Annotated in this window: 117 protein-coding genes, 1 tRNA gene and 1 pseudogene (2 of these 119 cut by a window edge); 55 read left to right on the forward strand and 64 right to left on the reverse strand. The window is 65.7% G+C overall.

Annotated elements, in window-relative coordinates:
* Together purF and ACGFK1_RS12255 are read right to left on the reverse strand one after the other, a co-directional pair.
* Positions 1 to 1130: the 5' portion of an amidophosphoribosyltransferase gene (gene purF / locus ACGFK1_RS12250; protein ID WP_393428674.1), read on the reverse strand. 394 nt of this gene lie to the left of the window's left edge; the window shows 1130 of its 1524 coding nt (coding positions 1–1130); the start codon lies at positions 1128 to 1130; its stop codon lies beyond the left edge, outside the window.
* 121 nt (positions 1131 to 1251) lie between these two features.
* On the reverse strand, positions 1252 to 1641 hold the full coding sequence (locus tag ACGFK1_RS12255) for a sterol carrier family protein (protein WP_393428677.1): 390 nt from the start codon (positions 1639 to 1641) through the stop codon (positions 1252 to 1254).
* A 16-nt stretch (positions 1642 to 1657) separates the two neighbouring features.
* Here ACGFK1_RS12255 and ACGFK1_RS12260 point away from each other — a divergent pair, with 16 nt between their 5' ends.
* Together ACGFK1_RS12260 and ACGFK1_RS12265 are read left to right on the forward strand one after the other, a co-directional pair.
* A complete protein-coding gene (locus ACGFK1_RS12260; protein WP_393428680.1) occupies positions 1658 to 2848 on the forward strand; it encodes an MCE family protein in 1191 nt (396 codons plus the stop codon).
* The gene (locus ACGFK1_RS12265) at positions 2845 to 3459 is read left to right on the forward strand and encodes a hypothetical protein (RefSeq protein ID WP_393428683.1); all 615 of its coding nucleotides are present in this window, start codon (positions 2845 to 2847) and stop codon (positions 3457 to 3459) included. Before ACGFK1_RS12260 ends, ACGFK1_RS12265 begins: the two co-directional genes overlap by 4 nt.
* On the opposite strand, the gene ACGFK1_RS12270 is transcribed toward ACGFK1_RS12265, so the two are convergent.
* Genes ACGFK1_RS12270 through purL form a run of 4 tightly spaced genes read right to left on the reverse strand, consistent with a single transcriptional unit; the run spans position 3452 to position 8946 of the window.
* Positions 3452 to 4246, reverse strand: coding sequence for an SDR family NAD(P)-dependent oxidoreductase (locus ACGFK1_RS12270; RefSeq protein WP_393430058.1), 795 nt, complete (start codon positions 4244 to 4246; stop codon positions 3452 to 3454). The two genes, ACGFK1_RS12265 and ACGFK1_RS12270, sit on opposite strands and share 8 nt — an antisense overlap.
* Positions 4243 to 4896, reverse strand: coding sequence for a CPBP family intramembrane glutamic endopeptidase (locus tag ACGFK1_RS12275; RefSeq protein WP_393428686.1), 654 nt, complete (start codon positions 4894 to 4896; stop codon positions 4243 to 4245). Before ACGFK1_RS12275 ends, ACGFK1_RS12270 begins: the two co-directional genes overlap by 4 nt.
* Positions 4896 to 6620, reverse strand: a complete 1725-nt coding sequence (locus tag ACGFK1_RS12280; RefSeq protein ID WP_393428689.1) for an alpha/beta hydrolase — start codon at positions 6618 to 6620, stop codon at positions 4896 to 4898. Before ACGFK1_RS12280 ends, ACGFK1_RS12275 begins: the two co-directional genes overlap by 1 nt.
* Positions 6621 to 6627: 7 nt before the next feature.
* On the reverse strand, positions 6628 to 8946 hold the full coding sequence (gene purL, locus ACGFK1_RS12285; RefSeq protein WP_393428691.1) for a phosphoribosylformylglycinamidine synthase subunit PurL: 2319 nt from the start codon (positions 8944 to 8946) through the stop codon (positions 6628 to 6630).
* 47 nt (positions 8947 to 8993) lie between these two features.
* Here purL and ACGFK1_RS12290 point away from each other — a divergent pair, with 47 nt between their 5' ends.
* Genes ACGFK1_RS12290 through ACGFK1_RS12300 form a run of 3 tightly spaced genes read left to right on the forward strand, consistent with a single transcriptional unit; the run spans position 8994 to position 11260 of the window.
* Entirely contained in the window at positions 8994 to 10805 is a 1812-nt protein-coding gene (locus ACGFK1_RS12290) for a thiamine pyrophosphate-requiring protein (protein WP_393428693.1), read from the forward strand.
* A gap of 39 nt (positions 10806 to 10844) precedes the next feature.
* Positions 10845 to 11075 (forward strand): hypothetical protein, encoded by a 231-nt coding sequence (locus tag ACGFK1_RS12295; protein WP_393428696.1) that lies wholly within the window; start codon positions 10845 to 10847, stop codon positions 11073 to 11075.
* A gap of 41 nt (positions 11076 to 11116) precedes the next feature.
* On the forward strand, positions 11117 to 11260 hold the full coding sequence (locus ACGFK1_RS12300; protein WP_393428699.1) for a hypothetical protein: 144 nt from the start codon (positions 11117 to 11119) through the stop codon (positions 11258 to 11260).
* Here the strand turns inward: ACGFK1_RS12300 and ACGFK1_RS12305 are convergent.
* Together ACGFK1_RS12305 and ACGFK1_RS12310 are read right to left on the reverse strand one after the other, a co-directional pair.
* On the reverse strand, positions 11257 to 11607 hold the full coding sequence (locus tag ACGFK1_RS12305; RefSeq protein WP_393428702.1) for a VOC family protein: 351 nt from the start codon (positions 11605 to 11607) through the stop codon (positions 11257 to 11259). The two genes, ACGFK1_RS12300 and ACGFK1_RS12305, sit on opposite strands and share 4 nt — an antisense overlap.
* Before the next feature lie 17 nt (positions 11608 to 11624).
* Positions 11625 to 12881, reverse strand: coding sequence for a M18 family aminopeptidase (locus ACGFK1_RS12310; protein ID WP_393428705.1), 1257 nt, complete (start codon positions 12879 to 12881; stop codon positions 11625 to 11627).
* A gap of 43 nt (positions 12882 to 12924) precedes the next feature.
* Between ACGFK1_RS12310 and ACGFK1_RS12315 the strand changes: the two genes are divergently transcribed.
* Entirely contained in the window at positions 12925 to 13950 is a 1026-nt protein-coding gene (locus ACGFK1_RS12315; protein ID WP_393428708.1) for a Dyp-type peroxidase, read from the forward strand.
* The gene (locus tag ACGFK1_RS12320; protein WP_393428711.1) at positions 13947 to 14744 is read left to right on the forward strand and encodes a family 1 encapsulin nanocompartment shell protein; all 798 of its coding nucleotides are present in this window, start codon (positions 13947 to 13949) and stop codon (positions 14742 to 14744) included. The genes ACGFK1_RS12315 and ACGFK1_RS12320 overlap by 4 nt, the downstream gene beginning before the upstream one ends.
* A gap of 82 nt (positions 14745 to 14826) precedes the next feature.
* Here ACGFK1_RS12320 and ACGFK1_RS12325 read toward each other — a convergent pair whose 3' ends face one another.
* From ACGFK1_RS12325 to ACGFK1_RS12365, 9 genes are all read right to left on the reverse strand, one after another.
* Complete coding sequence (locus tag ACGFK1_RS12325; protein ID WP_393428714.1) at positions 14827 to 15417, reverse strand: hypothetical protein; 591 nt, start codon at positions 15415 to 15417, stop codon at positions 14827 to 14829.
* Entirely contained in the window at positions 15414 to 16979 is a 1566-nt protein-coding gene (locus ACGFK1_RS12330) for a phage tail sheath family protein (protein ID WP_393428717.1), read from the reverse strand. The genes ACGFK1_RS12325 and ACGFK1_RS12330 overlap by 4 nt, the downstream gene beginning before the upstream one ends.
* A 60-nt stretch (positions 16980 to 17039) precedes the next feature.
* Positions 17040 to 18263: a hypothetical protein gene (locus ACGFK1_RS12335; protein ID WP_393428720.1), complete on the reverse strand. Its 1224-nt coding sequence runs from the start codon at positions 18261 to 18263 to the stop codon at positions 17040 to 17042.
* 107 nt (positions 18264 to 18370) lie between these two features.
* Positions 18371 to 18835 (reverse strand): hypothetical protein, encoded by a 465-nt coding sequence (locus tag ACGFK1_RS12340; protein ID WP_393428723.1) that lies wholly within the window; start codon positions 18833 to 18835, stop codon positions 18371 to 18373.
* 251 nt (positions 18836 to 19086) lie between these two features.
* On the reverse strand, positions 19087 to 20301 hold the full coding sequence (locus ACGFK1_RS12345) for a hypothetical protein (protein WP_393428726.1): 1215 nt from the start codon (positions 20299 to 20301) through the stop codon (positions 19087 to 19089).
* A gap of 131 nt (positions 20302 to 20432) precedes the next feature.
* Positions 20433 to 20717 carry a type VII secretion target gene (locus tag ACGFK1_RS12350; protein WP_393428730.1) on the reverse strand — a complete coding sequence of 95 codons (285 nt, stop codon included), beginning with the start codon at positions 20715 to 20717 and terminating at the stop codon, positions 20433 to 20435.
* 164 nt (positions 20718 to 20881) lie between these two features.
* Positions 20882 to 21556, reverse strand: a complete 675-nt coding sequence (gene purQ / locus ACGFK1_RS12355) for a phosphoribosylformylglycinamidine synthase subunit PurQ (protein ID WP_393428733.1) — start codon at positions 21554 to 21556, stop codon at positions 20882 to 20884.
* Entirely contained in the window at positions 21553 to 21792 is a 240-nt protein-coding gene (purS, locus tag ACGFK1_RS12360; protein WP_393428736.1) for a phosphoribosylformylglycinamidine synthase subunit PurS, read from the reverse strand. The genes purQ and purS overlap by 4 nt, the downstream gene beginning before the upstream one ends.
* 36 nt (positions 21793 to 21828) lie before the next feature.
* Positions 21829 to 22500 carry an ATPase gene (locus tag ACGFK1_RS12365; protein ID WP_393428739.1) on the reverse strand — a complete coding sequence of 224 codons (672 nt, stop codon included), beginning with the start codon at positions 22498 to 22500 and terminating at the stop codon, positions 21829 to 21831.
* A gap of 56 nt (positions 22501 to 22556) precedes the next feature.
* On the opposite strand from ACGFK1_RS12365, the gene ACGFK1_RS12370 reads away from it, so the two are divergent.
* Complete coding sequence (locus ACGFK1_RS12370; protein WP_393428742.1) at positions 22557 to 23207, forward strand: MBL fold metallo-hydrolase; 651 nt, start codon at positions 22557 to 22559, stop codon at positions 23205 to 23207.
* A 22-nt stretch (positions 23208 to 23229) separates the two neighbouring features.
* On the opposite strand, the gene ACGFK1_RS12375 is transcribed toward ACGFK1_RS12370, so the two are convergent.
* The 4 genes from ACGFK1_RS12375 to ACGFK1_RS12390 all read right to left on the reverse strand — a co-directional run bounded on the left by ACGFK1_RS12375 (position 23230) and on the right by ACGFK1_RS12390 (position 26721).
* Entirely contained in the window at positions 23230 to 24873 is a 1644-nt protein-coding gene (locus ACGFK1_RS12375) for an FAD-binding dehydrogenase (protein WP_393428745.1), read from the reverse strand.
* Between the two features lie 22 nt (positions 24874 to 24895).
* Positions 24896 to 25600, reverse strand: coding sequence for a DUF2334 domain-containing protein (locus ACGFK1_RS12380; RefSeq protein WP_393428748.1), 705 nt, complete (start codon positions 25598 to 25600; stop codon positions 24896 to 24898).
* 62 nt (positions 25601 to 25662) lie between these two features.
* Positions 25663 to 26154 (reverse strand): glutathione peroxidase, encoded by a 492-nt coding sequence (locus ACGFK1_RS12385; RefSeq protein ID WP_393428751.1) that lies wholly within the window; start codon positions 26152 to 26154, stop codon positions 25663 to 25665.
* A gap of 9 nt (positions 26155 to 26163) precedes the next feature.
* The gene (locus ACGFK1_RS12390; RefSeq protein ID WP_393428754.1) at positions 26164 to 26721 is read right to left on the reverse strand and encodes a TetR/AcrR family transcriptional regulator; all 558 of its coding nucleotides are present in this window, start codon (positions 26719 to 26721) and stop codon (positions 26164 to 26166) included.
* A gap of 85 nt (positions 26722 to 26806) precedes the next feature.
* Between ACGFK1_RS12390 and ACGFK1_RS12395 the strand changes: the two genes are divergently transcribed.
* On the forward strand, positions 26807 to 27256 hold the full coding sequence (locus ACGFK1_RS12395) for a DoxX family protein (protein ID WP_393428757.1): 450 nt from the start codon (positions 26807 to 26809) through the stop codon (positions 27254 to 27256).
* On the opposite strand, the gene ACGFK1_RS12400 is transcribed toward ACGFK1_RS12395, so the two are convergent.
* A complete protein-coding gene (locus ACGFK1_RS12400) occupies positions 27215 to 29329 on the reverse strand; it encodes a S9 family peptidase (RefSeq protein WP_393428760.1) in 2115 nt (704 codons plus the stop codon). The two genes, ACGFK1_RS12395 and ACGFK1_RS12400, sit on opposite strands and share 42 nt — an antisense overlap.
* Positions 29326 to 30213, reverse strand: coding sequence for a phosphoribosylaminoimidazolesuccinocarboxamide synthase (locus ACGFK1_RS12405; RefSeq protein WP_393428762.1), 888 nt, complete (start codon positions 30211 to 30213; stop codon positions 29326 to 29328). Before ACGFK1_RS12405 ends, ACGFK1_RS12400 begins: the two co-directional genes overlap by 4 nt.
* Before the next feature lie 30 nt (positions 30214 to 30243).
* On the opposite strand from ACGFK1_RS12405, the gene ACGFK1_RS12410 reads away from it, so the two are divergent.
* Positions 30244 to 30870, forward strand: a complete 627-nt coding sequence (locus ACGFK1_RS12410) for a hypothetical protein (protein WP_393428765.1) — start codon at positions 30244 to 30246, stop codon at positions 30868 to 30870.
* Positions 30871 to 30968: 98 nt separating this feature from the next.
* Positions 30969 to 31832 (forward strand): type IV toxin-antitoxin system AbiEi family antitoxin domain-containing protein, encoded by an 864-nt coding sequence (locus ACGFK1_RS12415; RefSeq protein ID WP_393430061.1) that lies wholly within the window; start codon positions 30969 to 30971, stop codon positions 31830 to 31832.
* On the opposite strand, the gene ACGFK1_RS12420 is transcribed toward ACGFK1_RS12415, so the two are convergent.
* From ACGFK1_RS12420 to purB, 3 genes are read right to left on the reverse strand one after another with little or no spacing between them, the layout of a single operon-like run.
* The gene (locus ACGFK1_RS12420; RefSeq protein ID WP_393428768.1) at positions 31756 to 32643 is read right to left on the reverse strand and encodes a tellurite resistance/C4-dicarboxylate transporter family protein; all 888 of its coding nucleotides are present in this window, start codon (positions 32641 to 32643) and stop codon (positions 31756 to 31758) included. The two genes, ACGFK1_RS12415 and ACGFK1_RS12420, sit on opposite strands and share 77 nt — an antisense overlap.
* Before the next feature lie 23 nt (positions 32644 to 32666).
* Positions 32667 to 33881: a cytochrome P450 gene (locus ACGFK1_RS12425; protein WP_393428771.1), complete on the reverse strand. Its 1215-nt coding sequence runs from the start codon at positions 33879 to 33881 to the stop codon at positions 32667 to 32669.
* Positions 33878 to 35296: an adenylosuccinate lyase gene (purB, locus tag ACGFK1_RS12430; RefSeq protein WP_393428774.1), complete on the reverse strand. Its 1419-nt coding sequence runs from the start codon at positions 35294 to 35296 to the stop codon at positions 33878 to 33880. Before purB ends, ACGFK1_RS12425 begins: the two co-directional genes overlap by 4 nt.
* A 40-nt stretch (positions 35297 to 35336) precedes the next feature.
* Here purB and ACGFK1_RS12435 point away from each other — a divergent pair, with 40 nt between their 5' ends.
* Complete coding sequence (locus ACGFK1_RS12435; protein WP_393428777.1) at positions 35337 to 36179, forward strand: DUF429 domain-containing protein; 843 nt, start codon at positions 35337 to 35339, stop codon at positions 36177 to 36179.
* Here ACGFK1_RS12435 and ACGFK1_RS12440 read toward each other — a convergent pair.
* The 3 genes from ACGFK1_RS12440 to ACGFK1_RS12450 are packed head-to-tail and all read right to left on the reverse strand — an operon-like array spanning position 36176 to position 39138.
* Positions 36176 to 37600: an APC family permease gene (locus ACGFK1_RS12440; RefSeq protein ID WP_393428780.1), complete on the reverse strand. Its 1425-nt coding sequence runs from the start codon at positions 37598 to 37600 to the stop codon at positions 36176 to 36178. The two genes, ACGFK1_RS12435 and ACGFK1_RS12440, sit on opposite strands and share 4 nt — an antisense overlap.
* Positions 37601 to 37615: 15 nt before the next feature.
* Entirely contained in the window at positions 37616 to 38245 is a 630-nt protein-coding gene (locus ACGFK1_RS12445) for a TetR/AcrR family transcriptional regulator (RefSeq protein WP_393428783.1), read from the reverse strand.
* Between the two features lie 50 nt (positions 38246 to 38295).
* Positions 38296 to 39138: an oxidoreductase gene (locus tag ACGFK1_RS12450; RefSeq protein WP_393428786.1), complete on the reverse strand. Its 843-nt coding sequence runs from the start codon at positions 39136 to 39138 to the stop codon at positions 38296 to 38298.
* Between the two features lie 49 nt (positions 39139 to 39187).
* On the opposite strand from ACGFK1_RS12450, the gene ACGFK1_RS12455 reads away from it, so the two are divergent.
* On the forward strand, positions 39188 to 39760 hold the full coding sequence (locus tag ACGFK1_RS12455; RefSeq protein WP_393428789.1) for a TetR/AcrR family transcriptional regulator: 573 nt from the start codon (positions 39188 to 39190) through the stop codon (positions 39758 to 39760).
* The gene (locus ACGFK1_RS12460) at positions 39757 to 40665 is read left to right on the forward strand and encodes an alpha/beta hydrolase (protein ID WP_393428792.1); all 909 of its coding nucleotides are present in this window, start codon (positions 39757 to 39759) and stop codon (positions 40663 to 40665) included. The genes ACGFK1_RS12455 and ACGFK1_RS12460 overlap by 4 nt, the downstream gene beginning before the upstream one ends.
* Here the strand turns inward: ACGFK1_RS12460 and purD are convergent.
* Positions 40662 to 41930, reverse strand: a complete 1269-nt coding sequence (purD, locus tag ACGFK1_RS12465; RefSeq protein ID WP_393428795.1) for a phosphoribosylamine--glycine ligase — start codon at positions 41928 to 41930, stop codon at positions 40662 to 40664. The two genes, ACGFK1_RS12460 and purD, sit on opposite strands and share 4 nt — an antisense overlap.
* A 9-nt stretch (positions 41931 to 41939) precedes the next feature.
* Positions 41940 to 42743, reverse strand: a complete 804-nt coding sequence (ddaH, locus tag ACGFK1_RS12470) for a dimethylargininase (RefSeq protein ID WP_393428797.1) — start codon at positions 42741 to 42743, stop codon at positions 41940 to 41942.
* Positions 42744 to 42774: 31 nt separating this feature from the next.
* Between ddaH and ACGFK1_RS12475 the strand changes: the two genes are divergently transcribed.
* Together ACGFK1_RS12475 and ACGFK1_RS12480 are read left to right on the forward strand one after the other, a co-directional pair.
* A complete protein-coding gene (locus tag ACGFK1_RS12475) occupies positions 42775 to 44004 on the forward strand; it encodes a cytochrome P450 (protein WP_393428800.1) in 1230 nt (409 codons plus the stop codon).
* Positions 44005 to 44014: 10 nt separating this feature from the next.
* Positions 44015 to 44656, forward strand: coding sequence for a TetR/AcrR family transcriptional regulator (locus ACGFK1_RS12480; protein WP_393428803.1), 642 nt, complete (start codon positions 44015 to 44017; stop codon positions 44654 to 44656).
* Here ACGFK1_RS12480 and ACGFK1_RS12485 read toward each other — a convergent pair.
* From ACGFK1_RS12485 to ACGFK1_RS12505, 5 genes are all read right to left on the reverse strand, one after another.
* Complete coding sequence (locus ACGFK1_RS12485) at positions 44595 to 45821, reverse strand: hypothetical protein (protein ID WP_393428806.1); 1227 nt, start codon at positions 45819 to 45821, stop codon at positions 44595 to 44597. The two genes, ACGFK1_RS12480 and ACGFK1_RS12485, sit on opposite strands and share 62 nt — an antisense overlap.
* On the reverse strand, positions 45811 to 46251 hold the full coding sequence (locus ACGFK1_RS12490; RefSeq protein ID WP_067795149.1) for a carboxymuconolactone decarboxylase family protein: 441 nt from the start codon (positions 46249 to 46251) through the stop codon (positions 45811 to 45813). Before ACGFK1_RS12490 ends, ACGFK1_RS12485 begins: the two co-directional genes overlap by 11 nt.
* A gap of 5 nt (positions 46252 to 46256) precedes the next feature.
* Positions 46257 to 47105: an NAD(P)-dependent oxidoreductase gene (locus ACGFK1_RS12495; RefSeq protein WP_393428809.1), complete on the reverse strand. Its 849-nt coding sequence runs from the start codon at positions 47103 to 47105 to the stop codon at positions 46257 to 46259.
* Positions 47102 to 47848, reverse strand: a complete 747-nt coding sequence (locus tag ACGFK1_RS12500; protein ID WP_393428812.1) for an SDR family oxidoreductase — start codon at positions 47846 to 47848, stop codon at positions 47102 to 47104. The genes ACGFK1_RS12495 and ACGFK1_RS12500 overlap by 4 nt, the downstream gene beginning before the upstream one ends.
* A 74-nt stretch (positions 47849 to 47922) precedes the next feature.
* The gene (locus ACGFK1_RS12505) at positions 47923 to 49389 is read right to left on the reverse strand and encodes an aldehyde dehydrogenase (RefSeq protein ID WP_393430064.1); all 1467 of its coding nucleotides are present in this window, start codon (positions 49387 to 49389) and stop codon (positions 47923 to 47925) included.
* A gap of 140 nt (positions 49390 to 49529) precedes the next feature.
* Between ACGFK1_RS12505 and ACGFK1_RS12510 the strand changes: the two genes are divergently transcribed.
* The 9 genes from ACGFK1_RS12510 to ACGFK1_RS12550 all read left to right on the forward strand — a co-directional run bounded on the left by ACGFK1_RS12510 (position 49530) and on the right by ACGFK1_RS12550 (position 56757).
* Positions 49530 to 50114: a TetR family transcriptional regulator gene (locus tag ACGFK1_RS12510; protein WP_393428815.1), complete on the forward strand. Its 585-nt coding sequence runs from the start codon at positions 49530 to 49532 to the stop codon at positions 50112 to 50114.
* Entirely contained in the window at positions 50111 to 51313 is a 1203-nt protein-coding gene (locus tag ACGFK1_RS12515; protein WP_393428818.1) for a cytochrome P450, read from the forward strand. The genes ACGFK1_RS12510 and ACGFK1_RS12515 overlap by 4 nt, the downstream gene beginning before the upstream one ends.
* The gene (locus ACGFK1_RS12520; RefSeq protein WP_393428821.1) at positions 51314 to 52144 is read left to right on the forward strand and encodes an SDR family oxidoreductase; all 831 of its coding nucleotides are present in this window, start codon (positions 51314 to 51316) and stop codon (positions 52142 to 52144) included. It abuts the gene before it with no gap.
* Positions 52137 to 53507, forward strand: coding sequence for a cytochrome P450 (locus ACGFK1_RS12525; protein WP_393428824.1), 1371 nt, complete (start codon positions 52137 to 52139; stop codon positions 53505 to 53507). Before ACGFK1_RS12520 ends, ACGFK1_RS12525 begins: the two co-directional genes overlap by 8 nt.
* A 13-nt stretch (positions 53508 to 53520) precedes the next feature.
* A complete protein-coding gene (locus tag ACGFK1_RS12530) occupies positions 53521 to 53724 on the forward strand; it encodes a ferredoxin (RefSeq protein ID WP_393428827.1) in 204 nt (67 codons plus the stop codon).
* Positions 53724 to 54269: a nuclear transport factor 2 family protein gene (locus tag ACGFK1_RS12535; protein ID WP_393428830.1), complete on the forward strand. Its 546-nt coding sequence runs from the start codon at positions 53724 to 53726 to the stop codon at positions 54267 to 54269. The genes ACGFK1_RS12530 and ACGFK1_RS12535 overlap by 1 nt, the downstream gene beginning before the upstream one ends.
* A gap of 68 nt (positions 54270 to 54337) precedes the next feature.
* Positions 54338 to 55465: an NDMA-dependent alcohol dehydrogenase gene (locus ACGFK1_RS12540; RefSeq protein WP_393428833.1), complete on the forward strand. Its 1128-nt coding sequence runs from the start codon at positions 54338 to 54340 to the stop codon at positions 55463 to 55465.
* A 4-nt stretch (positions 55466 to 55469) separates the two neighbouring features.
* The gene (locus ACGFK1_RS12545) at positions 55470 to 55904 is read left to right on the forward strand and encodes a nuclear transport factor 2 family protein (RefSeq protein WP_393428835.1); all 435 of its coding nucleotides are present in this window, start codon (positions 55470 to 55472) and stop codon (positions 55902 to 55904) included.
* Positions 55905 to 55929: 25 nt separating this feature from the next.
* Complete coding sequence (locus ACGFK1_RS12550; protein WP_393428838.1) at positions 55930 to 56757, forward strand: SDR family NAD(P)-dependent oxidoreductase; 828 nt, start codon at positions 55930 to 55932, stop codon at positions 56755 to 56757.
* Here ACGFK1_RS12550 and ACGFK1_RS12555 read toward each other — a convergent pair.
* Entirely contained in the window at positions 56747 to 57958 is a 1212-nt protein-coding gene (locus ACGFK1_RS12555) for a glycosyltransferase (RefSeq protein WP_393428841.1), read from the reverse strand. The genes ACGFK1_RS12550 and ACGFK1_RS12555 overlap by 11 nt on opposite strands.
* A gap of 72 nt (positions 57959 to 58030) precedes the next feature.
* Here ACGFK1_RS12555 and ACGFK1_RS12560 point away from each other — a divergent pair, with 72 nt between their 5' ends.
* A complete protein-coding gene (locus ACGFK1_RS12560) occupies positions 58031 to 58435 on the forward strand; it encodes an HIT family protein (RefSeq protein ID WP_393428844.1) in 405 nt (134 codons plus the stop codon).
* Positions 58436 to 58438: 3 nt separating this feature from the next.
* Here the strand turns inward: ACGFK1_RS12560 and ACGFK1_RS12565 are convergent, their stop codons facing one another.
* Together ACGFK1_RS12565 and ACGFK1_RS12570 are read right to left on the reverse strand one after the other, a co-directional pair.
* The gene (locus ACGFK1_RS12565) at positions 58439 to 59875 is read right to left on the reverse strand and encodes a sensor histidine kinase (RefSeq protein WP_393428847.1); all 1437 of its coding nucleotides are present in this window, start codon (positions 59873 to 59875) and stop codon (positions 58439 to 58441) included.
* Positions 59876 to 59960: 85 nt separating this feature from the next.
* Positions 59961 to 60680: a response regulator transcription factor gene (locus tag ACGFK1_RS12570; RefSeq protein ID WP_393428850.1), complete on the reverse strand. Its 720-nt coding sequence runs from the start codon at positions 60678 to 60680 to the stop codon at positions 59961 to 59963.
* A 127-nt stretch (positions 60681 to 60807) separates the two neighbouring features.
* Between ACGFK1_RS12570 and ACGFK1_RS12575 the strand changes: the two genes are divergently transcribed.
* From ACGFK1_RS12575 to ACGFK1_RS12605, 7 genes are all read left to right on the forward strand, one after another.
* Positions 60808 to 61599, forward strand: coding sequence for a hypothetical protein (locus ACGFK1_RS12575; RefSeq protein ID WP_393428853.1), 792 nt, complete (start codon positions 60808 to 60810; stop codon positions 61597 to 61599).
* A 23-nt stretch (positions 61600 to 61622) separates the two neighbouring features.
* Positions 61623 to 61697, forward strand: a tRNA-Thr gene (locus ACGFK1_RS12580).
* Positions 61698 to 61731: 34 nt separating this feature from the next.
* Positions 61732 to 62136, forward strand: a complete 405-nt coding sequence (locus ACGFK1_RS12585) for an HNH endonuclease (RefSeq protein WP_393428856.1) — start codon at positions 61732 to 61734, stop codon at positions 62134 to 62136.
* Positions 62137 to 62196: 60 nt separating this feature from the next.
* Positions 62197 to 62442 carry a BatC protein gene (locus ACGFK1_RS12590; protein ID WP_393428858.1) on the forward strand — a complete coding sequence of 82 codons (246 nt, stop codon included), beginning with the start codon at positions 62197 to 62199 and terminating at the stop codon, positions 62440 to 62442.
* Positions 62423 to 63691 carry a cupin domain-containing protein gene (locus ACGFK1_RS12595; protein WP_393428861.1) on the forward strand — a complete coding sequence of 423 codons (1269 nt, stop codon included), beginning with the start codon at positions 62423 to 62425 and terminating at the stop codon, positions 63689 to 63691. The genes ACGFK1_RS12590 and ACGFK1_RS12595 overlap by 20 nt, the downstream gene beginning before the upstream one ends.
* The gene (locus ACGFK1_RS12600) at positions 63688 to 64578 is read left to right on the forward strand and encodes a sucrase ferredoxin (protein ID WP_393428869.1); all 891 of its coding nucleotides are present in this window, start codon (positions 63688 to 63690) and stop codon (positions 64576 to 64578) included. The genes ACGFK1_RS12595 and ACGFK1_RS12600 overlap by 4 nt, the downstream gene beginning before the upstream one ends.
* A 61-nt stretch (positions 64579 to 64639) precedes the next feature.
* Positions 64640 to 65554, forward strand: a complete 915-nt coding sequence (locus ACGFK1_RS12605) for an MBL fold metallo-hydrolase (RefSeq protein ID WP_393428871.1) — start codon at positions 64640 to 64642, stop codon at positions 65552 to 65554.
* A gap of 2 nt (positions 65555 to 65556) precedes the next feature.
* Here ACGFK1_RS12605 and ponA2 read toward each other — a convergent pair whose 3' ends face one another.
* The 3 genes from ponA2 to ACGFK1_RS12620 all read right to left on the reverse strand — a co-directional run bounded on the left by ponA2 (position 65557) and on the right by ACGFK1_RS12620 (position 70258).
* On the reverse strand, positions 65557 to 68025 hold the full coding sequence (gene ponA2 / locus ACGFK1_RS12610; RefSeq protein WP_393428874.1) for a transglycosylase/D,D-transpeptidase PonA2: 2469 nt from the start codon (positions 68023 to 68025) through the stop codon (positions 65557 to 65559).
* Positions 68026 to 68144: 119 nt separating this feature from the next.
* Positions 68145 to 69227 carry a dihydrodipicolinate reductase gene (locus ACGFK1_RS12615; RefSeq protein ID WP_393428876.1) on the reverse strand — a complete coding sequence of 361 codons (1083 nt, stop codon included), beginning with the start codon at positions 69225 to 69227 and terminating at the stop codon, positions 68145 to 68147.
* A 5-nt stretch (positions 69228 to 69232) separates the two neighbouring features.
* Entirely contained in the window at positions 69233 to 70258 is a 1026-nt protein-coding gene (locus tag ACGFK1_RS12620; protein WP_393430067.1) for a Rieske 2Fe-2S domain-containing protein, read from the reverse strand.
* A 94-nt stretch (positions 70259 to 70352) separates the two neighbouring features.
* On the opposite strand from ACGFK1_RS12620, the gene ACGFK1_RS12625 reads away from it, so the two are divergent.
* Positions 70353 to 70913 (forward strand): TetR/AcrR family transcriptional regulator, encoded by a 561-nt coding sequence (locus tag ACGFK1_RS12625; protein WP_393430071.1) that lies wholly within the window; start codon positions 70353 to 70355, stop codon positions 70911 to 70913.
* Positions 70914 to 70920: 7 nt separating this feature from the next.
* On the opposite strand, the gene ACGFK1_RS12630 is transcribed toward ACGFK1_RS12625, so the two are convergent.
* Positions 70921 to 71082, reverse strand: a complete 162-nt coding sequence (locus ACGFK1_RS12630) for a hypothetical protein (protein WP_393428879.1) — start codon at positions 71080 to 71082, stop codon at positions 70921 to 70923.
* Between the two features lie 112 nt (positions 71083 to 71194).
* The gene (locus ACGFK1_RS12635) at positions 71195 to 72808 is read right to left on the reverse strand and encodes a hypothetical protein (protein ID WP_393428882.1); all 1614 of its coding nucleotides are present in this window, start codon (positions 72806 to 72808) and stop codon (positions 71195 to 71197) included.
* A gap of 469 nt (positions 72809 to 73277) precedes the next feature.
* Between ACGFK1_RS12635 and ACGFK1_RS12640 the strand changes: the two genes are divergently transcribed.
* From ACGFK1_RS12640 to ACGFK1_RS12660, 5 genes are all read left to right on the forward strand, one after another.
* Positions 73278 to 76031 (forward strand): AAA family ATPase, encoded by a 2754-nt coding sequence (locus tag ACGFK1_RS12640; protein ID WP_393428885.1) that lies wholly within the window; start codon positions 73278 to 73280, stop codon positions 76029 to 76031.
* A gap of 85 nt (positions 76032 to 76116) precedes the next feature.
* The gene (locus ACGFK1_RS12645; RefSeq protein ID WP_393428888.1) at positions 76117 to 78306 is read left to right on the forward strand and encodes a GAF domain-containing protein; all 2190 of its coding nucleotides are present in this window, start codon (positions 76117 to 76119) and stop codon (positions 78304 to 78306) included.
* Complete coding sequence (locus tag ACGFK1_RS12650; protein WP_393428891.1) at positions 78303 to 78683, forward strand: response regulator; 381 nt, start codon at positions 78303 to 78305, stop codon at positions 78681 to 78683. The genes ACGFK1_RS12645 and ACGFK1_RS12650 overlap by 4 nt, the downstream gene beginning before the upstream one ends.
* Positions 78683 to 79801 (forward strand): response regulator, encoded by a 1119-nt coding sequence (locus ACGFK1_RS12655; RefSeq protein ID WP_393428894.1) that lies wholly within the window; start codon positions 78683 to 78685, stop codon positions 79799 to 79801. Before ACGFK1_RS12650 ends, ACGFK1_RS12655 begins: the two co-directional genes overlap by 1 nt.
* Entirely contained in the window at positions 79798 to 81381 is a 1584-nt protein-coding gene (locus ACGFK1_RS12660) for a peptide ligase PGM1-related protein (RefSeq protein ID WP_393428897.1), read from the forward strand. Before ACGFK1_RS12655 ends, ACGFK1_RS12660 begins: the two co-directional genes overlap by 4 nt.
* Positions 81382 to 81391: 10 nt before the next feature.
* Here the strand turns inward: ACGFK1_RS12660 and ACGFK1_RS12665 are convergent, their stop codons facing one another.
* Positions 81392 to 82108 (reverse strand): cutinase family protein, encoded by a 717-nt coding sequence (locus ACGFK1_RS12665; protein WP_393428900.1) that lies wholly within the window; start codon positions 82106 to 82108, stop codon positions 81392 to 81394.
* Positions 82109 to 82255: 147 nt separating this feature from the next.
* Between ACGFK1_RS12665 and ACGFK1_RS12670 the strand changes: the two genes are divergently transcribed.
* Positions 82256 to 82741 (forward strand): hypothetical protein, encoded by a 486-nt coding sequence (locus tag ACGFK1_RS12670; protein ID WP_393428902.1) that lies wholly within the window; start codon positions 82256 to 82258, stop codon positions 82739 to 82741.
* Between the two features lie 15 nt (positions 82742 to 82756).
* Here ACGFK1_RS12670 and ACGFK1_RS12675 read toward each other — a convergent pair whose 3' ends face one another.
* Positions 82757 to 83410, reverse strand: coding sequence for a M15 family metallopeptidase (locus ACGFK1_RS12675; RefSeq protein ID WP_393428905.1), 654 nt, complete (start codon positions 83408 to 83410; stop codon positions 82757 to 82759).
* 91 nt (positions 83411 to 83501) lie between these two features.
* Here ACGFK1_RS12675 and ACGFK1_RS12680 point away from each other — a divergent pair, with 91 nt between their 5' ends.
* The 8 genes from ACGFK1_RS12680 to ACGFK1_RS12715 all read left to right on the forward strand — a co-directional run bounded on the left by ACGFK1_RS12680 (position 83502) and on the right by ACGFK1_RS12715 (position 91573).
* Positions 83502 to 84731 (forward strand): cytochrome P450, encoded by a 1230-nt coding sequence (locus tag ACGFK1_RS12680; RefSeq protein ID WP_393428908.1) that lies wholly within the window; start codon positions 83502 to 83504, stop codon positions 84729 to 84731.
* 55 nt (positions 84732 to 84786) lie between these two features.
* Positions 84787 to 85905, forward strand: coding sequence for an XdhC family protein (locus ACGFK1_RS12685; protein ID WP_393428911.1), 1119 nt, complete (start codon positions 84787 to 84789; stop codon positions 85903 to 85905).
* 55 nt (positions 85906 to 85960) lie between these two features.
* Positions 85961 to 88285, forward strand: a complete 2325-nt coding sequence (locus tag ACGFK1_RS12690) for a xanthine dehydrogenase family protein molybdopterin-binding subunit (RefSeq protein ID WP_393428914.1) — start codon at positions 85961 to 85963, stop codon at positions 88283 to 88285.
* Positions 88276 to 88905, forward strand: coding sequence for an SRPBCC family protein (locus ACGFK1_RS12695; protein ID WP_393428918.1), 630 nt, complete (start codon positions 88276 to 88278; stop codon positions 88903 to 88905). Before ACGFK1_RS12690 ends, ACGFK1_RS12695 begins: the two co-directional genes overlap by 10 nt.
* Positions 88902 to 89777, forward strand: coding sequence for an FAD binding domain-containing protein (locus tag ACGFK1_RS12700; RefSeq protein ID WP_393428921.1), 876 nt, complete (start codon positions 88902 to 88904; stop codon positions 89775 to 89777). Before ACGFK1_RS12695 ends, ACGFK1_RS12700 begins: the two co-directional genes overlap by 4 nt.
* Positions 89770 to 90243 carry a (2Fe-2S)-binding protein gene (locus ACGFK1_RS12705; protein WP_393428924.1) on the forward strand — a complete coding sequence of 158 codons (474 nt, stop codon included), beginning with the start codon at positions 89770 to 89772 and terminating at the stop codon, positions 90241 to 90243. Before ACGFK1_RS12700 ends, ACGFK1_RS12705 begins: the two co-directional genes overlap by 8 nt.
* Positions 90244 to 90318: 75 nt before the next feature.
* Positions 90319 to 90645 (forward strand): DUF732 domain-containing protein, encoded by a 327-nt coding sequence (locus ACGFK1_RS12710; RefSeq protein WP_393428927.1) that lies wholly within the window; start codon positions 90319 to 90321, stop codon positions 90643 to 90645.
* A 46-nt stretch (positions 90646 to 90691) separates the two neighbouring features.
* Positions 90692 to 91573: an NAD(P)-dependent oxidoreductase gene (locus tag ACGFK1_RS12715; RefSeq protein ID WP_393428930.1), complete on the forward strand. Its 882-nt coding sequence runs from the start codon at positions 90692 to 90694 to the stop codon at positions 91571 to 91573.
* On the opposite strand, the gene ACGFK1_RS12720 is transcribed toward ACGFK1_RS12715, so the two are convergent.
* The 5 genes and pseudogenes from ACGFK1_RS12720 to ACGFK1_RS12740 form a co-directional block, all read right to left on the reverse strand.
* A complete protein-coding gene (locus ACGFK1_RS12720; protein ID WP_393428933.1) occupies positions 91574 to 91999 on the reverse strand; it encodes a hypothetical protein in 426 nt (141 codons plus the stop codon).
* A 292-nt stretch (positions 92000 to 92291) separates the two neighbouring features.
* Positions 92292 to 92658: pseudogene (locus tag ACGFK1_RS12725) on the reverse strand (HNH endonuclease signature motif containing protein); the annotation flags it as partial.
* A 43-nt stretch (positions 92659 to 92701) separates the two neighbouring features.
* Complete coding sequence (locus ACGFK1_RS12730) at positions 92702 to 92887, reverse strand: hypothetical protein (protein ID WP_393428936.1); 186 nt, start codon at positions 92885 to 92887, stop codon at positions 92702 to 92704.
* Positions 92888 to 92981: 94 nt separating this feature from the next.
* Positions 92982 to 93818, reverse strand: coding sequence for an SDR family oxidoreductase (locus ACGFK1_RS12735; RefSeq protein WP_393428939.1), 837 nt, complete (start codon positions 93816 to 93818; stop codon positions 92982 to 92984).
* Positions 93819 to 93863: 45 nt separating this feature from the next.
* Entirely contained in the window at positions 93864 to 94799 is a 936-nt protein-coding gene (locus ACGFK1_RS12740) for an enoyl-CoA hydratase (RefSeq protein ID WP_393428942.1), read from the reverse strand.
* Positions 94800 to 95046: 247 nt separating this feature from the next.
* On the opposite strand from ACGFK1_RS12740, the gene ACGFK1_RS12745 reads away from it, so the two are divergent.
* The 6 genes from ACGFK1_RS12745 to ACGFK1_RS12770 all read left to right on the forward strand — a co-directional run bounded on the left by ACGFK1_RS12745 (position 95047) and on the right by ACGFK1_RS12770 (position 99077).
* Positions 95047 to 95394 carry an intersectin-EH binding protein Ibp1 gene (locus ACGFK1_RS12745; RefSeq protein ID WP_393430074.1) on the forward strand — a complete coding sequence of 116 codons (348 nt, stop codon included), beginning with the start codon at positions 95047 to 95049 and terminating at the stop codon, positions 95392 to 95394.
* A 158-nt stretch (positions 95395 to 95552) separates the two neighbouring features.
* On the forward strand, positions 95553 to 95915 hold the full coding sequence (locus ACGFK1_RS12750; RefSeq protein ID WP_393428945.1) for an intersectin-EH binding protein Ibp1: 363 nt from the start codon (positions 95553 to 95555) through the stop codon (positions 95913 to 95915).
* 119 nt (positions 95916 to 96034) lie between these two features.
* Positions 96035 to 96388: an intersectin-EH binding protein Ibp1 gene (locus ACGFK1_RS12755; RefSeq protein WP_393428947.1), complete on the forward strand. Its 354-nt coding sequence runs from the start codon at positions 96035 to 96037 to the stop codon at positions 96386 to 96388.
* 46 nt (positions 96389 to 96434) lie between these two features.
* Positions 96435 to 96599 (forward strand): hypothetical protein, encoded by a 165-nt coding sequence (locus ACGFK1_RS12760; RefSeq protein ID WP_101951790.1) that lies wholly within the window; start codon positions 96435 to 96437, stop codon positions 96597 to 96599.
* A complete protein-coding gene (locus ACGFK1_RS12765) occupies positions 96600 to 98063 on the forward strand; it encodes a trehalose-6-phosphate synthase (protein WP_393428951.1) in 1464 nt (487 codons plus the stop codon).
* Positions 98064 to 98105: 42 nt separating this feature from the next.
* Positions 98106 to 99077 (forward strand): NAD-dependent epimerase/dehydratase family protein, encoded by a 972-nt coding sequence (locus tag ACGFK1_RS12770; protein ID WP_393428953.1) that lies wholly within the window; start codon positions 98106 to 98108, stop codon positions 99075 to 99077.
* Here ACGFK1_RS12770 and ACGFK1_RS12775 read toward each other — a convergent pair.
* From ACGFK1_RS12775 to ACGFK1_RS12835, 13 genes are all read right to left on the reverse strand, one after another.
* The gene (locus tag ACGFK1_RS12775) at positions 99068 to 99661 is read right to left on the reverse strand and encodes a helix-turn-helix domain-containing protein (protein ID WP_393428956.1); all 594 of its coding nucleotides are present in this window, start codon (positions 99659 to 99661) and stop codon (positions 99068 to 99070) included. The two genes, ACGFK1_RS12770 and ACGFK1_RS12775, sit on opposite strands and share 10 nt — an antisense overlap.
* Positions 99662 to 99665: 4 nt before the next feature.
* Complete coding sequence (locus ACGFK1_RS12780; protein WP_393428959.1) at positions 99666 to 100160, reverse strand: mammalian cell entry protein; 495 nt, start codon at positions 100158 to 100160, stop codon at positions 99666 to 99668.
* Positions 100160 to 100849 (reverse strand): mammalian cell entry protein, encoded by a 690-nt coding sequence (locus ACGFK1_RS12785; protein WP_393428962.1) that lies wholly within the window; start codon positions 100847 to 100849, stop codon positions 100160 to 100162. The genes ACGFK1_RS12780 and ACGFK1_RS12785 overlap by 1 nt, the downstream gene beginning before the upstream one ends.
* Entirely contained in the window at positions 100849 to 102528 is a 1680-nt protein-coding gene (locus ACGFK1_RS12790; protein ID WP_393428965.1) for an MCE family protein, read from the reverse strand. Before ACGFK1_RS12790 ends, ACGFK1_RS12785 begins: the two co-directional genes overlap by 1 nt.
* On the reverse strand, positions 102528 to 103697 hold the full coding sequence (locus tag ACGFK1_RS12795; protein WP_393428967.1) for an MCE family protein: 1170 nt from the start codon (positions 103695 to 103697) through the stop codon (positions 102528 to 102530). The genes ACGFK1_RS12790 and ACGFK1_RS12795 overlap by 1 nt, the downstream gene beginning before the upstream one ends.
* Entirely contained in the window at positions 103694 to 105103 is a 1410-nt protein-coding gene (locus tag ACGFK1_RS12800) for an MCE family protein (RefSeq protein WP_393428969.1), read from the reverse strand. Before ACGFK1_RS12800 ends, ACGFK1_RS12795 begins: the two co-directional genes overlap by 4 nt.
* Positions 105100 to 106158 (reverse strand): virulence factor Mce family protein, encoded by a 1059-nt coding sequence (locus ACGFK1_RS12805; protein ID WP_393428972.1) that lies wholly within the window; start codon positions 106156 to 106158, stop codon positions 105100 to 105102. Before ACGFK1_RS12805 ends, ACGFK1_RS12800 begins: the two co-directional genes overlap by 4 nt.
* Entirely contained in the window at positions 106151 to 107185 is a 1035-nt protein-coding gene (locus ACGFK1_RS12810) for an MCE family protein (RefSeq protein ID WP_393428975.1), read from the reverse strand. The genes ACGFK1_RS12805 and ACGFK1_RS12810 overlap by 8 nt, the downstream gene beginning before the upstream one ends.
* Complete coding sequence (locus ACGFK1_RS12815) at positions 107185 to 108384, reverse strand: MCE family protein (RefSeq protein WP_393428978.1); 1200 nt, start codon at positions 108382 to 108384, stop codon at positions 107185 to 107187. The genes ACGFK1_RS12810 and ACGFK1_RS12815 overlap by 1 nt, the downstream gene beginning before the upstream one ends.
* 9 nt (positions 108385 to 108393) lie before the next feature.
* On the reverse strand, positions 108394 to 109236 hold the full coding sequence (locus tag ACGFK1_RS12820) for an MlaE family ABC transporter permease (protein WP_393428981.1): 843 nt from the start codon (positions 109234 to 109236) through the stop codon (positions 108394 to 108396).
* Positions 109237 to 109261: 25 nt separating this feature from the next.
* The gene (locus tag ACGFK1_RS12825; RefSeq protein WP_393428984.1) at positions 109262 to 110026 is read right to left on the reverse strand and encodes an MlaE family ABC transporter permease; all 765 of its coding nucleotides are present in this window, start codon (positions 110024 to 110026) and stop codon (positions 109262 to 109264) included.
* Between the two features lie 261 nt (positions 110027 to 110287).
* Positions 110288 to 111220, reverse strand: a complete 933-nt coding sequence (locus ACGFK1_RS12830) for a 3-oxoacyl-ACP reductase (RefSeq protein WP_393428987.1) — start codon at positions 111218 to 111220, stop codon at positions 110288 to 110290.
* A gap of 13 nt (positions 111221 to 111233) precedes the next feature.
* Positions 111234 to 111425 (reverse strand): ferredoxin, encoded by a 192-nt coding sequence (locus ACGFK1_RS12835; RefSeq protein WP_393428990.1) that lies wholly within the window; start codon positions 111423 to 111425, stop codon positions 111234 to 111236.
* A gap of 162 nt (positions 111426 to 111587) precedes the next feature.
* Between ACGFK1_RS12835 and ACGFK1_RS12840 the strand changes: the two genes are divergently transcribed.
* On the forward strand, positions 111588 to 112226 hold the 5' portion of the coding sequence (locus ACGFK1_RS12840) for an acyl-CoA dehydrogenase family protein (protein WP_393430077.1). It continues 546 nt past the right edge of the window; the window shows 639 of its 1185 coding nt (coding positions 1–639); the start codon lies at positions 111588 to 111590; its stop codon lies beyond the right edge, outside the window.

The raw sequence follows: 112226 nt of genomic DNA on the forward strand, positions 1-112226 counted from the left end.
ACCAGTGCTCGCTGCGTATTGCCGCGCACGATCGAATCGTCCACGACGATCAGCCGCTTGCCGCGGATCACTTCCTTCAGCGGGTTGAGCTTGAGACGAATGCCCAACTGCCGGATGGTCTGCGACGGCTGAATGAAAGTCCGCCCCACATAAGCGTTTTTCATCAGGCCCTGCCCGTACGGGATGCCCGACTCCTGCGCATAACCCACCGCCGCTGGTGTGCCCGACTCGGGCACACCGATCACCAGGTCGGCGTCGATTGGATGCTCACGAGCCAGCGCCCTGCCGATGTCGACGCGGGTCTTGTGCACCGACCGGCCCGCCAGCGTGCTGTCCGGCCGGGCCAGATACACGTATTCGAAGACGCAGCCCTTGGGTTCGGGGTTCGCGAAGCGGGTGGAGCGCACACCGTCCGCGTCGATGGCCAACAGTTCGCCCGGCTCGATGTCGCGGACGAACGACGCACCGACGATGTCGAGCGCTGCGGTCTCCGAGGCGACCACCCAGCCGCGGTCCAGCCGGCCCAGCGACAGCGGCCGCACGCCGTAGGGGTCGCGGGCCGCGTACAGGGTGTTCTCGTCCATGAACGTCAGGCAGAACGCGCCGCGCACGGTGGGCAGCAGTTCGAGAGCCGCCTGTTCGAGTGTGGAGTCGGCGGCGCCGTGGGCCAGCAGCGCGCCGAGGATGTCGGAGTCCGTGGTGGCGGCGGGGGCACCGCGAGTGCCGAGCAGACCGGCTTCACGGGCGCGCGCGGCCAATTCCGTGGCGTTGACCAAGTTGCCGTTGTGACCCAGCGCGACCCCGGTGCCCGCGGCTGTGTTGCGGAACACCGGTTGGGCGTTCTCCCAGGTGGTGGACCCGGTAGTGGAATATCGGCAATGGCCGATCGCGACGTGGCCCTCCATCGCGGCCAGCGTCTGCTCATCGAAGACCTGGCTGACCAGGCCGAGATCCTTGAACACGAGCACCTGCGAACCGTCGGCGACCGCGATGCCCGCCGCTTCCTGCCCGCGGTGCTGAAGCGCGTAAAGGCCGTAGTAGGTGAGTTTGGCGACTTCTTCGCCCGGCGCCCAGACGCCGAATACGCCACACTCTTCGCGGGGTTCTGGATCGGTCTGCTGGCCGGTCACGATATGGCTGCTCCCAGGGCGGGGGGGTAGGCGCACTCAAGTCTACGGCTACCACCGAGTAATCACGGAATTGCGGCAAAGTGTCGCTGAACACATCAACGAACTGTCGGGCTCGGACATTTCAGTCGACAGCGATCAACGGCAGCCAGTGACCTATCTCACTGGCACGTGACCCGGACAGCTGCAAGCCGCCGGTCCTTCCGGCGCCCGCCATGTCGAGCAGACCGGTGGCCAGCAGTAGCCAGGTGCGTGAATCCGCCTCGACGACGTTCGGCGGATTTCCCCGGCGGTGCTGCGGACCGGAGATGCACTGCACCGCAACAAAGGGAGGCACACGCACCTCGACGCTCGCACCGGGCGCCACGTCCGCCAGGGTGCGCGCGGTCAACCGCACCGCTTCTGCCAGTTCCGCACGGTCCGGTTCGGGCAGCCCACCGTCACGCAACCAACCGAGAACTGCCGTAACGGCGGCGCGGGTCTTCGCCGGATCGGCACTGCGTCGCGCGGCCATACCTTAGATTCTCAAAGTGCTTGTCGATCGCCACCGACCGCCCTACAAAACGGCCGGTGCGATCTTTGTGGTGCTCGTGACAGCCCTTGCGGTGTTCATCTATTTGGAGTTTCGCGGCGCCCTCACTCCCAAGATGCAGCTGACTGTGCTGTCGCCGCGCGCCGGCCTCGTCGTCGAACCCGGCGCGAAGGTGACCTACAACGGCGTACAGATCGGCCGGGTGTCGCGCATCGCGATGGTCGACCACATGGTCAAGCTCACGCTCGATGTCAAACCCCGCTATCTCGAGTTCATCCCAGCCAACGTCGCGGCCAAAATCAGGGCCACCACGGTATTCGGTAACAAGTACATCTCCTTGAGCTCGGCTAAAGACCCTATGCCGCAACGCATTACGTCCAGTGACGTGATCGACGCCTCAGGGGTCACGACGGAGTACAACACCTTGTTCGAAACGGTCATCGCGATCGCCGAACAGGTGGACCCCATCAAGCTGAACCAGACGCTGGCCGCAACCGCCGATGCGCTCACCGGATTGGGTGACCGGTTCGGCGAATCGCTGTCGAACGGCAATCAGATCCTCGAGCAACTGAATCCGCAGATGCCGAGGATCACCGCGGACAACCGCGCACTGGCCCAGTTGGCGGACGTGTACGCCGACGCATCGCCGGACCTGTGGGACGGGCTCGAGCACGCATCTCGCACCGTGCAGACCCTCAACGAGTACCGCTCCGACATCGATCAGGCCTTGATGGCCGCCCTCGGCTTCACCAACGCCGCCGCCAGCTTCGAGCGCAGCGGTCCCTACTTGGTCCGCGGCGCAGCCGACCTGGTCCCGACGACGCGACTTCTCGACGACTACCACGGCATGATCTTCTGCACCATCCGCAAGTTCTCTGTCGTCCAGAAGCAGGTCGCCAAGGCGCTGGGCGGCAACGGCTATTCGCTGGCCTCCTCGTCGGGCACCGTCGGCGGCGCGGGCAACCCGTACGTCTATCCCGACAACCTGCCGCGGACCAACGCCCGCGGCGGCCCTGAAGGCAGGCCCGGCTGCTGGCAGGACATCACTCGAGATCTGTGGCCTGCACCGTATCTGGTGATGGACACCGGGGCGTCGATCGCGCCGTACAACCACTTCGAACTCGGCCAGCCGATCCTGATCGACTATGTCTGGGGCCGACAGGTCGGCGAATACACGATCAACCCGTGACCAGGAAATCGCCCGATCACAAGAATCCGCCAAGACCGCCCGTGCACGATCACCCCATGGCGATGCGCGAGGTGTTGATCGTTTTCGGAACCGCGGCCTTTGTCACTGCGGGATGCACCACGCCGAACGGCGGCGGGCAGGCCGCGCCGAGCACGTTGACGGTGACGACCTCGGCCACACCGTCGCCCAGCGTGACCCCCGCAGGCACTCAACCGTGTGACCTGTTGACGCCGGTGATCGCCGCGAAGTTCGCCGGCGACGACGCCCAGCGTCGATTGGCATATGACGACACCGACCCGCCGGTGGCCGTGCGCGACAAGGGCTGTTATTACACGGGAAGCATGGGTTCGGTGGAGTTCAGGCTCGACCCGATTCCCACCGATCCCACCGCACCCGTCAACCTCTTCCACGTGATCAATCCCGAAAACCGCGATGCCAGTTTGCCGTACGACGCTTATTGGTTCGGCCCCGGCGTGAGTCTGGTGGTCGTGAAGAACGGGCAGATGCTCACCTTCAAGGTCGCGCCCAATCCCGACACCGGCAATTTGGACGACGCGACCCGTGCCGCCGACGTCGAGCTCGCCAACCAGATCGTGCCCTCGGTCAGCTGACAGGAAAACCGAAGAGCTTGACGACACCGTGATCGCGGCCCGCGGTGTAACCGCCGTCGACGGCGATCGCCTGCCCGGTGACGAACGACGCATCAAGGGAGACAAGAAAAGCCGCCATCGCGGCGATCTCGTCGGGCCGGCCGCGGCGCCCCAGCGCGTGCTCTTCGGTGATCGAGCGCAGCGGGCCCTGCATGCCGTCGAGGCCCATCACGGATTCGAGCATCGGGGTGTCGATGAAGCCGGGGCAGATGGCATTTGCCCGGATCCCGCTCGGTCCGTAGTCGAGCGCGATGTTCTTGGTCAGCAACACGACGCCGCCCTTCGACGCGTTGTATGCGCTGCCGCCCGCCGTGCCCTCGAGGCCTTCGACGCTGGCGAGCGTCACGATTGATCCGCGTTCCCCGCCCATCCGCGGCTGTTCGATCATCCGCGCCACCGCGGTCCTGGCCACCAAGAACGTTCCCGTCAGGTTGACCCGAATCACGCGGTCCCACTCGGTCTGCGGGAGCAAGTGGATCGGTCCGCCGCCCGCCACGCCCGCACAGTGGACCACTCCGTCGAGCCGACCGGCAACCGTGGCGAACACCGCGGCGACGGCGTCTTCGTCGGTGATGTCGGCCGCGACGAAGTCGAACCGATCTCCCAGATCGACTGGCGGGCCGGTCAAGTCGGTTCCCACGACGGTGCCGCCCTCGGCCAACAGCCGCCGGGCGGTAGCGAGCCCGATGCCCGATGCGGCTCCGGTGACGACGAATGTGCGCGAATACGCGCGATCAGCGTCGGTCAGTCGGTGCTCCTTCCGCCCGCGGGCAATGACCCTAGCCGCCGCGCGCGTCGTTGTACGCCGAGTGCGGTCAACCCGGCGGCCTCGTTGATCGCCAGATGCAACAGCATCGGCGCGATGAGGCTGCCCGATCGTTCGTATAGCCAGCCGAAGACCCAGCCCGCCGCACCGATCGCCAACACAGTGCCCGCGACGGGTTGCCCGGCCGCCCGGGCGTCGACGACGTGCCACAGCCCGAACGCCGCGGCCTGCAGCAGCCTGCCGCGTGTCGGGCCGAACGCCGCCTCGGCGACGGCGCCCAGTGTGGCTCGGTAGGCGGCCTCTTCCGGCCACACCGTGCCCACAGGGATGCTGAGCAACAGCCAGCGACCGGCGCGTTCGGGCAGTTCGCGTTCGACCATCGCCCTGCGCACCGGTGGCAGCGCCGACACCGCGACGATGCCCAGCGTCGCGACCGCGCCCGTCGCGAGGCCGTGCCGGACACCCGACCACAGCGCGGGCGGCCGAAAGCCCAACGGTGACCGGGTAATTGCGACCAGACCGCTCCCCAGCCCTGCGTTGGGCAACGGATGCCATCGCACCCTTGGCGCGGCGAAGCTCCAGCCGACCAGCGCGCCGGCCAGTGCGACCGCACGAATTTTGCTGGCGCGCATCAGTATTCGGGCCCATCCTCGGCTTCGGTCTTATCCAGTGCGGTCCGGATGCGTTCGGTGTCGTCCTGGGTCCAGCCGTCGGGCGGGGCGACGGCGGCCCAGCCGTCGAGCACGAAGTCACCGTAGTTGTGGCCGTGCCCACCCGGGACCGACGACGCGTTCGTCATATCGGCCGCGACCTGCCAGAACGTGATGATCGGATACCAGCGCATCGACGCCGTGCGGTCGCGGCCAGGCGGCTCCCTCAGCCAGTCCGGCCGGGTGAACAGCAGGTCCTGCGACCACCACACGATCGGGTCCGACGGGTGCTGCAGGAACAGCACCCGAGTGCCCTCCCACCGCGCCATGGTGTCGCTGTGGATCTCCGCGGCGTCGACGCCCTGCGAGAACCGCACGGTGCGGCCGTTGTCGTAGCGCGGCGCAACCTCGGTGGTGCCCGGGTCGCGTCGCGCGATGATGCCGCTCCAGATCGGGCTTGCGTTGGGCGGACCGACCCACAGCACCGACGAGAAGCCCATCCCGGAGATGTCGGGTAGCCAGCCGAACGCGCCCTGCCCCGCCATCGAGCCGAGGCTTTCGCCGTAGAGCACGAGCTTCGGCCTGTGGTCGGCGGGCAGCTTCATCCACCGGTCGTGGATGGCGTCGATCATCAGCCGGCCGGAGCGCATCGATTTGTCTTTGTCGCCGAGGAACGAGATCCAGCTCGGCAGAAAGGAATACTGCGACCCCACCAGCGCGGTGTCGCCGTTGTACATCATCTCGAGCGCCCGGGCGGCCACCGGGTTGATCCATCCGGTTCCGGTAGTCGGGACGATGACAAGCAGCTTTCGGTCGAAGGCGCCGGTGCGCTCGAGTTCGCTGAGCAGCACCGCCATCCGGCTCTCGTCGTCGTCGGCGGTGTTCAGCCCCACATACACCCGGATGGGTTCCTTGGCCGGCCTGCCGTTCAACCGTGTCAGCTCGTCGGCGTGCGGGCCCGTCGCGACGAAGTTGCGGCCCTGGTAGCCGAGTGTGTCCCACGGCGCGTAAGAGTTCGGGCTGCCCGATCGTTGCGGCTGTTGCGGCTGCACGATTCCCTCGCGGGTGGTGGTGTTCTGCGGCTGGAACACCCGGTTCGCGCCCGCCAGGAAGCCGCGCACCAGTACGCCGTTGATCAGCGTGACGGCCACCACCACCACGATCGCCGTGCCGATGAACAACGCCATCTCGTCGTGCAGGTGCCAGCGTCGGATCAACAACCGCGCCATGGTCTTGATCACGTCGAGCAGCACCCGCGCCACCGCGACGCACACCGCGCCGGCAATCAGCGCGATGATCAGGGTGCGCATGTATCCCAGCGTGTTCGGGCCCTCCATGCCCATCACCGCCGAGACCTGACGTTGCCACGCCGCCGCGGGGATCATCATCAACACACACGCCGCCAGGGATCCGGCGACGACCACCGTTTTCAACGCGTACAGCACCCGCTTCGACGGTGGCCACCAGACCCTGCGACGTAACACGAAGCGCCGCACCATTCTTTCCAGGAACGCGCCGATGCCGTAACCGATTGCGGCGTTGAGCCCACCGATCAGTCCCTGGAACAGCCAGTCACGCGGCAGCAGCGACGGGGTCAGCGAAAGGCAGAAGAACAGCGCACCGACAGCCACCCCGGTGAAATCGAGGTGGACCAGCCTCCACGCCCAGACCAGTAGCGGATGTCGTTCGCGAGGCGCCCCGGTCACCCGAAGGTCACCCGAACAACCCGGGGAGCACGCCCTCCGACGTGCTGCGCAGGTCCTCCAGAGAAACCGTGAACAAGCCTTGAACTTCGATCGAATCGCTGCCCTCGTCCACGACGCCGATACGCGTCGCGGGCAGTCCGCGGGCTTCGCACATCGCGCGCAACCGGCTCTCCTCGGTGCGCGGCACCGCGACCAGTACCCGGCCTGCCGACTCGGAGAATAAGAACGTGAACGCGCCTGTGCCCGATTCAAAGCCTTCGGGAACCACAATGCGGCAACCGGTTTCGCCGGCAAGCGCGGCTTCGACGACGGCCTGCATCAGCCCGCCCTCGGACAAATCGTGTGCGGCGGATACCAGCCCGTCGCGAGACGCGGCGGCAAGCACTTCGGCGAGAAGCTTCTCGCGGGCAAGGTCCACCTTCGGTGGCAGTCCGCCGAGATGGTCGGCGGTGACCTGCGCCCAGATCGAGCCGTCGAATTCGTCGCGGGTGTCGCCGAGCAGGATCAGGGTTTCACCCGGTTCGGTGCCAAGCCCCGTCGGGATGCGCCGCTTGACGTCATCGATCACGCCGAGCACCCCCACCACCGGCGTCGGCAGGATCGGCGTGTTGCCGGTTTGGTTGTAGAAGCTGACGTTGCCACCGGTAACCGGAATGCCAAGGGTGGCACAACCGTCCGCCAATCCCCTGACGGCCTGGCTGAACTGCCACATCACCGCGGGGTCTTCCGGCGAGCCGAAGTTGAGGCAGTTGGTGACGGCCACCGGCTTGGCGCCGGTGACGGCGACGTTGCGGTACGCCTCGGCCAGCGCCAGTTGCGCGCCGGTGTACGGGTCGAGTTGCGTGTAGCGACCGGACGCGTCGGTGGACACCGCGATGCCGCGGCCGGTGGCCTCGTCGACGCGCAGCACGCCGCCGTCGGCGTGTTCGGCGAGCACGGTGTTGCCGCGCACGTAGCGGTCATACTGTTCGGTGATGAACGCCCGGCTGCACAGGTGCGGACTACCAAGCAGCGCAAGCAAAGTCGCTTTCAGCTCCTCGCCGGTCTTCGGCCTCGGCAGATCGGCGGAGGTGTTCGCGTTCAGCGCGTCCTGCGTGCCAGGACGCTGCACCGGCCGCTCGTAGACGGGGCCTTCGTGGGCGACCGTGCGTGGCGGCACGTCGACGACGGTCTCGCCGTGCCAGGTGATCTCCAGTCGGTCGCCGTCGGTCACCTCGCCGATCACGGTGGCCAGCACGTCCCACTTTCGGCACACCGCCATGAACGCCTCGACGTTCTCGGGGGTGACGACCGCACACATTCGCTCCTGCGACTCGCTGGACAGGATCTCGGCGGGCGTCATGTTGGCGGCCCGCAGCGGAACACTGTCCAGCTCGATCCGCATGCCACCGTCACCGGCCGACGCGAGTTCGGATGTGGCACAAGACAACCCGGCGCCACCGAGGTCCTGGATACCCACGACCAGGTCGTTGGCGTACAACTCGAGGCAGCACTCGATGAGCACCTTCTCCATGAACGGGTCGCCGACCTGAACGCTCGGCAGCTTCTTGCGGCCCGGCGCCCCACTCTCGTCGCCACCGAAGGTCTCGGATGCCAACACCGAAACGCCGCCGATGCCATCGAGGCCGGTGCGCGCACCGAACAGGATGATCTTGTTGCCGGTGCCCGATGCGAACGCCAGGTGAAGGTCTTCCCTACGCAGCACGCCGACGCACAGCGCGTTGACCAACGGGTTGCCCGCGTAGCAGGCGTCGAACACCGTCTCGCCGCCGATGTTCGGCAGCCCAAGAGAGTTGCCGTAGCCGCCGATGCCCCGCACCACCCCGTCGACCACCCGGCGGGTGTCGGGCGCGTCCGCGGCGCCGAACCGCAACTGGTCCATCACCGCCACCGGTCGCGCTCCCATGGCCATGATGTCGCGGACGATGCCGCCGACGCCGGTGGCCGCGCCCTGGTACGGCTCGATGTACGAGGGGTGGTTGTGCGACTCCACCTTGAAGGTGGCCGCCCACCCGTCGCCGATGTCGACCACCCCGGCGTTCTCGCCGATGCCGGCCAGCATCGCCTCACGCATCTTCTCCGTGGTGGTTTCGCCGAAGTAGCGCAGATGCACCTTCGACGACTTGTACGAACAGTGCTCGCTCCACATCACCGAGTACATGGCCAGCTCGGCGTCGGTGGGCCTGCGGCCGAGAATATCGCGTATCCGCTGGTACTCGTCGTCCTTGAGGCCGAGTTCGCGGAACGGCTGCGGGTGCTCGGGAGTGGCGGCGGCGCGGTCGACAGTGTCTACAGTTTCCGAGGCCTGGGTGAGCTCCGACGTCACAGGGCCAGTCTAGTTTGGCGCCGATCATGGCGGGTATCGCGACGCTCATGGGTCAAACCGTTGCTGATTTCCTCCTTGCCCGCCTGCGCGAATGGGGTGTCGAGCAGGTCTTCGGTTACCCCGGCGACGGGATCAACGGAATCGTCGCGGCATTCGGCAAGGCGGACAACAAGCCGCGGTTCGTGCAGGCGCGCCACGAGGAGATGGCGGCCTTCGCGGCCACGGGCTACGCCAAGTTCTCTGGCGACGTCGGTGTCTGCCTCGCCACGTCCGGGCCCGGGGCGATTCACCTGCTCAACGGGCTTTACGACGCCAAGCTCGACCACACGCCGGTGGTGGCGATCGTCGGGCAGACGGCGCGCAGCGCGATGGGCGGCAGTTACCAACAGGAGGTCGACCTGCAGACCCTGTTCAAGGATGTGGCCAGCGACTACCTGGTCGAGGTCAACGTCGCCAGCCAACTACCCAACGCGATCGACAGGGCGATCCGGACCGCGCGCGCCCGCCGCGCACCCACCGCGGTGGTGATCCCGTCGGACCTGCAGGAGGAGCCCTACGAGCCGCCGGGTCACGCCTTCAAACAGGTGCCGTCGAGCGGGCCGCACGACGTCGAGCCGCTGGCCGCCGCCGATCCTGTCGCGATCTCACTGGCCGCCGACATCCTCAATGCCGGGTCCAGGGTCGCGATCCTGGTCGGGCAGGGCGCTCGCGGGGCGGCCACTGAGATCCACGAGATCGCCGAGCGCACCGGCGCGGGTGTGGCCAAGGCGTTACTGGGCAAGGACGTGCTGTCCGATGACCTGCCCTACGTCACTGGGGCCATCGGCCTGCTTGGCACCAGAGCCAGCTACGAACTGATGCGCGACTGCGACACTCTGCTGATCGTCGGCTCCAACTTTCCCTACAGCCAGTTCCTGCCCGACTATGGTAAGGCCCGCGCGGTGCAGATCGATATTGACGGCGCGAACATCGGCATGCGTTATCCCACCGAGGTCAACATCGTCGCGGACGCGAAAATCGCTCTGGCGGAACTAGTTCCGCTGCTGAACCGCAAGACCGAGCGGTCGTGGCGGGATACTGTCGAGAGCAACGTCGCGCGGTGGTGGCAGACCGTTGAGCGGCAAGTGATGTTGTCCGCCGAACCGGTGAACCCGATGCGGGTGGTGTGGGAGCTGTCCAACCGGCTACCCGCCGACGCGATCGTCACGGGCGATTCCGGCTCGTCGACCAACTGGTACGCCCGCTGTCTGCGGTTCGGCCCCGCAACGCGGGGGTCGCTGTCGGGAACGCTGGCCACCATGGGCCCGGCGGTGCCGTACGCCATCGGCGCCAAGTACGCCCACCCGCACCGCCCGGTCGTCGCATTGGTGGGCGACGGGGCAATGCAAATGAACGGGCTGGCCGAACTGCTCACCGTGCGCCGATACTGGCGGCAATGGGCGGATCCGCGGCTGGTGGTCTGCGTGTTCCACAACAACGACTTGTCGCACGTGACGTGGGAGCTGCGGGCGATGGGCGGCGCACCGAAATTCGAGGAGTCACAGACACTGCCAGAGGTGTCGTATGCCGACGTGGCCCGCGCGATGGGGTTGTCGGCGATCGCCGTCGACGACCCTGAGGCGCTGGGCGCCGCGTGGGACCAGGCACTGTCCGCCAGCGAGCCCGTGGTGCTCGATGTGCGAACGGACCCGGAGGTGCCCCCCATCCCGCCGCATGCCACCTACGACGAGATGAAGTCGATGGCCGAAGCCATCCTCAAGGGCGATCCAAACGGCTGGCATGCGGTCGGCGAGCTCGCGAAGAACAAAGCCGCCGAACTGGTCACGCGTGTCGGTTTGTCGTCGAAAAGGGGCGGGTAGGCGTGCAATACGCCAATTTGACGCGAAGGAAGGTGACGTATGAGCACCACAAGCGAAACCGGCCAAGTGACCGGCACCAAGGACAAGAACTACAACCTGCTTTGGTACACCGAGCAGTGCCTGGAGAACGCGCTGAGGCTCGAGACCTACATCGGCGACGCCGAGCGCGAGGGTGACAACGAGGTGGTCGAGTTGTTCCGCAAGGCTCAGGCCGACAGCAAGAAGGGCGCCGAGGAGGGCAAACGCCTCCTGGCGCAGCGCATCAAGTAATAGGGCGTTTGCGCTCGGCGAACGGCGGGTAGTTCTCGCGCGTGAGCGACACCGGCGAACCCTGCGACGTCACTGAATTCAGGGACGCGAACTACAACGCGCTGTGGTACGCCGAACAGTGCCTGCTGCGACTGCAGAACCACCTCGCCGCCGCCGAGCGCGACTGCCAGCGGCCGGTCGCCTAATCGGCTCCGGAGATCACGCAGAACGCATTACCCTCCGGGTCCGCCAGCACCACCCATGCGACGGGGCCAAGGCTGTGCCGTCCGGTCTCCCGTGCCCCGAGATCCACCAACCGCTTCACCTCCGCCTCCACATCGGCCGCGGTGAAGTCGAGATGGATCTTGTTCTTTCCGGGGGTCGGATCCGCGACCTTCTGAAACAGCAATTTGGGTCCCGGTTGACGTTCGACGGCGACGTATTCGCCAGGGACATAAGGCGTCAACTGCCCGCCGGCGGCCTCTGCCCACCATTGGGCCGCCGTATCGGGGTCGGTGGTGTCGAACGTGATGGATTCCACGGAGAGTGCCATGGCGCGCCGACCTTAGATCAGCCCGGTGACAAAAACGCCCCGAGCGCGGCGGCGTAGGCCACGACGTCGTCGGCTCCCATCAACTCCCGCGCCGAATGCATGGCCAACTGCGGCGCGCCGACGTCGACGGTGGGAATGCCGGTGCGCGCCGCGGTCATGGGCCCGATCGTGGACCCGCACGGCAGATCGGCGCGATGCTCGTAGCGCTGCAGCGGAACGCCCGCCTGTGCACACGCCAACGCGAACGCCGCCGCGGTGCGGCCGTCGGTGGCGTAGCGCAGGTTTGGTTGCACCTTGAGCACCGGTCCGCGGTTCACCTCGATCGGGTGACCGGGTTCGTGGCGTTCGGGGTAGTTCGGATGCGTGGCGTGCGCCATATCGCCGGAGGCCACCACCGACGTCGAGAGCCTGCGCAGGTAGTCCTCCCGGCCACCGCCGGCGGCCAGGGTGATGCGCTCCAACACCGTCGGGAGCAGTTCGGACTGTGCGCCGTGGTCGGACTGCGAGCCCACCTCTTCGTGGTCGAAGAGGGCGAGCACCGGAAGATGCTCGTTCGGCGCCGCGGCCAGGAATGCTTCCAGCCCCGCGTAGCAGGTGGCCTGGTTGTCCAGCCGCGGCGCGCTCACCAGTTCCTGATTGGCGCCCGCCAGCCGCGACGGGTTGAGGTCGTGGGTCATCAGGTCGTAGCCCAGCACGTCGGCCTCCGAGACGCCCGCATGCTCGGCGACGTAACGCAGAAATGAGCGGGTGCCGCTGCCGACGCCCCATACCGCGTTGACGTGGCGCTGCGGGTCCAAAGACAGCGATTTGCGGTCCTCGGCCAGATGAATGGCCAGCTGAGGGACGCGTAGGACCGGTTCGTCGATGCGGACCAGCCAGTTGTCGATGGTGTCGCCGACCCGGATGGACAGCTTGCCGCTGACGCCGAGGTCGCGGTCCAGCCACGAGTTCAGCCAGGCCCCGCCGTAGGGCTGCAACGCGACCACCTGCCAGCCCGAGACGAACCGGTCGGGATGCTGTTTGACCCGGAGGTTGGGGCTGTCGGTGTGGGCCCCGACGATCCGGAACGGGGTGCTCGCGCCGTGGCCGGCTTTCCAGGCGACCAGCGAGCCTGCCCGCACGGTGAAGAAGCGCCCCGAGGCGGGCCATGCGTCGGCTTCGGACAACTCGGTGAACCCGGCGTCCGCCAGTCGCCGCGAAGCCGTCGCACAGACATGGAATGGCGAGGGTGACGCGTCGATGAACTCACACAGCCCCGGTGCACTTGCCGACATGGTTAACCATCATGGCCGACGATCTTGACGATAAGGTCAGACGGTGCCCGACCCACTACCGCAACCGGTAACGGCGCCGTTGACACCGGCCGCCATCTTTCTGGTGGTCACCATTGACGAAGGCGGCGAGGCCGCCGTGCACGACGCGCTGCCCGACATCGCCGGGCTGGTGCGCGCCGTCGGCTTCCGCGACCCGGACAAGAAGTTGTCGGTGGTGACCTCCATCGGATCTGACGCGTGGGACCGGTTGTTCTCTGGACCGCGGCCCGCCGAGCTGACCCGGTTCATCGAACTCGATGGTGGACGCCACAAGGCTCCTGCCACGCCCGGTGATCTGTTGTTCCACATCAGGGCGAACTCGATGGACATGTGCTTCGAGTTGGCGGGCCGGATTGTCAAGGCACTGGGCGCGGTTACGGTCGTCGACGAGACGCACGGTTTCCGCTTCTTCGACAACCGCGATCTGCTCGGCTTCGTCGACGGGACCGAAAACCCGGACGGCCCACTTGCAGTGTCGGCCACCGAGATTGGCGACGAGGATGCCGACTTCGCGGGCGGCTGCTACGTCCACGTGCAGAAGTACCTGCACGACATGTCGGCGTGGGATGCGCTGTCGGTCACCGAGCAGGAATTGGTGATCGGCCGCAGCAAGCTCGAGGACATCGAGATGGACGACGATGTGAAGCCCGTCAACTCGCACATCGCGCTGAACGTGATCGAGGACGAGGACGGCAACGAACTCAAGATCGTCAGGCACAACATGCCGTTCGGCGAGATCGGCAAGGTTGAGTACGGCACCTACTTCATCGGCTATTCGCGTACCGCCGCGGTGACCGAACGGATGTTGCGCAACATGTTCATCGGCGATCCGCCGGGAAACACCGACCACATCCTCGAGTTCTCGACCGCCGTCACGGGCGGCAAGTTCTTCACGCCGATCGTTGATTTTCTCAATGACCCACCACCGCTTCCGGATTCGGAGCCAGAAAAGCAACCAGAAATCACTGTTGTGCCCGTCGCCACCAACGGGTCGCTGGCGATCGGCAGCCTGAAAGGAACCCGTCAATGAACAACCTGTATCGCGAGCTGGCTCCGATCACCGATGGTGCGTGGGAGCAGATCGAAGAGGAGGCCACGCGAACGTTCAAGCGGCACATCGCCGGTCGACGGGTGGTCGACGTCAGCGAGCCGGGCGGCCCGGTGACCGCGGGCATCAGCACCGGTCACCTGCTGGACGTTGCGTCGCCGGGCGACGGCGTGGTGGCGCATCTGCGGGAGGCCAAGCCGCTGGTGCGACTGCGGGTGCCGTTCACGGTGTCGCGCACCGCGATCGACGATGTCGAGCGGGGCTCGCAGGACTCGGATTGGGATCCGGTCAAGGACGCCGCCAAGAAGCTGGCCTTCGTCGAGGATCGGGCGATTTTCGAAGGGTATGCGGCGGCGTCCATCGACGGCATCCGGGCCTGCAGCTCGAACACCGCGCTGGCGCTTCCGCAGGACGCCAACGAGATTCCTGACGCGATCGCACAGGCGCTGTCGGAGTTGCGGTTGGCGGGCGTCGACGGTCCGTATTCGGTGCTGCTGTCGGCCGATGTGTACACGAAGGTCAGCGAGACGACCGAACACGGCTATCCGATCCGCGAGCATCTCAACCGGCTGGTCGACGGCGAAATCATCTGGGCGCCCGCGATCGACGGCGCGTTCGTGCTGTCGACACGCGGCGGCGATTTCGATCTGCAGCTGGGCACCGACGTGTCGATCGGCTACTCCTCGCACGACGCCGACAACGTCGAGCTGTACCTGGAAGAGACGATGACGTTTGTCTGCTACACGGCCGAAGCCTCGGTCGCGCTGACGCCCTAACTACCGCGACAACTACCGCGAGCGTGCGTGTCTGTCCGCCGACACGCCGCGTTCCGTGCGCATTTCGCGCACGGTCGCGGGGCTACGAGCGTGCGTCGGCTTCGTCGACCAGTTCGTTCGTCTGCAGATCGAGCCGCTGCGGGCGAGTCGCTCGGTCGGTGTCCGTTGTGACCTTCATGACCAGATTCGCCGGATCCAAGCCGAGCGCCCGCAAACCGGCGATCGCCGTGTCGACCGCTTCTTGCTCGGGGATGTCGCGGCCACCGGCATAGACCTTCGTGGTGTGGGCGTACGCGGTGGTTCCGTTCGAAGGACGGTGAAAGGAGACCGTTCGCACACTGTCGGGCCGTTGGGGCGGGCCGTTCCAGGCGCCGGTGGTGTCGAACTGGTTGACCACCGCGACCGCTGCTCCGTTGTCGGAGATGAGCTCGGCATGCATTTCGGTCATGCCCGTTGCCACGAGGGACGGCCCGTTCACGGTCACGGTCGCCCCGCCGACAACCGCACGCCGCAGCAGCGCGTAGCTCCGGAATATCGGGTTCGGTCCGATGTTGGCGTTGAACTCCGTATGCAGTGCCAGCGTCGACTGAGCGACAACCGTGTGCGCGGCGTGTGAGTAGTGGACAGTGGCCGAGTAGCCCCACGTGTTCACGGTGTCGGTCAGGATGATCATGGCGGCCCCTTCTGCCCAGCGGTCAGGTGCAACTGCAGGATGACAAATTCGGCGGGTTTGAGAGGGGCAAAGCCGACGACGAGGTTCACCACGCCGTTGGCGATATCCCCGGTTGTCGTGGTTTCGCTGTCGCATTTGACGAAATTGGCGTCCCTGGGCGTCTGCCCTTGGAAGGCGCCCTTCCGGAATAGGCCGTTCAGGAATGCGCCGGCTGTGAGCCGGATTTGCGCCCACAGTGTTTCATCGTTCGGTTCGAGCACCACCCATTGCAATCCGCGTTGCAGACTTTCTTCTATGAACAGAGCGGTGCGCCGCACGGGGATGTACTTGTATTCATCGGCGTAGGCGTCGCCCCCACGCATCGTGCGTGCTCCCCACAGCACCGGCCCGATGCCAGTGAAGTTCCGAATCACGTTGATGCCGTTCTGATTCAAGGGCCCCGACTGCGCGTCGGAAAGGTCTTCCGCCATCCCCGCCACACCTGCGAGCGACGCGTGGGTACCCGCCGGAGCTTTCCAGACCCCCCATGTGGCGTCAGTGCGCGCGATGACGCCTGCGACGGCGCCGCAGACCGCGAAAGGCTCTATCTGATTGCCACGCAATGGATTAGCCTGCATTGGCCTGGGATAGAAGATCGCCGCATTACGCGCGGCCGTGCCCGGGAATGGGAATTCGGCGAGCCGGTTCGCGAAGCTGTCGCGGGTCCAGTCCGAAGGCGGGTCGACGAGGAGGAACGCGCGACGTTCGACGCAATAGCCGAGGATGTCTGCATACACCGACGGCGGCACTGAATCGTTGAGAGCATTCGCCGACACGCACATGACGTTGACGAGGTCGGCGTGCTCGAGCAAGTACTTGCCGGTGCGCGCCGCTCGATCGCCTGCGTAGTCCGCAATGTCGAGCGGGGCGCCGGCGTGGCCGATGTCGCTCGGCTGCACCCGATCCCATATCGCGTTGCCTGCGCTGTCGACCGATTCGCCAGGGCGCACGAGCAGTGCACCGGCGTCCGCGATCCGCGCCAACGCCGACTCCCGGGCCAACACTCGATCGATGCGTCGCGGACTGTCCTTGACCGTCAGGTTGAGGAACTTCTCCAGCGGTCCGCCCGGCTGGGCCCTGACTCGCAAGCTGAACAGGTCGTCCGGTGCCAGGCCGAGGCCAGTCGCCACGGCTTGGTCGCCGTCGTGTTTGACCTGCGCTTCAAGGTTGTTGGCCCAATCCCCCGGCGATGAAGCGACCAACGCGACGGCGTCGACACTCCCCGCGTTGAGCGCAGCGGCCGCATTCCCGGCCGGCGGGTCCTTGTAGAGTCGACCGATCACGGCATGCGACCCGCCGTTGGCGAAGAAATCTCGGACCGCGAATCCCATCGGATAGTTCAGGTCCAGCGCACCGTAGTGATCGATGAAGTCGGCGAGATCGAAGACGCTGACCGGCTGATCCGTGGGGCCCTTCGCCGCCCGGCCGAGGAACGCCGTAATCGACGTCGCAACACCTGCGATCGAGTGTCCAGCCGAGGACTCGTCGATGTAGACACCCGGGTAGGAGGCTTCGTCCGCCACCTAGCTGATACTCGTCGCCTGTGCCGAGATCCGCAGGCGTTCTGTTATGCCAGGTGGCCCTCAGCGCGGCGCGACCAAATTGAACAATTTGTCGTCGGTGCGTTGGACGAGCGTGGTGTTCACCTTCCACAACTCTGTCGCTTCGTGCGGGGCCGGGCCTGGTATCGACCAGAGGGTGTCGCAGGTCGTCAGGTCGACGCCCTGCGCCGTCCCTTCGCCGAGGGCCACAGCCACCTCACCGTCGGAACCGATGTAGTAGGCGCCCAGGGTTTCGCCCACGCAGGTCTTTCCAGACTTACCGGTCGTCAGATCGAACTGCTGCCACATTCTGTGGTCAGCATCGGCGGCAACGTAGAACCGCGAGCCGATCAGGCGCGCATAGGGCGACGGACCCGACGGCGGTAGCTCTAGGAGCTTGCGACCTTCCAGTGTGAAGATGCGGTTGTTGAATTTGGAGGTGATCGCGGGGAAGTCCAGCGAGCGAGCCAGGAGTCGGCCACCTCGTTCCGGCTCACCGAGCTTCCGACCGGTGTCATCGAAGAAGACCACGCGTTCAGTCGCGTAGTCACTTGCCTTGCTGTACTCGTAACCGAAGCCACCCGGATACACCATGGCGTGCCCGAGCAAGACATCCTGTGGCACTTCGGGTTTCACAACTCTGCCGTCGACGACAGAGAACACTACTTCGGTGACCCTGCCGCTGCCTTGGACTGCGAAAATCGAAGGGGTGGTGTCGCGAGCCATCCTGGTGAACTGAGATGTCAGCTCGCCGTCACCGGGCACGAACCAGGTTGTCTCGCCGCGAGATCCAACGCCATACACACCCTTGTTGGAGACGGTGGCAATCGCGTAGTTCCCGATCTGTTCCAGGCTCGGCTTATCTTGTGTTCTCGCTACCCGGAGATCAGTGGGACCGTCGAAGCTCAGCTTGCCCGACGACGTATCGACCACCCACCCAGTAGACGGCGTTGTCAAGTCGGGTCCTTGGCGCACGCACAGAACATTGGGAGGACTGTTGACGTAACAGTTGAAATCGGTTGCCTCCCCGGCTGCTCCGAGCCGCAGCGGCCCGAAGAGCCGCTGACCGTTGGTGACGTCTATGCCGAGCAGCCACCAACCTTCTCCCGTGATGCCAAGAAAAATGCCGCGATCGCCGACGTTGCCCACCGGTCGCACGACTGTGCCGGCCGGAAGTCCGAGATCCTTGACCGTCGTAGTCCATCCAGGTACCGGCTGCTGACGCATCGACGACGACAACAGGGTCTGTTGGGGCAGATTCGGCAAGGCCGCGGGAGCTTGTGGCCGGCCTGCTGTCGTGTTCCCGCCACAGCTGGCCAATATGAGCGCGACGACCACGAACAGCCATGATCTTCTCGATATCATCCCGCTTCTCAACTCTCGAGTCGTTGCGCCGCCCGGCCGTCCGCGAGCTCCTCACGGCTTTCGGGATGCTGCCAATAGAAGCGCACCAATTCCCGCAGAGCGTGGCCACCCGGCGTGTACCAATCAGAAGGAAGCAGTCGCGTTCGTCCGTCTGCTGTCGTGACGTAGGTGGCTCCGCTGGCCTGATGCGCGTTGCGGGCTCGGTCCGCGACATCTGTCACTTCATCCCACGACCGCTCGACTGTTGTGACTGTGTTACCCAACTCGAGCCCATCGACAGTCAGGCGGACATAACTGGTTCCGCGTCGCCTGACTATCTGTTGCACGCTGAAGATGCCGACCAATGCCCCGGCAGCACAGGCGAATACGAAGTACCTCTCGTCATCGCGCGGCATTCGTATGACGACCATGTCCAGAGGCGCGAACATGGCATAGCAGGCCATCGCACCGAATGCCCCGAAAGTTGAAGCCATAAGAAGGTTGTCAACTCGTCGGTCCGGCCGCGCCGTGATTCCACCATCCTCTAGCTGGACGCGTGGCTTTACTTTGCGTGACGCGACGACCGCCAGCATCGAGACGAACCCAAGGCTGAATACGGCGAACCCCAGTGCCACGACGGCAGACGGAAACTCTCCACGCGCCGCGTAGATGCAGGCCCGAACCAGGCAGAACACCCCGAAGGGGCCGAGCAGGATTCACAGGAACACCGTGGCGAACGCCGACCTCACGGCGGGCACATTACGTTGCCGACCAATTCCCCGACGTATCCGAAGACGAATCCACCCGCGGTGTTGGCTCCCATTGCCGCGATCGGACCGACTCCCGGTATGGCTCCTACCGCGACTGACGTCGCGAGACCGCCAACCAACCCCACACCTCCCGACCACGCGGCGACGCAGCGATCATGCAGCGTGTCCGCCTTGACCATGTTGTAAGCCATAGTCGCGATGCCCAACGCCGGCCCGCCCCACTTTGCGCCGGCTTTGACTTTCTCGAGTTCCGACATCGACAGACCCGGAATGCCCTTGTTGGCTTTAGTTTCCAGGCCTGAAAGCGCACCGCCGGCCAAAGTGGGAATTGGGTCGTTGAAGAACGAGTCAGGCAGCACGCTACGGCGACCGTCTGGCGTCGTGCAGCTACCCGTGCGGACTCCATCCGCGGTCTCCGACATCACGACATGTGTTCCATCGCCGTACCAAACCTCGGTCGACTTGCCGCCGTCCTCGCGAGGAATGGTCGACGTCAGCGAGACCGTCCTACCGGCCTTATCGGTGTGAAGGACTGTTACCGTGCCTGCCGGGTAGACCTGCTCGCTGGGCAAGCTCTGGTGAATGTATTCGGTGGTGACCTGCGTGCTGCCGTCGAGCATCGTGAACGTGGTGATCTGGTTGCCGTCCTTATCGACAGAGTGGCTGACATCTCGGACGGTTGACGCCATGTCCTGCGCGCGGGCGATCTCTTGAAACCGCTTCCCCTCCTCTGTATTTGGGTCGGCAACGTCGTTACCCGGTGACGCGGCCACCGGGCCAGGCGGTCCAAATTCGAGATTCTGGAAGACCAGGCCGTCGCGGGCCCTGGCCGCGAGTAGCCGGAGCGAGGTGGAATCGTCGGCTTCGCCGACCGCATTCAACAGCCTGTTGACTTCAACCTGGGCGCGCTCAGCCTCCTTCTGGAGTTGGGCCGCTTTCTCCGCCGACATCCCCGCCGGATCTATCAACACGACCCACTGATCGGTGACATTCAGCGGACCGCTGTCGATTTCGTCTGCCTTCGATAACAAATCGCTAAGCGCGTTACCAATCCACGCGCTGCCACACTCCAGTGCGCCTGCGAACGCCTCGGCGTATGTCTTGAACGCTGAAGACCGGTCCGTCGCGCGGCCGAACATCTTCGCTGCCTGAACTTGGGCCTCGCCGGACCACGCCCGTGATTCCGGCATTCGATCGATCCGATCGTCCAGGACCCGAACAGCTTGATAGAAATTGGCGCCGCCAGCCCTGATTGTCGATGCGGCCGACAACAGCGAGTCCGGATTCCAGCTCTGCAACCGTGAACGTGAGGGCAGCACAATCAGAACAGCTGTTTGAAGGTGCCCGCGAGAGCGGCGTCGTCGACCTCATACCGGTCGCCTGCTCCGCGAACCGCTTGGCCCATGGCGGTGATGTCTTTGACGATGTCCTTGGCCGCCAGTCCCAGGTGATGTCCGACTTGCTGTGCGGCCCACTGCGTCGTTGAGCCAGGCAGTCCGTCAGCCGCGTTGGTTGCGGCGCCGCTGATATCGAGGCCGCTGATCGAGGCCGCGGCGGAATCAACCTGTGCGGCAAAGGCGCGCAACACCTCTGGATCGACTAGCAACGAGCCTCCCGAAATTTCAGTACGCAATGAGTCGTCTCGACCTTAACGGCTCTCAGACACCCCTCAGCGCACCAATTTCCGCACGCTCGACGCTCGCGAGCGGCCGCCAAATGCCACACTTCCGCGGCGTGTCGCGTACAGACACGCACCCTCGGCGGAAGGCGTCAGGCCGCCAGCACCTGATCCAGCGCCGAGTAGAACAAGCCAAGCCCGTCGTCGGAGGGGCCGGTCAGCGCCTCGGTGGCGTGCTCAGGATGCGGCATCAGACCGACGACGCGGCCGTTGGCCGAACTGATGCCCGCGATGTCGCGCATCGAGCCGTTGGGGTTGTCGCGGTAGCGGAACACCACCCGGCCCTCGCCCTCGAGTTCGTCGAGCACCTTCTCGCTGGCCACATAGCGGCCCTCGCCGGATTTCAGTGGCACCAGGATGTCTGCGCCGACGTCGTAGCGCGATGTCCACGCCGTCGAATTCGACACGACTTCCAGCCACAGATCGCGGCACACGAAGTGCAGACCGGCGTTGCGGGTCAACGCACCGGGCAGCAGGCCCGCCTCGCAAAGAACTTGGAACCCGTTGCAGATGCCCAACACTGGCAAGCCCTGCTCGGCGGCACGGACCACCTCACCCATCACCGGCGCGAACTTCGCGATCGCCCCGCACCGCAGGTAGTCGCCGTAGGAGAACCCGCCGGGCACCACCACTGCGTCAACGCCTTTGAGGTCGGTGTCGGCATGCCACAGGCTGATCGCCTCGGCACCGGCCAACTTGACCGCCCTGGCCGCGTCGACGTCGTCCAGCGTGCCCGGAAATGTGATCACGCCCACACGTGCGGTCATGATTGCTCCCTGCTGACACTGAAGTCCTCGATCACCGTGTTCGCCAACAGCGATTCGGCAATCTCGGCGAGGGTGTCGTCATTGATGCTGTCGTCCACCTCGAGCTCAAACCGCTTGCCCTGCCGCACATCTGAGACACCGTCGAAGCCCAGACGTCCCAACGCGCCAACGATCGCCTGCCCCTGCGGGTCGAGGATCTCCGCCTTGGGCATCACGTGCACAACCACCCTTGCCACGGCGAACACTCTACCGGCGGCAACGCCGCCGCCGCCTCACCGGCACGAACCGAGGTACGCGCTGCACAACGGGGCCGCCATCGCATCCAGCACCTGCGCGTCCGCTACCGGCGGCCAGTCGACCTTCGCCGGCAGCGACGACCACATGGCCAGTTCCACGACGGTGCTGCTGCTCGGGTCAACCAGCAGGTACTCGTGCATGACCCGGTGACCCGCGTCACTGATCACCGCGACGACACGCGTGCCGTCGTCGGTGGTGACCGACGGCGACGCGGCGGCCACCGTCGACTGGCACTCCTGCAGCCGTGACCGGGCGGTTTCCAGCGTCGACGTCGCTGTCGGGCCGCCGGTCGCGGTGGGGCCACGCCAGTGGATCACCTGGACCAGCAGATTCCACTGCCCCTCGGGGTGTAGCACCACCGACCGCGAAGCGACGGCGTACGCGCGCGGATCGTCGGCAACGGGCGCGCTGCTGCACATCGCCTCGAAACCGAACCGTGGCGACGGCGCCGTCACCGCCAAGCCGGCCAGGCCGGGCCAGCGGTACACGGAATACAGCGGCACGGACGCCGGTGCGATCCACGCCGCGTCGGGTATCGCGTCGCAAAACGGCGGGCAGACGCCTGGAACCCCGCGCGCAACCCAGTCAGCACTCGGCGCGATGGCCAACCCGAAGGTTGCCACGGCCACCGCCAGCAGCAATCGCACTCCGCAGCTTCCCTTTGAAGTCCCCCTGGTACTGCCTTCCGCGCCACAATATAGGCATGCAACTGACGCATTTCGGCCATTCATGCCTACTCGCGAATTTCAAGGGCGACGGACAGGACACCACCGTGCTGTTCGACCCAGGCAACTTCTCGCACGGATTCGAGGGCATCACCGGCCTGACGGCCATCCTGATCACGCATCAGCATCCCGACCATGCCGACACGGCGCGGTTGCCTGCGCTCGTCGATGCCAACCCGCAGGCAGCGCTGTACGCCGATCCCCAAACCGCCGCGCAACTGGGCGGGCCGTGGAAGGCCGTTCACGTCGGCGACGAGTTCAGTGTCGGTCACTTGACCGTGCGCGGCGTCGGCGGGCGACATGCCGTGATTCACCCGGAAATTCCTGTCATCGACAACATCTCGTACCTGATCGGCGATGGCTCGCACGCCGCGCGGTTCATGCACCCCGGTGACGCGCTGTTCGCCCCAGGCGAGCCGGTCGATGTACTGGCGGCTCCCGCGGCAGCCCCGTGGATGAAGGTGTCGGAGGCCATCGACTACCTACGGGCCGTCGCACCGGCCCGCGCGGTACCCATCCATCAGGCGATCATCGAGCCCGATGCCCGCGGCATCTACTACGGGCGGCTGACCGAGATGACAGACACCGACTTCCAGGTGCTGGAACCGGAAAACAGCACAGCGTTCTGATTCGCGGCTCCGCCGCGGAGTTCTAAGCCGTCGCCCGCGCGGCCGCCCGGCCCGCCGCTCTGCCGGAGAACACACATCCGCCGAGGAACGTGCCCTCCAGCGAGCGGTAGCCGTGCACACCGCCGCCACCGAAACCGGCAGCTTCACCCGCCGCGTACAGCCCATCGAACGCGGTACCGTCCGACTTCAGGACTCGTGAATCGAGGTCGGTTTCCAAGCCGCCCAACGACTTACGCGTCAGGATGTGCAGCTTGACGGCGATCAGAGGGCCCGCCTTGGGGTCGGTGAGCCGGTGCGGTGCGACGACGCGGGCGACCCTGTCGCCAAGATAGTTGCGAGCCAACCGGATCCAGGCGATCTGAGTGTCTTTCGTGAACCGATTGGCCACCTCGCGGTCGCGCGCGGAAACCTCCGCCTCGACGGCAGAGTAGTCGAGCGGAACCACGTTCGGGACGGCGTTCATCGCGGACACCAAATCCCGCAATGAGTTCGCGCTGACGAAATCGACCCCCTTGTCGATGAACGCCTGCACCGGCGCCGGCGCGCCTCCCCGTCCCCTTGAGAGCACCTCACGCACGCTGCGGCCGGTGAGATCGGGGTTCTGCTCCTGTCCCGACAGTCCGAACTCCTTGCTGATGATCCGCGCGTTGAGGAGATACCAGGTGTAGTCCTGTCCGGTCTGCGAGATGTATTCCAGCGTGCCGAGCGTGTCGAAGCCGGGATACAGCGGAGCCGGCAGCCGTTTGCCGTTGGCATCCAGCCACAACGACGACGGCCCCGGGATGATCCGGATGCCGTGCAGCGGCCAGATCGGGTCGTAGTTGGTGATGCCCTCGGTGTAATGCCACATCCGGTCGCCGTTGATCACGCGCGCGCCCGCGGATTCGGCGATGCCGATCATTCTGCCGTCGACGTGCGCGGGCACCCCGCTGAGCAGTTGCTCGGGCACCCGCCCCATTCGCTTGGGCCAGTTCTGCCGCACCAGGTCGTGGTTTCCGCCGATACCACCGCTTGCCACGATCACCGCCTGCGCGCGAAACTCGAAGTCGCCGACGGTATTTCGTGATGTCTCGACGCCGCGTGCCGCGGTGGTCGGCTCCAGCACCGCACCCCGTACCCCCGTGACGGCGCCCTCCTCCACGACGAGCTCGTCGACCCGGTGCCGGTACGCGAACCGTACCTTCGCGTTGCCCAGCAGCCGACGCGCGAAGACCTCGACGATCGCCGGGCCTGTCCCCCAGGTGATGTGAAAACGGGGCACCGAGTTCCCGTGGCCACGCGCGTCGTAACCGCCTCGCTCCGCCCAGCCCACCAGGGGGAAGGTCTGCAGTCCGCGCTCGCGCAACCAACTGCGCTTCTCGCCCGCGGCGAAGTCGACGTAGGCGTGCGCCCACTGCCGTGGCCAGTGATCCTCCGGTCGGTCGAACCCCGCGGTGCCGAGCCAGTCCTGCAGCGCCAACTCGTAGCTGTCCCGGATGCCAAGCCGGCGCTGTTCGGGACTGTCCACGAAGAACAGGCCGCCGAAGGACCAGAACGCCTGACCGCCGAGGTTGTTGGCGTTCTCCTGGTCGACGATCAGCACGCTGCGCCCGCGCTCGACCAGCTCACATGCGGCCACCAGGCCGGCCAGGCCGGCACCCACCACGATCACATCAGCTTCTGCCACGCCGCCACGTTAGCGGCGTCGGCTATGCGGCGTCTGTCAGAGCGGGATATGGATCCCAGCGGTAGACGGAGGGCACGCACCCGTGCATCAGCGCGAGGTCCACCGCATCCAGCATCGCCTGTCGAGGGCCCGGCTTGCGCAGGTGCCGCGCGGCGACCGCAACGCGCACGACCCCCTCACGTCGCGCCGATCGTTCGGCGGACAGCACAACCGTGCGACACCACCAGGGCTCGCTCAAGAACCCCTCGCCGATGCCGAGCACCCGGCCACGCACCGTCGTCCGACGAACCAGGTCGGTGATACCGCTCAGTCCGGCGAGTAACCGAAACCCGTTGCGCGGCAATGCTTTTACCGCCTCTTGTGACACCGTCCACCCCGGTGCGGCGAACAGCCGGGTGCGCAGGCCCAGATGCTCGAGCACTCGGTCCGCGCCCATCAGGCGCAGATTGGCTTCGTGTGCTTGCAAGGTGGCGAACTCGCCACGCCGCTTGCTGGTAGCCGCCTCGTCGAAGCCGTGCAGCACGATGGCGTCGCCGTGGCCCCGCCGATCGGCAAGCCAATCGACCGTCGGCGCGTCCGCGTCGAGGCGATAGCCACCCTTGATCCTGGGCGCCACCAGGAACGAGGTAGGCACGCCGCGGGCGTCGAGCAGGCCGCAGAACGCATCGACGTCGGCCAGAGTGCGGTCGCTGATCCCGGAAACCGAGACGATCAGTTGTCCCACCACGCGTTCAGTGTGGCAACGTCAGATGTCCCAACGGTTTACAACACGTGGTCGGCAGTTGACATCTATCGCGGCAACACAGCCTCGATCGCCGCGAGCACCTCGGGCGCGTCCGGCGCCGTACGCGGCCGGAACCGGTTGACCACCGTGCCGCCGGGCGCGAGGAGGAACTTCTCGAAGTTCCATTGGACGTCGCCGGCATCGCCGGTGTCATCCGGCGTCTTGGTCAGTGCGGCGTACAGCGGATGGCGGTCCGCGCCGTTGACGTCGGTCTTGGCCAGCAGCGGAAAGGTCACACCGTAATTCGTGGCGCAGAACGTCTGGATCTCCTCGGCGGTGCCCGGCTCCTGGCCCATGAACTGATTGCACGGCACCCCGATCACGGTCAGGCCGCGATCGCCGTAGACCTCCGCCAGCCGCTGCAGCGCGGTGTATTGCGGGGTGAGCCCGCACTTCGACGCCACGTTCACCACCAGGGCCGCACCGTCGGCCAACTGGGCCAGCGTGGTCGGGCGTCCATCCAGCGTCGTCAGCGCGATATCAGAAAGGGAAGTCATACCGGCACATTAACCGCTCTTGAAGAGCATCGACGCGACCCGGTGCACCAGCGCGATCGGATCGGTGTTGTTGTCGATCGCCTTGTTGAGCCACAACAGCGAAAAGCCGTGTACCAGAGACCAAGCCGCCAGCGCGGCGGCCTGCGGATCGCCCTTGGCCTCCGAATCGCCGAGGGTCGCGACACCCTGTGCAAGCTCGGTTCCTGCCGCGCCGACCGCCGCGATCAACTCCTGGTCCTCGGTGTTGATGAGCGAGCGGTCGAACATCACCGCGTAGTGGCCGGGATGGTCCAGCGCAAACCGAACATAGGCAAGCGCCGCATCGATGAAGTCGGGGCGGGCCCCCTTCAGCGCCTCGGCCAACAGGTACCACCCCTCGGCGGCCAGCGCGGTGAACAGGCCGCGGCGGTCGGTGAAGTGGTGCGCGGGTGCAGCGTGGGACACCCCGGCCTCGCGAGCGAGTTCGCGCAGCGAGATGCCATCCGCGCCCCGCTCGGCCACCAGGGCGGCGGCCTTGGCCAGAATGACGGCCTTCAAATCGCCATGGTGGTAGGTGTCCCTGCTCATGACAGCATCCTAGCCCCGAGATCTTGACATTGCCTAGATCACTCGGATATCGTCTATCTTGACACTGTCTAGATAGGAGGCTGCGATGGCCGTCGCCGTCACGCTCGTCTTGGGCACGCTCGGCGCCCGCCTTGTCGGCTGGCTCGGTGTCGAGTACGTGGACAGTTGGCCACAGGCCGCGGCCGTCGGGCTGGCGGCCATGTTCGTGATGACCGGCGTCGCACATTTCGTCAACCCGCTCCGCCGCGACTTGATCGCAATCGTGCCGCTGCGATTGCCCGCTCCTGGGTTGCTCGTCACCGTCACCGGCGTGCTGGAACTGGCGGGCGCGGCGGGGCTGCTGTACCCACCGACCAGGCCGGCGGCCGCGGTGTGCCTGTTCGCATTGATGCTGGTGATGTTCCCGGCCAACATCTACGCCGCGCGGATGCCCAACCCACCGAAGTCGATGACGTCACGGCTGGACATCCGAACCGGCGAAGAGATCGTGTACTTAGCCGCCGCCGTCGTGGTTGGCCTTGGCAGCATCCAGTAGCCATGCGTACTGGAACGCGGCCTCCTTCCATCGTTCATAGCGTCCGCTGATCCCGCCATGGCCCGCGTTCATCTCGGTCTTCAGCAGCACCGGGTGATCGTCGGTCTTGGTGTGCCTAAGCGCCGCAACCCATTTCGCTGGCTCCACATAGAAAACCCGGGTGTCGTTCAGCGACGTCATCGCGAGGATGGGCGGATAGTCCTTCGCCTCGATGTTCTCGTACGGCGAGTAGGACTTCATGTAGTGGTAGACGTCCTTGTTCTCCAACGGATTCCCCCACTCGTCCCACTCGGTCACGGTGAGTGGCAGCGACGGGTCGAGGATGGTGGTCAATGCGTCGACGAACGGCACGGCGGCCAGGATGCCTGCGAACAGTTCTGGTGCCATGTTCGCGACGGCGCCAACGAGCAACCCGCCCGCGCTACCGCCAAGGGCCACCAGGTTCTCCGGCCGGGTCACGTCCATCTGGATGAGATGCCTTGCGACAACGATGAAATCGGTGAAGGTGTTCTTCTTCTCCAGCAGCTTGCCATGTTCGTACCACGGCCTGCCGAGCTCACCGCCGCCGCGCACATGGGCGACCGCGAAAACCATGCCGCGGTCCAGCAGCGACAGCCGTGCGATGGAGAACCGCGGATCTTCGCAGGATTCGTACGCGCCATAGCCGTACAGCAGTGTCGGCGCCGGGTAGGGCACGCCGATGCGGTGGATGATGGAAATCGGTACTCGCGCACCGTCTGGAGCGACGGCCCAATCGCGTCGCTCGACGTACTCGTCGGCGTGGTAATCGCCGAGCACCGGTTGTTCGCGCAGCAGCGTGCGCTCGCCGGTGGCCAGGTCGATGTCGTAGATGCGCACCGGAATCACGAACGATGTCGCGCCGATCCGCAGCTTGGGCGAACTCCAATTCGGGTTCGCCGAGATACCCGCCGACATCAACTCGGAGTCGAATGTGATGTCCTCCGGCTGGCCGTAATCACTGTCGGCTCCCCTATCGACGATCGGCCACAGCTGAATGCGTGGCAGCGCCTCGCTGCGGTAGCTGACCACCAGATGTCCCGCGAACGCATCGACCGAATCCAGTCGGACATCGTCGCGGTGCTCGATCAGTGTGCGAAAAGAGGTCGGGTTGCTGACCGGAGCCTCGACGAGGGTGAAGTTCTCGGCGCCGTCATTGTGCAGGATCAGGAACCGGTCCTCGCCGCCGACGATCGCATGTTCGACGGAGTACTCGACCAGTTCGCGGCGCGGCCAGATGGTGGTGAACTCGGCTGCACCGTCGGTGGCGTCGCCGTAGCGCATCTCGGTGGTGACGGCACTGCCCGCGGCGATGATGATGTATCTGTCGCTACGGGTCCTGCCGACGGCGAGCCAGAACTTCTCATCGGGTTCGTGGTAGACCTTCTCGGCGGGCAGGCCTGAGCCGAGTCGGTGCCGCCACACGGTGTCCGGGCGCCACGCCTCGTCGACCGTGACGTAGTAGACGGTGTGGTTGTCCGCCGCCCATGTGGCTCCGGCGCCGATGCCGACGATCTCGTCGTCGTACAACGCACCGGTGCGCAAGTCTTTGAACCGCAGCGTGTATCGCTCGTCACCCTTGACGTCCACCGAATAGGCCAGGATGTTGCCGTCAAGGCTCACCGACGCGGCACCGAGCGCGAAGTAGTCGTGTCCTTCGGCTTCGACATTCTCGTCGAGCAGTATCTGTTCGCCGGGAACCTCGGTGTTCTCGTCGAACTCAGGCGGCACCCAGTCGTCGGGATCCGCGACGGGACAGCGGCATTGCACGCTGTATTGCTTGCCTTCAAAGCTGCGGCCGTAGTACCACCACTCGCCGCGGCGGGTCGGCACGGAAAGATCGGTCTCCTTGGTCCGCGCCTTGATCTCGTCGAAGATCTTCTGCCGCAGCGGCGCCAGTGCGTCCGTAACCTGTTCGGTGTACTCGTTCTCGGCCCGGAGATACTCCAGAACTTCCGGGTTGTCCTTGTCGCGCAACCACTCGTAAGGGTCGACGAACACGTCGCCGTGATACTCGCGGTGGTGGTCGATGCGCTTGGCTACGGGTGGCTTCACGGTTTGATCCAGTCGCTGAATTTGCGGCCCGAAATACGTTCGTAGGCCTCGATGTAACGGGCGCGGGTGGCATCGACGATGTCGGGCGGCAGCGGGGGTGGCGACTTGTCGCCACTACGGTCCCAGCCGGAGTCCGGACCGGTGAGCCAATTGCGCACGAACTGTTTGTCGAAACTCTCCTGGACGACGCCCTCCTGGTATTCGTCTGCGCGCCAGTATCTGCTCGAGTCCGGAGTGAAGACCTCGTCGGCCAGCCGGAGATTGCCGTGCTTGTCGACGCCGAACTCGAATTTGGTGTCGGCGACGATGATGCCCTTCTTCAGTGCATGATCCGCGCCCTGGACGTAGGTCTGCAACGTTCTCTCCCGCAACTGATTGGCCCGCACCGTGCCGATCAACTCGATCACGTCCGCGAACGAGATGTTCTCATCATGTTGTCCCAGTTCCGCTTTGGTAGCCGGAGTGAACAGCGGCTGGGCGAACTTGCTGGCCTCGCTGAGCCCCGGCGGCAGCGCGATGCCACACACCGTGCCGCTCTTCTGGTAGTCGATCAGGCCAGAACCGGTCAGGTAGCCACGGGCCACCGCCTCGACCGGCAGCATGTCGAGTTCCTGCACCACCAGTGCCCGACCGAGGACGTCCTGCGGGATGCGCTCGTCATCGGGCGGGCCCGCCAGGTGGTTGGGCGCCGAGACCAGGTCGAAGAAAAAGACGCTCATCGCCGTCAGGATGCGGCCCTTGTCGGGTATCTCGGAGTCCAAGATGTAGTCGTACGCGGAGATCCGGTCGGTGGCCACGAACAGCAGCGTCTGGTCGTCGACGCGGTACAGCTCGCGAACCTTGCCGCTGGCCAGATGTTCGTAGTCCGACAGAGACGGGCGCATCGGGCCAGCCTATCTGCTGGGATCAACCCCATGACGTCCCGTTACGTGCCGTATGCCACCACACCGTCGCGACTACTCAGGCAGGTGATCAGCGACGTGGTCGTGATCGGCTGGACGACCGTGTGGGTGCTGGTCGGGATGGCGGTGCACTCCGCGATCTCGATGATCGCGGAGGTCGGTCGCCAGGTGCAGACCGGCGCCAACGGCGTCGCCGACAACCTCAACTCCGCAGGAGACCGCACAGACGAGTTCCCACTCATCGGTGATGCGCTTGCCAAGCCGCTACGAGCGGCCAGCGAGGCCGCGCTGGACATCGCTGGCGCCGGACACAGCCTGGACACCACGGCGTCGTGGTTGGCCTGGGTGCTGGCGCTGGCGGTGGCCGCCCCGCCGATCCTGTTCGTCGGACTGCCGTGGCTGTATCTGCGGATCCGGTTCTTCCGTCGCAAATGGACGGCCATCACACTGTCCTCGACAGCGGCCGGCGAACAGCTGCTGGCGCTTCGCGCGCTGGCCAACCGACCGCTGGCCAAGCTCGCGGCGATCACTCCCGACCCGGTCGGCGCCTGGCGGAATCTCGACCCCATCGCGATCCGCGGGCTGGCGGCTCTGGAACTCCGCGCGGCAGGCGTCCGCGTCCGCCGCCTTCCCCGCTGACTTGCGATTTGTGGAGCCGCAGCCGCGGTGAGCGCGGTTCAAACTCCACAAATCGCTGTGTGGGGAACCGATGGTCGGCTCAAGTGCGTCCATCCAAGGTGCTCGATGAGTTCTTGCGCCGACAGGACGGCGTGCTGACTCACGCTCAGGCGCTACGAGCGGGCCTGAGTCAAGACGCCGTCGACCGGCTGGTGAGGTCCGGCCGGTGGCTGCGGTGCTCCCGCGGTCTCTACTTCGTGGACGACAGACCGTTTACCGACGAAGCACGTGTCCGTGTGGCGGTATGGGGCTGCGGCCGAGATGCGCTCGCGAGCGGGTTGGCAGCAGCCTGGTGGCACAAGCTCACGCGATTCCCACCCGAAACCGTCGAAGTCACCGTTCCCCGTGATGCCCGTCTGCAAGCAAAACTCGGCACAAGACTGCGGCGGCGGGATCTGGATCCGCACGACATCGTCGAGCGCAACGGTCTTCGCGTCACGGCGCTGCCTTTGACGGTCGTCGAAGCCGCCGCCAGACGCGGCGGCGGTGCCAAGCTGATGGACTCCGCATTGCAGCGTCATGTCGAACTTCCCCAACTCTGGAGAGCGCACCTGCGCAACAAGGGTCGTCACGGCTCGCCGGCGGCACGCCGGCTGCTCATGGCAGCGGCCGACGGTGCTCGCTCCGAGGCCGAGCGTCTTCTGCTCAAGCTGTTGCGAGACAACAACATCACGGGTTGGAAGGCCAACTACCCAGCCGGTGGATACAAGCTCGATGTCGCATTCCCACGAGAGAGAGTCGACGTCGAGACCGACGGCTGGGCCTTCCACAACAGCCGAGAAGACTTCCAAGTCGACCGCGAGCGGCAGAACAGACTGATGCTGTTGGGTTGGTTGGTGTTGCGCTTCACGTGGCTGGATCTGACGGAGTATCCACAACGCGTGCTCGCCGAAATCCAAGCAGCACGTCGATCACGACGATGATCCACGCCGCCAACGCGATCCAGAAGAACGCCATCGACACGGCTGTCAGCCATCGCCAACCTGTTTCGACCGCCGTGGCGTATGTCGCCGACGAGTACATCCCGAGGGGGAACACCGCCGCCCACGCCAGGCCGACGCGATGCCGAACACTAACGTACAAGAGCACGGGGATCCACGCGGTCGCCACCATCCATGTCACGACCGTCAACGGCCATACCGCGGTGAGCCCGGCGTTGTGGATGTGATCGCCCGCAAGCGTCGCGATCGCCGCCCCGCCCATCAGAATCCAGATGTGCGGCTGCAGCAGCGCCTGCGCCGACGGCTCATGCACCGCCCGCCGCACGATCAGACTGGTCATCACCAGATACCCGACGATCGCGACAACCCAGAACAACACGGCGAGAAACACGATCTTCAGATCTGCCATCAGAATGGCCAATCCGGATGTCGCGACGCTGGCCAGTTCCCACGCGCCGTGCGCACGGTCGCGCAAGCCGGACCGGTCGCGCCACATCCGCCGCACCACCATCGGCGCCAACGAAAGCCAGCCCTGCAACGCCATTGCCGCGAGCACCCACAGTACGACACGGTGGTCGGCCAGCCGTGCGGCGACCACCGCGCACGCGGCGATGTACGTGCACAGCGGCAGCGCCACATCGAGATTCGTCACCGGCCACGACTCGCGCCGCCATGCAAACCCGGCCGCCACCATCAGCACCGGCAGCGCGACGGCGGCCAATACGATCAACACGTCACTGATGACGCCGAAGCCGTGATCGGAAGCCGCGATCGACACAATCCCGGTCGCCATGACCGCCGCGAAGGTATCCGGTCTCACGGCTGAAGTTCAACGACCAGATGCCGAATACCGGTGTGACGGTTACTGCGCGTCCACTCCACCGGCTTGACCACCTGCACCGACGAAAACCGGTCGAGCAACTCTTCGAACAACACCCGCAACTCGAGCCGCGCCAGGTTGGCGCCGAGGCAGTAGTGCACGCCATGGCCGAAGCCCAGGTGCGGATTCGGCTTGCGCGCGATGTCGAACCTGTCCGCATTGGCGAAAACCAACGAATCGCGGTTGGCCGAGCCCTCCCAGACCTGGACCTTCTGCCCCGCCTCGATGACGCAGTCGCCCAACTCGACGTCCCGGGTGGCCGTGCGCCGCTTCGACGGTGACGGCGACGTCCACCGCACCATCTCCTCGATGGCGGAAGCCAGCAGGCCCCAATCCGAACGCAGCAAGGCCAGTTGGGTGGGATGCTCCGCCAGCGCCAGCAGTCCGCCCGCCACCGCGTTGCGCGTCGTCTCCGCGCCCGCACTGAACAGCAAGCTGAAGAACAGGTACAGCTCCAGATCGGACAATCCATCGGTGTTGGCGACCGCGGACAGCATGTCGTCCGTGGGCTGCGCGCGCTTGGCCGCGATCAACTCCTGACCATAGGCGTACATGCGAGACCCGGCCTCCTCGGGCGTCAACTGCCCAACGGATGCCGTGCGTGAGTCACCGAAGTCGAACTGTGGCTCGATGGCCTCGAACAACCAATGTCGTTCGGATTCGGGCACTCCGAGCAGTATGCAGATCATCTGCATCGGCAGTTCGGCAGCGATTTCGACGACGAAGTCGAATGGCTCGCCAGGTGCCACTGCGTCCAGCAAGCGACGCGCCCTGGCCCGAAGATCGTCCTTTACTCGGGTGATCATTCGCGGCGTCAGTCCCGAACTGACCAGCCGACGAATCTGCGAATGCCGCGGATCGTCCATCATGTTCAGGACCTGGCCCGCGATCGACAGATCCTGCAGCAGCGTGCCACCGTACGGCCGCATGCCGCCTTTCACCGACGAGTACGTCTCCGGATCACGAAGCACGGCAAGTGTTTCCGCATGCGTGGCCACCGACCAGAACCCCTCACCGTCCGGCGTGTGCTCCGAAGGCGCGTGCCAGTACACCGGCGCCTCGCGCCGATGCACCTCGAACAGCGCATGCGGAAACCCGGATGCGAAGTTGCCGAGATCGGTGAAGTCGATCTGCGACAACTCAGAAGTCACAGGATCGCGCCCGAGGTGTACTTCGCCGCCTCGGGATAACGGCCCACCAGATCGTCGACCGCATCCACCACCCTGTCGACCTGATCGCCCGCCGCACCGGTGAACGCCTGCTTGTCCGCCAATGCCGCGTCGAGTGCCACCCGGTCCAACGGCAGCCGAGGGTCGGCGGCCAGCCGGTCCAAAAGATTGGGCTCCGAGCCCTTTTCGCGCATCGCCAGCGCCACGGCGACCGCATGCTCCTTGATCACTTCGTGCGCGGCCTCCCTGCCCATGCCCGCACGCACCGCCGCGATCAGGATCCGCGTGGTCGCGAGGAACGGTAGGTAGCGGTCGAGTTCGCGCTGAATCACCGCGGGATACGCGCCGAACTCGTCGAGCACCGTCAGAAACGTCTCGATCTGACCGTCGATCGCGAAGAACGCGTCGGGCAGCGCGACGCGGCGCACCACCGAGCAGAACACGTCGCCTTCGTTCCACTGCGCACCCGCCAACTCCGCTGCCATGGACGCGTAGCCGCGCAGCACCACCTGCAGACCGTTCACCCGCTCGCAGGATCGGGTGTTCATCTTGTGCGGCATGGCCGACGAGCCGACCTGTCCAGGCGCAAAGCCTTCGGTCACCAGTTCGTGGCCCGCCATCAGCCTGATGGTGTGCGCCAGCGACGACGGTCCCGCCCCCAACTGCACCAGGGCCGACACCACGTCGTGGTCCAGCGAGCGCGGATATACCTGCCCCACGCTGGTGAAAATGTCTGTGAAGCCCAGGAATTCGGCGACTCGGCGCTCGAGCTCGGCCAACCGCGCGGTGTCGCCGCCGAACAGGTCCAGCATGTCCTGCGCGGTGCCCATCGGACCCTTGATGCCGCGCAACGGATACCGGTCGATCAGCGTCCGTAACCGCGCAAGCGCGAGCAGCATCTCCTCGGCGGCCGACGCGAACCGCTTGCCAAGCGTGGTGGCCTGCGCGGCGACGTTGTGGCTACGGCCCGCCATAACCAGGTCGCGGTAACTGATCGCCCGCTCGGCCAGTCGCGCCACCACCGCGACACCGTGGGCGAACACTAGGTCGAGAGAACGCCGGATCTGCAACTGCTCGACGTTCTCGGTGAGATCCCGCGACGTCATGCCCTTGTGCACGTGTTCGTGACCGGCCAACGCATTGAATTCCTCGATGCGCGCCTTGACGTCGTGGCGCAGCACCCGCTCCCGCGCCGCGATCGACGACAGGTCGACGTCCTCGAGCACCCGCTCGTAGTCCTCAACCACGCCGGCTGGCACGTCAACGCCGAGGGCGGCCTGCGCTCGCAGCACCGCCAGCCACAACCTGCGCTCGGCGACCACCTTGGCCTCCGGTGACCAGATCGCCACCATCTCATCGCTGGCATACCGGTTGGCCAGCACATCAGGGATCGTCACAGACACACAGCTTACGACCCGGGTAAGGCAGGCTATGCGTATGCACTTCGTTGGGCTGGATCTCGCGTGGGGTGAAAAGAAGCAGACGGGCGTAGCCGCCATCGACGCCGGCGGCCGCCTGCTGCACGTCGGCATCGCGCAGGACGACGCCAGCATCATCGACGCCGTCGCCCCCTTCACCGGCGAGGACTGCCTGGTCGGCATCGACGCACCGCTGATCGTCAACAACGCCACCGGATACCGGCCGGCCGAGACCGCATACAACCGCGACTTCCAGAAGTTCGACGCGGGCGCGTATCCGGCGAACACCACCAACCCGCTGTTCAACCCACCGCGTGCGGCGGTGCTGGCAACGGCTCTCGGGCTCGACATGGATCCCGCGTCGAACGCGACCAGGCGGGCCATCGAGGTGTACCCGCATCCGGCGACTGTCGTGTTGTTCGGGTTGGACAAGACGCTGAAGTACAAGAAAGGGTCGTTCGACGACCGCAGGCGCGAGTTGCTGAAGCTGATGACGCTGATCGAGGGACTCGACAACGAGACTCCGAGACTTCGCGCCAACCGCAGCGTCGCATGGGTCGAACTGCGCAGGCGGGTGGAGGCCGCCACCAAGCCGAGCCAACTCGACAGGGACGAGGACGCCGTCGACGCGGTCATCGCCGCGTATGTCGCGTCGTACTGGTATCACCGACCCGAGGACGTCACCATCTACGGCGACTACGAGACGGGCTACATCGTCACGCCGACGATGTCGGCCCCAGCGAGGCCGACCCCCGACCGCCGCAGCAGTCGCTCCTCGCTGGAGAATAGGTTGATCCGTGCGATGGAATTACTCGGCGATGCGCAGAAGGAACTCGCCGCGATCCGTGAGGCTTTGCGCTAGTCCGGTGCTGCTCCGAGATGCGTCGGGTCGGTTATCCCAGCATCGCGGATGCCGAGGTGACGGTTGATCGCCATCGTCACCAAGAACAACAGGATGCCGATGCCGACGAGCACCAAGGCCAGCACGTACTGCTGGGCCGGCCTGCCCGACAGCGGCGTCACCAGATACAGCGAAGCGATACAGCCGATGACGGGCAGCGCGGTAGGGGTCTTGAAATGCCCGCCGGCTTCCCGAACGTCGCGCCGCAACACCAGCACCGCGACATTGACCATCGCGAACACCGCAAGCAACAGCAGCGAGGTGGTTCCGCCGAGCACCGCGATGGCATCGCTGTTCGCGAACGCCGTCACATAGAAGATCAACCCGAACGCGATCAGCGTGGTGAACGCGATGGCCACCCACGGGGTGAGCCGTCGAGGGTGGACTGTCCCCAGCACCGGCGGCAACACGTGCTGGCGGGCCATGCCGTAAATCAGCCTGCTGGCCATCAACATGTTGATCAGCGCCGTATTGGACACCGCGAACATCGATATGAACGGCAGGATGTCCTCGATCGGCATTCCCGGCGCGCCGGCCTTGACCACCTCGACCAACGGTGTGTCGCTGGCCTCCAGCACGCCGACCGGCACCAGCGCGACCGCGACGATCGCCACGATCACATAGACGACGCCCGCGATGGAGAGGCCCGACAACAACACCTTCGGGAAGACGCGAACCGGATCCTTGGTCTCCTCAGCCATATTCACCGAGTCCTCGAATCCGACCATGGCGAAAAACGCCAGCGACGTCGCTGTGGTGACGGCGAGGAAGGTGTTCTTGTCCGATGCCGTTTCGAACGCGACGACGCGGGAGAAGTCGACGTCGCCGCTCGACGTGAACGCCCACAACCCGACGAAGATCACCAGCAGCAGGCCGGTGATCTCGATGATGGTCAGTACCACATTGAGTTTCACGCTCTCCCCGACCCCGCGCAGGTTGACGATCGCGAGCGTGGCCATGAAGAGCAGGGCCACTACGACGATCCCGACCTTGCCCCAGTCGAGATCGAACGCCGTCTCGAAGTTCGCCGCGAAGAACCGCGATGCGGTCGACGCCGAAGTGATTCCAGAACACATCACCACGAACGCCACCAGGAATGTCACGAACTGCACACCAAAAGCCTTGTGCGCGTACAGCGCGGCACCCGCCGCCTGCGGATATTTGGTGACCAGTTCCAGATAACTGAACGCGGTGATGGTGGCGATCACGAACGCGACGAGAAACGGAACCCACGCCGCTCCACCGACTTCCGCGGCGACATCACCGGTCAATGCGTACACCCCAGTGCCCAGGATGTCACCGACGACGAACAGCAGCAGCAGCCCCGGACCCATGACTCGCCGCAGCTGTGGTTGCTCCTCAATGGTCTCCGGCGCGGTCATTGCCCTGTCCTCCGATCAGACTGGTGCCACTCTTTCGTCGATCGGCGCGAGCACGTCGATCACATCGATCAGGGTCGCGCGCGCCGTCGCACGCGGACCGTCACCATCGCCGACCAGCGCGGCCACCACCGCACCGTCGACAGCGCACACCAATGCCGTGAGCAGTTCAGCGCGCACCGCCCGACCGGACCGCTCGACCACCTCGACCACCGCATCTGTGCGCTGCTGCAGGATGCGCCGCTCGATTTCCCGCAATCCGGGTTGACGCGCGCACGCGATGTAGCGCTCGTATCGGGAGATCAACTGCTCGGTGACGCGTAGCCCGTTGGCCTCACCGACCAACAGGTCCACCAACACATCAGCCGTCGACTCGGCGCCACGCCGCCGCCGAGACAACGCGGACACCCGGGCGCGCAATTGTTCGGCCTCACGCGTCCCGGCGTGCTCGACCGCCTTGGTGATCAAGTCTTCGAGCGAGGAAAAGTAGTACGTCGTCGACGCCAACGGCAACCCCGCTCGGCGGGCCACCGCGCGGTGCCGAACCGCGTCGAACCCACCTTCGCACAGCAGATCAGCGGCCGCGCTGACCAGCGCGTACCGCCGACGTTCTCCTTTTGGAGTGACTGCTGCCGTCACCTCTAGCATGCTGCCAGCCACGCGGTGGCGGCATAGCGCTTTCGGCTAATCATCAGCCTTTATTCAGGGAAGTCGGCGCTGCGGCTCACCGCCGCCCAGTTCCGCGCTTCCTCATTACGTTGTGAGCCATTGGCCAATGCGAGTTCGACGGCATCGCTACCGAGCAGCAGCCGACGCGGCGGTTCGGGTGACTCGACGACATCGATGATGATTCGCGCGGCGCGGGCCGGGTCACCGGGTTGACTTCCGTTGGCGGTCCTTCGCAATTCGTGGATGAATGCAATCGTGTCGCGGTAGTCGGCACCGGGTTCGTGCATCGTCATCGACGACCCCATCCAGTCGGTGCGGAACGCCCCGGGTTCGACGATGATCACCTTGATGCCGAACGCGCTCACCTCGTTGGCGAGCACTTCGGAGAAACCCTCGACGCCGAACTTCGCGGTCTGGTATGCGCCGAGGCCCGGCGTGCCGCCGACTCGTCCGCCGATCGACGAAAACTGAACGAACACACCGGATCGCTGCGCCCGCAACACGGGCAGCGCCGCGCGGCTCACATTGACGACGCCGAAGAGGTTGGCCTCGATCTGGGCACGGAAGTCGGCGGGGTCGGACTCTTCGATCGGTGCGCTGTTCGCGTAGCCGGCGTTGTTGACGACGACGTCGATGCGGCCGAACTCGCTGACGGCGAATTCCACTGCGGCGCAAGCCGCGTCGGCGTCGGTGACATCAAGCGCGAACACACGCGCCCGGTCTTCGTGACCCTCGACGAGGGTGCGCAACTGATCCGGTTGCCGCGCGGTCGCGACGACGCGGTCGCCGTGCGCCAGCACGGCGCGCACCAACTCCGCCCCGAAACCTCGGGAACTACCAGTGATGAACCACACTTTGGATGCTTCAGACATATGTATACAGACGTAGACTTATCCGGATTCATTCCCTTACCGTCGAGATGTGACACAACACCGACCGCGCAACGCGGCCGCCACCCGTGAGGCGATCCTGGAATCCGCGATCCGCAGTTTCGCCCGCGCCGGGTACGACGGCGTCGGAGTCCGCGATATCGCAGGCGAAGCGGGCGTCACGGCCATGATGGTGAACAGGTACTTCGGATCGAAGGAGCAACTCTTCGCCGAGGCCGTTGAGGTGTCGTTCGCGCCCGCGGCAGTGATCGGCACCGACCCGAAGACGCTCGCGCACGAGGCCGCCACCACGCTCGTCGCACGCACCAACCCCGACGCCGAACCACTCGACCCATTCCTGATCATGCTGCGATCGGTGTCCAACCCGCGCGCCGTCGAAATCGTGCGCGATGCGATCGAACGCCATGTCGGACGCCGACTGGCCGGCCAACTGCCCGAGCCCGGTCGCGGCGTGCGCACCGAGGCCATGTTGTCCGCGATCGCTGGCATCCTGTTGATGCGCCGGGTGATGCACACCCGCGCCCTCAACGAAGCCGACGCCGATCAGCTGGTCAACGTGCTGGAGGCGATGTTCACCGCGATCGCGGAAACGCCTTTGGCATGATGGCGCGCATGCCAGCCATGAGTCGCCGCGCGATTCTGCGCCTCGGTGTCGGCGCCGCGGCGGGTGCAGCGGGCGCCTACGCGGTGGGCTCCGCACTGCACGGACCAAGCACCGCGGGACCGTCGGTGTCGATGACGGGTGCAGGCGCGCCGCTGGCTCCGCCACCCCCGCTCGACCCCGCACCCGCGGCGGTGCAACCCACGTACGTCGACGGCTCGTTCGTCTCCGCCGCGCGCGGCGGCGTCGCGACGAATTGGGCGATCGCCCGCCCGCCGGGGCAGACCGCGCCGCTACGTCCGGTGATCGCGCTGCACGGCAAGGGACAGGACGCCGCGGGCGTGATGGCCGGCGGGGTGGAACACGGTCTCGCCCAGGCGGTCGCGGCGGGCATTCCGCCGTTCGCGGTCGTCGCGGTCGACGGCGGCGGAAGCTACTGGCACAAGCGGGCATCCGGCGAGGACTCCGGTGCCATGGTGTTGAACGAACTGATCCCGATGCTCGGGCAGCAGGGCCTCGACACGTCGCGCGTCGGATTCCTCGGCTGGTCGATGGGCGGCTACGGCGCGCTGCTGCTCGGCGCCCGACTCGGGCCTGCCCGCACCGCCGCGATCTGCGCGGTGAGCCCGGCGCTGTGGACGTCGTCGGGCGCTACGGCCCCCGGCGCGTTCGACGGCGCCGACGACTACGCGGCCAACAGCGTGTGGGGTCTGCCGCAGCTGGGCCAGATCCCGATCCGAATCGACTGCGGCAACAGCGATCCGTTCTACTCGGCCACCAAGCAGTTCATCGCGCAGTTGCCGAGCCCACCGTCGGGTGGCTTCTCGCCTGGCGGACACGACGGGGCGTTCTGGAGTTCGCAGCTGCCGGCCGAAATCGCCTGGATGGCTCCGCTGCTGATCGCTTAGACCGAGACTTTTCCTTCCGCCGCCGCCAGCCCGATGTCGTTGCGAAAGTGGCTGCCTGGCAGGCGAATCGATTTGGTCAGCGCGTAGGCGGCGTCGCGTGCGGCGGCCAGATCGGCCCCCGTTCCGACAACGGAGAGCACGCGGCCGCCCGAAGAAACGATCGCGCCGTCGTCGCGCCGCGCGGTGCCCGCGTGCAGCACTCCATCGGCCTCCGCGCCCTGGATGACATCGCCGACACGGGCGCGGCCCGGGTAGTTCTCGGCCGCCACCACGACCGTGACCGCATAGCCGTCATGCCACCGCAATGGCGGCTGTTCGGAAAGCTGTCCCGTCGCCGCCGCACGCAACAGCTGACCGACGGGGGTTTCCAGCAACGCCAGCACCGACTGCGTCTCGGGATCGCCGAAACGGCAGTTGAATTCGACCACCGCAGGCCCCTTCGACGTGATCGCCAACCCGGTGTACAGCAGTCCGGAGAACGGGCTGCCGAGCCGGACCATCTCCGCCGCAACGGGTTTCACGATTTCGTCGACGATCTGCGTGACCACGTCGGCGGGCAGCCACGGCAACGGCGCGTACGCGCCCATACCCCCGGTGTTGGGACCGGTGTCGTTGTCGCCCACCCGCTTGAAGTCCTGTGCAGGGACCAACGGCACCACGGTCTCCCCGTCGACGACGCTGAACAGCGACACCTCCGGGCCGTCGAGAAACGATTCGAGCAGCACCGGATGTCCAGCGTCGAGCAGGCTTGCGGCGTGCGCGCGGGCAACATCGCGGTCGGCGGTCACCACCACGCCCTTGCCCGCGGCCAGCCCGTCGTCCTTGACCACCCACGCCTGGTCGCCTGCCGACGGGCCGAACCGGTCCAGCGCCGCATCGAGGTGCGCGGGGTTGTCGACGATCTCGCTCGTCGCCGTCCGCACGCCCGCGGCCGTCATCACGTCCTTTGCGAATGCCTTCGATCCCTCGATGCGCGCGGCGTCCTTCGTGGGCCCGAAGCACGCGATGCCCGCGGCGCGCACCGCGTCGGCGACGCCGAGGACCAGCGGCACCTCGGGTCCGATCACCACAAGGTCGGCGCCGATACGCCGGGCCAGTTGCACGACGGCCTCACCGGAGCTGACATCGACGTCGTATTGATCGGCGATGTTCGCGGTGCCGGCGTTGCCCGGCGCGACCGCCAGGTCCACCACTTCGGGGTCTCGGCGCAGCGCCAGCAGCAACGCATGTTCACGGGCTCCGGATCCGATCACGAGGACGCGCACAGGCTCACCCTAACTAGATGCGCGCAGCCGAACCGAGAGGCACGTGACGCAACCCTCGAGCTTTTCGAACTCGCCGATGTCGACCAGCACCGGTTCGTACCCGCGCGCCCGCAGCAGCTCGGCGGTCTGCGGTGCGGCCGAGGACATGAGCAGCTTTCCGTCGCCGAGCAGCACGACATGCGCGCCCGGCTCCTCCGGCACAGCGAAGAACGCCGGGAAGACCGACGGATCGTCGACCACCGGCTCGTAGCCGATGATCGTGCCGTCGGGCAGCGCAGTCACCGCCGACTTGAGGTGCAGCGCCTTGGTCAACGGCACAGTGATCACCGTCGCGCCGTACGGGGCCAGGTGTTCAGCCAACTGCCGGATCCCCTCGGCGTTGGTGCGACCGGACAGCCCGACGTAAACGGTGCCACCGTGCTTGAGAACGTCTCCGCCGTCGAGCACGCCAGGAGCCTCGATGTGCGCGATGCGGTAACCCAATTCGGCCACCACCTTCTCGGTGCCCTCGGTTTCCGAGCGCCGTTCGACGGCGCCCGAGCGAGCGACGACGGCGAGGTCCCCGTACACGACGACGGTGTCCTCGACGAACACGCTGTCCGGAGAGTCCGGCGCGGGTTCGACTTCGGTCAGCCGCCAACCGGCATCGACGAACGCCCGGACGTAGCCGTCCCACTGCTTCATCGCGACATCCACGTCGACGGGTGACCGCTCGAGGTGGGTCAACAGACCTTCGGCCAGTCGGGGACCGGGCCGTCGTACCAGGGCCTGCTTGGCGTGCACAGGTCCGATCGTACGGCCGAGCTCGGCCATACACTTGACTCTGCAGTGTATGGTCGAAACTATGACGCAGACCACATGCCCGTTCGGCCCCGGGTATGACTTCACCGACCCCGACGTCCTCGTCAAAGGCATCCCGGTCGCCGAGTTCGCACAGCTGCGCAAGACCGCGCCGGTGTGGTGGAACGAGCAGACGGAATCGATCTTCGAAGACGGCGGCTACTGGGTGATCAGTCGTCATGCCGACATCAAGGAGATCTCCCGCAACGGCGATCTGTGGTCCACCAACCGCAAGGGTGTGGTCATGCGCATGCCCGAGGGCTGCACGCCCGAGCAACTCGAGCTGACCAAGGCGCTGCTGATCAACCACGACGCCCCGGAACACACCCGGCTGCGCAAGATCGTGTCCCGGCTCTTCACGCCACGCGCGGTCGCCACACTCGAACAGAAGCTGGCCGGGGCCGCACGTGAAATCGTCAGCGCCGCAAGGAAAAAGCAGTCAGGCAACTTCGTCGACGATATCGCGATGGGTCTGCCGCTGCTGGCCATCGCCGATCTGCTCGGGGTACCCGAGGCGGACCGCGAGAAGTTGTTCCACTGGACCAACCTGATCATGAACACCGACGACCCCGACTTCGCGGCCGACGTGATCGCCGCCAACGCCGAGTTGATGGGCTACGCCTACAACATGGCCGACGAACGGCGCCGCTGTCCGGCCGACGACATCGTCACCAAGCTGGTCCAGGCCAACATAGATGGAGAGGCCATCGAGGACGTCGAGTTCGCATTCTTCGTCATCCTGTTGGCCGTCGCGGGCAACGAGACCACCCGGAACGCGATGACGCACGGCATGAACGCGTTCTTCGAGAACCCCGACCAGTGGGAGTTGTTCAAGCGCGAACGACCGGAGACGACGGCCGACGAGATCGTCCGCTGGGCCACGCCCGTGCACTGTTTTCAGCGAACGGCGCTGACGGACACCGAAATCGACGGAGTCGCCATCCGCGAGGGCCAGCGTGTCGGTCTGTTCTACAGCTCGGCCAACTACGACGATGCGGTGTTCGACCGGCCGTTCGAGTTCAACATCCGGCGCGACCCGAACCCCCACCTTGGCTTCGGCGGAAACGGCGCGCACTACTGCATCGGCGCCAACCTGGCCCGAATGGAGATCAAGCTGATCTTCAACGAGCTCGCCAATCAGGTGCCGGACATCACCAAACTGGCCGAGCCGCAACGGCTTCGATCCGGGTGGATCAACGGGGTCAAGGAGCTGCAAGTCTCCTACCGCGGATAGCATCGGGCGCGTGCGCACCCACGGCTGGTCCGGCTCGGCCCCCGCAACTGACGAGGAGGCCATTGCCCGCATCCTCGATGCCGCAGGCAAGGCCATCGACGCCAAGGGTGCCGACTTCTCCATCGCCGATGTCGCCCGCACACTCGGCGTCACCCGGCAGACCGTCTACCGGTATTTTCCGAGCACCGACGCGTTGTTGGTGGCGGCGGCCGTCCATGCCGCAGGCGGGTTCCTAGACAGGTTGGCCGCGCACGTGCACGGGTTTTCGGATCCGCCCGACGCGGTCACCGAAGCCGTCGCGACCGCACTCGAATGGTTACCGCAGGACAAACATCTGGGCCTGCTCATCGGTCCCGGTCGGCCGAACCCGCATACCGAGGGGGTGACGTCCGACGTCGCGCTGGACTTCGCGCATTCGATGGTGCGCCGCTTCGACGTGGACTGGATCGGCCTTGGGTTCACCGACGCCGACCTCGACGAACTCGCCGAGCACCTGCTGCGGATCATCCAGTCGTTCGTGATCGACCCCGGCCGCCCGCCTCGGACGGGGGACGAACTGCGGGCTTATCTGAAGCGCTGGGTCGGCGAGGCTATACGACCCTCAGCGGCAGCGACTTCCGTGGCTCGAACACGAACGTCGCGCCGCCACTGACCTTCGCGATAGACACCTCCGGTAGTTCCTCTGCCGCAGTGCCGGTTTCGATCACGCGAGCAGTCCACTCGGCGTCGGTTCCTGCAACCTCGACATCCAAGTGGCGGTCGACCGCCGTCACCGCCGCCTGCAGCGGACGGGTTTCGCCGGGATTGATCAGCGACACCCAGGCGCCGTCGTCGTGCGCCGGTGAGCGCCGGACATGCACCGCGTCCTTGCCGAACTCGGCCGACACGTAGGCGGGTGGGTTGAAGATCGGGTGCAGTTCGAGCATCCGCGTTGCACCCTCGACGTCGGCGGCCAGACCGAGAGCGTGGTGGATGCGCTCGGCGGCGAGGCCCGCCAGCCCGATCAGTTGCTTGGTGCAGATCTCGGTCGCCAGTTCGGTATTCGTTCCCGCGCGCTTGCCGACCGCGAGCACGAACGACAGGTTCAGCAGGTGCATCTGCAGCGCCACTTCGTCGGCCATCCGCACCAGAGCCGGCTGCGAGTAGGCGGTGAAGTCGAAGTCCGACACCAGGTCACCGGAGTAATCGCTTCGCCCCTCGGCTCCGGTGTCGATGGGTGCGAGTTCGGTGGTAGCGGCGTGGGTTCGCCCGATGACATCCAATGCGGGGTGGTCGTCTACCTCGGGGTAGGACTCGTCGATGATCACGGTCCACGCGCAGTGCGGGTGGCGGTCGGCTGGCACCCGCGGCGGCCGGTGGATCGGCCTGATCTGGGCGCGACGATTGGTGGCCACCGCGGTGGCGTCGAACGTCGGGTCCTCGATGTCGTGGCACATACCGCGGACGTAATCCTCACCCATCGGCTCGACGTCCAGCAGCGCCCCGCAGTGATCGAGATGGAACTCGCCGTGCCAGCGGTCGTGCACGGTGTAGCGGAAATCCATGAACTGCGGCGGCGCACCGATGTCGAGCTGCAGACCCTTGAAGATCGTGATCACGTCGTCGCCCTCGTACTTCAGGGCGCGCTGCATCCGCCTTGTGTAGATCGGGCTTGCGCCCATCCACTCCTCGATCGCGATCTGCAGCATCTCCTCGCGCCCGAAATTGCTGATGCACCAAGCCATTCCGGACCGATCGATCATCTGTCCGATCAGCAGCAGCTCGGGCACGAGCGTGGCAAGCTGCTCGCGCGACAGACCAGCGTACCTACTTGTCATGAAGGTCCTTGTGCGCGTACATCTGCACGGCTTCGTTGACATTGTCCTTCGCGTCCTTGGCCGCACCGGCTTCCTCGGCCTTCTTCCGCTTCTGCACCACGCGATGGATCGCTCCGTCCAGTTTCGAGCCGAGCGGGAATCCGACATAGTGGGTGAGGAAGATCGATATCTCCTTGAGCTCGTCGACGGTCAGCTCCTCGTTGGAGAGGATCGCGTTGAGTTGGACCTCCAACAGGGCTTCCTGGTTCTGCGCGGTCAGGACGGCGAGCAACATCAACCGGCGGTCGCGCATTGACAGACCCTCGCGCGTCCAGATGGTGCCGAACAGGTGGTCGACGGTAAGCGCGAAGAACCGGCCCGGCATATCGGGCATGTCCCAGGCGTAGACCTCTTTCATCTTCTCAAGGCCCTTGCGGCGCAGTTCATCCATAGCGACTACTCCTCTGTGTGCGGCACGCCGAGCCCGGCGGCCAGGTCTCGCAAGGCGACTTCGGCCAGCGGCAAGTCGACGCCCGTCGCTTCACCGAGACCGAGCGCAAGGCGCAGGTCCTTTTCCGCCAGTCCCCGCGTGTGGATGAACATGTCGTGCAGAAAGTGGTCGGGCGTCAATGGCTTCGTGTCGTCGCGATACATGATCGCACCGGGACCGCCGCTCTGCGCATCGCTGTGCCGCACCACCCGACCGAGCTTCTGCAGGTCGATGCCCGCCGCCTCGGCGAGTTTCTGCGCCTCGCAGGCCGCCGCGAAGCCGGTGAACGTCAACATGTTGCGGGCCAGCTTCATTCGGGTGCCTGCCCCTGGCTCGCCTGCACGGACCACCAGCGACGCCCACTTCTTGAACACCGGCTTGACTTTGGCGTACACCTCGTCGTCGGCGCCGACCATCACCGCGAGCTCACCCTTGTCCGCTGCGCCCGCACCACCGCTGACCGGCGCATCGACGATGTGAATTTCCCTGGGCCGCAGTTCTTCAGCAAGTTGGCGGGCCGTGTCCGGTTCGATCGTCGAGTGGATCGCGATGACGGTGCCCGGTTTGGCATGTTCGGACAGTCGACCGACCACGTCGCGGACTTGCTCGTCGTTGAGTACCGTCACGCTGATGATGTCGGCGGACGCCACGTCGGCAACGTCGTCTGCAATGTTGGCGCCGAGTTCGGCCAGTGGTGTCATCGCGTCTGTGCGGACGTCGAAAACGATCAGGCCGCCTGGCCAGTCGACGAGTCGCTTGGCCATCGGCGCACCCTGATTGCCCAGCCCGATGTAACCAAGCTTCAGGTCGGTCATCGGATGATCTGCCCTCCGTCCACGTTGAAGATCTGGCCGGTGATCCACTTGGCCTGATCCGACAGCAGGAACATGCACATGGGAACCAGGTCCTCCGGTTGGCCCATGCGGGACAACGGGATTCCCTTGACGATGTCGGCCACCATCTCCTGCGGTGTGGTGGTCCGGTTCGCCTCGGTGTCGATCGGACCCGGCGCGATCGCGTTGACGCGGATGTTCTGGCCGCCCAGTTCGGTGGCCAGTTGCTGGGTCAGGCCGTTGATGCCGACCTTGGCGAGCCCGTAGAAGTTCGAATACAGCCACGCCGCCGTCGACGACTGGTTGACAATGGCGCCGCCACCGCGTTTGGCCATCTTGCGGTACACCGCGCGGGTGCACACCAGCGCGCCGTCCATGTTCACGCTCATGAACTTCTTGTAGTAATCCCAGTCCACGGTGATCAAGAAGTCCAGCTTCATGCCGCCGAAGATCGCCGCGTTGTTGACCAGGTAATCGATGCCGCCGAACTCGGAAAGGGTCAGCGCGGCCATCTGTTTCGCGGATTCCGGATCGGACACGTCCACGTGGACCGCCAACGCGTTACCGCCCTCGCCCTTGATGGCGTCGGCGACCTTCTGCGCGCCTTCGGTGTTGATGTCGGCCACCACCACCGCGGCCCCCTCTCGCGCCAGGGCCTCCGCGTAGGCCTGGCCGATGCCGCCGCCTGCGCCGGTGACGATCGCGACCTTCTCCTCGAACTGCATGTTTTCCTTCCTGTCGAGTGGCCAGTTAATGCACGATTCGACCGAAATTTCGTGTCCCAACTGGCCACTCGGTGCTAAACCGCGGTGGCGATGGCTTTGATCTCGAGGTATTCCTCGAACCCGGCGAGCCCCATCTCGCGACCGATGCCGGACTGCTTGTAGCCGCCGAACGGCATGTCGGCGGAGTACCAGACGCCGCCGTTGACGTTGACGGTGCCGACCCGCATCCGCGCGGCGATACGTGCGGCGCGTTGCGGATCGGCGGAAAACACCGTGCCCGACAATCCGTAGGGCGAGTCGTTGGCGATGCGGACCGCGTCGTCGTCGCCGTCGTGCGCGATCACCGTCAGCACCGGGCCGAAGACTTCCTCACGCGCGACCTTGGCGTTGTTGTCGAGGCCCGCAATGACAGTCGGCTCGATGAAGAACCCGGTGTCACGGCCGGCGGGACGGCCGCCGCCGCAGGCGAACTCGCCGCCCTGGTCGGTGGCCGAATCCAGGTAGCCCTGAACGCGGTCCCGCTGCCGCGCGGAGATCAGCGGACCGCAGATGGTTCCCGGGTCCGCAGGGTCGCCTGGCTTCAGCGAGCCCATCGTTGCCGCGGCCGCCTCGACCGCTTCGTCGTAACGCGCCCGCGGCACCACAAGTCGGGTGGTGATCGCACAACCCTGTCCCGCATGCATCGATGCGGTGAACGCGGACATCGAGCAGGCACCCGCCAGATCGGCGTCGTCAAGCACCACAAACGCCGACTTGCCACCCAGTTCGAGGAACACCTTCTTCAGCGTGGCGGCACCGTCAGACATCACCGCGCGTCCGGTCGCCGTCGACCCGGTGAACGAAACCATGTCCACCCGTGGGTCTTTGGACAGCAGAGCGCCGACACCGTGGTCGCTGGAGGTGACGATGTTCAGCACGCCGGGCGGGATGTCGGTGTGCTCGGCGACGAGTTCGCCGAGGATGGCCGCACACCACGGCGTGTCGGGTGCGGGCTTGAGCACCACAGTGTTGCCCGCGGCCAGCGCGGGGCCGAGTTTGGCGAGGTTGATCTGGTGGGGAAAGTTCCAGGGGGTGATCGCGCCGACGACCCCGACTGCCTCACGGACGACAGAGCGGTGCGTCTTGATGCCCATCGGCTCGGCGATGCCGAAGTCGGTGGTCCACTGGTACGTCTCCGCGGTGTCGGCGGCGAAACTGAGATCGGCGATCGGCCCCTCCAGCTGAGCCATCGAGGTGAGCATCCGCGGCGCGCCGACTTCGGAGATGGTCAACTCCCGCAGTTCTTCGGTGCGTTCGGTCAGGACATCCTGCAACTGGCGCACACACCGCACCCGGAACTCGACGTTGGTCGACCAGTCGGAGTCATCGAACGCGCGGCGTGCCGCCTCGACGGCCTGTCCCATGTCGTCGACGGTGGCGTCCGCGGCGACGCCGAGCACCTCTTCGGTCGCCGGGTTGATCGTCTGGAACGTGCCGCCGCCGCCTGCCACCAGCTTGCCGTCGATGAACAGTTGGCTCTGGCGATCGCTGAGCAGGCCCATACAGATTCTCCGCTTCATTGCTGGACAACTGTCCGACTTGGATTACCCGAACGATAGTCCGGGTTGTCTCGGGGTGGCAAGCGTGGCATGACCTACCTGCATGCTTGCCTGCGTCCCATGGGGTCCGATAACTTGGACATGTGTCCAGCGATGCCGTGGCGGCGGTCACGGAACAGCCACGTAACCGGCGCCAGGAGGAGACCTTCCGCAAGGTGCTCGCCGCGGGTGTCGAGATGCTGCGTGAGTCGTCGTACGCCGACCTGACCGTGCGGGCGGTGGCCGCCCGGGCGAAAGTCGCCCCTGCCACCGCCTACACCTACTTCTCGTCGAAGAACCATCTGATCGCCGAGGTCTACCTCGACCTGGTCCGCCAGGTGCCGTACTTCACCGACGTCAACGACAGCCGGGCAAGCCGGGTCGAACAGGCCCTGCGCGCGCTGACGCTGATGATCGCCGACGAGCCGGAGGTCGCGGCGGCCTGCACGACGGCGCTGCTGTCGAACAACGACCAGGCGGTGCGCGCGGTCCGCGAGCGCATCGGCGCCGAGATCCACCGCCGGATCCGGTCGGCGGTCGGACCGGAGGCCGACCCGCGCACCGTCTCGGCGCTGGAGATGACGTACTTCGGCGCACTGGTGCACGCGGGCAGCGGCGTCGTCACGTACCACCAGATCGCCGACCGGCTGACCTATGTGGTCGGCCTCATCCTGGGGGAGGATTCATGACCGTCGAGGCCGCGGATCTGGTTTTCGACCCCTACGACTACGACTTCCACGAAGACCCGTATCCGTACTACCTGCGGCTGCGCGACGAGGCGCCGCTGTACCGCAATGACGAGTTGGGTTTCTGGGCACTGTCGCGGCACAACGATGTGCTGCAGGGGTTCCGCAACAGCACGACGCTGTCGAACAAGTTCGGCGTATCGCTGGACCCGGCGTCGCGGGGGCCGCACGCGAGCAAGACGATGTCGTTTCTGGCGATGGACGATCCCGCGCATCTGAGGCTGCGGACTCTCGTGTCCAAGGGTTTCACGCCGCGACGCATTCGTGAGCTGGAGCCGCGGGTCACCGAGATCGCGGTCCAGCACCTCGACACCGCTTTGCAGTCAGACACTTTCGACTTCGTCGACGACTTCGCGGGCAAGCTGCCGATGGACGTCATCTCGGAACTCATGGGAGTCCCTCAACCCGACCGTGCGCAAGTGCGGGCGTGGGCCGACGGCGTCATGCACCGCGACGACGGGGTGACCGACGTGCCGCCTGCGGCGGTCGAGGCGTCCATCAACTTGATCGTCTACTACCAACAGATGGTGGCCGAGCGGCGCAAGCAGCCGACCGACGACCTCACGACCGCGCTTCTGGAAGCAGAGATCGACGGCGACCGGCTCACCGACGACGAGATCCTCGGATTCATGTTCCTGATGGTGATCGCCGGCAACGAAACCACCACCAAACTTCTTGCCAACGCCGCGTTTTGGGGCCACAAGAACCCCGATCAGCTGGCGCCTGTCTACTCCGACCTGGACCGCGTGCCGCTGTGGGTGGAGGAGACGCTACGCTACGACACCTCCAGCCAGATCCTGGCGCGAACCGTGTCCGGGGAACTCACGCTGTATGACACCACCATCCCCGATGGCGATGTGCTGTTGCTGCTCCCCGGTTCTGCACACCGCGACGAGCGGGTGTTCGAGAATCCGGACGAGTATTTGATCGGCCGCGAGATCGGCTCCAAGCTCATGAGTTTCGGCAGTGGCGCGCACTTCTGCCTCGGTGCGCACCTGGCCAGGATGGAGGCCAGGGTGGCGCTCGCCGAATTGTTCAAGCGAATCCGCGGATACCAGGTCGACGAGGCCACCGCCGTCCGCGTTCACTCCAGCAATGTCCGCGGATTCGCTCACCTTCCCATCACCGTGGAGGTCCGTTAAATGCCCCGGTTCGACCCACTTCCCAAGCGCAGGCCTGCGATCGTGGCGGGCGCGTCGTCGGGGATCGGTGAAGCCACCGCGATTGCGCTTGCCGCGCATGGCTTTCCCGTCGCACTCGGCGCCCGCCGCGTCGAGAAGCTCCAGGAGATCGTCGACAAGATCCGCGCTGACGGCGGCGAGGCCGTCGGGTTCCACCTCGACGTCACCGATCCCGGCTCGGTGAAATCGTTTGTCGGCCAATCCGTCGAGGCGCTCGGCGAGATCGAGGTGCTGGTGGCGGGCGCCGGCGACACTTACTTCGGCAAGCTGGCCGACATCAGCACCGACGAATTCGAGTCGCAGCTGCAGATCCACCTGGTCGGCGCCAACCGGTTGGCCACCGCGGTGCTGCCGGCAATGATCGAACGCCGGCGTGGCGATTTGATCTTCGTCGGCTCCGATGTCGCCCTGCGTCAGCGCCCGCACATGGGCGCCTACGGCGCAGCAAAGGCCGCGCTGGTCGCGATGGTGACGAACTTCCAGATGGAGCTCGAAGGCACGGGCGTGCGGGCATCGATCGTGCACCCCGGCCCGACGAAGACCAACATGGGCTGGAGTCTGCCCGCCGAGCTGATCGGGCCCGCGCTCGAGGACTGGGCCAAGTGGGGGCAGGCCCGCCACGACTACTTCCTGCGAGCGGCGGACCTCGCGCGCGCCATCACGTTCGTGGCCGAGACCCCACGCGGCGGATTCATCGCGAGCATGGAGCTCCAGCCCGAAGCTCCATTGGCAGACAACACCACCCGCCAGAAGCTCGCTCTCGGCGAGGAAGGGATGCCAGGACATGGCTGATTCAACTACGGCGACCACCGCCATCGTGCCCCGTGTCTCAGGCGGCGAAGAAGAGCACGGCCATCTCGAGGAATTCCGCATCGACCCAATCGGTTTGATGAAACGCCTTCGCGAGGAATGCGGCGATGTCGGCTGGTTCCAGTTGGTCGACAAGCATGTCATCCTGGTGTCCGGCGCCGAGGCCAACGAGTTCTTCTTCCGTTCGGCCGACGAGGATCTCGATCAGGCCGAGGCGTACCCGTTCATGACGCCGATCTTCGGCGAGGGCGTGGTCTTCGACGCCAGCCCCGAGCGGCGCAAGGAGATGCTGCACAATTCGGCGCTGCGCGGCGAGCAGATGAAGGGCCACGCGACCACCATCGAAGGCGAAGTCAAGAAGATGATCGCCGACTGGGGCGACGAAGGCGAAATCGAATTGCTCGACTTCTTCGCCGAGTTGACCATCTACACCTCGACGGCGTGCCTGATCGGGCTGAAATTCCGCGAACAGCTCGACCACCGGTTCGCCGAGTACTACCACGACCTCGAACGCGGCACCGATCCGCTGTGCTATGTCGATCCCTACCTGCCGATCGAGAGCTTCAAGCGCCGCGACGAGGCACGCGTGAAACTCGTTGCGCTGGTTCAGGAGATCATGGACCAGCGATTGGCCAACCCGCCGAAGGACAAGGCCGACCGTGACATGCTCGACGTGTTGGTGTCGATCCGCGACGATGACGGCAATCCCCGGTTCTCGGCCGACGAGGTCACCGGCATGTTCATCTCACTGATGTTCGCCGGTCACCACACCAGCTCGGGCACGTCGGCGTGGACGCTGATCGAGTTGATCCGCCACCCCGACATCTACGCCGAGGTCCAGGCCGAACTCGACGAGCTGTACGCCGACGGCCAGGAGGTGAGTTTCCATGCGCTGCGCCAGATCCCGAAGCTGGACAACGTCGTCAAGGAGACGCTTCGGCTGCACCCGCCGCTGATCATCTTGATGCGGGTCGCGCAGGGCGAGTTCGAGGTGGCCGGCTTTCCAATCCACAAGGGCGATTTCGTCGCGGCCTCCCCCGCCGTTTCCAATCGGATCGCCGAGGACTTCCCCGACCCCGACGCGTTCAAACCGGACCGGTACGACAAACCCGAACAGGCCGACATCGTCAACCGTTGGACCTGGATCCCGTTCGGCGCTGGACGACACCGCTGTGTCGGCGCCGCGTTCGCGCAGATGCAGATCAAGGCCATCTTCTCGGTTCTGTTGCGCGAGTACGAGTTCGAGATGGCCCAACCTGCCGACTCCTATCGCAATGACCACTCCAAGATGGTGGTGCAACTCGAGCGTCCAGCGAAAGCCCGATACTTCAGGCGCACCAAGTAGGGAGGAGGCGACCATGGGCTTTCGGGTCGAAGTCGACTTGGACCTCTGCCAGGGCCATGCCATGTGTGAACTCGAGGCGCCCGACTACTTCAAGGTGCCCAAGCGCGGCCAGGTGCAGATCCTGGATGCCGAACCGCCGGAAGAGGATCGGGCCCAGATCGAACAAGCCGTGTGGGCCTGCCCCACCCAGGCCTTGTCCATAAGAGAGGAAGACTGATGCCGTCGTTGCCCCGCGAAGACCTCGACAAGTGGGTCGAGGATTGGCTTCAGGCCAACCGAGACTGCGAAAGTGCCGGTGACTGGAAGCCACTGGCTGACTTCTACACCGACGACGCCACCTACGGCTGGAACATCGGGCCGAAGGAAGACGTGATGTGCGTCGGCTTAGACGAAATTCGTGACGTCGCACTGGGATTGGAGATGGAGGGCCTGGAGGACTGGAACTACGAGTACCAAAAGGTGCTCGTCGACGAGAGGCTGGGCGAGATCGTCGGCTTCTGGAAGCAGAAAGTCAACAAGGCCGACGGCACCACCGACGAGATCTACGGCATCGGCGGCAGCTGGTTCCGGCTGAACGCCAACCTGAAGATCGAGTGGCAGCGCGACTTCTTCGACTTCGGCCACGTGTCCAGGATGTACATGCGGTTGATCGAGTCGGGCGACCTCAGCGCCGGCATGCAGAAGCGGATCGAGCGCAGTCTCGCCGGAGAGAAGTTGCCTGGCTACTACCCACTCGGCGAGGCACCGGTCGCCATCTGGTAGACAGCAATCACACGTGTGACTTAGATAACTCGGTCTAATGTGTGGACACTCGAGAGGAGCAGGTTTCGATGAAGACAAAAGGCGCTCTCATCTGGGAGTTCAACCAGCCGTGGTCGATCGAGGAGATCGAGATCGGTGACCCCGTCAAGGACGAGGTGAAGATCCAGATGGAGGCGTCGGGGATGTGCCACTCCGATCACCACCTGGTGACCGGCGGCATCCCGATGGGCGGCTTCCCCGTGCTCGGCGGCCATGAAGGCGCGGGCATCGTCACCGAGGTCGGCCCCGGCGTCGAGGAACTCGCGCCAGGCGACCACGTGGTGTTGTCGTTCATCCCGTCCTGCGGGCACTGCCCGTCGTGTCAGGCCGGCCTGCGCAACCTGTGCGACCTGGGCGCCGGCCTGCTGAACGGTGCGGCTGTCTCGGACGGCACCTTCCGGATCCAGGCCAAGGGTCAGAACGTGTACCCGATGACGCTGCTCGGCACGTTCTCGCCGTACATGGTCGTGCACAAGAGTTCCGTGGTGAAGATCGACCCGTCGATCCCGTTCGAGGTGGCCTGCTTGGTGGGCTGCGGCGTGACCACGGGTTACGGTTCGGCGGTACGCACCGCCGACATCCGGCCCGGCCAGGACGTCGCAATCGTCGGTGTCGGCGGCGTCGGGATGTCCGCCCTGCAGGGCGCGGTGAATGCGGGCGCGCGGCACATCTTCGTGATCGAACCGGTCGAGTGGAAGCGCGACGCCGCGCTGAAATTCGGCGCCACCCATGTATATCCCGACATCACCACCGCATTGATGGGCATCGCCGAGGTCACCTACGGGTTCATGGCACACAAGGTCATCCTCACCGTCGGCGAGCTCAAGGGCGAGGACATCGACAACTATCTGATGATCACCGCCAAGGGCGGCACCTGCGTGGCAACCGCGATCGGCAGTCTGCTGGACACCCAAGTCACGCTGAACCTGGCGATGCTCACCCTGATGCAGAAGAACCTGCAGGGCACCATCTTCGGCGGCGGCAACCCGCACTATGACATCCCGCAGCTGCTGTCGATGTACAAGGCGGGCAAGCTCAACCTCGACGACATGATCACCCGGCAGTACAAGCTGGAGCAGATCAACGAGGGCTACTCCGACATGCTGGAGGGCAAGAACATTCGCGGCGTGATCCGCTACACCGACGACGATCGGTAACGGGATGTCCCAGGAGACGGTGGAGAAGACGCCTGTCGTCGCCGCATCCGAGGCGTCGTGGCGCTGCGTGCAGGCCGGCGACAAAGACGGTTGGTTGGCCCTGATGGCCGACGACATCGTCATCGAGGATCCGATCGGCGATGCGGTCACCAACCCCGGCGGCACCGGCGTGCGCGGCAAAGAGGCGGTGGGCGCGTTCTTCGACACCAACATCGGCCCGAACCAGTTGACGGTCACCCGGGAGGCGACGTTCCCGTCGAGTTCGCCGAACGAGATCGCCTACATCCTGGTGCTGCGCACCGAGTTTCCGAACGGCTTCGTGGCCACCGTGCGCGGTGTGTTCACCTACAAGACCAACGACGCCGGCCTGATCACGAATCTGCGCGGCTACTGGAACATGGACGCGATGCAGTTCACCGAGCCGGACGCGAAGAATTAGCGGTCCGTTCGACGGCCGCGGTGCGGTGGTCGTCGGCGGCACCCGCGGCATCGGTCTCGCCGTCGCCGAACTGCTGGCGACCCTTGGCGCAGGCGTCGTCGTCAACGGCCGTGACCCGAGTGCCGCAGTTCAAGCGGCACAACGCATTCCACGGGCGGTCGCATTGCCGAGCTCCGCGGCGGACCCCGCCGTCGCCGACGCGTTGATCGACACCTGCGTGCGCGAATTCGGCCGGATCGACACCCTGGTCAACTGCGCGGGCACCGCCGGGCTGGCCGGCGAATCGATCCTGCGGGTCACCAGCGCGCAGTTCCGCGACCTGGTCGATGCGCACCTCGGAACCACCTTCGAGACCTGCCGCGCCGCTGCACCCAGAATGGTTGAGCAGGGCCGCGGGTCGATCATCAACACCAGTTCCTTCGCGTTCCTCGGCGACTACGGCGGTACCGGGTATCCGGCGGGCAAGGGCGGCGTCAACGGCCTGACGATGGCCATCGCCGCCGAACTGCGTGAGCACGGCGTGCGCGCGAACGTGATCTGCCCGGGCGCCAAGACGCGGCTGTCGACCGGGAGGGACTACGAAGACCACATCGCGGCGTTGAATCGGCGCGGCCTGTTGGACGACGTGAGCATGCAAGCGGCGCTCGACGCACCTGCGCCCGAATACGCCGCGCCGACGTACGCCTACCTCGCCAGCGATCTCGCAAAGGATGTCACCGGCCAGATCCTCATCGCCGCAGGCAATTTCGTCGGCCGCTTCGACCGCCAATCTCCTTCGATCCTGGCGTACCGCGGCCATGCCGACTCACCGCCGTGGACCATCGAGGAGATCCACGCAGCCGTTACGCGCTGAACACCCGTCGCAGCGCGACGAACCGGACCAGCGTCGCCACCAGGTTCGCCCCGACCAACACCGACAGCTCCACCGCCTTGCCGACCGTCGGGTCATAGCGGTGCAGCGCGAACAGCGACCCACTGGTGATCGCCAAACAGAACGCGAACACCACCAGCCCGTTCAATTGGTGTCGCGCGACGCCGGTGCGCCCGCGGATCCCGAACGTGAACGCCCGGTTGGCGGCCGTGTTGGCGATCGCCGTCAGCAACAACGCGGTCAAGTTCGCCGCCTGCGCGCCCATCACCGGATGCAGCAGCAGATACAGCAGCGCGTAGGCCAGTGTGCTTGCGACCCCGACGATGCCGAAGCGGACCATCTGACCGACCATGCCGCGGGGAACCCCGGGAACCAGCGGTTCTCGGCCGAGGCTACGCTGCAGTTCCCGCAGCGGCAGTGCGCCGGTCGCAAGCGCGCGGCCGACCCGCCAGCAACCCTTCAGGTCGTTGATCGCGGTGCCGACGATGTCGACACGGGAGTCGGGGTCGTCGACCCAATCGACGGGGACCTCGTGGATGCGCAGCCCGGCGCGTTCGGCGATCACCAGCAGTTCGGTATCGAAGAACCACCCGGTGTCGGCGACATGGGGGAGCAGTTGGCGCGCCACGTCGGCGCGCACCGCCTTGAACCCGCACTGCGCATCGGAAAACCGGGCACCGAGTACCCCACGCAATATCAAGTTGTAACTGCGAGAGACGAATTCGCGCTTCGGTCCGCGTACCACTCGAGACGAAGCCGCCAGCCGAGACCCGATCGCGACGTCGGAGTGACCCGAAATCAGCGGAGCCACAAGGGGCATCAACGCCGACAGATCGGTCGACAGATCGACGTCCATGTAGGCGACCACGTCGGCATCCGATGCCATCCACGCCGTGTACAGCGCGCCGCCACGGCCCTTCTGATCGAGATGGATGACGTCGACGTCGGGCAACTCCCGCGCCAACGACTCGGCCGTGGCAAGGGTGCTGTCGGTGCTTGCGTTGTCGGCGATGGTGATCCGCGACGGGTACGGCACCTCGGCGGCCAGATACTCGTGCAACCGGCGGACGCTGCCTGGAAGGTCGCGTTCCTCGTTGTAGACCGGGATCACGATGTCGAGGACGTAGCTGCGTGTCGGGCGTGCGGCCACGTCGGCCGTGCGGGGAGCCGCCAGGTCAGTCACGAGTCGAGCGTCTCGAAACAGGCTGCCACCCCACTGCGGCGAGACTGGGAGCTTGCTGGAATGCTCATGCCCATGGCGACCGTCTTCACCAAGATCATCAACGGCGAAATACCGGGCCGGTTTGTCTACCAGGACGACGACATTGTGGCCTTCCTGACCATCGCGCCGATGACGCAGGGCCACACGCTCGTGGTGCCGCGGGCCGAGATCGACCAGTGGCAAGACGTCGAACCCGCGGTGTTCGGACGCGTCATGGAGGTCTCGCAGTTGATCGGCAAGGCGGTGTGCAAGGCGTTCGACGTCGAGCGTGCCGGGGTCATCATCGCCGGACTCGAGGTGCCGCACCTGCACGTGCACGTCTTCCCGGCCCGCAATCTGAGCGACTTCGGCTTCGCCAACGTCGACCAGAATCCGTCGCCGGAATCACTCGACGAGGCCCAGGCGAAAATCAAAGCCGCCCTCAGTGAATTGAGTTGAGCCTCAACTGACTTGAGCCGGCACGTCCGCGATCCGCGGCAGGTTCACCTTGAAGCGGCAGCCCTCCCCCGGCGCGGTGGTGACGCTGACGGCGCCGCCGTGCGCATGCACCAGCGAATCGACGATCGACAGGCCGAGCCCGGTACCGCCGCTGGCGCGCGCCCGTGACGAGTCGGCGCGATAGAACCGCTCGAACACCCGGTGTGCGTCCTCCTTGCTCATGCCCGGGCCCTCGTCGCAGACCTCGAGGACAGCGTGGCCGTCGTCGGTGCCGACCCGCACCGTGATGCGGGCGGTGTCGGGAGTGTGCTGCAGCGCGTTGGCGACCAGATTGCCCAACACCTGCCGCAGCCGTGGCTCGTCCCCGAGTACCTCCGGGGTGCCCGGGCCGTCGAACACCTCCATGGTGATCTTGCGCGCGGGCGGGGCGATCGACTTCGCGTCGTGCACGGCGTCGCTGGCGATGGCGAGCAGATCGACGCGGTGCCGATCCAGCGGCCGCTGCTGATCGAGCCGGGCCAATAGCAGCAGGTCCTCCACGAGCAGTCCCATCCTGCGGGATTCGCTCTCGATACGGCTCATCAGCATCTCGACGTCCTTGGCGGCACCCTGGCGGTACAACTCGGCGAAACCGCGGATCGTGGTCAACGGTGTGCGCAGTTCGTGGCTGGCGTCGGTGATGAACCGACGCATCCGTTCCTCCGAGGTGCGGGCCGCCTCGGCCGACGAATCCGACGACGCCACCGCTCGCTGAATCTGCGCGAGCATTCCGTTGAGCGCCAACGAAAGTCGGCCGACTTCGGTGCGGGGGTCGCGTTCGGGAACACGACGGTCGAGTTGCCCTGCCGCGATCGCCGCCGCCGTCTGCTCCACCTCGACCAGCGGGCGAAGGCTGCGGTGCACCACCCAGTAGCCCACCACGCCGAGCACCAGCAGCACCGCGGCGCCGATGCCGAGTTGCGCGTAGATCAGCGCGCGCACCGTGGTCTGAACGTCGGACAGGTCGATCGCGACGGTGGTCAGTTCACCGCGCAAGCCGCGCACACTCATCGCGCGCCACTTCACGTTCGAGTGATCGACGGAGCCGACCGTGACGGGCACCGGTCCCACATCGTTGTCGGCTGGCAGCGCGGGTTCGGCCGCGCGGTCGTTGACCGCCATCCAGATGCGGCCGTCGGGGTCGACCCCGCGCACATAGAAGTTGGACGGTGGGCGGGCCGGGTTCGGGCCTTCGATCGGAGTCGGTGGCATCCTGCGCGGGGCCTGCGCCCAACTGCGCGACGCGTCGAGCAGCGTCTGGTCGACCCTGTTGGTCAGGTCATGGCGCAGGATCGTCGTGACGGCGATGCCCGACGCCAACAGGCCGCCTGCCACCAGCACAAGGGTGGCGGCGACCAGGCCAACCCTCAGGGGTATGCCTCGTCCGCGCAGTACCGCCATGCCCCTATTGTCGCGAAAGATCAGCTGTGTTCTCGGCTCTTGGCCGATGACTCTTCGCCTAACGGCTCATCACCGCGCCAGCGACTCATCGCGGTTCACGCAGGACGTACCCGACGCCCCGCAACGTGTGAAGCAGACGCTTCTCGCCCGTGTCGATCTTGCGCCGCAGATACGACACGTAGGACTCCACGACGTTGACGTCTCCGCCGAAGTCGTAGCGCCAGACGTGGTCGAGGATCTTGGGCTTCGACAACACCGTGCCTGCGTTGATGATGAAGTAGCGCAGCAACGTGAACTCGGTCGGCGACAGCGAAACCGGCTCACCGGCCTTCCACACTTCGTGGGTGTCCTCGTCGAGTTCGATGTCGGCGAAGGTCAGTCGGGCATTGCGGGGTTCCTCGACACCGCGGCCCGACCGGCGCAGGATCACCCGCAACCGCGCGACCACCTCTTCCAGCGAAAATGGTTTGGTGACGTAGTCGTCGCCGCCCAGGGTGAGACCCGCGATCTTGTCCTGCAGCGTGTCGCGGGCGGTGAGGAACAGTGCGGGCGCATCGATGCCGTCGGCGCGCAACCGGCGCAGCAGCCCGAAGCCGTCCATGCCGGGCATCATCACGTCGAGGATCACCGCGTCCGGCCGCACTTCGCGGGCCTTGTCCAGGGCTGCGGGCCCGTTCGACGCGGTATGGACTTCGAAGCCCTGGAACTTCAGGCTCACTGAGAGTAGTTCGACGATGTTGGTCTCATCGTCGACTACGAGGACGCGGGCCTCGGGCAGATTCTCGGGTAGTGCAGCCATCGCCATTCCGCTAATGTCCAGGATTTCACTGGCAATTATGCTGCGGGATGCCTGTCAACTTCCTGTGAGTTTGGTTTCCAGGCGGTACGGCCAAGCGCCGGGTGCGCCGAGGTTACACCCATAGACTGGACACATGAATCTCGGCAAAGCCCTGACCGACCTCGCCACCGCACCGGTACGCGTCGGCATCGCGGTTGCCGAGACGGGCCTCGATATCGCAAAGACCGCGCTGGGGCAGACCCAGTCGGGGTCTGGTTCCGTCGCGCACATCCTTGGCATCGACGACGCCGTCGAGCGGGCGAACCGGCTGGCCAAGCTGATGGACGACGATGCCCCGCTCGGCAGGGCGCTGCGGCCCAACGGCCCCGTCGACCGGTTGCTGCAACCCGGAGGGATCGTGGATCAGCTGACCGCCGAGGGCGGCCTGCTGGACCGGTTGACAGCGGAGAACGGCGCGGTGTCGCGGGCCCTTGCCCCCGGCGGGCTGGTCGATCAGCTGACCGCAGAGGGCGGGCTGATGGACCGGATGACCACCGACGACGGAGCGCTGTCGCGGGTGATCGCACCCGGCGGACTGGCCGACCAACTGCTCGCCAACGACGGCCTGATCGAGCGGGTGCTGCGCGAAGACGGGGTGGCCGACCGGCTACTGGCCGAGGGCGGCCTGCTCGACACCTTGACCGCCGAGAACGGCCCGCTACTCAAACTCGCCGATGTCGCGGACACGCTGAACCGGTTGGCTCCCGGTCTGGAGGCGCTGACGCCGACGATCGATGCGCTTCACGAGGCCGTCGTGACGCTGGCACAGGTGGTCAACCCGTTGAGCAGTATCGCCGACCGGATTCCGCTGCCGGGCAGGCGGCCGAGGGCTCGGTCATCGTCGCGAACCGTGACATCGCAGCGGATTATCGACGCCGAGGACTGACCCGATAAACTCTTGGCCCGCAGGCCCCCTTAGCTCAGTGGTAGAGCGACTCTCTTGTAAAGAGTAGGCCGTCAGTTCGATCCTGACAGGGGGCTCCACTCACTTGTCGGTAGCCGGTCGTAGCGTCGGCCCATGAGACAGTGCCGCGGCTGCGGTTCGCCACTTTCGAAGCGCAGCCAGAAGATTTACTGCGGCAACAGGTGTCAGGCTTCGAGCCGGCGCAAGTCGAATACACGACTTTGGCTCGAATCCGGAGAAGCACGCATCGGCGGACACCAGGGCCATTACATCCGGGAGTATCTCGCCGCTGCACAATCCGGCTGTTGCGCGATCTGTGGCGGGGCCACCACGTGGCTCGGCCTCCCCCTGGCGTTGGTGTTGGACCACATCGACGGCGACCCGATGAACAATCGACGGGAGAACCTGCGGCTGGTCTGTCCGAACTGCGACTCACAGCTGCCGACGTACAAGAGCCGCAATCGCGGCAAGGGCCGTCACTACCGCAGGAAGCGCTATGCCGACGGCCAGTCGTACTGAGCGTTTCGCGAAGGCGGTCCCGGGTAACTCTGCGCGCACGCATCGCGGGAAAGGATCACCATGCCACTGGACGACGACGACATCACCACATCAGGCGGCGGCGAGGGCACCGCCGACGGCGGGTCGAACCCGGAAGGCCACGACGGCGGAGCGGACGGCACGGCGGGCGGCGAGGGCCCAGCCGACGGGGGCTCGAATCCGCAGGGTCAGGACGGCGGGGCCGACGGCGCGGCGGGCGGCGAAGGCCCGGCCGACGGCGGCTCGAACCCCGAAGGCCACGACGGCGGTGCCGACGGAACCGCATGACGGCTTCGCGGCGCTGAGTCGCTTCATCGCGATCGACCCCGGAACCTTCGCCACCGAGTTCTGGGGTCGTAGGCCGCTGCTCAGTCCGTCCACCAAACTCCCCCGCGATTTCAGCGATCTGCTCTCGCCGGAAACGGTCGACGAACTGATCGCCGAGCGCGGGGTGCGTGCGCCGTTCATCCGGATGGCCAAGGAAGGCGACGTCCTGGCCAAGGACTGCTATCTGGGGCCCGCCGGATTCGGCGCGGAGATGCCCGATCAGGTCGACTCCGCCAAGGTCCTTGCCCAATTCTCTTCCGGCGCAACGATTGTGCTCCAGGGCCTGCATCGGCTGTGGCCGCCGCTGATCGACTTCGTCCGGCAGGCCGTCGACGACGTGGGCCATCCGGTCCAGGTCAACGCCTACATCACGCCGCCAAGCAACCGCGGCTTCGATCCCCATTACGACGTCCACGACGTGTTCGTCCTTCAGGTGGCCGGGCAGAAGCGCTGGATCGTGCACGAACCCGTGCACACCCATCCGCTGCCCTCGCAACCGTGGACGCAACATCGGTCGGCGATCGCAGCGCGGGTAAAAAACGATCCGGTGATCGACACCGTGCTGTCGCAGGGCGACGCGCTGTATCTGCCCCGCGGCTGGGTGCATTCAGCGCAGGCGTTGGACACCACGTCCATCCACCTGACCGTTGGGGTATCCGCGGTCACCGGTGTGGATGTCGCGCGCGCGGTCGTCGATCAACTGGCGACGATGGAAGAGTTTCGCCGGTCGCTGCTGCTGGGGCGTGATTGCACCGATCAGGATGACATCATCACGACGGTGACCAAGGTGATGGCGGAAATGGTCGACGCGTTGCGCGATGAGGCGGCCACGGTCAGCGGGGGTGCCGCGGCACAGCTGATACAAGGGCACGCCAAACAGACGCGCCCTGTCGCCGTTCGTCCGCTGGCCGCGTTCGACGCTTCGCAATCGGCGGCCACGACGCGCGTCTGTTGGCGCCGCGGGTTGGTCGCCACGATGGAATGCACCGATGGACGCGTCGCCCTGCGACTTCCCGACAAGGTGATGACGTTTCCGATGTCGTGTGCGGAGGCCATTGCGGCGCTTCACCAAGGGATTGCGGTCGACGCGGGAACGATGCCTGGTCTCGACCGTGCCGACGCGACAGTGTTGATCCGTCGGCTGCTTCGAGAGGCCGTGGTTCAAGACATCGTGGTTGAAGAGGCCATGGTTCTACCGGACAACGGATGACCGTCGCCAGAAGAGCGCCCTGCAGCGACCAGTCGCTGGCCCGCGGCGATCCGATGTACGGCACGGCTTCGGCGGGTTCGTCCTGGGTATTGCTCGAATTGCCTGGCGGCTGGGGGCATTCGGCGTTCCTGCGGTCTCCCGCGGTCATCGATCCCGAGCTCGGACGCGCCATTGTCCGGCGCGTGGAGACGGCGAAGATGCGCATCGCGGCGATCCGAAAGCATGGCCGCCGCTCCAGCCCGCCAAGGTGGCGCTGGTTCATTGCGCACGCCGACGTCGGCAGTGAGGTGCTGTACGGCGGCGAGGTCAATGATCCCCGGGAGTATCTGGACATCGCACTCGACGGCTCCGACGGCACCGCGCGGACCGACCCGCTCGTGGCGGTCTGTGCGCACGGCAAGCACGACCAGTGCTGCGCGGTTCGTGGCCGCAGCGCATGTAAGTCGATCGCGACGGCGTACCCCGACTTCACGTGGGAATGCTCGCATTTGGGCGGCGATCGGTTCGCCGCCACCATGCTCGTGCTACCGGAAGGGCTGTGCTACGGGCGGGTCGACTCGACCGATTCGGCGGAGCTGGTGCGGCTGTACCTCGAGGGCCGGCTGGACAACGCGTTCCTGCGCGGCCGCGCCTCCCTGCCGCATGCCGTCCAAGCCGCGCAGTACTTCGCCCGCGAGGCCACCGGCGACGATCGCATCGCGAGTTTTCCGCCCATCGACGTCGAGCGGGGCGAGGGCACAATCCGGGTGGTGCTCGGCAATGAGCAAGGACCGATCGAGGTCTACCTCAACGAGGAGATGTCCGAGCCGCTGTTGTCGCAGTGTCATGCGCAGGTTTCTGGCCAGGTCCGAACCTTCACGCTGGAGTCGATCAAGCAATCGGGATGAATCGGTGAAGCCCCGTCCGTTCCGGGCGACAGGAAGCTGTCACGGACACGGAGGAGCAGTCATGAGTGTGGACAACATTTCACGCCCCAACACGCAGGCACTCGACGAATTGGTGCCGTCGCGCTACGCGCTACAGGTCGGCGGCCTCGAGGTGCTGGTGATCAGCGACGGCATGTTGCCCATTCCCGCCGCGACGATGGCGTACAACGCCGACTCGACCGAGTTGGCGGGCTGGCTGGACGACATGTTCCTGCCGCCGGACGTGCTCGACTGGCCGCTGAACGTGGCCGTGGTGCGCAGCGGCAGCCAGACCATACTCATCGACGCCGGCTTGGGCGCCGAGTTCCCCGACTTCCCTCGGGCCGGGCAGCTGGCCCTGCGACTGCAGGCGGCAGGCATCGATCCTGCCTCGGTGACCGACGTGGTGCTCACCCATATGCACATGGACCACGTCGGTGGGTTGCTCGGCGACGGTCTCCAGCAGCGGCTGAGTTCCGACCTGCGGGTGCACGTGGCGGCGGCGGAAGCAGAGTTCTGGGAGGCACCCGACTTCTCCCGCACCCACATGCCTGCCCCGGTACCGGATGCTCTCCGGTCGGCCGCCTCACGATTCTTGGAGGAGTACCGCAGCCGGTTGCGGCCATTCGAGACCGAGTACGAGGTGGCGCCAGGAGTGCTTGTCACCAGGACGGGTGGACACACTCCGGGGCACAGTGTCGTGCGCCTGGCATCCGGTGCCGACCGGCTGACGTTCGCGGGCGACGCTGTGTTCCAGGTCGGATTCGACCAACCCGACTGGTTCAACGGCTTCGAACATGACCCAGAGGAGGCGGCCCGCGTCCGGGTCCGACTGCTGCGCGAATTGGCGGCCACCGGCGAGGCGCTGGTGGCCACTCACCTGCCCTTCCCGTCGGTATGCCATGTGGCAGCCGCAGGCGACGCGTTTCGCTGCGTGCCCGCCGTGTGGGATTACTGACTTCACGGAGGCGGGGGCGGTGGTTCGACCGGCGGCGGAGGCGGCGGCTCGAACGGCGGTGGCGGGGGCGGTGGCGCGAACGGGGGCGGCGGCGGTGCACCCGGCGGCGGTCCCAGCAGCGGCACGGTGATCGGCGGCAGACCCGGAATCTCCACGACGGTCATGCCCTCCGGGGGGACCGCGGGAGGTGGTGGCTCGTCCCGCGGTGGCGGCGGCGGTGGCGGCGGCGCGGGCGGGATGCCGTTGCTGATGTTGATCGTGATGATCGACCCCGGGATCGTCTTACCGCTCGGTGAGGTCCCGACGACGGCGCCATACGACGCGGAACTGTTCACCGATGTCGCCTTTTCGGCGACCTGAAAGCCCGCGTTGCGCAACCGCTCTCGCGCGGCGTCCAGTTTCATACCGGACACATTGGGCACCTGGCTACCCGACGTGCCATCGACGTAACGCAGATCGGTCGGCGGCATTCGCACCTCGCCGAAATCGTTGGCGATCGGCTTCATCGCCTCGAACCACGTGCGGGCCGGCTCGCTGCCGCCGAACAGGTCGCCGCTGCCGCACTCACGTAGCGGATACGAACAGATTCCTGACGGATTGCTCGAGTCGTCGAAGATGTAGTTGGCGGCCGCATATTGATTCGTGAACCCGACGAAGCCCGCCGACCGATGCGCTTCGGTGGTGCCGGTCTTGCCCGACACCGGCAGATCCCAACCAACCGACGATGCAGCGCCCGCGGCGGTGCCCGGGCTGACGGCGTCCTTGCTCAGCGCGTTGGCGAGCGTGTTGGCCAGACCCTCGGGCACCGCCTGTTCGCATGGTTGAGTCTGGATCGGCACGTCGTTGCCGTGCCGGTCGACGATCTTGACGATCGGGTCCGGCGGGCACCAGGTGCCGCCCGACGCCAGCGTTGCCGCCACGTTGGCCAACTCGAGCGCGTTGAGCTGGAACGGCCCCAGCGTGAACGAGCCGATGTTCTGCCTCTTGATGAAATCAGCGAGGCTCTCGTTGCTTCCGGGGTCGTACGCGCGCGCCGTCCCTGGCAGAGCGTACGACCGAAGCCCCAGCCGCACCGACATGTCGACTGTCCTGGGAACGCCGACCTGCTGGATCAGCTTGGCGAAGGCGGTGTTCGGCGAGACGGCCAGCGCATCGGTGACCTTGAGGGAGCCGCGGTAGTTCCCGGCGTTGCGCACACACCACGTCTCCTTCGGGCAACCCGGCGTATCGCTGCTGCCAAGCCCTCGCGCCTGGAACGAACCGGGCACATCCAACTGGAAGTCGATACCCATGCCCATGTCGAGCGCGGCCGCCGTGGTGAAGATCTTGAATATCGACCCGGCCCCGTCGCCGACGAGCGAGAACGGCAGCGGTTGCATCGTCTCGTGGGCGTCGTCGTTCAGCCCGTACCTTCGGTTACTCGCCATCGCCATCAGTCGGTGCGCGTCCTTGCCCGGCCTTATCACGCTCATCACGCTGGCGACGCTGTCGAGGTCGGGACTGGCGATCTTGTCGACCGCGGACTTCACCGACCCCTGCACCTTCGGGTCGAGCGAGGTGCGGATCAGATAGCCGCCGCGGGCCACCTGTTCTTTACTGATCCCGGCCCGCGCCAGGTAGTCGAGCACGTAGTCGCAGAAGAACCCGCGATCGCCAGCGGCGATGCAGCCATTCGGCAGTCCGTTCGGTTGGGGCAACACACCCAGCGGCTGGGCCTTTGCTGCGCGCAGCTCTTCGGCGCGCTGCGGCAGGTTCTCGATCATGGTGTCCAGCACGAGGTTTCGCCGACTGAGCGCACTATCGGGATTGGTGTACGGATCGTGCTGACTGGTCGACTGCACCAGCCCGGCCAGCAGCGCGGCCTGCGGCCAGTTCAGGTCCGAGGCGTTGATCCCGAAGTAGGTCTGCGCGGCGTCCTGCACGCCGAATGCACCATTGCCGAAGTACACCAGGTTCAGATAACGGGTCAGGATCTCAGCCTTGCTGATCGCCTTGTCCAGCGCCAGCGCCATCCGGATCTCGCGCATCTTGCGTGCCGGTGTCAACGCGACGGCGGCGCGCCGCTGCGCGTCGGTCTGCGCGGTCACCAACAGTTGATAGTTCTTCACGTACTGCTGTTCGATCGTCGAACCGCCCCGAGTGTCCGGGTTGCCTGCGAGGTATCCGGACAGCCCGGTCAGCGTGCCTGGCCAATCCACTCCGTTGTGCTCGGCGAACCGCTTGTCCTCGATCGAGACGATCGCCAGCTTCATGGCATTCGAGATTCGATCGGTCGGCACCTCGAATCGACGCTGCGTGTAGAGCCACGCGATCGGCTGTCCTGCTACGTCGACCACCGTCGACACCTGCGGTACATCGCCGGCGATCAGTTGCGAGGAGCCGTTGGCGACGACATCGGCCGCACGGTTGGACATCAGTCCGATGCCGCCCACGACAGGAAACATGAAGGCCGCGGCCAATGCTCCTGCCATCAAGCAACAGCCCGCTAACCTTCTGACGCATGCCCACGTCGGCCGCCCCTCCGACACGCCCTCAGGTTATTCGCACGCGTCATCCGAATGCCGCGGATTGACGAAACCTGTTCTGCCAGCTAGTCCTTGAATCGGCCGGCGAACCCGCGCAGTGGAAGGTCGGCGCTGGTGAGCAATCCCGGAGGCGCCGCGACCACCGACCTGATCGCATGCAGGGCGGGCATCCCGGTCACCGTCATGCCGATCGAGGCGAAATTGTCCGGGTTCGACAGGTCCACTCCCGGCTTCGGGAAGATCATGTGCTTGTTGTAGATACAGGGATCACCCTTGATCTGAGTGATATAGCAGCCCTTGATATCCCAACTGGGATCGGTGTGCGGGGTCATCTGCCACTCGAGGTGGGTCTCGACCCGCGGCACCCCGTCGACCATGCCCTGATACTTGATGTAGTTGCCGCCGAGCGAGCCTTTCGGCAACACATACCAACCCAGGTCGACGTCCTCGGTGCACGCGCCCAACTCATAGCTGAACTCGACCTCGTCGAGTTCCAGGCCGAAGCAGTCGGCCATCATCAGCACGCTGTCGGCGAACACCCTGGTGTACTTCTCGAGCTTGGCGGGGATGCTCGGATCGTCGACGGGCAGGCCGTAGCCCACCTCGATCCAGGTGTCCTTGCTGTGGTGGCAGGACACGTCGACGGATTCGATGGTCGTGACGTTTTCGATCTCGGCGACGTCGGCCGAGCAGAGCACGCCGAGGATCTGGTTGAGTCCGGGGTTCATGCCGGTGCCGTAGAACGACGACGAGCCTGTTTCGCACGCCTCGGCCAGCAACTGGCTGACCGGCTTGCCCGACGGATGCGGATGGTTGGTGTCGCGGTGCCAGCCGGTGATCCAGTCGGCGGTTGTGACGATGTTGATGCCGGCCTCCAGCACCTTGATGTAGAGGTCCTCGTCGGGAAAGACCCCGTGGAACGTCAGCACATCGGGCGCCGCGGCGATGATCTCATCGATCGTGCCTGTGGCGATCACCCCGTTCGGCTCGATACCAGCGAGCTCGCCGGCATCCTTGCCGATCTTCTCCTGCGAATAGCAGTGCACGCCGACCAGCTGGAGGTCGGACTGCGCGCCATAACGCTTGATCATCTCGGAGCCCACGTTGCCAGTGGCGACCTGAAACACGCGAATCGGCTTGTTCGACAAGAGGATCAACCCTTCTGATCGGTCGACGCGAGGTGCGCGGCACTGCCACCGCGGCCGTCGGGATAGAACTGCATCGCCCATTTGCGGATCGCCGTGAATCCCTCATACTCCGAGCTTGCCAGCGCGGGCGGATCGGAATAGCGCTGATGTGACCAGATGTGGATGTCCTGGCGGAATTGCCGGATGATCTCTTCGCCGAACTCGGCGGCCCGTTGCGCCGCCCGCTCGGTGTCCTTGCCGGGCGTCCGGCCGATATAGGCCGTGAACCGGACATCGGAGGTGTACTCGTCGACAGGTGTGATCGCGGAGATGGTGCGGTTGTCGACCATCCCCCAGCTCTTGGTCACCGCGATGCCGAGTCCGCCGTTGATCGCCTCGACTCCACTGCGGACATCGTCGATGGACTGCTGATCGTCGCCCTCGAATGTGATGGTGAAGTCGACATACGACACCGGTTCGGCGAAATCGTGGCGGGTGAAGATCGGGTTGATGGGCGTCTGATGCACATATTTGAAGTGAGCGAAGTCCACCCCGTTCTCGAGCACGTACTGCGGGTGTAACTCGTGACCGCGTTCGAACAGCCGCTGCTGGGGGTAGTAATCGGCGGCACTGCTGCCGTCCAGGAAGCTCGCGAACACGTCAGGTGCGTCGAAGTACGGCTTGCGGTCGCAGATGTCCTGCCAGACGTAGATCGACTCGTTGCGCTCGACCACCGGATAGGTCTTGATCCGCCGGCCACGGTTCGGCCTGCTCTCGTACGGGATGCACACGTTGCGGCCGTCGTGATTCCACTGCCAGCCGTGGAAGGGGCACTGAATCACTTCGCCGACGACGTGGCCGCCGAATCCGAGGTGCGCGCCGAGATGCTCGCAGTAGGCGTTCATGACCGTGAGCCGGCCAGACTCGGACCGCCACGCGATCAATTCCTCGCCGAAGTACTTCATCGCATGTACGTCACCAATGCCGACCTCGTCCGACCAGGCGACCTGGAACCAGCCAGTCGGCTTCATGGACAGCGGCGGCTTGGCCATATCGACGAGAATCACAGAAGGTTCTATTATTCGTCAAGTGCCTGAGCCGATCACCCGCCGGAGCAACCGCCGTGGTCAAGCCACCCGCGACGCCATGCTCGACGCGGCATTGCGCGCCCTTGCGACGGGGGATGTCGCCGCGGCCTCAGCCAATCGGATCGCGAAGGATGCCGGCGCAACATGGGGCGCGGTCAAATACCAGTTCGGCGACATCGACGGACTGTGGGCGGCGGTGTTGCGGCGCACCGCGGAGCGGCGCGGCCGACTGCCCTCGCGGGCGAACCCCGACGCGCCGCTTCGCGAGCGGGTGGCAGCGATCATCGACCTGCTCTTCGATGGGTTGTCCGCACCGGATTCGCGGGCGATCGAGACGCTGCGCGCCGCTCTCCCCCGCGACGGCGGCGAGTTGGAACGGCTCTATCCGCAGACTGCCGCCGAACTGCAGTCGTGGGGACGGAGTTGGATCGAATCGTGTCAGGAGGCGTTCCGCGACGTCGACGTCGATCCCGAACGGGTCCGCGAGGTGGCTTCGTTCATCCCGGGAGCGATGCGGGGGCTGGCCTCCGAACGCCAACTCGGTTCGTACTACGACCTCGATCTCGCACGACGCGGCCTGACCAATGCCATCGTGACCTACGTGCACCGACCATCGTGAGTCGGCGTCACCGCCCCGACTCGTCAGCCAGGTCGTGGCGATTTTGGTGCCGTGCCGGAGCGTCCGCGTCGCCGTCGCGGTGATCGAGCTCTCGTTGCAGCTCGCGTTGGTCCTCCGTTGCCTTCGTGGCGTCCTTCGGTGTGCTGGGCGTGCCCTCGTGTCGTCTCATGCTGATCGCAGGGTGGCCCGATCGAGCGGTGACGAAACCTGCTCCCCGGGGCGGATACGAAAGCAGGCCTCCCCCATCGTGTTCGATGGGGGAGGCCTGCCTGTAGAAGGTGCTACTTGCCGCTCTTGGCGTGCTTCGGGCCGCTCTTGGCGTGCTTCGGGCCAGCGGTGCTCTTCGCCGAGCCCTTGTCCGCACCGGTCGACGCCGACGCACCCGACGTCTCCGACGTGCCAGTGGTCGCCTCGTGCGTGGTCGTCGAGGTGGAACCCTTCGCGTCGCTACCCGACTTGGTGGAGTCCGATCCGGCCGCCGGCTTCGGGTCGACCTTGTTGCCGGTCGTGACGTCGGCGCCCTTGTCCGCAGACTTGGTGTCACCGGCCGCCTCCGTCGACTGCGGCTTGGTGGTCGAATCCTTTGTCTCGCTGGTGGATTCGGTCCCCGTCGAAGCGGTCGTGCTTTCCGGCTTCTGCGCAGGCTTCTCCGCGGCGGGCGTGGTCGCCTCAGCGGAAGTGTCAGACTTGGCGGGGATACTCGCCGCGCTGCTGGCGGTCTTCAGGGTCACCGTCGTCGAAGGCGCAGCCGGTAGCTCGGCAGCCGCGGCCAACGTCGAACTCTTCACAGCGGGCGTGACCGTCGGCGGAACCATCGCCTTGGCGATCGCCTGCACCAGCGCCTGCAGTGAGTTGATGGTGCCTGCGAGTTGGACGGTCAGCTTCGGGCTGATCGATATGATGTTCAGCCCCCCGCTCAAAAGGCCGCCGGCGACAACGTTGACCGCATCCGGCGGGAAGCCCGCCAGCGCTGCCAGGTTGGGACCGAACCCGCCGTTCAGCACGCCTCCCAAAACCGTTGCCGGGCCGTTGATGATGGCCGCGAGAGCGGCCGCCGGGTTACCCGCAGCGATGGCGCTGCCGACGTCGTCGACCGCGGCACCGAACGCGCCTACACCGCTGATCGCCGGCCCGAGAAGGCCAGTGACGGCTTGAGACAAGGGCGACAGAACGCCACCGTCCTGAACAGCGTTGATCACGTTCACCATATTTTGCAGAGGGTTCGAGATGATCGTCCCGAGCGGCCCGACGCTGTTGATCGCGTCCACCACTGCCTGCAACGGCGTGGTGACCGTGGCGGCCAGCAGCGGCTGGATGACGCCCTGCACCGGGAACACCGTCCCGATGGCGGCGCTGAGCACGTTGTTGATCGCATCCTCGACGTTGCCCTTTGTGAGGTCGCCGAGGGCGGCTTGCAGCAGTGGCGGCGCTGCCGACGTCACCGCCGTGGAAATTTGGCCGAGAGCCGATTGAATCGCGGTCAGAAGGCCGGCAACCGCGGCAGGCTCGTTGGCAGCAAGCCCGGACAAGAGACTGGTAGCGGCGTTTGGCAGCGCCGCGATCGTGCCGAGCGGGGAGGTTGTCGGAAGCACCGCCGCAAGAGCCTTGACCGTGGCGAGTTGGTTCGAAAGAACCTGACTCAGAATCGGTGTCGGATTCGCCGCGACCGTCTTGATGATGGCCTGCAGGTTGGTAACGGCCTCCTGGAACACCTGCGGGTAGCTGAGCGGAGTGGCGGCCAACTCCTCCGCAGCAAGCTCGACGGCCCTGGCCACGTGCGCCGGGGTCGGCAGGTGGATATCGGGCAGGGGCGGCGCAATGGGAGATACGGCTATCACGCTGGCCCCTACCAGAGCGATGCCCGCTGTGGCGTAAGGACGGCTGGCAACTTGCATTGAGAAACCCCTTGGCTGGAGATCGCCGGCACAGGCGAAACTTACTTGCTAGTAATGTCGCAAGCAGCGATGACTTAATCACCAACGCGATCGCATGCCCATCGCACGAATTGACGATCTTTTGGGAGCCAGTGGTTAGATGTTTGCCCAAAGCGATGGAAGCGGAATCTTTTTCCCGCTCCGACAGCGTAGCGGCGCAGCGTTGACCATCGCTCCGCGGCATCTGCAGGCGTCGAATTGGCGGCCGAGAAGCCCGCGATCACGCGTTCGCACGAGCCCTTCGGGCCGGATGTCCGAGCGGCAACAAGGGTCGTCACCGTCAATATCGTGGATACGGGTTACCCCGCCCCGATGATCCAACGGAATCATTCCGGCGAAGCGGCGTTAGTCACTAAGTAACTCAGTTCGGCCCGTCGGGGGTGCGCGGCCTCAGAAGTACCGATATGGGGCGCGACGGGATGAATGACTGATGGCACGGGTAGCGCTCAGAGGGCGCAGCGTTGCGATGGCAAAGGCGCTCACCGCGTTGGACCGAGCGGCGCGCACCGGGCAGGGCGCCTTGGTGGTGATCAGCGGCGAGCCGGGTATCGGTAAGTCGGCGGTCCTGCGCTCCGTCGTCGAACAAGCGTCGCGGGCCGGGTTCAAGGTCGGCAGCGGCAAGGCCGAACAAAACGACCAGATCGCGCCGGGCGCACCGCTGCTGGTGTCGCTTCGCTCGGGCCCGACTCCCCTGCTGCCCGGCGACGCGTTCGCCAGCCTGGCGCCGCTCTACGACCAGCCGCTGTGGCTGGTCGACCGCATCAGTGCATTGCTGGAGGAGTTGGCCGTGCACGGGCCGGTGCTGATCGCGATCGACGATGTGCAATGGGCCGACCGCCTCACCAGGTTCGCGCTGCGCGTACTTCCCGCGCGGCTGGCCGGATCGCCCGTGGTGTGGGCGGTCACGAGTCGGTGGCTGCCCCGTGACCCGCTCGACGAGTTGATCGCAGGCATCGACGATGCCGCCACCATCACCCGTATCGAATTGGGGCCGCTGGCGCTGGCGGATATCGACGGCATCGCGGCCGACCTGCTGGGTACTGAACCGTCCGAGCAGACCAGGAAGCTTCTCGGCGGCGTCGGAGGCAACCCGTTCTGGGCCGTTCAGGTGATCGAGGGTCTGGCGCGCAGGCACCAACGCGGCCAAGACGCGGGTGACCTCCACACCGAATTGTCGGTCGGCGTCCGGGCACGCGTCGCCGGCTTGTCCGGGCCCGCGGCGGCGCTGATCAGGCTGGCCGCCGTGTGGGGTCGCGCGATCACTCTCGCCGATGCGGGACATCTGCTCGGGAGCTTGTCGGAAGCCCAGCTGGCGCTGCTGGCACGCGAGGGGGTCGACAACGGATTGCTTGGCAGCGTCGACGGCGAAGTGTTCTTCCCTCACGACCTGGTCCGTGAAGCCGTGTACGCAGACATCCCGCCGGGTGACCGTCGAGCGCTTCACCGCGCGTGTGCCCGCTTCATCGTCGGCGACGGCCGATCGGCGCTGGCGGCGGCCCACCATTTCAGTGCGTGCGCCACCCGGGACGACGAGGAGGCCGTGCTCGCCTTGGAGGAAGCAGCCCGCGAATGCATGGTGTCGATGCCCGATCAGGCCGCCGAACTGGCCAAGCAGGCTTTCGCGCTGACCACAGAAGGGCATCCGCTCTGGCTGCTCGCAGGCGAACGGACGGTTGAGACGCTGGTCAATGTGCAGCGCGACGGCGAGGCGCTGGCCGTCGCGGATCGGCTGCTCGCCGCCACAGACGAGGCCGAAACCATCGCCCACATCGAACTGCAGGCATGCCGCGCGCTGTGGTTGGCCGGCGAGTGTGCGCAGATGGAACGCAGGGCCAGTGCCGCTCTGGCGATCGCCAGTGTGTCGGCGGTTGCCCGGGCTCAGTTGTCCGCGGCGCAGGCGCTGGCCGCGTCGCGCACGCAGTCGGCCGCGCGCGCCGAGACGATGGCGCAGGCGGCGCTCGCGGAGGGACATCGCCTCAGCGACACCTATTCTCAGCGGCTTGCCGTCGTGGCACTGATCGAGACCGCGCGCAACGAGGGCAGGCATCGACTCGCCCTCGATCGATTCTCCGACCTGAGAAGGCTGTCGGATTCGGCATACGAAGCCGAAGAGATCCGGACCCTTCAGCACCTCGACCGCTACGACGACGCCGAGGCCATGCTCGCGAAGATCCGCGAGGCCCATCAGGACGCCGACAGCCAAGCGCCTGCGATGTTGTACGCGCAGATGTGGCAGGACCACAACTTGGGCCGGTTGGATGCCGCCGAAGCGGGTGCTCGCACGCTGTTGCGGCTTTCCGACGAGACGGGAAACTACGGGTTCCGGCTCAACGCGCGGATGGTGCTCGCCGCCGTCGCCAGCTATCGAGGTGAATTCGCAAGGGCGACCGAGTTTTTGATACCCGTGTCCGCCGATGAGACGGTGCCGCGGCTGCGTCTGATGCAGGGCTGGCTGAAGGCGAGTGCGGGTGATTACCAGGCCGGCCTCGTCATCCTGGGCCCGTTGCTCGACGGTATCGAAGAGTTCCGCGATCCGTGGCCGTGGTCACCGCCGTGGATGCGGGTGCTGGCGCGTATCGGTCTTGACGGTGGGGATCCGGAGTTCGCACGCAAGGCGGCCCACATCGCCGACCTTGCCGCACAACGCAATCCCGGTGTCCCCACGCTGGAAGGCACCGCTTCGCACATCCACGGTTTCTTGTCAGACGATGCTGCCCTGCTGGCCAACGCGGTAGGGATATTGCGCGAATCACCGCGCCCGCTGCTACTGGCCGACGCGCTCAGAGACCTCGGATCGACCCTGCTGGCGCGCGACCGTGCCCGCGAGGCTGTCGATGCGCTGGTGGAGGCGGCCGAGATCTACCAACGCATCGGCGCCGAAGCAGGCAGCCACACAGTGGCGAAACTTCTTCGCAGCCATGGCATTCGCGGAGTCCGGATCAACCCGCCGGTGCCCCGGCCGCCAACCGGCTGGGCGGCGCTGACGCCGACCGAACGCAGGGTCGTCGAGCTGATCAGTTCGGGGCACACCAACCGCTCCGCCGCCGCTGAACTCGGGGTGTCGCCGAACACCGTCAACACCCACCTACGGGCGGTGTTCCGGAAACTCGATGTGAAATCCCGGGTTCAACTGACGATCGCGCATCGCGAGCACACCTCCGAGCCGACCGGTCCCGGGCCGTAGCCGACAGCTGACATAACTGTCACGCCGATTCCGCTGTTAAGCGGGCCGCGGAGGGCCACACTGGGACGATCCGGGGGAGGAATCGGTGGCCGAACGCAGCGAACGCACCACGCGCGTGTCGCGGGCTTCGACGGAGCTGAACCAGGCGTTGCGCGATGCCCGCGAACAGTCCGCGGCCAGTCGCCAGATCCTCGCCGCGCTCGGCCGGGCCGGCGCCGACCCAGGGGCCATCCTCGACACGATCCTCGAGCGCGCCGAGAGCCTCTGCCGCGCCCAGGCCGCCAACCTGTACATCCCCGAAGGCGAGGTGTTCCGGCTGTCGCGCGCGTCGGGCAAGATCCCCGAGGAGTTCCGCAGGTACCTCGCGGACCATCCGCTGGCCAGGAACAGTTCGTCCACGGTCGGTCGTGCGGCCGTGGAGAAGCGCACGGTGCAGATCGCCGACGTGCTCAGCGACGCCAGCTACGGCCGCCCCGATCTGCAGCAGCTGGCGGGCTACCGCACGCTGCTGTCCACCCCGATGATCCTGGAGAACGACGTCGTCGGGGTGCTCTCGATGTGGCGCACGAGCGCCCAGCCGTTCGACCCCCGCGAGTGTGAACTGCTCGAGGAGTTCGCTGTCCAGGGCGCCATCGTGATGCGACAGGTGGCGCTGCTGCGCGAGCTCGGCAGCAAGGTCGCGCAACTCGAGGCGCTGCGCGACGTCGGTGACGCCGTCGGCTCCAGCCTCGATCTCGACGAGGTGCTCGATCGGATCGTCAGCAACGCGGTGCGGCTGACCGGAACCGACGGTGGCTCGATCATGGAATACGACGAATCGAGCAACACCTTCCACGTTCGTGCCACCGCGGGCACCGGCCCGGAGCTGTTGAACAAGTTGCGGGCCATGACAATCGACCGCGATTCGACGCTGGTCGGGCGCGCCGCCACCGCCCACCGAACGCTCGAGGTGCCGGATCTGGCGGTCGTCGAACGCGATCCGCACCTCGAGGCGTTGTTCGGCGACGGCTGGCGGTCGGTGCTCGCGGTTCCTATCGCGCGCGGCGACCGCATTCTTGGCGTACTGGTGATCCGGCGGCGCAGCGTGGGGTCGTTCGGCACTCACGTCGAACTGCTCGAGACATTCGCCGGGCAGTCGGCACTGGCCATCGTCAACGCGCGGCTGTTCGGCGAGCTGCAAACCAAGACCAGAGAACTGGAAGTCGCCAGCCATCACAAATCGGAATTCCTGGCCAGCATGTCGCACGAACTGCGCACTCCACTCAACGCGGTCATCGGTTTCTCGGAGGTGTTGCTGGACCGCATGTTCGGTGAGCTCAACGAGCGCCAGGACGAATACCTACGCGACATCTGGAACTCGGGCAAGCACCTACTGGAACTCCTGAACGAGATACTCGACCTGTCCAAGGTCGAGGCCGGTCAAATGGTGCTTGAGCCAAGCACATTCAGCGTGAGCACCGCGGTGGACTACTGCTTGGCGATGGTCCGTGAACGCGCGGCCCAACACGCCATCACCATCAAGGTCGATATGGCCGACGAGATCAGCACCATCGATGCCGACGAGCGAAAGTTCAAGCAGGTGGTGCTCAACCTGCTGAGCAACGCCGTCAAGTTCACCCCCGACGGCGGATGTGTGTCGCTACGCGCCTACCGCGAACAAGACGACCTCGAGGTCACGGTGACCGATACCGGCATCGGCGTACCGGTCGAGGACCAGGAGCGAATTTTCGAGTCGTTCCAGCAGGGCCGCACGGGGTCACCGAAGGAGGAGGGCACGGGTTTGGGCTTGACGCTGTCCCGGCGGTTCGTCTGGCTGTGGGGCGGACGCATGTGGCTGGAAAGCACCCCCGGCGAGGGCGCCACGTTCGGGTTTTCGATGCCGCGTGTGTTGCATCGTGGCGCGCCCGCGCCAGAACACCTGCCCGCCATCCTGCTCGTCGACGACGACCGCGCCTCACTCGACTTGAGTTCGGCCTACCTCGACGGGTCGCTGACGAGGGTGCTGCGGGCCAGGGACGGTATCGAGGCGCTCGCGATGGCGCGCGAGGAACTGCCTGCGGCCGTCGTGCTCGAGATCGGACTGCCGCGCCGCGACGGCTGGCAAGTGCTCACCGAACTCAAGGAGGATCCCGCCACCGCGGGCATCCCGGTGGTGATCGCCACGGACGTCGACGATCGAACTCGTGGTCTGGCGCTGGGCGCAGATGTGTACCTACGCAAGCCGATTGGCCGTGAGGAACTGATGGCGGCCCTCACCAAGGTGGGTGCGCTGTGACGCCGCGGCGCATCCTCGTCGTCGAGGACAATCCGCTGAACCTCAAGCTGGTTCGCGATGTGCTGAGTTTTGCCGGTTTCGACGTCGTCGAGGCGCAATCGGGCGAGGAGGGGCTGCGTATCGCCAGGGAAACTCCCCCCGATCTGGTGTTGATGGATCTACAACTGCCAGGCATCGACGGCACCGAGACACTGCGCAGGCTGCGGCGGGACACGCTCGCCCCACACGTTCCGGTCGTCGCCGTGACAGCACTGGCGATGACAGAAGACAAGGAGCGCGCAGCACAAGCAGGCTTCGACGGGTACGTCGAGAAGCCCATCAGCGTGCGCGCGCTGCCCGGCCAAATCGAAGCCTTCCTCCGTGGGCGGGCGGACTGATGGACCTCGCCGCGACCGTGTTGGCTGTCGACGACCAACCCACCAACCTCAAACTCCTCGACGCGGTGCTCACCCCACGCGGGCACCGGGTGCTGACCGCACAGTCCGGTGCCAAGGCACTGGCGCTGCTCGAGACCGAAGACATCGACGTCGTGCTGCTCGACATCCTGATGCCGGAGATGGACGGCTACGAAGTCTGCCGCCGTGTCCGGGCAACGCCTGCAACGGAATTCCTGCCCGTGGTGATGATCACCGCCAGCGGCAGCGAGCAACGGTTGGCGGCGCTGGAGGCGGGTGCCGACGACTTCGTCACCAAACCATTCGACAAGAGCGAACTGCTCGCCCGGGTGGCGTCGCTGGCTCGCATCAAGCGGTACCACGACACCATCCGGCGCCAGCGCGCCGAACTCGCCGAATGGAATGCCGAACTGGAATCCCGTGTCGCACAACAGGTCCACGAGCTGGAGCGGACCAATCGGTTGCGCCGCTTCCTGTCCCCGCAACTCGCCGACCTCGTCGTCGGCGACGAGACGCTGTTGGCCAGCCACCGCCGCGAAATCGTGGTGCTGTTCACCGATCTGAGGAATTTCACCCCGTTCGCCGAGACCAGCGAACCCGAGGAAGTGATGGGTGCGCTCGCCGAATATCACCACGCGATCGGAGAAAGGGTGCATGCGTACGGTGGCACGCTCGAACGATTCACCGGCGACGGCGTGATGGTGTTCTTCAACGATCCGATCTCCTACGACGACTCCGCGGAGCGCGCGGTCCGAATGGCACTCGAGATCCGCGACTCCATCCACGACCACGCCGCCCGCTGGCGCCGGTACGGCTTCGACTTGTCGCTGGGAATCGGTATTGCACAAGGCTTTGCGACACTCGGCAAGATCGGATTCGAAGGCCGGTTCGACTACGCGGCCATCGGCAGCGTCACCAACCTGGCTGCCCGGCTGTGCTCGGACGCCCTTCCCTGGCAGGTGCGGGTCACCGACCGGGTGCTGGCGGCCACCGAACACGTCGCCGTCGCGGAGATGGTCGGCGACATCCAGCCCAAGGGCTTCAGTCGCTCGGTGCGCGTACACAACATCAGTGCGCTCAAACAACAGGGGGAACCATGACACAACTGGACGCGCCGGCGCGGGCAGGTCGACGGCTGTCACAGCTCGATGAGCAGGAGCGCTATCGCCGCTTCGAAGAATTGCAGCGGTCGATGCCCGCTGTCTGGGAGTCCATGCGGCTGGACATGGAGAACGAATCGGTGGTCGTTGTCCCGTCGATCAGCATCGAACGCACGACCCCGGGCAGCGGCACCGTGATGCAGGCGATGGAGGAACGCGCGCTGTTCCTGTTGCTGCTGCTTCGCCAGCCGCGGTTGCAGATGATCTACGTGACCTCGCAGCCCATTTCGGAGTCGATCATCGAGTACTACCTCGGTCTGCTGCCCGGCGTGATTCCCAGCCATGCCCGCTCCCGGCTCACACTGGTCCCGGTCGGCGACGCCTCACCAAGTCCGCTGAGTTCGAAATTGCTTGCAAGACCGCGGCTTCTGCGCGAGATCCGGGCGCTGATACCCAACCCTGCCCGCAGTCATCTCATCCCGTACAACACGACTGCGCTCGAACGGGACGTGACACTGAGCCTTCGGATACCGATGTATGGCGCTGATCCGCGGTTGGAGGACCTCGGCAGCAAGACCGGCTGCCGCAGGATGTTCGAGGAACTGGGCGTGCGGTGCCCGGTCGGGGCGGAAGACCTTCACACGGTCGACGACATCGTCGCCGGTGTGCAGAGTATGCGCGCCCGTCGCCCGTCGCTGCACCAGGCGATCGTGAAGCTCAACGAGGGCGTTTCGGGTGCGGGCAACGCGATGGTGGATCTGAGCGACCTGCCCGCCCCCGACTCACCTGACGAGGCCGCCACCATCCGCGACCGTCTGTTGCACATGCAGCCAGAAGCCGAAGGCCTGGCCGTCGAGGTGTATTTGGCCGCCTTCGAGAAGCACGGCGGCATCGTCGAGGAACGCATCACCGGAGAGGCGCTGACCAGCCCCAGTGTTCAGATGCGGGCACTGCCCGACGGCAGCGTCGAATTGTTGTCCACCCACGATCAGCTGCTCGGCGGCGCCAGCGGCCAGAAGTACCTCGGCTGCGTGTTCCCCGCGAATCCGGACTACGCCGCGGCCATCGCCGAGCCTGCCATGGTCATCGGCAGACGCCTCGCAGAGCTCGGCGCCCTCGGCAGGTTCGCGGTGGATTTCGTTGTCGTGCAGGACAACACCGGCGCATGGACGCCGTATGCGATCGAGCTGAATCTTCGTAAGGGCGGCACCACACATCCGTTCCTCACGCTGCAGTTCCTCACCGACGGTAGCTATGACGGCGAGCGTGGCGTCTTTCTCACCCCGAGCGGCAGCAGCAAGTATCTGGTCGCCACGGACCACTTCGAGGACGACCGCCTCAAGGCACTGACGGTGCGCGAACTGTTCGACGTCGTGGTCCGACACGGCCTGCATTTCGATCAGGCCCGCCGAACAGGCGTGGTGTTCCACATGATCAGCTGCCTGACCGAATGCGGTCGCGTCGGCCTGACGGCGGTGGGCGACAGCCCCGAAGACGCCTGGCGGATCTACGAAAAGGCACAGGCCGTCGTCCTCGAGGAAGCCGAGCAGGCACTCGAGGAAGGCTGCGTCATCGATTGATCCGGCTGACCTACAGCCGATTCGCGGCGAAGTCCGCGGCCTGGTTGACCATGCCGTTGAAGCCGTACGACGCGTGCGCCACGGTAGGTCCGCCCAGCGGTGCGCCGTTGCAGATGGTGTCCCCGTCCGCGCACAGGTCGATGGTCTTGGGCACATACAGCGGGCCGATGACGACGGTCGGCGCGCCCGCGTCGCGAAGCCATTGATCCGAGGGCTTGCCGAACAAGACCACCGCGGCGACGTGGTTGGCCACCTCAGGCGGCATCGGAGGCGGGACGAACGCGGCAGGTACACCCTCGGGGACGACGGCGGAGGTGGTGAAGCCCGCCACCGCCGCGCCCTGCGAGAACCCGCCGAGCACGATTCTGGTGTTCGGGCAGTTGGCCGCCGTCGCTTCGACGTGGTTGGCGGCGTCCCTGATGCCTTCGACCACCGTCGCGGCGAACTCGACGCCGGCGTTGAAATCGCTGCTGGCCGGGTAGTTGACCGGGTACACCGCCAGCGATCGGTCGCCGACCCGGGCACGCAGTGCGTCGACGAATGCCTGACCGACGCCGCCGACACCAGGCGGCTCACTGGTCCCTCTCGCGAATACCGCCTCGACATCGGGACATGGCTCGGCAGAAGCGCCGGGGGCGGGCCCGCTCAGCACGGCCGCCGCCGCCGTGATCGCTACGACGGCAGCGCGAAGGGCATGAAACGGATGAACGATTCGGTGACTGGTCATTGCAGATCTCCAGTACCCAGTTGGTGGCCTCTGGCAAACACGATGAAGCTGGAGGTCATGGCGGATTCTCAACCAACCACAATGGTGGCATCTACCCACCTATGATGCATCCGTGGTCACCGTCGGCGATGGAACGGGTTCGGTCCAGTGCGAAGGACAGTAATCGCCGCGGCCGTGGTGTCAGTGTCGATGGTCTCGGCTCCCGTGGCGCCGGTCGCAGCGGCGGATCCGGCCGAGCCGCAAGACAGTGCGCCGTGTGGGTCGGACTTGACGAGCGTGATGACCTGGCCGTCGGACGACCAGACGCCGCTGGTGTGCGCCGACGGTCGATGGCAGACCGTGACATCTCCCCCGCCGCCCAATGACCGGTGGTTGAGTTTCGGGCCCGCGATGACCCTGCACGGTCAAGGCCTGCGCGACCCGAGCGTCAGGTCGGGCGCTTGGACAGCAACCCCGCTCGACGCATCCACCCGATGCCGCGCCGAGCAGCGAGCGGTTGTGCAAGCCGGAGTCGTCGGTGCCCCGCAGGTCACGGAAAGTCAACCCGGGCAGACACTTTCGTTTCACATGCTGCCCCAGCTCTACTCGATCGAGATGAGCGGGTACTGCTTGTGGACGCTGGTCCGCGAATGAGCTCGATCGAATCACCTAATCGACCGGCACATTGAGAATTGGGCGCTTCTCGTACGCCCCGCTGGTGTCGAAATGCCACCACTCACCCTTGTAGACCGTCAGCCCACCCGCCTGCATCGCGTCGCGCAAGCGTGCGCGGTTGGCCTGTGCGGCGGCGCTCACGCCGTCGGTCGCGTAGGCGAGTGCTCGCGGCGTGAAATCGTCGAAATCGGTACCCATGTCCACCGGGCCTGTCGAGTTTGCGATCGTCACATCTATAGACCGGCCGGTTTCGTGGCTTTGCGAATACGGGCCTGGTCGGGCGACCCAGTTCGGATCGGGCACCGCCTCGAACATCCGCACCTGAACGTCATGCGGCCGATAGCAGTCCCAGAAGTGCAGCACTTCACCTGCGGGTCGCAGCACTGCGGCGGCGGCGGCCAGCCCCTGCGCCATCGACTCGTGCACCAGGCATCGCGCGTCCCCGGGGTACAACGGCACACCGACGAAGTTGTCGGGCGTCGCATACCGGAGATCGACGATCGCGTCGGGCACGATCGAATGGACGTCGACCAGCCCTGCGGCCTGCGCGGCGTCCGAAACCGCCGGCACCGGCGCCGCCGCCGCGAGCCCGGGAACAGCCCCGATGGCGCCGGTGATTGCCAGCAGAACCAAACCACGTACGCGCAATGCGGACTCCTCCCAAAAGCAGGTAGGTACCTACGCTATCGGTCCCTTCGGCACGGCCAGACCATGAAGGCATCCCGACGAGGAGGCCACCGTGAGCGTCGTCAGCGTCACCTGCCCAACCGTTTTCGAAGCAGACCTACCGACCGTTTCCTACGAGGACGCGTCGACTCCCAGCGCCGTGCACGCCGCCCTCAAGGAGGCGCGCGAACAGTTCCCCATCGCGATGGGCGCCCATGGGCCCGAGATCTTGAGCTATGAACTGGCGCATACCGCGCTTCGCGATCACCGACTGGCGCCACCGCCGGGGCTGGGTCTGGAAGCCCAAGGCATCACCTCAGGCCCATTGTGGGACCGGGTCACCGCGACACTGCTGAGCGTCAACGGTGACGACCACGCCCGCATGCGACGACTGATGTGTAAGGCGTTCAGTCCGCGTGCGGTGGCACGGCTTGATACGACGATCGTCGACATCATCACGCAGCTGACCGACCCGCTGATCGCAGAAGGCCGTTGCGATGTCGTCGCGGATGTCGCACGGCCGTACCCGATTCCGGTCATCTGTGAGCTACTCGGCGCGCCAAAGCAGGACTGGCAGCTGTTCTCCGTGTGGGCGGACGAATTCTTCAAGACGTTCACCTTCAGGGCGGCCGAGCACCAGCCCGACATCCTGAAGGCGTGGGGCGAGCTCGACGATTACGTCGACGACATGGTCGCCCAGCGCCGCGGGTCGCCCACGGACGACCTGATCTCGGAACTGATCCGGGCCGAGGACGACGGCGACCGGCTGAGCATGGCCGAACTGCGGATGCTGGCGGGCGGTCTGCTCATGGCAGGCACCGACACCACCCGGAACCAGGTGGCCGCCGCCGTCGACGTCCTGTGTGATCACCCGGAGCAGTGGCAGCTGCTCGCCGACCATCCCGAGATCGCGATGCAGGCGGTCGAGGAGCTGATGCGCTTCTACCCCGTGACGATCGGGGTCATGCGGATGACCATCGAAGACGTCGAGTACGAAGGCGTGACGATCCCGGCGAACACTTTCCTCCTGGTCAACACCGCCGCCGCGAACCGCGACCCCAACATCTACGACGATCCGGATCGTCTCGACATCACCCGTGAGGGGGCTGCCCCGATGCAGTCTTTCGGAGCAGGTGCGCACTACTGCCTTGGCGCGAACCTGGCCAGGCGCGAGGTGGCCGAAGCGCTGCGGGTGCTGTCGCGGCGCATGCGCAATATGCGTCGCAGCGGACCGGCGCCGTGGAAGCCGATGGTGGGCATCACCGGACCGGCGTCGCTTCCTGTCGCATTCGACGCGGCCTGACGCATCGCTGAGCACTCGCACAGTGAAGCCGGGTTTCCGGCATAGACTTTCCAGCGTGCGAGACGTACTCGACGAACTGCTGACGGTGTGGCGTGCCGGCGGCACGGCGGGTGTCGCGACGGTCGTCCGGACGATCAAATCCGCGCCGCGCCCGCCTGGTGCCACCATGGTCGTCGCTCCCGACGGCGCGGTCACGGGTTCGGTGTCCGGCGGGTGCGTCGAGGCCGCCGTCTACGAACTCGCCAACGAGGTGGTGGCCACCGGCAGACCCGAACTGCATCGCTACGGCATCTCCGACGACGACGCGTTCGCGGTCGGGCTGACATGCGGCGGGATCATCGACATCTTTGCAGAGCCGGTGTCCCGCAACACTTTTCCACAGCTCCAGACGATCGCTGACGACATCGGAGCCCGCCGCCCGACGGCCGTCGCCACCGTGATCGCCCACCCGGACCCCAGCTGGCTGGGGCGACGACTGGTGATCGGATCGGACGCCGTCGAGGGATCGCTGGGCTCTGAACGCGCTGACGACGCCGTGGCCGACGACGCCAGGGGCCTGCTCGCCGCCGGCCGCACCGCGGTGTTGTCCTACGGGCCCGATGGCCAGCGCCAGGAGGCGGGCATGGAGGTGTTCGTCGCCAGCCACGCGCCGTCACCGCGGATGCTGATCTTCGGTGCCATCGACTTCGCGTCGGCGCTCGCGCGCCAGGGCGCCTTCCTCGGCTATCGCGTCACCGTGTGCGACGCCAGACCGGTGTTCGCGACCCCTGCCCGCTTCCCGCACGCCCACGAGGTGGTCGTCGACTGGCCGGACCGCTACCTGCGCGGGCAAGCCGAGCAGGGCGCAATCGACGCCAGGACCGCGATCTGCGTGCTGACCCACGACCCCAAGTTCGACGTGCCCGTGCTGCAGGTGGCGGTGCAACTGCCCGAGGTCGACTACATCGGCGTGATGGGTTCGCGCCGGACCCATCAGGATCGGATGGCCCGACTGCGCGAGGTCGGGCTGACCGACAGCGAACTCAGCCGGTTGTCCAGCCCGATCGGCCTCGACCTGGGCGCGCGAACCCCCGAGGAGACCGCGGTGTCGATCGCCGCGGAGATCATCGCCCGCCGCTGGGGCGGCGGCGGCAAGCCATTGACCGAGGTCGGCGGCCGTATCCATCACGATTGATTAGATGAGACAACGAGGGTGGAAATGTCGCTCTCAAATACGATAACGTGATTCCGTGACGGAAACGGTTGCCCCCCGCTACGCAGGCGCCCGAGTTCCCCGCGTTGAAGACAACCGCCTGTTGACCGGCCGCGGAACGTTCGTCGACGACATCAGCAGGCCCGGCATGCTGCACGCCTGTTTCGTGCGCAGCCCCTTCGCTCGCGCGAAACTCAACGGCATCGACGCCTCCGCGGCGCTGGCGCTGCCCGGCGTACGCGCGGTCTTCACGGCCGAGGACCTCAATCCGGAGGTCAAAGAGGCGTGGCACGCCGTCGCGGGCAAGGACATCGCGGATACGCCGAGGCCGCCGCTGGCCGAAGGCGAAGCGAAGTTCGTCGGCGACCCGGTGGCCCTGGTGGTGGCGGAGAGCCGCTATATCGCCGAGGACGCCGTCGAACTGGTGGAGGTCGACTACGAACCACTGCCCGCGATCGCCGACTTCACGCGGGCCGTTGGCTCCGATGTCGTCGTGCATGAGGCCTATCCCGACAACGTGGCGGGCGGGCTCGGCGGGGCGCCGCCGGACGAGGAGACGTTCACCTCGGCCGCACACGTCGCGGAAGCCAATGTCTATCAACAGATTTACGCGCCGGTGCCGATGGAGACCCGCGGCATGGTCGTCGAGTGGGAAGCGTCGTCGGAGGAACTGACGGTGTGGGCGTCCACCCAGACGCCACACGAGTTGCGGGCGTTCGCCGCGCGGTTGCTCGGCATCCCGGCCCAGCGCGTGCGGGTGATCATGCGCGACACCGGCGGGGGCTTCGGCCAAAAGGTCGTGCCGATGCGCGAGGACATGTGCATCCTGCTGGCCGCCCGCAAGGTGCCGTTCGCGCTGAAGTGGATCGAAGACCGGCGTGAGAACTTGATGTCGGCCGGTCAGGCTCGCCACGTCGACGGCAAGGCGCGCATGGCTTTTGACGACGAGGGCAAGATCCTGGCCGCCGACATCGACTTCACCTACGACATCGGTGCGTATCCGACGCCGTATCCGGTGCTGACCACCGCCGCGGTCGGCATGTTCTTTCCCGGCCCGTACCGGGTGCCGAAGGCCAGCTTCAACTACAAGACGGTGTTCTCCAACACCGCGGGCCTCGCGGCGTATCGCGGGCCGTGGCAGTACGAGACACTGACCCGCGAGATCCTTCTCGACATCGCCGCGCGCAAGATGGAGATGGATCCGGTCGAGTTGAGGCGGCGCAACATCCTGCGCGGCGACGAGATGCCGTACTTCAATCCGAACGGCATGCCATACGACCATGTCGCGCCGGCCGACACCTTCGAGCAGGCGGTGAAAATCCTTGACCACGAAGGGTTCCGCCGCGAGCAACAGGAGGCACTGGCGCAGGGCCGCTACATCGGGCTTGGTTTCTCGGCGTACATCGAACCCACCGGCGCGGCCACCGGGCATCTCGCCACCGAGGGCGCGACCATCCGGATGGAACCGACGGGCAAGATCAACGTCTACGTGAACGGCGGCTCGACCGGGAACAGCATCGAGACCACCGTCGTGCAATTGACCGCCGACGCTCTCGGCGCCGAGATCGACGACCTGTCCACCATCCAGGGCGACACCGCGGTGACGCCGTACGGTGCGGGCACCCAGGGCAGCCGGTCGGGCCCGATGACGGCGGGCGCCATCAACGAGGCGGGCACAATTCTGCGCAAGCAGATCGTCGCGATGGCCGCGGCCAGGCTCGGGGTCGACGAGGACGCAATCGAACTCGGCGGGTCGCGCGCATCCGTGCGCGACGATGACTCGCAAAGCGTGACCTTCGGTGAGCTGGCGTACCGCGCGTATTACGAACCGCAACAGCTGCCAGCGGGGATGTCGGCGACGCTGGAGGCAACCGCGCGCTTCACCTCCCAGGCGCCGATCCACTGGGCCAACGCCACCCACGCCTGCACCTGCGAAGTGGACATCGAGACCGGGCACGTCACGCTGACGCGCTACATCGTCAGCGAGGATGTCGGGGCGATGATCAACCCCAACGTGGTCGAGGGCCAGATCGCGGGCGGAACCGTGCAGGGCATCGGCGGCGCGCTGCTGGAAGACATGGTTTACGACGCAGACGGAAACCCGTTGTCCTCGACGTTTGTCGACTACCTCGTGCCGACGGCCACCGAGGTGCCACCAATCGAGTTCGGGCACATCGAGATTCCGGGCCCCGGCGTTGGCGGCTACAAGGGCGTCGGCGAGGGCGGAGCCATCGGGGCGACGCCTGCGGTGATCAACGCGATCAACGACGCATTGGCCCCCCTCGGTGTGACGCTGACCCGCCTTCCCGCTAGTCCGTCAGCCATCGTCTCGCTCATCGAGGAGTCTCAAAAGTGGAGCTGAACAACGAATTTCGGGTCGGGGTACCCGCGGCGCAGACGTGGGAGGTGCTGACCGATGTCGAGCGCGTCGCGCCGTGCCTTCCCGGCGCGACCCTGCTGTCGGTCGACGGAGATCAGTTCACCGGCGCGGTCAAGGTGAAGGTCGGCCCGATCACCGTGTCGTACAAGGGGCAAGCGGCGTTCCTCGAGAAGGACGCCGCAGCGCAGCGTGTGGTGCTCAAGGCCAACGGCAAGGAGACGAGGGGCAACGGCAACGCGGCCGCGGTCGTCACGGCCCAACTCAAGGACGAAGGCGACGCCACCAGCGTGGTGATCACCACCGACCTCACCATCTCAGGTAAGGCGGCACAGTTCGGCCGCGGCGTGCTCGGCGAGGTCGCGGGAAACCTGATCGCGCAGTTCGCCAAGGCGCTGGAGGCCGACATCCTCGGCGGAGCGGTGCCGGTCACCAGCGCGCCAACGGCGGAAACTGTCACCGCCGCAAGTCAACCCGCCGCGGGCGATTCCGTCGACCTGTTGAAGGTGGTCGCGCTGCCGATGGCCAAGCGGTTCGCACCGGTCATCGCGGCGCTGGCGGCGGGCGGTGCCATCGGCTTCCTCTTGGGTAGGTGGCGACGGTGAAGGCTGCCGCGTTCGCCTATCACCGGCCCAGCGCAGTCGACGAGGCTGTCGATCTACTCGCCGAATACGGCGACGACGCGAAGATTTTGGCCGGCGGCCAGAGCCTGGTGCCGATGCTCGCGATGCGTCTGACGCATTTCGACAACTTGATCGACATTTCGCGGATCGACGATCTTGTCGGAATCCAGTTGCAGGACAGCGAAATCCGGATCGGGGCCGCGACACCTCACGTGTTCGTCGGGATGGACGACGAGGTCGCGGACTCGGTCCCGTTGTTGACGCTCGCGACGCCGTATATCGGCCACTTTCAGATCCGGAATCGTGGCACGCTCGGCGGTGCCATCGCGCATGCCGATCCCGCCGCGGAGTACGCCGCGGTGGCGCTGGCGCTGGATGCGCGGATGGAAACGGTATCGCCGCGGGGGAAGCGTGAGATTGCGGCCACATCGTTCTTCACCGGGCTGTGGGAGAACTCGATGGCGTCCGATGAAATCCTCACGGCTGTACGGTTCCCGGTGTGGGGTGCGCGGTCGGGCTTCGCGGTGGAGGAATTCGCGCGCAGGCACGGCGATTTCGCGATTGCGGGCGCGGCGGTCGCCGTTGAACTCGACGATGACTTGCGGGTCAGTCGCTGCGGTATAGGGCTTTTGGGCCTCGGTTCGACGCCGCTATGCGGTTCGCCCGCAGAAGAAGCAGTGCTCGGACGGCCGGTCGACGACGTCACCCCGGACGAGGTGGGGCGGCTGGCGATCAGTGCACTGCGGGACATCCCGGCGGATCTGCAGGGCTCGGCCGGCTATCGGGCCAAGGTGGGGGCGACCATGGTGGCCCGCGCATGGGAGAAAGCGACCGCGGAGGCAAGCGATGCATGAGTGGCCGGTGGAGATGACCGTGAACGGACAGCCGACCGAGGCGACCCTGGAGCCGCGGCTGACGCTGGCCGACTATCTGCGTGAGCGGTGTGGGCTCACCGGGACCCATCTGGGCTGCGAACACGGTGCCTGCGGCGCATGCACCGTGCTGGTCGACGGACAGGCGACGCGGTCCTGCCTGATGTTCGCGGTGCAGGCCGACGGATGCGAGGTGACCACGGTGGAGGGCATCGCGTCCGATGATGGCGAACTGTCCCCCGTGCAAGCCGCGATGCGCGAGTGCCACGGCCTTCAATGCGGGTTCTGCACGCCGGGGTTCGTCATGTCGATCACCGCGCTGCTGCGTGATAACCCGGCGCCGACGGATGAGGAGATCCGTGAGGGCTTGTCCGGCAACTTCTGCCGGTGCACGGGCTACCAGGGCATCGTGAAAGCAGTTCACCGCGCTGCGGAAATGCAAGCCTGACTAACTGACCCCTAGGCAGAGTTTCTTTTGCTGGCGTACGCTGCCCGTTGGCCGGGGACATTACTGGGGAGACAGATGAGAACGAAGCACCTGCTGGCGGTGATCGCGGTCGTGATTGGCACAGCCACGGCGCTCGCGGCGCCGGCCTCCGCCGACGATCAGTTGGACCAGGCGTTCCTCAAGGGCCTGCAGCAGAAGGGCGTCTCGGTCAGTTCGCCGGACCAGGCGCTGAGTTTGGCGCATTCGACGTGCGACATCCTCGAGCACGGCGGCACCGTCAACGACGCCCTGAGCATGCTGTCGAAGAAGACCAAGTGGTCGATCCAGAAGTCCGCGGACTTCGGCGGCCTGGCGGTCTACGCGTACTGCAAGGACAAACTGCCCTCAGGTACCGGCCACTGACCCCGCCGCTCAGCGGCGGCCAGGAATAACCGGCATCGTGGAGCCCATGAAAATTGGGTTCATCGGACTGGGAAACATGGGCGCGGGCATGGCGGCGAATCTGCTGAAGGCCGGCCACGAGGTGACTGCGTACAACCGGTCACAGAGCAAGGTGGCGGCATTGGCCGAGCAGGGAGCGAAGCCCGCCAAGTCAATCGCGGAGGCGTGCGACGGTGACGTCGTGTTCACGATGCTGGCCAACGACGAGGCGGTCTCGGCGGTCACCTTCGGTGATGGCGGAATTGTGGCGACGCTGCGTCCGGGTGCCGCGCACGTGTCGTCGAGCACGATCAGCGTCGAGCTCTCGGAGCGGTTGACGACCGCGCACGCCGAGGCCGGCCAGGAATTCGTGGCGGCACCGGTGTTCGGACGGCCCGAGGCCGCAGCTGCAGCAAAGCTTTTCGTGGCCGCGGCTGGGTCTGACGCTGCCTTGCAGCAGGTTTCGTCGTTGTTTGATGCGGTCGGCCAACGGACATTCGTCGTTTCGGACGAGCCGAAGACTGCCAACCTGGTGAAACTGAGCGGAAACTTCCTGATTGCAGCGGTCATTGAATCGCTCAGCGAGGCAATGGCTTTGGTCGCCAAAGCCGGCGTGGACAAGAATGACTACCTCGAGATGCTCACCTCAACGCTCTTCGGCGCGCCGGTGTACAAGACGTACGGCGGACTCATCGCGCGGGAAGAATTTACGCCCGCAGGCTTCGCCGCGGAGCTCGGCGCGAAGGATGTGCGCTTGGTGCTCGCCGCGGGCGAGGCATTGCAGGCGCCGCTGCCGATCGCCAGCCTGCTGCGGGATCGGTTTCTGGCGCTGCTGGCCAACGGCGGCGCGGACCTGGACTGGTCGGCGCTCGCCAAGGTGGCGGCGTGGGAGGCAGGCGAGAAGCGCTAGCTAGATGTGCCCTGCGCCGCCCATTGCCATGCCACCCGGGTGCACGCCGATGCCGGGATGCATGGCGCCGATGTCAGGATGCATCGCGTCCAAGCCCGGGTGAATGCCCGTGCCGACGCCCATTCCCCCGGTCATACCGCCGAAGGGACCCATTGGCGGAGGTGGCGGTGGCGGCGGTGGCGGCGCCGGGTCATACGGTCCGCCCTGACAGATGCCCTGGCCCGGATTGATCGCGCAACCGATGCTCGAGGGCGAGGTGGGCACACCCCACGGACCGCCCATGCACACCGCGTCCGTCGGGTCCGTCATACATGCAGGGTCGTCTGGGCCGGTGGGTTGATCGTCGGCGTTCGCCGGCACGACCGCAAGCGCCATGGCCAACGCGATGAGTGCTATGCCTACCGCGGTTCTCGTCGCCCAACTCATGCAGAAATGGTCGCACGCCGGCTCTACGCGTGACCGCAAAATGCCTATGACGCAGGCAGTTTCGACGCGGACGTCAAAACGGTGGGTGAAAGCCCATGGCGCAGTAGAGGTCTTCGCAGTGCCCAGCTTGGAGCGACAATGTCGCTGCCGACGACTTTGTCGCTGCGGCCGACTTTGTCGCTGCAAGCTGGGCACATCAACATGCGCGTTGAGGTCGCCGACGCAGTCGCTGCGTGCTAGCGGTCTCGTGAACGAGCTGCGCTGCCCACGAACGTGTTTCGGTTACGGCCTGTTAGTCAGCGCCTGGCAGTTCGGGCTCGTAGTGGTCGTACCACCACCAGTCGGCGCGTTCCCCGATCGGCCCGGTCCATGGCGCGACATCTGGTGGGGGTCCGGTGGGTGGACGGGCCAGTGAGGCGGAGGTCTGTGGGTGGCCGTCGCTGTCGGTGACGATGAGCTGATCGGCGGGGCCGGTGAGGGTGATGCCCGCCGCGGTGGTGCATGCGGTGGTGATATGGACACAGCAGCACCAGGTTGTCCAACTCGGTGCGCCCGCCGTCTTCCCAATGAATGAGGTGATGGGCGTGCAAACCCCGCGTCGCGCTACACCCGGGCACCGCGCAGGTGCGGTGGCGATGCTCCAACGCCCGCCGCGACCGTGCTGTGCGCGGTGCCCGTCGACAACCCCAGCCGCCAGCCCATCTACGCCGCCAAAGACCGGGCCCGGGTCACACCCCACAACTGGTCACGGTCGATCTGCGCGGCGATCTGCACGATGCGCCCGCCGATGGCGTTGCGCTGCCCCGCCAACTCCGCCAACTCGGCGAACAACACCTCAAGACGATCACTGGTACTGCTCACCACCGACGGCGCCGCGGTCGAAGACATGACCCCATCCTCACCACCCGGTCAGACACGACGCCCGATTCACCTTGCACACTCAAACAACCTGTGATGAACACGCGATTGGGGACAACTGTCGCTAGTCGGAGACGACTCCGCGCAAGCCGTCGGCGCCGAAGAGTGGTTCGAGCATCGAGGAGTAATCCGGACCGCGACGCACCAGGACACCGCCGTCGACATTGATCACCTGGCCGGTGATATAGCTCGAGGCGTCGCTGAGCAGAAACACCGCCGCATTGGCGATGTCCTCGACCTCGCCCGGCCGCGGCAACGGTGTGATGGTCGCGTAGTCAGCGCTCAGTTCGGGCGAATCAAGAACGGGGGCAACGAGTTCGGTGCGAATTAGACCGGGCCGGATGCAGTTGACGCGCACCCAGGACGCACCGAGTTCGTCAGCGGCCAATTGCATCAGATGGTCGATGCCCGCCTTCGAGACTCCGTACGCGCCAAACCACCGATGCGTATTGCTCGCCGCGATCGACGAGATGCCAATGAACGATCCGCCACCGCCGCGAACCATCTCACGCGCGGAATGCTTGAGCACGTACATGGTGCCGTTGATGTTCAGGTCGACCGTGCGCCGCCACGCTTCGGAGTCGATCTGGGTGATCGGGCCGATGGTCTCGCTGCCACCTGCGCAGTGCACGACGCCCCACAGCCGGCCGGTCCACGCAGTGGCCGCCTCCACGACACGCGCCACCTCGTCCTCGTTGGTGACATCCGCGGGCTCGTACAGCACCGAGCCCTCGCCGCCAAGGGCAGAGATTTCATCGGCCGCGGCCGACAGCTTGTCGGCATTGCGCCCGACCAGCATCGCGTTGCCGCCGGCGGCCACCACGGCGGCGGCCGTGCCCTTGCCGATCCCGCTACCACCGCCGGTGACCAGCACCGTTCGCTTCGCCAATGACAGCTGCACCGCTGCGCCCTCCACCAGGTTCCTAGAACAGGTTCTAGTTATACGTTATGGCTCGTCGCGGCGGGCGAGCTTGGGGGCGCCCAGCGTGCGCCAATCCGGCACGTCCGGCGGCAAGCCGACGGGATAGCGATTTTCATTGGCCGCCGCCCAGTGGGCATGGCCGAGTTCGTGGATGTGGAATGCGTGCCGCAACGCCTCGGTGAAGCCCATGGCATCGGCCGCCGCGTTGACGGAATCCTTCACCAGCAGCGCCGCCATGGTCGGCCGTTCGGCGATCCGTCTCGCGAACTCGAGCGTCTTGTCCTCGAGATCCGCGCGACCGAACACCTTGGACACCATGCCGAGCCGGTAGGCCTCCTCGGCATCGATCGAATCTCCGGTGAGCAGAAGCTCTTTGGCCTTACGCGGGCCGAACTCCCAAGGGTGCGCGTAATACTCGACACCGGGCATGCCCATTCGCACGGCGACTACGTCACTGAACTTGGCATCGTCGGCGGCGACGATCAGATCGCAAGCCCAGATCAGCATCAGCGCAGCGGAAATCGCGTTGCCCTGGACCTGCGCGATGGTGATCTTGCGCAGGTCGCGCCAGCGCCGGGTGTTCTCGAAGAAGTAGTGCCATTCCTGCAGATACGTCTTCTCTGCGACTGCCGACCGAGTCGCGCCATTGACCTGGAACGTGGGGTGCTGTCCCGGACCCGGCTTGCGCTCGGCCAACGCTTCCTCCGAGCCCAGATCATGTCCCGCCGAGAAGTTCTTGCCGCGGGCGGCCAAGATCACCACCCGCACCTCGTCGTCGGCTTCGGCGCGGCCGAAGGCCTCGTCGAGCTGTACCAACAGCGTTCGCGACTGGGCGTTCTGGGCTTCGGGCCGGTTCAGCCAGATCCGCGCGATGCGGCCTTCATCAAGGGTCTCGTACGTCACCTGCTGCGGCGTCCCGCCGCCCGCCGGGACGCCACTGGTCAGGTCGGGGCTTGCCACAGCGCACCACCTCGTTCGCTTGAGAGACCTTTGACGGACTGCACATTACGGTGCCGGAACAAGCGGCAGCGAAGCAGTGCCACAGTCATTTGACAGCAACCTCCCAGAATTGGGACCGGCGCACCGATTTCATTGACGTTGGCGCGGCGTTTCCCGGGTAGTCAGCGTAATCTCTCCGCTAGCAGATCCCCTCTGCCGCCACAACTTCGGGCGACAAACGAACAGCAAAACTACAGAAAGCGTGATGATGGCGACCTTGAAGCTTCCAGCACGACGACTGCTCCTCGCCGGTGGATTTGCGGTCGCGATTGCGGCCGCTCCAGCGGCCGCTTTGGTCGTCGCACCCATTCATTCGGCACCCACCATTGCGGCATGTCCCGGTGGTGAATCCGAGGACACCTTCACCGGTGAATGCACACCGGATCTGGTGCCCAATTCGCCCGAGGTCGGCCAGACCTCGCCCGGCGGGCTGCCTGAGGTGAACAACATTCCGTGCACCGGAGCCAATTCCGGCCAATGCATCGGCCTGTCGGAGGAAGAGCAGGCCGCGGGCCCACAGCCGGTGCCGCACTCGACGATCAGCTCGAGCCCGTAACCAATTCGAGAAAAGGCCGGGGCGCAATACGGCGTCCCGGCCTTTTCATGTGCGCCCCAGACAGATTCCCAGCGAACACCGAGAATCTCTGCAGATACCAATAAGCATTCGTAGAATCCACTCAGCGAGTTGGCCACCGACAAGAGAAGGCAGCGCACATGACGACAGACCTGACGCCCACCCGACGCCTGCTCCTTACCGGCGGCTTCGCTGTCGCGATAGCCGTCACCCCGGCCGTCGTAGCAATCGCACACCCCACGCAGACAACAGATTTGAAGCCGGTTGCCGCCTGTTCGGACGGTGAGGAGGAGGACGTCTTCACCGCTTCGTGCACCCCGTTCCTTGTGCCGAATTCGCCGGAGGGTTTCACCTCGACGGCGGCCAATCCCGACATCCCCGAGATCGCAGGAGTGCCCTGCCTTGGCGGGCGTAGTTCGGGCGCCTGCATCGGCCTGGCCGAGGACGAGGCGGCGGCGGGACCGCAGCCAGTGCCGCGCTCGACCATCGAAGCCAGCCCATAACGGCGGCCGATTTGCAAGCCCCGGGTCGCCACTCGCAGGGAACTCGTAGAACTTGTGCAGATTTCTGCCAGCTTCCTTAGAATCCCGACGAGATGGTCAATAACTACAGAAGGCGTGACATGGCGACCCTTGAGCTATCAGTACGACGATTGATTCTTGCCGGCGGCTTTGCGGTTGCGGTCGCCGCTGCGCCTGCAATCGCCGTCGTCACCGTTGGAAGCGCCTCGGCGGCGCCGGTTGCCCAGTGCCCCGCCGGCGAAGAAGAAGACCTCTACACCGGCGCCTGCGTGCCCCACACCGTGCCGAACTCCGGCGCGGCGTTCAGCAGCATCCCGGGTAATCCCTCGCTGCCCGCCGTCGACGGCATTCCGTGCACCGGCCACAACTCGGGCCAGTGCATCGGACTCGCTGAGGAATCGGAGGCAATGGGGCCGCAACCGGAGCCGCGTTCGACCGTCAGTTCGAGCCCGTAGCGGACGGCATCGGCCCCGCGACGAACGGGTCGGTAAGGTTGTGACCATGCCTGCGAAATCTGACCCCGCTGAGATCGGCGACGTCGAGCCTCTTGCCGACAGCACTGCACGCCAGGCCAGGCGCGTCGTCGCTGCATACGCCAATGACGCCGACGAGTGCCGGATCTTCCTCTCCATGCTCGGCATTGGACCGGCAAAGCTCGAGGTGTAAGTGACTTCGGGGCGCAGCCAAGGGCACGGCCCCGGGGACGCGGACTTCGTGGTGGTGGCCAATCGGCTGCCCATCGACATGGAGCGCCTGCCGGACGGCAGCACCACGTGGAAGCGGAGCCCCGGCGGTCTGGTGACCGCCCTGGAACCGCTGCTCCGTCAGCGGCGAGGCGCGTGGATCGGTTGGCCCGGCATCCCCGACGTGGACGCGGATCCGATCGAGCAGGACGACATGTACCTGTGCCCGGTCCGGTTGTCCGCCGAGGACGTCGCCGAGTACTACGAGGGCTTCTCCAACGCCACGCTGTGGCCGCTGTATCACGACGTCATCGTCAAGCCGATCTATCACCGCGAATGGTGGGACGCCTACGTTGCGGTCAACCGCCGGTTCGCGGAAGCCACCGCGAAGGTGGCAGCAGAGGGCGCGACGGTGTGGGTGCAGGATTATCAGCTGCAGCTGGTGCCCAAGATGCTGCGGACGCTGCGGCCCGATCTCACCATCGGCTTCTTCCTGCACATCCCGTTCCCACCGGTCGAGCTGTTCATGCAGATGCCGTGGCGGACCGAGATCACCGAGGGTCTGCTCGGTGCCGACCTCGTCGGGTTCCATCTGCCGGGTGGGGCGCAGAACTTCATGATTCTGGCCCGTCGGCTGGTGGGTGCGAACACGTCGCGTGGATCGGTCGGCGTGCGGTCCAAATTCGGTGAGGTCAACGTCGGCTTCCGCACCGTCAAGGTGGGCGCCTTCCCGATCTCGATCGACTCCACCGCTTTGGACCAGCAGGCGCGCACGCGCGCGATCCGGCAACGGGCCAGGGCCATCCGCAACGAACTGGGCAATCCGCGCAAGATCCTGTTGGGCGTCGACCGCCTGGACTACACCAAGGGCATCGACGTACGTCTGCGGGCCTTTTCGGAGTTGCTGGCCGAAGGTCGCGCCAAGCGCGACGACACGGTTCTGGTGCAACTCGCGACACCAAGCCGAGAGCGCGTCGAAAGCTATATCGAGATGCGCGAGGACATCGAACGTCAGGTCGGGCACATCAACGGCGAGTACGGCGAGATCGGCCACCCGCTCGTGCATTACATTCATCGGCCGGTTCCGCGCGAGGAATTGATCGCGTTCTTTGTGGCCGCCGACGTCATGCTGGTCACGCCGCTGCGCGACGGCATGAATCTGGTGGCCAAGGAATACGTGGCGTGCCGCAGCGACCTTGGCGGCGCGTTGGTGCTCAGCGAATTCACCGGCGCCGCTGCAGAATTACGCCAGGCGTATTTGGCCAACCCGCATCACCTCGAGGGCGTCAAGGACGCCATCGAAGCGGCCCTGACTCAGACGCCCGAAGAAGGCAGGCGGCGAATGCGGGCCTTGCGCAGGCAAGTGCTCGTGCACGATGTCGACCGCTGGGCTCGGTCGTTCCTGGACGCACTGGCCTCAACAGAGGACGACGCCGCCTCGGAGTAGACTCCGCAAATTTCGATACCAGTGGCCCGCTAATATGCCTGCATGCGGATTGCCATCACCGGCGGCACGGGCTACGTCGGTGCCCATTCGACGAAGGCCCTGCTGACTGCCGGGCACACGGTTCGGCTTCTGCTCAATCCGAGCCCTGCCGACGAAGCGGCGGCACACCACCTCGCCCGATTGGGTGACGTGGAACTCGTGCGGGGCGACATCCGCGATCGTCGTTGTGTCGACACCCTGTTGAAGGGTTGCGATGCGTTGCTGCACGGCGCAGGGGTGGTCGGCACTGACGAGCGCCGGGAGAAGTTAATGTGGGAGATCAACGCATACGCCACTGAGGCGGTGCTGCAGCAGGCGGTCCACAACGGTCTGGACCCCGTCGTTTCCATCAGCAGTTACAGCGCGTTGTTCCCGGCTCCCGACGGCATCATCGGCCCGAACACCCCGACGGCGGTTGGCCGTAGCGCATATGCCAAGACCAAGGCATACGCCGACGCGGCCGCAAGGCGACTGCAACGCGACGGCGCGCCGGTCGTCGTCACGTATCCCTCCAGCGTGGTCGGGCCGCCCTTCAACACCGCACCGGGAGTCACCGAACGAGGGTGGGCACCAATCACCCGATGGGCGGTGGCGCCGCGTCTGAGCGGCGGCATGCAGATGATCGATGTGCGCGATGTCGCCGAAGTGCATGCTCGCGCGATGGTCAAGGGCCGGGGTCCACGTCGCTATGTCTGTGGCGGTGTGATGATCACCTTCAACGAAATGATCGACACACTCGAGCTGGGGTTGGGCCGGCGAATCCGGCGAATCCCCGTTGGCCCGAACGCTTTTCTGGCTCTGGGTCGTGTGGCCGACGCGGTCGGCGGCGTGATACCACTGGGAGACGGCTTCAGCCTCGAGGCGGCCATGTTGCTCACTGCCGCGACCCCGACCGACGACTCCATCACCTTGGAAGAGCTCGAGATGACGTGGCGGTCACCGCAACAAGCGATCATGGCGTCCGTTCAGCGTTGAGTGCCTGCGACGGAAGTCAACATGGACTCGACCCGGTGCAATATCTCTGCTGAATCGTCGTCGTCGGCAACAGTTGTCAGGAACAGTGCCGCGCCCGCTGCCATCGCGAGCAGCGCACGCGCCTCGAGTTCGGCATCCGCGGCTTCTGTCTCGGTCGCCTCGGAGTCCACCGCGAACAGCCGCACCGCCGGTCCGGTGAAATCCGCCCACATCTGGCGCCGAAGTTGACCGTTTTCCTTGAGCGCTCGCATCAACCCCGGGACGGCCGCCTTCATATCCGGCCTGCTGAACAGTTCCGAACTGCCTCGGACCACCCAGGAAATCCAGCCGTGGCGGTCAGTGCCCTCGAACGGCGACAAGTCCGGTGATGCGCCAAGGATCGCGTGCAGGACCAGTTCCGCCTTCGACTGCCACCGACGGTTCAGGCTGGAGCGGCTGACGCCGGCCCGCGCGGCGACGAGCCTGATACTCAGCCCATCCCAGCCGAGTTCGACCAGCAACTCGCGAGTGGCTGCGAGGACCCGGTCGTCGATCGACGTGTCCCGCGGCCTACCCGCATGGGCGGCGCGCTTGCGCGGCGGCATCGGATCAGATCGGCGTGATGTACTGGATGAGCCATTTGCCGCCGACCCTCTGATAATCAACGCGTAGCCGACTGCCGTCGTAGACCGGTTCCTTCGACTTATCGGTTACTGTCCGGTTCATGTACACCATTACCGACGCCGAATCACGTTCGGCGTCAAGAACTCCTACGCCGACCACGTTGGCCTGACTGACCAGCTGACGGTCCCGCGCCTGCGGGATGATGTCCCTGGTTGCGCGGTCCTGGAACTCGTGTCGATAGTCCGGCGTCAGCATTGGATACACCTCGTTGAGGCTGCGCTCGACGGTTTGGTAGTCATACCCGAATACCTTCGGGATCTGCTCAGCCGCAAGGGAACCCAGCTGGTCACGGGCCCCTTGTTCGGTCTTGAGCTCGACTCGGTGCCAATACAACCACCCGCCGACGCCCGCGGTCGCGACAAAACCGACGCCGATCAGAACCGTCACCGCGGCGAGCGATCGAGCAACCCAATTACGCATCAGTTGCCGCCGTCTGGGTACTTCAAGTCGTACGCAGTCATGTGCCCGTCGTCGTCCTCGTGCACGATCACCCGCAGCCGGTACGGCTTCGAGGGCGCGTTCACGCCATCGAGGTCGGTCACCGTCACCCGCACCGACACCAACACCTTCGCGTTCTTGGCGACCTCGTCGATGTCGCCCTCCATCGCGGCACCGTTGATGACGGCCTCAGAACTGGCGTTGGTGTCCCGGAACAACGCCTTCAGGTTGTCCACGTTGCCCGGTTGGCTCATCATGGCTCGCAACGGTCCGCTGGTGCCGTTGACGAACCGGTTCACACTCTCGTCGATGTTGTTCTGGTTGTAGCTGAACATGTTCACGACGGCCTGCGAGGCGGTGTCGACGAAGCGCTGCTGGCGGTCGGCGGCGCGCTCCATCTGCCGGTTCGAGTCAAACGTCAGCCAGGCGAAGACGCCGAGAACGGCCACGGCGACCACGACAGTGCTCAGCGCCACGACCGCCACCAAGGTGCGGTGCGGTTGTCTCCGTCGCGGCGGCGCCGGTTTGGTCATCCGCACCATGACGGGTTTCGGCGCATCAACGCTGACGCCAGAGGGCGCCGCGCCGTTCGCCGGGCCCGCTGCCCGGGACGCACGCCGCCGCCCTGGCTTCGACGCCGACGAGGCCGTCGAAACCGTGTCTTGTGTCATCACGCCTGCCTTGGAGCCAACATCAAATCAACCCAGTTCTCTGCAGGCGCCAGTTTGTCAGTACCTGCGGCGAACACGCCAGTTCCCCCTGCCGGGTCGACGAATTTACCGTTCTGGTCGTAGGTGGCCATCGCCGGCCCCGCCGCCTGAGGCGCCTCCGCGGGCAGCGGCGGCGCGCCATCGGCGGGCGGCACAGGTGCGGGTGCGGGCTCCGGCGCCGGCCTTCCGTACGGCGGCACCACCTGGTCTGGCGGCGCGTAGAACGGCAGCGGCGGCGGTGGACCGTTGTCGTTTGGCGGCACCGGCAACGGGAACGGCGCGTGCGGCGCGGGCCCGGGCCCCGGCTCAACCCCCGGCGGCAACTGCACCACAGGCGGTCCGGGATCGGGGTCAACCTGTGGCGGGATGAACGGGAACTTGTTCATCGGCAGCGTCATCCGCGGATCCTCGACCGGCGTCCCGTACGGCACCGGCGGCCCGCGCCACGGGTTGGTGCCCACCGGCACGTAGCCCTTGGGGTCGCGGCAAAGCTGAACTGTGGGCGCCCGCTTGCCGGGGAACTCCTGGCACGGATAGTTGCGCGCGCCGCGCACGACGGCTGGGTCGTTCGGCGCTGTCTTGCAGTACAAGTCGGTTGGTAGGTCGCGCAGGGTGGTGTCGGCGGGCGACCGGATCTCCGTCGGCGGGATGAATCCCGTCGAACACGGCGGCGGATCCTGCAGATGGATCTTGAAATCCAACTTGCCACCCTCGTCGGCGGGCAGGCCACCGCCTACCGTGATGAGCGCAGCCATCAAGGCGGGGAAGATCACCAGCGCCTGTTCGATCGACTTCCGGTAGATCACCCCGATCCGACCGAAATTGGCGAGGTTTGCCGCCAGCACCGGGAACGTCGGCCGAATGCCCTCGAACGTGGTGTTGGCTGCCTCGGTGGTGCCAGGCACGTTCTGCAACACCGAGCGCACCTGCGAATCGGCACCGGCCACCTCGCCGGTGAAGCGGGCCAGGCCGTCGGCCAGCGACCTGATGTCATCGCCACTTCGGATCTGCGAGTCCAGGAACGGCCCCGCCTGATCGATCAACTGGTCGACCTGCGCATAGTTGGAATTGGCTTCGTCGACCAACAGCCGCGAGGACTGAATCAGCCGCGCCAGTTCCGGCCCGGAACCGTTGAACGCCTTGAACGTTTCTCGGAGCAGATCCTGGATCCGGCTGTTGCCGAGGCTGTTGACCAGGTTGTCCGCTTCGGTCAGTAACCCGGCGATGTCCTGCCCGATTCGAGTGTGCGCCTGGTCGATCGCCGCACCGTTGCGCAGCTTTGCATGCGAGGGCTGATCGGGTGGCACCAGGTCGATGTACTGCTCACCGACCGCTGACACGCTCTTCACGGTCGCGGTCACGTTGTCGGGCACCGGGGTGGCACTGTTCAGGCGCATGTCCGCCACGACACCGTCGTTGGTCAGCCCGACTGACTCGACGCGGCCGATCGTGACACCGCGGTAGGTGACGTTCGCGTTCTGGTAAAGACCGCCGCCTGCAACGAAATTCGCCTTCACGCTGTACGAGCCGATGCCCAGTGCGGACGGCACATGCAGGTAGAAGATCGAGATCGCGCCGACGGTGAGGACTGTGACGATCGCGAAGATCGTCAGTTGCACGCGGGTGAGCCTGTCCAGCATTACGGCTTCCCTCCATGCTGGGTGGCGGTGCCCGGCGGGATCTTGAACGGATCGGCAGCCTGTCCGGAGAGGTTCGCCATCGCGCCGGTCAGGAAGTCCGGTGGATTGACCACCTCTGCGAGGTGCTTCATGTTCGGATCAAGGCCCAGCGACGTCGTGAACAGCGATTCACCGGTGCGCCGCAGCGTCAGGTCGAATGTGGTGTACACGTTCAGATAATCGCCGCGCACCGCGTTGCGCAGGTACTTGTAGTGGAACGGGAACGTCGGCAACAGCTCGAGGTCCTTGATGATGTCGTCGGCATTGTCGTTGAACGCCTTGATGACCGGGTAGAGGTCCTTCATGTCGGCTGCGAAGTCATCCTTCGTCTGCGCCAGGATGCGCGACGCTACGGTGGCGAAACTGCGAAGCGCACCGAACGCGTCGACGATGTTCGCCCGATTGTCGTTGAGGACCTTCAACGCCTCGGGCAGCGAGTCCAGCGTGCGACCGATGCTGTCCTTGCTTCGGGCCAAGATCCCCGCGAAGCGGTCGAGCCCCTCCGCGGATCTGATGATGTCGTCGGTCTGCTGCTGCAGCGAGCTGGTCAGCTCGGCGAGGCGCGGTATCAGGTCGGCGAAGGTGCCTTCGCGTCCCGCGACAGAGTTGAAAGTCTCGTCGGTGATGTCTTGCAGCGCACCGAGATTGCCCTTGTTGACCACCACGCCAAGCGACGACAGGACCTCTTCCGTCGTCGGATACCGACCTGTGCGGTCCATCGGGATATTGGCGCCGTTGGCCAGCCTTCCCGTTCCTGGCTCCCCCACCGGCGGCGCCAACTCGATGTGCTGCGACCCCAGTAACGAGGTTTGAGCGACCTTCGCGGTCGAGTTGGCAGGCAGGTTGACGTTCTGATCCAGCGACAGTTGCACCGCGGCGTAGAACGTCCCGTCCGGACGCTGGACCGCGTCGATGCCCGACACGCTGCCCACCGTGACATCGTCGACCATCACCGGCGAGTTCTGCGGCAGCGTAGCCACATCCGGCAATTCGACGGTGATCTTGTACGAGCCGCTGCCGTGACCCGCGGTGCCCGGCATGTTCAGCGAGTTCAACCCGCCGAACGAGCAGCCAGTCAACACCACGGCACTCGAGGTGATGACCCACATCTTGCGAGCCGTGCGCATCATCCGCCTGCTCCCTCCGCGGGAAGCGGCGCCCCTGGCGCCGGCGCGTCCGGGTTCGCGGGTGCGGCAGTGGCGGGCGGGGCCGCAGGGCCGCCCGCATGCGACGTCGCCGCTGCGCCCTCCGGGGCCGGGGGCACCAGAAGAGAGGTGAGATCGGCATCCGGCGGCATCTTGGGCGGGGTCACACCCGGCGCGTTCTGCCACTGCAGATACGGCACCGGCGTCTCCGCCTTCGCCTCCGTCTCTGGAGTGTCGTAGATGATCTGGCCCTTGTAGGCCGTGATGCTGTTGATCGGGTGGAACATCAGCGGCGGGTAGTTCATGGTGATGCGCTTGAACACCGGTCCCATCCGTTGTCGGCAGATGTCGGCGCGCTTGTAGTTGTCCGGCGAAGCACCGGCATCGAATGTGCCGCAGATGAATTGAACGGGGTTGGCGAAGTTCGGCAACGTCAGAAGACCACCGACGGTGCCTTGCGCCGGGTTGTAGATGTTGTAGAAGTTGGCCAACCCGTTCGGCGTTACGTGCAGGATCTGTTCGATGTCGTCACTGTGGTCGGTCAAGATCTGGGTGAACTCCGACAGCTTCGACACCTGCTTGATGAGAGCGTCGTTGTTCTCGTTGAGGAAGCCTTTGACGTCGGAGAGCGCCTGGTTCAGGGTCGCCAGAGTCTGGTCAAGACCCACTGAGCTGTCGGCGAGCACCTGTGAGACCGACGCAACATGACTGGAGAACTGGACGATCTGCTCGTTGCTGTTGGACAGCGCATTGACCAACACCTGCAGATTGCGAATCGTGCCGAACAGATCGGTGCGCGAATCGCCCAACCGGCCTGCGGTCTGCGAGAGTTCGCGCAGCGCTTGACGGAATGAGTCACCGTTGCCGTCGAATGTGTCGGCGGCCTGGTTCACGACGGTCGAGAGCGGACCCTGCAACGATCCCGGTTGAGGTCCAAGCTGACTGGAAAGGGCCGTCAGCTGCTCCTTGACCTCGTCCCACTCCACAGGCACCGCGGTCCGGTCGAGTTCGATCTGCGCGCCGTCCGCCAGCGTCGCACCGCCCGTGTACGCCGGCGTCAGCTGAATGAAGCGGGCAGACACCAGGTTCGGGGCGATGATGAGTGCCTTGGCATCGGCGGGGACCTTGACGCCGTCCTTCACCGACATGGTGATCTTGACGTCAGATGCCCTGGGCTCGATCGATTCGATCTTGCCAACGGGCACGCCGACGATCCGCACGTCGTCGCCCGGATACAGGCCGACGGCGGAGGTGAAGTAGCCGACCACCTTGTGCCCGGCGCGCGACGGCCACACCATGTACACACCAACGACCAGCAGAGCCACCAGCGCGACGGCAAGGGATACGCGCACCCAGCGGCTGCGCATCCCGTTCGAATTCGGTTGCGTCATGGCGACTTCGGCCTCACGATCAGCCGCTCGGAGATGTAACCGCGCAGCACGTCGGCCAGGCTGTCGGGCAGCTTGCCCGGCTGGAAGTAGAAGTCCATCATCGCCTCGGCGATGCTTGGCGGCGGAAGGCCGTACAGGTTGATCTGGAAGCCCGGGCCTGAACCGACCACCTCACCGAGTGCCGTGGCGTACGGCGGCAGCCGGCGCAGCGCCTCACCGATGTGTTCCTTGCGTTCAAGAAGGTTGTCCACCACCGCATTCAGGGCGTCCAACGCCGGCTTGAACTCACGCTTGTTATCGGCGACGAAGCCGGACAGCTGGCGCGAGACGTCGTCGATGCCGGCTATCAGATTGCTCAGTGCCCGGCGGCGCTCATCCAACGCGGCGAACAACATGTTGCCGTCGGTGATCAACTGGTTCACCTGGCCCGCGCGCTGAGCGAGTGTGTCGGTGACGTTCTTGGCGTGCGCGAGAAGCTGTTCGAGCGCTTCGTCGCGCTTGTTGAGCGTGCGCGACAGGTCCGCGATGCCGTCGAGCGCGCCGCGCAGCTGCGGAGTCGCATCGCGCAGGGTATCGGTGAGCGTCTGCAGCGCTTGTTCGAATTTCGGTTTGTCCAGTTCGCTGGCATTTTGACCGAGGTCCTGCAACGCGGTGTTGAGCGTGTACGGGGTCGTGGTGCGGCCCAACGGGATGACGGTGGCGCTGCCGGAGCCCTTTGGTGTGACGGCCAGCGACTTCTCGCCCAGCACGGTGTCGGTCTTGATCGCGACCAGCGACTGGTCGCCGACCTTGACATTGCGGTCGACGGTGAACGTCACTTTGGCTGCGTTTCCGGCCAATTCGATGTTACTGACCTTGCCGACCCGAATGCCCGAGACGTTGACGTCGTTACCCGGCGAGATGCCACCCGCATCGGTGAAATAAGCCTGATACGGCTTGCCCTGCGGCCAGAACGGCAGTTGGGTGTAGCCGAACGAAACCAGCACCAGGCAGCCCACCAGGGCGATGCCGAAGATTCCGGTGCGCAGCGGATTACTGCTGTCAGGCCTAGCCATTCTCCGAACACCTCCCCTTCGACGGGTCCGGCGGGCCGCCTGCCGGAATCAGGATGTCACTGCCTGCAGGCCCATTGATCTTCATCCGGACCGAGCAGTAGTAGATATTGAAGAACGAGCCATACGCGCCAAGGGCGTTGAGCCGCAAATAGTTCTCCGCCAGCGGTTCAATGACCTTGTTGACGTCAGCCTTCTTCTCGTCGACCCGCTGCGCAAACGGCCGGACGTTCTCGAGCACGCCCTGCAGTGGCCTGCGTGATTTGGTCAGCATGTCGGTGAGATCGTTCTCGGCTGACGCAAGTGGGCCGATTGCGCCTGCGATCGGATCGCGACCCTCTGCGAGGCCGGTGATCAGCTGCTGCAACTGGTCGATACTGGTGTTGAACTGTGCGCCTTTTTCGTCGATGGTGCCCAACACCGTGTTCAGATTGTTGATCACATCGCCGATGAGCTGGTCACGGGCGGCCAGGTCCGAACTGAAGGCGCTGGTGCTCGACAGCAGATTCGACAGTGCACCACCCTGCCCCTGCAGGAGTTCGATGACGGCGTTGCTGACCTCGTTGATCTTGGCGCCGTCGAGGCCCTTGAGCACCGGCCGCAGGCCGCCGAGCAGTGCGTCGAGATCCAGTGCCGGCTGGGTGTTCTGTTTTCCGATGGTGGAACCCGGGGGCAGCTTACGCAGCTCGCCAGGTCCGGATGTGATCTCCAGATACCGGTCACCGACCAGGTTTTCGTATCGGACCACGGCCCTGGTAGACGTGTACAGCTGGTAGCGCTTGTTGATGTTGAACGCGACGTCCACGGTGTTGTCCGGGTTCAGCTTCACCTCGTTGACGCTCCCGACCGGCACACCGGCGATCCGCACGTCCTGCCCCGCCTTCAGGCGCCCGGCGTCGGTGAAGGTGGCGTGATACGACTTATCCGATGCGAATCGGAACTCGCCGAACACGATGACCAGGAAGGCGGCCACCAGCAGCATCACCACCGTGAAGACGGCGACCTTGAGCAGCGTCCGGTCCGGCCGCATCAGTACTCATCCCTTTCGGCGAAGGCGCCGTTGAAGAGGAACTGAACCGTGGATGGCGCGTCGAACTGCAATTCGGTGTTCGGCTGATACGGCACGTAAGCGTTGTCGGTCACCAGGAAAGGCGTGTGATACCACGAGCCGCCATATTGCTTGGACGGCACGTTCGGAAGGCCGCGGCAGTTAGGGCCGCCGGAGGCATTCACGTAAGGAAGGCTTTCCGGATACGTGTAGGCCGGCGAGCCGGGGAGGAAGTTCGAGGCGACGAACAGGCCTGGTCTGATGCCGCCGATGATCGGAGCGAAGGTGTCGATGGCCTTCCGGACCCCTTGGAACAGGCAGCCGAACTCCGGTGAATAGTCGGCCGCCACCTTCAGCGGGGCACGCAACCGCTGGATCGCCGCGATGTAGTCGTTCTCGGCAGGCTCGAGCGTCGCGGTGCCGTTGTTGGCCAGCCCGGTGGCAGCCAAAAGGGTCGCGTTCAGGTTGTCCTTCTGGTCCACGATGGTGTTGCTGATGGTGGGCGCGTTGTCGAAGATGCGGGCCAGGTCCGGTCCCGCGTCGCCGTAGACGTTGGCGACGATGCCGGTCTTTCGAATGTCATCTTGCAACGCCGGCAACTTCGGATTGAGTTGCTGCAGATAGTAGTTCAGCCCGGAAAGGGTGGCGCCAAGATCGTCGCCGTTGCCGCGCAAGCCCTCCGCGAGTGCCGACAGCGTGGCGTTCAGGTTGATGGGGTCGACCTTGTGCAGCACGTCGGTCAGCGTCTGGAACAGCGTGTTGACTTCCAGTTGAACGTCTTTCGCCTCGACGTTGGCGCCCGGGCGTAGTTGCCCGCTCGGCTGCTCGGGCGGAAGGAACTCGACGGATTTGGCACCGAAAACCGTTGTGCCACCGATGCGGACCAGTGCATTGGCCGGAACGTAGGGCAGCTCGCTGCTCCTGATCGACAGCGTCAGTTTGGCTTGATTGCCGGCGTAATCAATGTTCTTCACCTCGCCGATCTGGATGCCGCGGTACTTCACCTTGGCGTCGCGCTCCATCACCAGGCCGGCTCGCGGCGACGTCACGGTGACGGTCTCGGTGTCGGTGAAGGCCGCGGTGTATGCCAGGTAGGTGAACACGGTGGCGGCCACCAGGATGGCGGCAAGAATCGCGGCCGCCATCCTGACGTGGCTGCGCTTGGGTTCGATGTCTGGCATCTTCGCCGCCTACCCGGAGAGATTGAAGTTGCCGGACGCGCCATAGACGGCGAGTGAGATGAACAGCGTGATGGTGACCACGACGATCAGTGAGGTGCGCACCGCCTGGCCGACGGCGATACCGACACCCACAGGGCCGCCGGAAGCGTTGTAGCCGTAGTAGGTGTGCACGAGCATCACGGCGATCGCCATCACGATTGCTTGCAGGAAAGACCAGAGCAGATCGGTGGGTACCAGGAACGTGTTGAAGTAGTGGTCGTAGAGGCCCGCGGACTGATTGTTGATGAACACCGTGGTGAACCTGGCGGCGAAGAAAGCGGCCAGCACCGACAGCGAGTACAACGGGATGATCGCGATCATGCCCGCCATCAATCGGGTGGAGACCAGGTACGACACCGAGTGCACGGCCATCGATTCGACGGCATCGATCTCCTCGGCCACCCGCATCGCGCCCAGTTGCGCCGTGGTGCCTGCCCCGATGGTGGCGGCCAGCGCGATGCCCGCGATGACCGGCGCGACGATGCGCACGTTCAGGAAGGCCGAAAGGAAGCCGGTCAGCGCCTCGATGCCGATGTTGCCCAGCGAGGAGTAACCCTGTACGGCGATCACGCCGCCGGAAGCCAGGGTCAGGAAGGCGGCCACACCGACCGTGCCGCCGATCATCACCAACGCGCCCGTGCCCATGGTCATCTCGGCGATGTTGCGGATCGTCTCCCTGCGGTAGCGCGTCAGCGCGTTGGGGATGTAGCGGATCGTCTCGCCGTAGAACAACGCCTGCTCACCGATCGAGTCGACGGCCTTCGGCACACCACGGAATGCACGGCGGAAGCGGACAGTGAGGTCGTAGCTCATGCGAGGCCCCACTTCGTGCAGGCGTTCATCGCACCAACACCCGGACGCCGATCGCCGTCATGATCACGTTGATCACGAACAGGCAGATGAAGGCGTAGACCACGGTCTCGTTGACCGCCGTCCCCACGCCCTTGGGGCCGCCCTGCACTGTCAGCCCGCGGTAACAGCCGACCAGTCCGGCGACCACGCCGAACAGCAAAGCCTTGAACTCGGCGAGCACCAACTCGCCGAGGCCGGTCAGCACGGTGAGGCCGTTGATGAACGCACCGGGGTTGACCCCTTGCAGAAACACAGAGAAGACGTAGCCGCCAGCCAGACCGATCAGGCAGACAAGGCCGTTGAGGAGCAGCGCGACGAACGTCGACGCCAGCACGCGCGGGACCACCAGGCGCTGGATCGGATCGATGCCGAGCACACGCATCGCGTCGATCTCTTCGCGGATGGTGCGGGCGCCGAGGTCCGCGCAGATCGCGGTGGCGCCGGCGCCGGCCACGACGAGCACGGTCACCACCGGCCCCAGCTGAGTGATGGTGCCGAAGGCCGTGCCCGCCCCGGACAGGTCGGCGGCGCCGATCTCACGAAGCAGGATGTTGAGCGTGAAGGCCACCAGCACGGTGAACGGGATCGCGACGAGCAGCGTCGGGATGAGCGACACCCTGGCGATCATCCAGGTCTGTTCGAGGAATTCCCGAAATTGAAATGGCCGGCGGAAGATTTTGACGAAGGTGTCCAAAGACATTTCGACGAACCCGCCCACGGCTCGAGCCGGTGCCGCAAGCTGGTCGATCAACCTCGGCTCCGTTCTCGGTGTGGCGGGTTTCGAACGTGCGCCACGGCGAAGAGTTTCTGACCCCTCGGCGCGACGGTTCTCCCACCCATAAGTTAAGCGTGGCTCTCAGTGAGCCGGATCATACTAACTAGAACACGTTCGCAGTGTCAAAGAACGGTAAATCTAGTCCTATTTGTGACCTTTGCGCAGGTCACAGCCACTGTGACGAGGATCATTCTGGAACACGTTCTAGTTCGCTCACGGGACAACGAACAAAGAACGTCAGTCTTCCTGGGACATCAGTGCCGTTGCCGAGAAATTACGCGCAATATCGCGTCCAGCAAAGTAATTCTGGAGCGTTGTCGACAGTTCCGCCGGGTCCCATGCATCGGATTCCGCACTGAACCGATGCTCGGCCGTCGGCGCCGCAACAAGGGTCACCGTCGGACCATAGACGATGAACAGTTGCCCGTTGACGTCGCGCGCTGCAGGCGATGCCAGGAATCGCACCAGGTTGACGACGTGCTCAGGGGAAAGCGGGTCGATCTGCCCCTCGCCCAGTTCCGGCGCATCACCGAAGACGTCGGCGGTCATCGCCGTGCGTGCGCGGGGGGCGATCGCGTTCGCCCGCACCCCATAGCGCTCCAGCGCGCGGGCCGCGGACAGCGTCAGCGCGGTGATTCCGGCCTTCGCCGCACCGTAATTGGCCTGCCCGACCGGGCCTGCCAGCCCCGCCTCTGACGACGTGTTGATGATTCGGCCGTACACCTGACCCTCTTGGCTGCCTCCGCCCTCTTTGGCCTTGGCGCGCCAATACGTGGCGGCGTTGCGGGTCAGCAGGAAGTGGCCGCGCAGGTGTACGGCCATCACCGTGTCCCAGTCCTCGTCGGACATGTTGAACAGCATCCGGTCGCGAGTGATGCCCGCGTTGTTGACGACGATGCCGAGGCCGCCCAATCCGTCCGCGGTCTGCACCAACTCATCGGCGGTGGACCGCTCGCTGATGTCGCCGGCGACGGCGACCGCCTTGGCGCCCGCGGACGTGATCTCGTCGATGACGTCGGAGCGGTCCAGCGCACCTGCGATGTCGTTGACGACGACCGTCGCGCCCGCGCGGGCAAGTCCGATGGCTTCCGCGCGGCCAAGCCCCGCGGCCGCGCCGGTGACCACCGCGACCAGTCCGGAGAGATCGGTCGCGTCGTTCGGAACATTCACTTTATGAATACCTCTAGTCTCTGCGGGTCAGGGCAGCTCGCGGGCACTCGGCGATCGCCTGCTCCGCCACGTCCTCCTGGTCGGCCGGCACCGGGTCGGCCTTCACGACGGCGTAATCATCGTCATCGAGTTCGAACAGGTCGGGGGCGATTCCGACGCAAACGGCATTGCCCTCACAGCGGTCGCGGTCCACGTCCACTCGCATGACAGTCTCCTTTCGGGGCCACAGGGCCCCTGCTGCTTTATGCGCCAGTGTGGCACCAACCTGGACCCCAAGACTAGAACGTGTTACAACCGGGGGTGAACGCGGGCCACACGACGGGTTCGTTATACCCCAGCAACACCCACGAAGTGATAGGACATGGCGATGCGGATCGGCTACACACCGGAGCAGGAGGAGTTGCGCCGCGAACTGCGGTCCTACTTCGCCAACCTGATGACGCCTGAGCGTGCCGAGGCGCTGACCGCGGGCGACGCAGGCGAAATGGGCCGCGGCAACGTCTATCGCGAAACGGTTGCGCAGATGGGTAAGGACGGTTGGCTCACGCTGAACTGGCCCAAGGAGTACGGCGGCCAAGAGCGCACACCGATGGACAGCCTGATCTTCAACGACGAAGCGGCCATCGCGAACGTTCCGGTGCCGTTCCTGACCATCAACAGCGTCGCCCCGACGATCATGCATTTCGGCAGCGAGGAGCAGAAGACGTTCTTTTTGCCCAAGATCGCCGCGGGCGAACTGCACTTCTCGATCGGTTACTCCGAACCGGGCGCCGGCACCGACCTCGCCGCGCTGCGCACCACCGCCGTGCGCGACGGCGACGATTACGTCATCAACGGCCAGAAGATGTGGACCAGCCTGATCGCCTACGCCGACTACGTGTGGCTGGCCGTGCGCACCAACCCAGAGGCCAAGAAGCACCGCGGCATCTCGATGCTCATCGTGCCGACCAGCGCCGAAGGCTTCTCATGGACGCCAGTGCACACCATGGCCGGTGTCGACACCAGC

The organism is Mycobacterium sp. NPDC048908, assembly GCF_043197955.1.
GTDB lineage: Bacteria > Actinomycetota > Actinomycetes > Mycobacteriales > Mycobacteriaceae > Mycobacterium.

Bases quoted from the DNA above. Each gene is read 5' to 3' on its own strand.
- ACGFK1_RS12255 (WP_393428677.1), bottom strand. From the start codon at position 1,641: ATGGCCGCGCGACGCAGTGCCGATCCGGCGAAGACCCGCGCCGCCGTT.
- ACGFK1_RS12275 (WP_393428686.1), bottom strand. From the start codon at position 4,896: ATGCGCGCCAGCAAAATTCGTGCGGTCGCACTGGCCGGCGCGCTGGTC.
- ACGFK1_RS12290 (WP_393428693.1), top strand. From the start codon at position 8,994: ATGGGTCAAACCGTTGCTGATTTCCTCCTTGCCCGCCTGCGCGAATGG.
- ACGFK1_RS12295 (WP_393428696.1), top strand. From the start codon at position 10,845: ATGAGCACCACAAGCGAAACCGGCCAAGTGACCGGCACCAAGGACAAG.
- ACGFK1_RS12305 (WP_393428702.1), bottom strand. From the start codon at position 11,607: ATGGCACTCTCCGTGGAATCCATCACGTTCGACACCACCGACCCCGAT.
- ACGFK1_RS12310 (WP_393428705.1), bottom strand. From the start codon at position 12,881: ATGTCGGCAAGTGCACCGGGGCTGTGTGAGTTCATCGACGCGTCACCC.
- ACGFK1_RS12320 (WP_393428711.1), top strand. From the start codon at position 13,947: ATGAACAACCTGTATCGCGAGCTGGCTCCGATCACCGATGGTGCGTGG.
- ACGFK1_RS12325 (WP_393428714.1), bottom strand. From the start codon at position 15,417: ATGATCATCCTGACCGACACCGTGAACACGTGGGGCTACTCGGCCACT.
- ACGFK1_RS12340 (WP_393428723.1), bottom strand. From the start codon at position 18,835: ATGGCTTCAACTTTCGGGGCATTCGGTGCGATGGCCTGCTATGCCATG.
- ACGFK1_RS12345 (WP_393428726.1), bottom strand. From the start codon at position 20,301: ATGCCGGAATCACGGGCGTGGTCCGGCGAGGCCCAAGTTCAGGCAGCG.
- purQ (WP_393428733.1), bottom strand. From the start codon at position 21,556: ATGACCGCACGTGTGGGCGTGATCACATTTCCGGGCACGCTGGACGAC.
- ACGFK1_RS12370 (WP_393428742.1), top strand. From the start codon at position 22,557: ATGCAACTGACGCATTTCGGCCATTCATGCCTACTCGCGAATTTCAAG.
- ACGFK1_RS12385 (WP_393428751.1), bottom strand. From the start codon at position 26,154: ATGACTTCCCTTTCTGATATCGCGCTGACGACGCTGGATGGACGCCCG.
- ACGFK1_RS12390 (WP_393428754.1), bottom strand. From the start codon at position 26,721: ATGAGCAGGGACACCTACCACCATGGCGATTTGAAGGCCGTCATTCTG.
- ACGFK1_RS12395 (WP_393428757.1), top strand. From the start codon at position 26,807: ATGGCCGTCGCCGTCACGCTCGTCTTGGGCACGCTCGGCGCCCGCCTT.
- ACGFK1_RS12405 (WP_393428762.1), bottom strand. From the start codon at position 30,213: ATGCGCCCGTCTCTGTCGGACTACGAACATCTGGCCAGCGGCAAGGTT.
- ACGFK1_RS12410 (WP_393428765.1), top strand. From the start codon at position 30,244: ATGACGTCCCGTTACGTGCCGTATGCCACCACACCGTCGCGACTACTC.
- ACGFK1_RS12420 (WP_393428768.1), bottom strand. From the start codon at position 32,643: ATGGCGACCGGGATTGTGTCGATCGCGGCTTCCGATCACGGCTTCGGC.
- ACGFK1_RS12435 (WP_393428777.1), top strand. From the start codon at position 35,337: ATGCACTTCGTTGGGCTGGATCTCGCGTGGGGTGAAAAGAAGCAGACG.
- ACGFK1_RS12440 (WP_393428780.1), bottom strand. From the start codon at position 37,600: ATGACCGCGCCGGAGACCATTGAGGAGCAACCACAGCTGCGGCGAGTC.
- ACGFK1_RS12445 (WP_393428783.1), bottom strand. From the start codon at position 38,245: ATGCTAGAGGTGACGGCAGCAGTCACTCCAAAAGGAGAACGTCGGCGG.
- ACGFK1_RS12450 (WP_393428786.1), bottom strand. From the start codon at position 39,138: ATGTCTGAAGCATCCAAAGTGTGGTTCATCACTGGTAGTTCCCGAGGT.
- ACGFK1_RS12460 (WP_393428792.1), top strand. From the start codon at position 39,757: ATGATGGCGCGCATGCCAGCCATGAGTCGCCGCGCGATTCTGCGCCTC.
- ddaH (WP_393428797.1), bottom strand. From the start codon at position 42,743: ATGGCCGAGCTCGGCCGTACGATCGGACCTGTGCACGCCAAGCAGGCC.
- ACGFK1_RS12475 (WP_393428800.1), top strand. From the start codon at position 42,775: ATGACGCAGACCACATGCCCGTTCGGCCCCGGGTATGACTTCACCGAC.
- ACGFK1_RS12485 (WP_393428806.1), bottom strand. From the start codon at position 45,821: ATGACAAGTAGGTACGCTGGTCTGTCGCGCGAGCAGCTTGCCACGCTC.
- ACGFK1_RS12490 (WP_067795149.1), bottom strand. From the start codon at position 46,251: ATGGATGAACTGCGCCGCAAGGGCCTTGAGAAGATGAAAGAGGTCTAC.
- ACGFK1_RS12495 (WP_393428809.1), bottom strand. From the start codon at position 47,105: ATGACCGACCTGAAGCTTGGTTACATCGGGCTGGGCAATCAGGGTGCG.
- ACGFK1_RS12500 (WP_393428812.1), bottom strand. From the start codon at position 47,848: ATGCAGTTCGAGGAGAAGGTCGCGATCGTCACCGGCGCAGGCGGCGGC.
- ACGFK1_RS12505 (WP_393430064.1), bottom strand. From the start codon at position 49,389: ATGGGCCTGCTCAGCGATCGCCAGAGCCAACTGTTCATCGACGGCAAG.
- ACGFK1_RS12515 (WP_393428818.1), top strand. From the start codon at position 50,111: ATGACCGTCGAGGCCGCGGATCTGGTTTTCGACCCCTACGACTACGAC.
- ACGFK1_RS12520 (WP_393428821.1), top strand. From the start codon at position 51,314: ATGCCCCGGTTCGACCCACTTCCCAAGCGCAGGCCTGCGATCGTGGCG.
- ACGFK1_RS12525 (WP_393428824.1), top strand. From the start codon at position 52,137: ATGGCTGATTCAACTACGGCGACCACCGCCATCGTGCCCCGTGTCTCA.
- ACGFK1_RS12530 (WP_393428827.1), top strand. From the start codon at position 53,521: ATGGGCTTTCGGGTCGAAGTCGACTTGGACCTCTGCCAGGGCCATGCC.
- ACGFK1_RS12535 (WP_393428830.1), top strand. From the start codon at position 53,724: ATGCCGTCGTTGCCCCGCGAAGACCTCGACAAGTGGGTCGAGGATTGG.
- ACGFK1_RS12540 (WP_393428833.1), top strand. From the start codon at position 54,338: ATGAAGACAAAAGGCGCTCTCATCTGGGAGTTCAACCAGCCGTGGTCG.
- ACGFK1_RS12545 (WP_393428835.1), top strand. From the start codon at position 55,470: ATGTCCCAGGAGACGGTGGAGAAGACGCCTGTCGTCGCCGCATCCGAG.
- ACGFK1_RS12560 (WP_393428844.1), top strand. From the start codon at position 58,031: ATGGCGACCGTCTTCACCAAGATCATCAACGGCGAAATACCGGGCCGG.
- ACGFK1_RS12565 (WP_393428847.1), bottom strand. From the start codon at position 59,875: ATGGCGGTACTGCGCGGACGAGGCATACCCCTGAGGGTTGGCCTGGTC.
- ACGFK1_RS12570 (WP_393428850.1), bottom strand. From the start codon at position 60,680: ATGGCGATGGCTGCACTACCCGAGAATCTGCCCGAGGCCCGCGTCCTC.
- ACGFK1_RS12575 (WP_393428853.1), top strand. From the start codon at position 60,808: ATGAATCTCGGCAAAGCCCTGACCGACCTCGCCACCGCACCGGTACGC.
- ACGFK1_RS12585 (WP_393428856.1), top strand. From the start codon at position 61,732: ATGAGACAGTGCCGCGGCTGCGGTTCGCCACTTTCGAAGCGCAGCCAG.
- ACGFK1_RS12590 (WP_393428858.1), top strand. From the start codon at position 62,197: ATGCCACTGGACGACGACGACATCACCACATCAGGCGGCGGCGAGGGC.
- ACGFK1_RS12600 (WP_393428869.1), top strand. From the start codon at position 63,688: ATGACCGTCGCCAGAAGAGCGCCCTGCAGCGACCAGTCGCTGGCCCGC.
- ACGFK1_RS12605 (WP_393428871.1), top strand. From the start codon at position 64,640: ATGAGTGTGGACAACATTTCACGCCCCAACACGCAGGCACTCGACGAA.
- ponA2 (WP_393428874.1), bottom strand. From the start codon at position 68,025: ATGGCAGGAGCATTGGCCGCGGCCTTCATGTTTCCTGTCGTGGGCGGC.
- ACGFK1_RS12620 (WP_393430067.1), bottom strand. From the start codon at position 70,258: ATGGCCAAGCCGCCGCTGTCCATGAAGCCGACTGGCTGGTTCCAGGTC.
- ACGFK1_RS12625 (WP_393430071.1), top strand. From the start codon at position 70,353: ATGCTCGACGCGGCATTGCGCGCCCTTGCGACGGGGGATGTCGCCGCG.
- ACGFK1_RS12630 (WP_393428879.1), bottom strand. From the start codon at position 71,082: ATGAGACGACACGAGGGCACGCCCAGCACACCGAAGGACGCCACGAAG.
- ACGFK1_RS12635 (WP_393428882.1), bottom strand. From the start codon at position 72,808: ATGCAAGTTGCCAGCCGTCCTTACGCCACAGCGGGCATCGCTCTGGTA.
- ACGFK1_RS12640 (WP_393428885.1), top strand. From the start codon at position 73,278: ATGGCACGGGTAGCGCTCAGAGGGCGCAGCGTTGCGATGGCAAAGGCG.
- ACGFK1_RS12655 (WP_393428894.1), top strand. From the start codon at position 78,683: ATGGACCTCGCCGCGACCGTGTTGGCTGTCGACGACCAACCCACCAAC.
- ACGFK1_RS12660 (WP_393428897.1), top strand. From the start codon at position 79,798: ATGACACAACTGGACGCGCCGGCGCGGGCAGGTCGACGGCTGTCACAG.
- ACGFK1_RS12665 (WP_393428900.1), bottom strand. From the start codon at position 82,108: ATGACCAGTCACCGAATCGTTCATCCGTTTCATGCCCTTCGCGCTGCC.
- ACGFK1_RS12705 (WP_393428924.1), top strand. From the start codon at position 89,770: ATGCATGAGTGGCCGGTGGAGATGACCGTGAACGGACAGCCGACCGAG.
- ACGFK1_RS12710 (WP_393428927.1), top strand. From the start codon at position 90,319: ATGAGAACGAAGCACCTGCTGGCGGTGATCGCGGTCGTGATTGGCACA.
- ACGFK1_RS12715 (WP_393428930.1), top strand. From the start codon at position 90,692: ATGAAAATTGGGTTCATCGGACTGGGAAACATGGGCGCGGGCATGGCG.
- ACGFK1_RS12720 (WP_393428933.1), bottom strand. From the start codon at position 91,999: ATGAGTTGGGCGACGAGAACCGCGGTAGGCATAGCACTCATCGCGTTG.
- ACGFK1_RS12730 (WP_393428936.1), bottom strand. From the start codon at position 92,887: ATGTCTTCGACCGCGGCGCCGTCGGTGGTGAGCAGTACCAGTGATCGT.
- ACGFK1_RS12745 (WP_393430074.1), top strand. From the start codon at position 95,047: ATGGCGACCTTGAAGCTTCCAGCACGACGACTGCTCCTCGCCGGTGGA.
- ACGFK1_RS12750 (WP_393428945.1), top strand. From the start codon at position 95,553: ATGACGACAGACCTGACGCCCACCCGACGCCTGCTCCTTACCGGCGGC.
- ACGFK1_RS12755 (WP_393428947.1), top strand. From the start codon at position 96,035: ATGGCGACCCTTGAGCTATCAGTACGACGATTGATTCTTGCCGGCGGC.
- ACGFK1_RS12760 (WP_101951790.1), top strand. From the start codon at position 96,435: ATGCCTGCGAAATCTGACCCCGCTGAGATCGGCGACGTCGAGCCTCTT.
- ACGFK1_RS12770 (WP_393428953.1), top strand. From the start codon at position 98,106: ATGCGGATTGCCATCACCGGCGGCACGGGCTACGTCGGTGCCCATTCG.
- ACGFK1_RS12775 (WP_393428956.1), bottom strand. From the start codon at position 99,661: ATGCCGCCGCGCAAGCGCGCCGCCCATGCGGGTAGGCCGCGGGACACG.
- ACGFK1_RS12780 (WP_393428959.1), bottom strand. From the start codon at position 100,160: ATGCGTAATTGGGTTGCTCGATCGCTCGCCGCGGTGACGGTTCTGATC.
- ACGFK1_RS12785 (WP_393428962.1), bottom strand. From the start codon at position 100,849: ATGACACAAGACACGGTTTCGACGGCCTCGTCGGCGTCGAAGCCAGGG.
- ACGFK1_RS12790 (WP_393428965.1), bottom strand. From the start codon at position 102,528: ATGCTGGACAGGCTCACCCGCGTGCAACTGACGATCTTCGCGATCGTC.
- ACGFK1_RS12795 (WP_393428967.1), bottom strand. From the start codon at position 103,697: ATGATGCGCACGGCTCGCAAGATGTGGGTCATCACCTCGAGTGCCGTG.
- ACGFK1_RS12800 (WP_393428969.1), bottom strand. From the start codon at position 105,103: ATGACGCAACCGAATTCGAACGGGATGCGCAGCCGCTGGGTGCGCGTA.
- ACGFK1_RS12805 (WP_393428972.1), bottom strand. From the start codon at position 106,158: ATGGCTAGGCCTGACAGCAGTAATCCGCTGCGCACCGGAATCTTCGGC.
- ACGFK1_RS12810 (WP_393428975.1), bottom strand. From the start codon at position 107,185: ATGCGGCCGGACCGGACGCTGCTCAAGGTCGCCGTCTTCACGGTGGTG.
- ACGFK1_RS12815 (WP_393428978.1), bottom strand. From the start codon at position 108,384: ATGCCAGACATCGAACCCAAGCGCAGCCACGTCAGGATGGCGGCCGCG.
- ACGFK1_RS12820 (WP_393428981.1), bottom strand. From the start codon at position 109,236: ATGAGCTACGACCTCACTGTCCGCTTCCGCCGTGCATTCCGTGGTGTG.
- ACGFK1_RS12835 (WP_393428990.1), bottom strand. From the start codon at position 111,425: ATGCGAGTGGACGTGGACCGCGACCGCTGTGAGGGCAATGCCGTTTGC.